General features: G+C 66.4%; 104 protein-coding genes, 1 tRNA gene and 1 riboswitch (2 of these 106 running past the window's edge). Of the genes, 41 read left to right on the forward strand and 64 right to left on the reverse strand.

The window, feature by feature from the left end; all coding sequences use genetic code 11:
• Together HCU64_RS00300 and HCU64_RS00305 are read right to left on the reverse strand one after the other, a co-directional pair.
• Positions 1–225, reverse strand: the 5' end (the start) of a protein-coding gene (locus HCU64_RS00300; protein ID WP_233381816.1) for a DUF1097 domain-containing protein. It extends 303 nt beyond the left edge of the window; the window shows 225 of its 528 coding nt (coding positions 1–225); its start codon is at positions 223–225; its stop codon lies off the left edge, out of view.
• Positions 226–267: 42 nt separating this feature from the next.
• Positions 268–1557 (reverse strand): amidohydrolase family protein, encoded by a 1290-nt coding sequence (locus HCU64_RS00305; RefSeq protein ID WP_233381817.1) that lies wholly within the window; start codon positions 1555–1557, stop codon positions 268–270.
• Between the two features lie 501 nt (positions 1558–2058).
• On the opposite strand from HCU64_RS00305, the gene HCU64_RS00310 reads away from it, so the two are divergent.
• Entirely contained in the window at positions 2059–3600 is a 1542-nt protein-coding gene (locus HCU64_RS00310; RefSeq protein WP_233381818.1) for a TadE/TadG family type IV pilus assembly protein, read from the forward strand.
• 42 nt (positions 3601–3642) lie between these two features.
• On the opposite strand, the gene HCU64_RS00315 is transcribed toward HCU64_RS00310, so the two are convergent.
• From HCU64_RS00315 to HCU64_RS00325, 3 genes are all read right to left on the reverse strand, one after another.
• Positions 3643–4263, reverse strand: coding sequence for a response regulator transcription factor (locus tag HCU64_RS00315; protein ID WP_233381819.1), 621 nt, complete (start codon positions 4261–4263; stop codon positions 3643–3645).
• A complete protein-coding gene (locus HCU64_RS00320; RefSeq protein WP_233381820.1) occupies positions 4260–5330 on the reverse strand; it encodes a PAS domain-containing sensor histidine kinase in 1071 nt (356 codons plus the stop codon). The genes HCU64_RS00315 and HCU64_RS00320 overlap by 4 nt, the downstream gene beginning before the upstream one ends.
• 189 nt (positions 5331–5519) lie before the next feature.
• Positions 5520–5975, reverse strand: coding sequence for a MarR family winged helix-turn-helix transcriptional regulator (locus HCU64_RS00325; protein WP_233381821.1), 456 nt, complete (start codon positions 5973–5975; stop codon positions 5520–5522).
• Between the two features lie 181 nt (positions 5976–6156).
• On the opposite strand from HCU64_RS00325, the gene HCU64_RS00330 reads away from it, so the two are divergent.
• Positions 6157–7308: an efflux RND transporter periplasmic adaptor subunit gene (locus tag HCU64_RS00330; protein ID WP_442785910.1), complete on the forward strand. Its 1152-nt coding sequence runs from the start codon at positions 6157–6159 to the stop codon at positions 7306–7308.
• Between the two features lies 1 nt (position 7309).
• Positions 7310–10471 (forward strand): efflux RND transporter permease subunit, encoded by a 3162-nt coding sequence (locus tag HCU64_RS00335; protein ID WP_233381822.1) that lies wholly within the window; start codon positions 7310–7312, stop codon positions 10469–10471.
• Between the two features lie 170 nt (positions 10472–10641).
• Here the strand turns inward: HCU64_RS00335 and HCU64_RS00340 are convergent, their stop codons facing one another.
• From HCU64_RS00340 to hemP, 5 genes are all read right to left on the reverse strand, one after another.
• On the reverse strand, positions 10642–12792 hold the full coding sequence (locus HCU64_RS00340) for a TonB-dependent hemoglobin/transferrin/lactoferrin family receptor (RefSeq protein ID WP_233381823.1): 2151 nt from the start codon (positions 12790–12792) through the stop codon (positions 10642–10644).
• A gap of 204 nt (positions 12793–12996) precedes the next feature.
• Positions 12997–13809 carry a heme ABC transporter ATP-binding protein gene (locus HCU64_RS00345; protein ID WP_233381824.1) on the reverse strand — a complete coding sequence of 271 codons (813 nt, stop codon included), beginning with the start codon at positions 13807–13809 and terminating at the stop codon, positions 12997–12999.
• Positions 13802–14881, reverse strand: coding sequence for a FecCD family ABC transporter permease (locus HCU64_RS00350; protein ID WP_233381825.1), 1080 nt, complete (start codon positions 14879–14881; stop codon positions 13802–13804). The genes HCU64_RS00345 and HCU64_RS00350 overlap by 8 nt, the downstream gene beginning before the upstream one ends.
• Positions 14874–15764: a heme/hemin ABC transporter substrate-binding protein gene (locus tag HCU64_RS00355; RefSeq protein ID WP_233381826.1), complete on the reverse strand. Its 891-nt coding sequence runs from the start codon at positions 15762–15764 to the stop codon at positions 14874–14876. The genes HCU64_RS00350 and HCU64_RS00355 overlap by 8 nt, the downstream gene beginning before the upstream one ends.
• Positions 15761–15970 (reverse strand): hemin uptake protein HemP, encoded by a 210-nt coding sequence (hemP, locus tag HCU64_RS00360; protein WP_233381827.1) that lies wholly within the window; start codon positions 15968–15970, stop codon positions 15761–15763. Before hemP ends, HCU64_RS00355 begins: the two co-directional genes overlap by 4 nt.
• 240 nt (positions 15971–16210) lie before the next feature.
• Here hemP and HCU64_RS00365 point away from each other — a divergent pair, with 240 nt between their 5' ends.
• Positions 16211–16585, forward strand: a complete 375-nt coding sequence (locus tag HCU64_RS00365) for a VOC family protein (RefSeq protein WP_233381828.1) — start codon at positions 16211–16213, stop codon at positions 16583–16585.
• A gap of 148 nt (positions 16586–16733) precedes the next feature.
• Here HCU64_RS00365 and HCU64_RS00370 read toward each other — a convergent pair.
• Positions 16734–16808, reverse strand: a tRNA-Thr gene (locus HCU64_RS00370).
• 258 nt (positions 16809–17066) lie between these two features.
• On the opposite strand from HCU64_RS00370, the gene rpsT reads away from it, so the two are divergent.
• The 4 genes from rpsT (at position 17067) to recF (ending at position 22130) form a co-directional block, all read left to right on the forward strand.
• Positions 17067–17333 (forward strand): 30S ribosomal protein S20, encoded by a 267-nt coding sequence (gene rpsT / locus HCU64_RS00375; RefSeq protein ID WP_147046803.1) that lies wholly within the window; start codon positions 17067–17069, stop codon positions 17331–17333.
• A 745-nt stretch (positions 17334–18078) separates the two neighbouring features.
• Positions 18079–19605 (forward strand): chromosomal replication initiator protein DnaA, encoded by a 1527-nt coding sequence (dnaA, locus tag HCU64_RS00380; protein WP_233381829.1) that lies wholly within the window; start codon positions 18079–18081, stop codon positions 19603–19605.
• 199 nt (positions 19606–19804) lie between these two features.
• A complete protein-coding gene (gene dnaN / locus HCU64_RS00385) occupies positions 19805–20926 on the forward strand; it encodes a DNA polymerase III subunit beta (protein ID WP_233381830.1) in 1122 nt (373 codons plus the stop codon).
• A 43-nt stretch (positions 20927–20969) separates the two neighbouring features.
• Complete coding sequence (gene recF, locus HCU64_RS00390; protein ID WP_233381831.1) at positions 20970–22130, forward strand: DNA replication/repair protein RecF; 1161 nt, start codon at positions 20970–20972, stop codon at positions 22128–22130.
• A 382-nt stretch (positions 22131–22512) separates the two neighbouring features.
• Here the strand turns inward: recF and HCU64_RS00395 are convergent, their stop codons facing one another.
• A complete protein-coding gene (locus HCU64_RS00395) occupies positions 22513–22656 on the reverse strand; it encodes a type II toxin-antitoxin system VapB family antitoxin (RefSeq protein WP_233381832.1) in 144 nt (47 codons plus the stop codon).
• 83 nt (positions 22657–22739) lie between these two features.
• Here HCU64_RS00395 and recQ point away from each other — a divergent pair, with 83 nt between their 5' ends.
• The 6 genes from recQ (at position 22740) to HCU64_RS00425 (ending at position 29988) form a co-directional block, all read left to right on the forward strand.
• Positions 22740–24599, forward strand: coding sequence for a DNA helicase RecQ (recQ, locus tag HCU64_RS00400; protein WP_233381833.1), 1860 nt, complete (start codon positions 22740–22742; stop codon positions 24597–24599).
• Positions 24600–24755: 156 nt separating this feature from the next.
• A complete protein-coding gene (locus HCU64_RS00405) occupies positions 24756–25946 on the forward strand; it encodes a hydrolase (RefSeq protein ID WP_233382849.1) in 1191 nt (396 codons plus the stop codon).
• 158 nt (positions 25947–26104) lie between these two features.
• Entirely contained in the window at positions 26105–28330 is a 2226-nt protein-coding gene (gene purL, locus HCU64_RS00410) for a phosphoribosylformylglycinamidine synthase subunit PurL (RefSeq protein WP_233381834.1), read from the forward strand.
• A gap of 32 nt (positions 28331–28362) precedes the next feature.
• Positions 28363–28599: a BolA family protein gene (locus HCU64_RS00415; protein ID WP_183507956.1), complete on the forward strand. Its 237-nt coding sequence runs from the start codon at positions 28363–28365 to the stop codon at positions 28597–28599.
• Positions 28600–28633: 34 nt separating this feature from the next.
• The gene (gene grxD, locus HCU64_RS00420) at positions 28634–28975 is read left to right on the forward strand and encodes a Grx4 family monothiol glutaredoxin (protein WP_233381835.1); all 342 of its coding nucleotides are present in this window, start codon (positions 28634–28636) and stop codon (positions 28973–28975) included.
• Positions 28976–29085: 110 nt separating this feature from the next.
• Positions 29086–29988, forward strand: coding sequence for an NAD(P)/FAD-dependent oxidoreductase (locus HCU64_RS00425; protein ID WP_233381836.1), 903 nt, complete (start codon positions 29086–29088; stop codon positions 29986–29988).
• Positions 29989–30078: 90 nt separating this feature from the next.
• Here the strand turns inward: HCU64_RS00425 and HCU64_RS00430 are convergent, their stop codons facing one another.
• Positions 30079–30453: a DUF2794 domain-containing protein gene (locus tag HCU64_RS00430; RefSeq protein ID WP_233381837.1), complete on the reverse strand. Its 375-nt coding sequence runs from the start codon at positions 30451–30453 to the stop codon at positions 30079–30081.
• Positions 30454–30857: 404 nt separating this feature from the next.
• Between HCU64_RS00430 and bluB the strand changes: the two genes are divergently transcribed.
• From bluB to HCU64_RS00445, 3 genes are all read left to right on the forward strand, one after another.
• Positions 30858–31493, forward strand: a complete 636-nt coding sequence (gene bluB / locus HCU64_RS00435) for a 5,6-dimethylbenzimidazole synthase (protein WP_233381838.1) — start codon at positions 30858–30860, stop codon at positions 31491–31493.
• 178 nt (positions 31494–31671) lie between these two features.
• Positions 31672–32184, forward strand: a complete 513-nt coding sequence (locus tag HCU64_RS00440) for a L,D-transpeptidase (RefSeq protein WP_233381839.1) — start codon at positions 31672–31674, stop codon at positions 32182–32184.
• A 260-nt stretch (positions 32185–32444) separates the two neighbouring features.
• Positions 32445–32957: a L,D-transpeptidase gene (locus tag HCU64_RS00445; protein WP_233381840.1), complete on the forward strand. Its 513-nt coding sequence runs from the start codon at positions 32445–32447 to the stop codon at positions 32955–32957.
• 12 nt (positions 32958–32969) lie between these two features.
• On the opposite strand, the gene HCU64_RS00450 is transcribed toward HCU64_RS00445, so the two are convergent.
• The gene (locus HCU64_RS00450; protein ID WP_233382850.1) at positions 32970–33194 is read right to left on the reverse strand and encodes a DUF1674 domain-containing protein; all 225 of its coding nucleotides are present in this window, start codon (positions 33192–33194) and stop codon (positions 32970–32972) included.
• 91 nt (positions 33195–33285) lie between these two features.
• Here HCU64_RS00450 and HCU64_RS00455 point away from each other — a divergent pair, with 91 nt between their 5' ends.
• From HCU64_RS00455 to purH, 3 genes are all read left to right on the forward strand, one after another.
• Positions 33286–34662, forward strand: a complete 1377-nt coding sequence (locus HCU64_RS00455; protein ID WP_233381841.1) for an RsmB/NOP family class I SAM-dependent RNA methyltransferase — start codon at positions 33286–33288, stop codon at positions 34660–34662.
• 144 nt (positions 34663–34806) lie between these two features.
• Complete coding sequence (locus HCU64_RS00460; protein WP_233381842.1) at positions 34807–36531, forward strand: heparinase II/III family protein; 1725 nt, start codon at positions 34807–34809, stop codon at positions 36529–36531.
• Positions 36532–36636: 105 nt separating this feature from the next.
• The gene (gene purH / locus HCU64_RS00465; protein ID WP_233381843.1) at positions 36637–38235 is read left to right on the forward strand and encodes a bifunctional phosphoribosylaminoimidazolecarboxamide formyltransferase/IMP cyclohydrolase; all 1599 of its coding nucleotides are present in this window, start codon (positions 36637–36639) and stop codon (positions 38233–38235) included.
• Between the two features lie 134 nt (positions 38236–38369).
• Here the strand turns inward: purH and HCU64_RS00470 are convergent, their stop codons facing one another.
• The 5 genes from HCU64_RS00470 to HCU64_RS00490 all read right to left on the reverse strand — a co-directional run bounded on the left by HCU64_RS00470 (position 38370) and on the right by HCU64_RS00490 (position 47283).
• Positions 38370–40055, reverse strand: coding sequence for an MFS transporter (locus tag HCU64_RS00470; RefSeq protein WP_233381844.1), 1686 nt, complete (start codon positions 40053–40055; stop codon positions 38370–38372).
• 237 nt (positions 40056–40292) lie between these two features.
• Positions 40293–41990, reverse strand: coding sequence for a cation acetate symporter (locus HCU64_RS00475; RefSeq protein ID WP_233381845.1), 1698 nt, complete (start codon positions 41988–41990; stop codon positions 40293–40295).
• Positions 41987–42367 (reverse strand): DUF485 domain-containing protein, encoded by a 381-nt coding sequence (locus HCU64_RS00480; RefSeq protein ID WP_233381846.1) that lies wholly within the window; start codon positions 42365–42367, stop codon positions 41987–41989. Before HCU64_RS00480 ends, HCU64_RS00475 begins: the two co-directional genes overlap by 4 nt.
• A 148-nt stretch (positions 42368–42515) precedes the next feature.
• Positions 42516–44465 (reverse strand): acetate--CoA ligase, encoded by a 1950-nt coding sequence (gene acs / locus HCU64_RS00485; RefSeq protein WP_233381847.1) that lies wholly within the window; start codon positions 44463–44465, stop codon positions 42516–42518.
• A gap of 130 nt (positions 44466–44595) precedes the next feature.
• Positions 44596–47283 (reverse strand): PAS domain-containing sensor histidine kinase, encoded by a 2688-nt coding sequence (locus tag HCU64_RS00490; RefSeq protein WP_233381848.1) that lies wholly within the window; start codon positions 47281–47283, stop codon positions 44596–44598.
• A 217-nt stretch (positions 47284–47500) separates the two neighbouring features.
• Between HCU64_RS00490 and HCU64_RS00495 the strand changes: the two genes are divergently transcribed.
• Positions 47501–47974, forward strand: coding sequence for a phasin (locus HCU64_RS00495; RefSeq protein WP_233381849.1), 474 nt, complete (start codon positions 47501–47503; stop codon positions 47972–47974).
• Positions 47975–48181: 207 nt separating this feature from the next.
• Positions 48182–48517, forward strand: a complete 336-nt coding sequence (locus HCU64_RS00500; RefSeq protein WP_233381850.1) for a hypothetical protein — start codon at positions 48182–48184, stop codon at positions 48515–48517.
• Between the two features lie 71 nt (positions 48518–48588).
• Here the strand turns inward: HCU64_RS00500 and HCU64_RS00505 are convergent, their stop codons facing one another.
• From HCU64_RS00505 to hisB, 10 genes are all read right to left on the reverse strand, one after another.
• Complete coding sequence (locus tag HCU64_RS00505) at positions 48589–49251, reverse strand: L,D-transpeptidase (protein ID WP_233381851.1); 663 nt, start codon at positions 49249–49251, stop codon at positions 48589–48591.
• A 173-nt stretch (positions 49252–49424) separates the two neighbouring features.
• Positions 49425–49934, reverse strand: a complete 510-nt coding sequence (locus HCU64_RS00510) for a response regulator (RefSeq protein WP_233382851.1) — start codon at positions 49932–49934, stop codon at positions 49425–49427.
• A 198-nt stretch (positions 49935–50132) separates the two neighbouring features.
• On the reverse strand, positions 50133–51281 hold the full coding sequence (locus HCU64_RS00515) for a transglycosylase SLT domain-containing protein (RefSeq protein WP_233381852.1): 1149 nt from the start codon (positions 51279–51281) through the stop codon (positions 50133–50135).
• Positions 51282–51527: 246 nt separating this feature from the next.
• Positions 51528–52541: a type I pantothenate kinase gene (gene coaA / locus HCU64_RS00520; protein WP_442785882.1), complete on the reverse strand. Its 1014-nt coding sequence runs from the start codon at positions 52539–52541 to the stop codon at positions 51528–51530.
• Positions 52538–52861, reverse strand: a complete 324-nt coding sequence (locus HCU64_RS00525; RefSeq protein WP_233381853.1) for a phosphoribosyl-ATP diphosphatase — start codon at positions 52859–52861, stop codon at positions 52538–52540. Before HCU64_RS00525 ends, coaA begins: the two co-directional genes overlap by 4 nt.
• 109 nt (positions 52862–52970) lie before the next feature.
• The gene (gene hisF, locus HCU64_RS00530; RefSeq protein WP_233381854.1) at positions 52971–53747 is read right to left on the reverse strand and encodes an imidazole glycerol phosphate synthase subunit HisF; all 777 of its coding nucleotides are present in this window, start codon (positions 53745–53747) and stop codon (positions 52971–52973) included.
• A 20-nt stretch (positions 53748–53767) separates the two neighbouring features.
• Entirely contained in the window at positions 53768–54505 is a 738-nt protein-coding gene (gene hisA, locus HCU64_RS00535) for a 1-(5-phosphoribosyl)-5-[(5-phosphoribosylamino)methylideneamino]imidazole-4-carboxamide isomerase (RefSeq protein WP_233381855.1), read from the reverse strand.
• 57 nt (positions 54506–54562) lie between these two features.
• Complete coding sequence (hisH, locus tag HCU64_RS00540; protein ID WP_233381856.1) at positions 54563–55216, reverse strand: imidazole glycerol phosphate synthase subunit HisH; 654 nt, start codon at positions 55214–55216, stop codon at positions 54563–54565.
• 5 nt (positions 55217–55221) lie between these two features.
• Positions 55222–55701: a DUF2628 domain-containing protein gene (locus HCU64_RS00545; protein ID WP_233382853.1), complete on the reverse strand. Its 480-nt coding sequence runs from the start codon at positions 55699–55701 to the stop codon at positions 55222–55224.
• Between the two features lie 24 nt (positions 55702–55725).
• Positions 55726–56313 carry an imidazoleglycerol-phosphate dehydratase HisB gene (gene hisB, locus HCU64_RS00550; protein ID WP_233381857.1) on the reverse strand — a complete coding sequence of 196 codons (588 nt, stop codon included), beginning with the start codon at positions 56311–56313 and terminating at the stop codon, positions 55726–55728.
• Positions 56314–56525: 212 nt separating this feature from the next.
• Between hisB and HCU64_RS00555 the strand changes: the two genes are divergently transcribed.
• Positions 56526–57437 carry a metallophosphoesterase gene (locus HCU64_RS00555; RefSeq protein ID WP_233381858.1) on the forward strand — a complete coding sequence of 304 codons (912 nt, stop codon included), beginning with the start codon at positions 56526–56528 and terminating at the stop codon, positions 57435–57437.
• Here HCU64_RS00555 and HCU64_RS00560 read toward each other — a convergent pair.
• The 6 genes from HCU64_RS00560 to HCU64_RS00585 form a co-directional block, all read right to left on the reverse strand.
• Complete coding sequence (locus HCU64_RS00560; protein WP_233381859.1) at positions 57434–58309, reverse strand: S-methyl-5'-thioadenosine phosphorylase; 876 nt, start codon at positions 58307–58309, stop codon at positions 57434–57436. The two genes, HCU64_RS00555 and HCU64_RS00560, sit on opposite strands and share 4 nt — an antisense overlap.
• Before the next feature lie 124 nt (positions 58310–58433).
• The gene (locus tag HCU64_RS00565; protein WP_233382854.1) at positions 58434–59324 is read right to left on the reverse strand and encodes a cytochrome c1; all 891 of its coding nucleotides are present in this window, start codon (positions 59322–59324) and stop codon (positions 58434–58436) included.
• 18 nt (positions 59325–59342) lie between these two features.
• Positions 59343–60668 carry a cytochrome b gene (locus HCU64_RS00570; protein WP_233381860.1) on the reverse strand — a complete coding sequence of 442 codons (1326 nt, stop codon included), beginning with the start codon at positions 60666–60668 and terminating at the stop codon, positions 59343–59345.
• 33 nt (positions 60669–60701) lie between these two features.
• A complete protein-coding gene (gene petA / locus HCU64_RS00575) occupies positions 60702–61274 on the reverse strand; it encodes a ubiquinol-cytochrome c reductase iron-sulfur subunit (protein WP_233381861.1) in 573 nt (190 codons plus the stop codon).
• Between the two features lie 264 nt (positions 61275–61538).
• Positions 61539–62945, reverse strand: coding sequence for a malonyl-CoA decarboxylase (locus HCU64_RS00580; protein ID WP_233381862.1), 1407 nt, complete (start codon positions 62943–62945; stop codon positions 61539–61541).
• Between the two features lie 126 nt (positions 62946–63071).
• Positions 63072–63278, reverse strand: a complete 207-nt coding sequence (locus HCU64_RS00585) for a hypothetical protein (protein WP_233381863.1) — start codon at positions 63276–63278, stop codon at positions 63072–63074.
• 309 nt (positions 63279–63587) lie between these two features.
• Between HCU64_RS00585 and HCU64_RS00590 the strand changes: the two genes are divergently transcribed.
• Entirely contained in the window at positions 63588–64775 is a 1188-nt protein-coding gene (locus HCU64_RS00590) for an MFS transporter (RefSeq protein WP_233382855.1), read from the forward strand.
• Here the strand turns inward: HCU64_RS00590 and cobD are convergent.
• Positions 64762–65706 carry a threonine-phosphate decarboxylase CobD gene (gene cobD / locus HCU64_RS00595; protein WP_233382856.1) on the reverse strand — a complete coding sequence of 315 codons (945 nt, stop codon included), beginning with the start codon at positions 65704–65706 and terminating at the stop codon, positions 64762–64764. The genes HCU64_RS00590 and cobD overlap by 14 nt on opposite strands.
• 88 nt (positions 65707–65794) lie before the next feature.
• Here cobD and cbiB point away from each other — a divergent pair, with 88 nt between their 5' ends.
• The 3 genes from cbiB to HCU64_RS00610 all read left to right on the forward strand — a co-directional run bounded on the left by cbiB (position 65795) and on the right by HCU64_RS00610 (position 69085).
• Complete coding sequence (gene cbiB / locus HCU64_RS00600) at positions 65795–66799, forward strand: adenosylcobinamide-phosphate synthase CbiB (RefSeq protein ID WP_233381864.1); 1005 nt, start codon at positions 65795–65797, stop codon at positions 66797–66799.
• Between the two features lie 28 nt (positions 66800–66827).
• Complete coding sequence (locus HCU64_RS00605; protein WP_233381865.1) at positions 66828–67793, forward strand: hypothetical protein; 966 nt, start codon at positions 66828–66830, stop codon at positions 67791–67793.
• A 164-nt stretch (positions 67794–67957) separates the two neighbouring features.
• A complete protein-coding gene (locus tag HCU64_RS00610; protein ID WP_233381866.1) occupies positions 67958–69085 on the forward strand; it encodes an acyltransferase family protein in 1128 nt (375 codons plus the stop codon).
• A gap of 55 nt (positions 69086–69140) precedes the next feature.
• Here the strand turns inward: HCU64_RS00610 and HCU64_RS00615 are convergent, their stop codons facing one another.
• Complete coding sequence (locus HCU64_RS00615) at positions 69141–70601, reverse strand: cobyric acid synthase (RefSeq protein WP_233381867.1); 1461 nt, start codon at positions 70599–70601, stop codon at positions 69141–69143.
• 119 nt (positions 70602–70720) lie between these two features.
• Between HCU64_RS00615 and HCU64_RS00620 the strand changes: the two genes are divergently transcribed.
• Positions 70721–71101 (forward strand): nuclear transport factor 2 family protein, encoded by a 381-nt coding sequence (locus tag HCU64_RS00620; RefSeq protein WP_233381868.1) that lies wholly within the window; start codon positions 70721–70723, stop codon positions 71099–71101.
• Positions 71102–71146: 45 nt separating this feature from the next.
• Here the strand turns inward: HCU64_RS00620 and cobO are convergent, their stop codons facing one another.
• Positions 71147–71746, reverse strand: a complete 600-nt coding sequence (gene cobO / locus HCU64_RS00625; protein WP_233381869.1) for a cob(I)yrinic acid a,c-diamide adenosyltransferase — start codon at positions 71744–71746, stop codon at positions 71147–71149.
• Positions 71743–72264, reverse strand: coding sequence for a bifunctional adenosylcobinamide kinase/adenosylcobinamide-phosphate guanylyltransferase (cobU, locus tag HCU64_RS00630; RefSeq protein WP_233382857.1), 522 nt, complete (start codon positions 72262–72264; stop codon positions 71743–71745). The genes cobO and cobU overlap by 4 nt, the downstream gene beginning before the upstream one ends.
• Before the next feature lie 81 nt (positions 72265–72345).
• Positions 72346–72543, forward strand: a riboswitch (cobalamin riboswitch).
• A gap of 32 nt (positions 72544–72575) precedes the next feature.
• Here cobU and HCU64_RS00635 point away from each other — a divergent pair.
• The 9 genes from HCU64_RS00635 (at position 72576) to cobJ (ending at position 81854) form a co-directional block, all read left to right on the forward strand.
• Positions 72576–72758 (forward strand): CbtB domain-containing protein, encoded by a 183-nt coding sequence (locus tag HCU64_RS00635; RefSeq protein WP_233381870.1) that lies wholly within the window; start codon positions 72576–72578, stop codon positions 72756–72758.
• Positions 72759–72843: 85 nt separating this feature from the next.
• Entirely contained in the window at positions 72844–73584 is a 741-nt protein-coding gene (locus tag HCU64_RS00640; RefSeq protein ID WP_233381871.1) for a CbtA family protein, read from the forward strand.
• Positions 73577–73954, forward strand: coding sequence for a DUF1636 family protein (locus tag HCU64_RS00645; RefSeq protein ID WP_233381872.1), 378 nt, complete (start codon positions 73577–73579; stop codon positions 73952–73954). Before HCU64_RS00640 ends, HCU64_RS00645 begins: the two co-directional genes overlap by 8 nt.
• Positions 73951–74985 (forward strand): cobalamin biosynthesis protein CobW, encoded by a 1035-nt coding sequence (gene cobW / locus HCU64_RS00650; RefSeq protein WP_233381873.1) that lies wholly within the window; start codon positions 73951–73953, stop codon positions 74983–74985. Before HCU64_RS00645 ends, cobW begins: the two co-directional genes overlap by 4 nt.
• Before the next feature lie 11 nt (positions 74986–74996).
• On the forward strand, positions 74997–78332 hold the full coding sequence (gene cobN, locus HCU64_RS00655) for a cobaltochelatase subunit CobN (protein ID WP_233381874.1): 3336 nt from the start codon (positions 74997–74999) through the stop codon (positions 78330–78332).
• A 68-nt stretch (positions 78333–78400) separates the two neighbouring features.
• Positions 78401–79657: a precorrin-3B synthase gene (locus tag HCU64_RS00660; protein WP_233381875.1), complete on the forward strand. Its 1257-nt coding sequence runs from the start codon at positions 78401–78403 to the stop codon at positions 79655–79657.
• A 21-nt stretch (positions 79658–79678) separates the two neighbouring features.
• Positions 79679–80311 (forward strand): precorrin-8X methylmutase, encoded by a 633-nt coding sequence (locus HCU64_RS00665; protein WP_233381876.1) that lies wholly within the window; start codon positions 79679–79681, stop codon positions 80309–80311.
• Complete coding sequence (locus HCU64_RS00670; RefSeq protein ID WP_233382858.1) at positions 80311–81099, forward strand: precorrin-2 C(20)-methyltransferase; 789 nt, start codon at positions 80311–80313, stop codon at positions 81097–81099. Before HCU64_RS00665 ends, HCU64_RS00670 begins: the two co-directional genes overlap by 1 nt.
• Positions 81096–81854 carry a precorrin-3B C(17)-methyltransferase gene (gene cobJ, locus HCU64_RS00675; protein WP_233381877.1) on the forward strand — a complete coding sequence of 253 codons (759 nt, stop codon included), beginning with the start codon at positions 81096–81098 and terminating at the stop codon, positions 81852–81854. Before HCU64_RS00670 ends, cobJ begins: the two co-directional genes overlap by 4 nt.
• Here cobJ and HCU64_RS00680 read toward each other — a convergent pair.
• Both HCU64_RS00680 and HCU64_RS00685 read right to left on the reverse strand, forming a co-directional pair.
• Entirely contained in the window at positions 81827–82657 is an 831-nt protein-coding gene (locus tag HCU64_RS00680; RefSeq protein WP_233381878.1) for a cobalt-precorrin-6A reductase, read from the reverse strand. The two genes, cobJ and HCU64_RS00680, sit on opposite strands and share 28 nt — an antisense overlap.
• 25 nt (positions 82658–82682) lie before the next feature.
• Positions 82683–83558 (reverse strand): hypothetical protein, encoded by an 876-nt coding sequence (locus HCU64_RS00685; protein ID WP_233381879.1) that lies wholly within the window; start codon positions 83556–83558, stop codon positions 82683–82685.
• A gap of 185 nt (positions 83559–83743) precedes the next feature.
• Between HCU64_RS00685 and HCU64_RS00690 the strand changes: the two genes are divergently transcribed.
• Positions 83744–85045 (forward strand): DNA polymerase IV, encoded by a 1302-nt coding sequence (locus tag HCU64_RS00690; RefSeq protein ID WP_233381880.1) that lies wholly within the window; start codon positions 83744–83746, stop codon positions 85043–85045.
• A 623-nt stretch (positions 85046–85668) separates the two neighbouring features.
• Here HCU64_RS00690 and HCU64_RS00695 read toward each other — a convergent pair.
• The 5 genes from HCU64_RS00695 to HCU64_RS00715 all read right to left on the reverse strand — a co-directional run bounded on the left by HCU64_RS00695 (position 85669) and on the right by HCU64_RS00715 (position 91185).
• On the reverse strand, positions 85669–87858 hold the full coding sequence (locus HCU64_RS00695) for a putative bifunctional diguanylate cyclase/phosphodiesterase (protein WP_325169940.1): 2190 nt from the start codon (positions 87856–87858) through the stop codon (positions 85669–85671).
• A 200-nt stretch (positions 87859–88058) separates the two neighbouring features.
• Entirely contained in the window at positions 88059–88535 is a 477-nt protein-coding gene (locus HCU64_RS00700) for a VOC family protein (protein ID WP_233381882.1), read from the reverse strand.
• Positions 88536–88674: 139 nt separating this feature from the next.
• The gene (locus HCU64_RS00705) at positions 88675–89619 is read right to left on the reverse strand and encodes an exopolyphosphatase (protein WP_233381883.1); all 945 of its coding nucleotides are present in this window, start codon (positions 89617–89619) and stop codon (positions 88675–88677) included.
• A gap of 186 nt (positions 89620–89805) precedes the next feature.
• Positions 89806–90141, reverse strand: a complete 336-nt coding sequence (locus HCU64_RS00710) for a hypothetical protein (protein ID WP_233381884.1) — start codon at positions 90139–90141, stop codon at positions 89806–89808.
• A 168-nt stretch (positions 90142–90309) separates the two neighbouring features.
• Positions 90310–91185, reverse strand: coding sequence for a cell envelope integrity EipB family protein (locus HCU64_RS00715; protein WP_233381885.1), 876 nt, complete (start codon positions 91183–91185; stop codon positions 90310–90312).
• Positions 91186–91751: 566 nt separating this feature from the next.
• Between HCU64_RS00715 and HCU64_RS00720 the strand changes: the two genes are divergently transcribed.
• Positions 91752–92291, forward strand: coding sequence for a GcrA family cell cycle regulator (locus HCU64_RS00720; protein ID WP_233381886.1), 540 nt, complete (start codon positions 91752–91754; stop codon positions 92289–92291).
• Positions 92292–92374: 83 nt separating this feature from the next.
• On the opposite strand, the gene phoB is transcribed toward HCU64_RS00720, so the two are convergent.
• The 6 genes from phoB to pstS all read right to left on the reverse strand — a co-directional run bounded on the left by phoB (position 92375) and on the right by pstS (position 97794).
• Positions 92375–93073 (reverse strand): phosphate regulon transcriptional regulator PhoB, encoded by a 699-nt coding sequence (phoB, locus tag HCU64_RS00725; RefSeq protein ID WP_233381887.1) that lies wholly within the window; start codon positions 93071–93073, stop codon positions 92375–92377.
• Between the two features lie 36 nt (positions 93074–93109).
• The gene (gene phoU, locus HCU64_RS00730; RefSeq protein WP_233381888.1) at positions 93110–93823 is read right to left on the reverse strand and encodes a phosphate signaling complex protein PhoU; all 714 of its coding nucleotides are present in this window, start codon (positions 93821–93823) and stop codon (positions 93110–93112) included.
• A gap of 43 nt (positions 93824–93866) precedes the next feature.
• Positions 93867–94682, reverse strand: coding sequence for a phosphate ABC transporter ATP-binding protein PstB (gene pstB, locus HCU64_RS00735; RefSeq protein WP_233381889.1), 816 nt, complete (start codon positions 94680–94682; stop codon positions 93867–93869).
• 39 nt (positions 94683–94721) lie between these two features.
• Positions 94722–95627 (reverse strand): phosphate ABC transporter permease PstA, encoded by a 906-nt coding sequence (pstA, locus tag HCU64_RS00740; protein ID WP_233381890.1) that lies wholly within the window; start codon positions 95625–95627, stop codon positions 94722–94724.
• A gap of 19 nt (positions 95628–95646) precedes the next feature.
• Positions 95647–96621, reverse strand: a complete 975-nt coding sequence (pstC, locus tag HCU64_RS00745; RefSeq protein ID WP_233381891.1) for a phosphate ABC transporter permease subunit PstC — start codon at positions 96619–96621, stop codon at positions 95647–95649.
• A gap of 138 nt (positions 96622–96759) precedes the next feature.
• Entirely contained in the window at positions 96760–97794 is a 1035-nt protein-coding gene (gene pstS / locus HCU64_RS00750) for a phosphate ABC transporter substrate-binding protein PstS (protein WP_233381892.1), read from the reverse strand.
• 316 nt (positions 97795–98110) lie between these two features.
• Here pstS and HCU64_RS00755 point away from each other — a divergent pair, with 316 nt between their 5' ends.
• The gene (locus HCU64_RS00755; RefSeq protein WP_442785883.1) at positions 98111–98389 is read left to right on the forward strand and encodes a hypothetical protein; all 279 of its coding nucleotides are present in this window, start codon (positions 98111–98113) and stop codon (positions 98387–98389) included.
• 9 nt (positions 98390–98398) lie between these two features.
• Here the strand turns inward: HCU64_RS00755 and HCU64_RS00760 are convergent, their stop codons facing one another.
• The 12 genes from HCU64_RS00760 to HCU64_RS00815 form a co-directional block, all read right to left on the reverse strand.
• The gene (locus HCU64_RS00760) at positions 98399–98605 is read right to left on the reverse strand and encodes a hypothetical protein (RefSeq protein ID WP_233381893.1); all 207 of its coding nucleotides are present in this window, start codon (positions 98603–98605) and stop codon (positions 98399–98401) included.
• 130 nt (positions 98606–98735) lie between these two features.
• Positions 98736–100409 carry a DNA repair protein RecN gene (recN, locus tag HCU64_RS00765; protein WP_233381894.1) on the reverse strand — a complete coding sequence of 558 codons (1674 nt, stop codon included), beginning with the start codon at positions 100407–100409 and terminating at the stop codon, positions 98736–98738.
• Between the two features lie 135 nt (positions 100410–100544).
• A complete protein-coding gene (locus HCU64_RS00770; protein ID WP_233381895.1) occupies positions 100545–101441 on the reverse strand; it encodes an outer membrane protein assembly factor BamD in 897 nt (298 codons plus the stop codon).
• A 192-nt stretch (positions 101442–101633) separates the two neighbouring features.
• Positions 101634–102581 (reverse strand): UDP-3-O-acyl-N-acetylglucosamine deacetylase, encoded by a 948-nt coding sequence (lpxC, locus tag HCU64_RS00775; RefSeq protein WP_233381896.1) that lies wholly within the window; start codon positions 102579–102581, stop codon positions 101634–101636.
• Positions 102582–102897: 316 nt separating this feature from the next.
• A complete protein-coding gene (gene ftsZ / locus HCU64_RS00780) occupies positions 102898–104598 on the reverse strand; it encodes a cell division protein FtsZ (RefSeq protein WP_233381897.1) in 1701 nt (566 codons plus the stop codon).
• Between the two features lie 100 nt (positions 104599–104698).
• Positions 104699–106021: a cell division protein FtsA gene (gene ftsA / locus HCU64_RS00785; protein WP_233381898.1), complete on the reverse strand. Its 1323-nt coding sequence runs from the start codon at positions 106019–106021 to the stop codon at positions 104699–104701.
• Positions 106022–106084: 63 nt separating this feature from the next.
• The gene (locus tag HCU64_RS00790) at positions 106085–107029 is read right to left on the reverse strand and encodes a cell division protein FtsQ/DivIB (RefSeq protein WP_233381899.1); all 945 of its coding nucleotides are present in this window, start codon (positions 107027–107029) and stop codon (positions 106085–106087) included.
• The gene (locus HCU64_RS00795; RefSeq protein ID WP_233381900.1) at positions 106996–107919 is read right to left on the reverse strand and encodes a D-alanine--D-alanine ligase; all 924 of its coding nucleotides are present in this window, start codon (positions 107917–107919) and stop codon (positions 106996–106998) included. Before HCU64_RS00795 ends, HCU64_RS00790 begins: the two co-directional genes overlap by 34 nt.
• 49 nt (positions 107920–107968) lie before the next feature.
• On the reverse strand, positions 107969–108898 hold the full coding sequence (gene murB / locus HCU64_RS00800) for a UDP-N-acetylmuramate dehydrogenase (RefSeq protein ID WP_233381901.1): 930 nt from the start codon (positions 108896–108898) through the stop codon (positions 107969–107971).
• A gap of 10 nt (positions 108899–108908) precedes the next feature.
• Positions 108909–110315: a UDP-N-acetylmuramate--L-alanine ligase gene (gene murC / locus HCU64_RS00805; protein ID WP_233381902.1), complete on the reverse strand. Its 1407-nt coding sequence runs from the start codon at positions 110313–110315 to the stop codon at positions 108909–108911.
• Between the two features lie 46 nt (positions 110316–110361).
• Entirely contained in the window at positions 110362–111471 is a 1110-nt protein-coding gene (locus HCU64_RS00810) for a UDP-N-acetylglucosamine--N-acetylmuramyl-(pentapeptide) pyrophosphoryl-undecaprenol N-acetylglucosamine transferase (RefSeq protein WP_233381903.1), read from the reverse strand.
• The gene (locus HCU64_RS00815) at positions 111468–112634 is read right to left on the reverse strand and encodes an FtsW/RodA/SpoVE family cell cycle protein (RefSeq protein ID WP_233381904.1); all 1167 of its coding nucleotides are present in this window, start codon (positions 112632–112634) and stop codon (positions 111468–111470) included. Before HCU64_RS00815 ends, HCU64_RS00810 begins: the two co-directional genes overlap by 4 nt.
• A gap of 322 nt (positions 112635–112956) precedes the next feature.
• Here HCU64_RS00815 and HCU64_RS00820 point away from each other — a divergent pair, with 322 nt between their 5' ends.
• Positions 112957–113292, forward strand: partial view of a methyl-accepting chemotaxis protein gene (locus HCU64_RS00820; protein ID WP_233381905.1) — the start only. The gene runs 1140 nt beyond the window's last position; the window shows 336 of its 1476 coding nt (coding positions 1–336); it begins with the start codon at positions 112957–112959; its stop codon lies beyond the right edge, outside the window.

A 113292-nucleotide genomic window follows, 5' to 3' on the forward strand; every position in this document is an offset into this window, starting at 1 on the left:
GAGATGCTGTCCGGCAAAGCCGAAACCGAGCACGATCAGGCAGGCGGTAATGTTGCCGAGCGCCATGGTCGGCCAGATCCGCTTGAGCACTTCCGGCTTCGGGCCGCCGGCGGCGAAGGTGCCGGCCCAGCCGATGAAGATCGCCCAAGGCGGCAGGTGATGCGGAATGAACAGGGTGGTGACGGCGAGGGCGGAGGCGACGATCTCGGCTGGTGGCTTCTTCATGGTGGCTTTCCCTAGGTTCAGGCCCGTTTTCAGGCTTCTGTTTCAGACAGGTTCCGCTTGCATCGGCCGATCGTGCACCTGGCCGCAGCCACGGCAGATCCGGCTGTCGACGGTGGTCACGACCGTGACGCGTCCGTTCTTGAGCACCCAGGAGCGCGGCGGCAGGTCGAGCAGCGCATCGGCGACAGTCTGGGTGTCGAGGATCACGATGTCGGCGCGCTTGCCGACGGCGAGACCATAGGCCTCCGAGATGCCGACTGCCCGGGCAGCATTAATCGTGCCCATCTTGAGGATCTCGGCCTGGTGCTCCGGAGTACCGAACTGGACGAGGTGCGCGAGCAGGTTGCCGATCTGCAGCGGGTCGGCCTTCCCGAAGGGCGTGAAGGCGTTGCGGATGTTGTTCGAGGAATAGGCGACGTTGACCCCGGCCGCATGCAATGCGCGCACCGGCGTCAGCCCCCGCCGGGGCTTCGCCTCATCCTTGCGGCCGCCGAGATAGACGTCGGTGGCCGGGAGTGTGACGATCGAGATGTCTGCCTCGCGCAGGGCATCGATGACGGGCTTGGACTCCTCGGGCTCGAGCGCGCCCATGCTCGTGACGTGGCCGAGCGCGACCCGTCCCTGGTAGCCTGTGGCGATGGTCTTCTCCGCGATGTAGCGGGCAGTGGCGAAGCGCGCATCGCGGGTGTCGTCGGCGAAGTCGACATGCATGTCGATGGGCAGCCCGCGCTTCATCGCAATGTCGAAGACCCGGTCGATATGGGTTCGGGTGTCTTCCGGGGTCAGCTCGTTGTAGGGACAGCCGCCGACGACGTCGGCGCCTGCATCGAGCGCCGCCTCCATCAACTCGACCACGCCGCCCGTCTTGAGAATTCCCTCCTGCGGGAAGGCGACGATCTGCAGATCGATCAGGTCGCGGTATTCTTCGCGCAGTTGCAGGGCCGTCTCGACGCCGATCAGCCCCTGGATCGGGTCGACGTCGGGATGGGCGCGGATCAGCGTCGTGCCGTTACGGACCGCCATCTCCAGGACGCGGCGGGACCGCTCCAGCACATCCTCGCGCTCCTGCTTCGCCTTGAGGATGCCGGTGACGCGGATCGCCTCCTCGAGGGTGCCGGTGCGGGCCGGCATGCGGCGATGCAGGAAGGCCTTGTCGAGATGCAAATGCGGCTCGACGAAGGCCGGCAAGGCAGCGCGCCCACCGGCATCGATCTCTTCGTCGGCTACTTCGGGAATCGCCTCGGCGATCTCGACGATCCGGCCTGCCTCGATGCCGATGTCAACGAGCGGTCGCTCGTCGTCGATGCGGACCCGGCGGATGACGATATCCATGGTGCGCCTCATCCCGTAGTTTGTCCGGCTCGTTGGCCAGCGCGGCGGATCACTCCCTGGCTGCACCATCGCAGGTCACCAAGCTTGCAAACAATCGGCCGTTTCCGGGGGCCCGCTCGGATTATTCCGAGCTGCATCGCAGCATCGGCCGGATGAGTCGGCTCCCGTCTTCGAGAAAGGCAACGCCGCGAGAGCCAAGCACGGCGACGCACCGACTGCAGCCGTTCGAAGCAAAGTGAGTTTTGGCAGCCTACCAATTGGCCCTGGCCGAGTTCGTGAAGAACTGACCGCCCCGAATTTTGCGAGGGTCGCTAGACAAGCAGCCGCCAGAAACATTCGGATAAAAATTTAAGATAACAAACTCTAAAATGCAGGCCTTTATAGGAAAACAACCCGACTCGTATTTCTGGATCGCCCGGCAATCCACAGCCAAGACTCGAATTGTCTCGGTTCCGCATCCGCTGAAACTCATTTTTAATTGATGAGAATCAACGATCAGGAATGCGTAGACTTCTCGCCCTCTCTTCGTGTCAGCTCCTTCGCCGCTTCCGGCGCGATGCGCGCGGTAACGTGGCGACGATCTTCGCGGCGACGTCGATCCCGATCGTCACGATGGCGGGTGTTGTCATCGATTACGGCGCCAATTCCAGCGCACGCCAACAATTGCAGAATGCCGTCGATGCGACGACGCTGTCGCTCGCCAAGTTGCCGCTGTCGCTGACCGACCAGCAGCTCAGTGATCGTGCAAACACGCAAATCAAAGCGGCGATGACAGGTTCCCAGGTGGTGAACCTTACGATCACGACAACGCGGTCAGATAGTAATTACACAGTGACTGCGACCGGCACGACGCCGACGACACTGACGAAGATCGTCGGCTTCAAGACCTTACCTCTGAACGTGACAGGCACGACGAAGCGTGGTTCGGGAAATCTCGAAATCGCGATGGTGCTGGACAACACCGGGTCGATGGCGGGAGCAAAACTCACCAATCTGAAGTCGGCCGCGACGACTATGGTCAACAACCTGTTCGCGCAGGTCGACCCGAGCAAGCCGAATTCCCTGAAGATCGCCATCGTTCCGTTTTCTCAAACCGTGAACGTCGGATCGTCGAACATTTCGGCGAGTTGGCTCGATACGGCAGGGTTGGCCTCGTACCACTCGCAGCTCTTCGCTTCGAAAGTGAATCGATTGGCCCTGTTCGCAGCCATGGGTGTCCCTTGGGGCGGCTGCGTCGAGAGCCGGATGATGCCCTACGACGTGCAGGATACGACGGCGAGCGCCACGGCACCGGACACACTTTACGTGCCCTACTTCGCGCCTGACGAGTCGGACAACGACAGCTATGCGTCGAACGACTATCTCAAGGACTATTCGAACAGCACGAACGACAGAACGCGGCAGGCCTCGATTTCCAAGTATACATCGAATACCTGGACGGTCAGCAAAACCAGCCGCAACAGCTCGACGACCTATCTCTACGGGCCGAATGCCGGCTGCGACATGCAACCGATCACTCCGCTGACCACCTCGCAATCAACCATCACCACCGCATTGTCGAAACTGACCGTGTCAGGCGACACAAACATTCCGATGGGCTTGGTCTGGGGTTGGCACAACCTGTCACCGACCGGGCCACTGGTGAAGGGTGCCGCATATTCGGATCAGACGACGCGGAAGTTCATCATCCTGATGACGGACGGCGAGAACCAGAGCACGTTGAACTACTCGAACAACGGATCGTACTATTCTGGCATCAGCTATATTTGGGCTGATCGTCTGGGCAATTTCAACGAATACAGCAGCAATGCATCGCGGACGGCAGCGCTCGACAGCCGATTGTCGACTCTGTGCACCAACATCAAGGCCGCCGGAATTCAGATCTTCACGGTCAGGGTGGAGGTGACGAGCGGCACCAGCACACTCCTGCAATCCTGCGCGAGTAGCCCGAGCATGTTCTACGACGTTTCGAACTCGGCCAACCTCACTGCAGCCTTTCAAGCGATCGGTTCTCAGATCAGCGAATTGCGGCTCTCGAACTGAAGCCGCCTCCAAACTGATTTCACTAGGCCCCTCGGCCTCTGACTACGCCAGGCCGCGGGCGATGGCGTAGCGCACGAGTTCGGCGGTCGTTCCGGCATCGAGCTTGAGCAGAACGTTGCTCTTATGCGTGCTGACCGTCTTGATGCTGAGATCGAACTCGCGAGCGATCGCCGAGACGGAGCAACCGGCAACCAGGCGATCGAAGATCTGGCGCTCGCGCGGCGTCAGGGCGGTATGCGGCAGATCCGGTTCGAGCATCTGGCGGATCAGGGCCTGCGAGGCGGCGGGGCTCACGACGCGCTCGCCCGCCGCCGTCTTGCGGATCGTTTCGATCAGCTGGTCTGAGGCGCTGGCTTTGGTGACGTAGCCAGTGGCCCCGGCTTTGAGAGCCTCGATCACATATTGCCGCTCTTCGTGCATGCTGAGCACGACGATGCGCGCCGTTCCGGCAGCCGCCACCTCGCGCACGAGAGCGATGCCGCTGCGGCCGGGCATCGAGAGATCGAGAAGCACCACGTCGCAGGCTGCCTCGGAGAGCCGCTCCACGAGGCCGTCGCCCGTCGTCGCTTCGCCGACGATCGCGAAATCGGCCTGTTCGGCGAGAATCTGCTTCAGCCCCTCGCGAAAGATCGCATGGTCGTCGGCAATGAAGAGGCGGATCATCGCGCGGTTTTCCGTCGAGGCCGGCGATCGAGGGGCAGGCGCACGCGGACCGTGGTGCCTGCGCCTGCCTTGCTATCGATGGCGACGCTGCCGCCGAGGAGTCGCGCCCGCTCGCGCATTCCCGCGAGGCCGAGCCTTCCGCTGCCAGAGGCCGCCCGGTCGATACCGCGTCCGTCATCCGAGACCGCGATGAGCAGGGCGTCTTCCTCGTGGCGCGCGCTTACCCCAGCGCGTGTTGCCGCCCCATGGCGCAGGACATTGGTGAGGGCCTCCTGCACGATCCGGAAGGCGGCAGTGCTGACATCCGGGTCGTAGGCCCCGCTTTCCTCGAAGATGAGTGTGATCGGAAGCCCGCTGCGCTCGGCCATGCTCTGAGTCAGCCATTCCAAGGCTGCGCGCAGCCCGAGCTCATCGAGGATCAACGGTCTCAGTTCTGTCGCGATGCGGCGCAGATCGACCACTGCCTGGTCGGCGATGCCGATGAGCCTCTCGACCCTGGCCAGGACGATGTCCGGTTCGCCGAGCCTGTCCCTCATCCAAGCCAGGTCCATCTTGATTGCAGTCAGCGTTTGGCCGAGCTCGTCATGGAGCTCGCGAGCGATCCGGGCGCGCTCCTGCTCACGGGCCTGCTGCTCGAACTCCGACAGCTTTCGCAGTTGCTCGCGCGAGGCGATCAGTTCTGCTTCGGCGGCCTTGCGCTTTGTGATGTCGCGCGAGATGCCGACGGTACCGACGATGTGGTTGTCTTCGTCCCGGATTGGCGACTTGATGGTGTCGTACCAGCGCAAAGATCCTTCCGGGCCGCGCCGCGACTCCTCGTAGCGCCGCCGCTTCCCACTTCGCATGACGGCATGGTCGGTCCTGAGGTAGACCCTGGCGATATCCGCGGGCCAGACCTCTTCGGGAAGCCGCCCGATGACGTCGGCTTCGGCCACGCCAAGAACGTTCAGATAAGTGGCACTGACCGCGAGGTAGCGTGAGTCGCGGTCCTTCAGCCACGCCATGTCGGGGATGTTATCGAGAAGCGCGCGCTCCAGCCATCGATTGCGGCCAGACATCGTAGGCATGATCAACCACCAGGCGGACCACTCCACCGTATGCGCAAGAATTAGCGCAGACTAGCGCGTACAGCCTTCGCGCTTCGCGAGAGGCGCTTTCGTGCGGGGAAAGATTACGGTGCGCCCGGCACGCGCCGCCACGACCACGATACGGGGCGTGCCTCGCCCACGCTGAAGGCAGTCGGCGTGAACCCTCCGTCAGGAAGCCGACTGGGCTTCCCGAAGCGTCCTCTTGGTTTGCAGCAGCAAGTCGAGTCCAAGTTGGATGTCGGTTACGTTTGCTGAATTCAGAACGGATTGCGCGATCTCGCTCCGTAATCCGTCGAGGTCGGCGACTGTCGCTCGGCCGGCTGTCGTCAAGTGGAGGTGATTGGTCCGCCGATCGATCGTTCCGCGGCGCCGCTCGACCAGGCCGAGCACCACCAACTGATCGAGAAGCGGCACGACAGAGATCGGCTTGAGATCGAGGGCGGTGGCGAGTTCGACCTGAGACAAGCCCTCCCTCTCGCTCAGCCTGAGCAGGACCAGCCATTGCGCCCGGCTCGTCCCCCGCGCGCGGGCGCGCCGATCGACATAGCCGCGGAGAATCTGGGCCGTTTCCATGAGCTGCGTCACGAAAGCACGGCGCATCGCGAGATCGGGGGACGGATCCATCGATGGTTCTGCCCGGAAATAATACGGATACACATCATACGTAAGAGGAGAGCCGAAATCGAGTATTTTGCGCGACCTCGGTCACGCAAATGCAGCTCATTACATGAGCATCGCTGAGAGGTGCCGTCTCGTGACCAGATCTGAGGCCAAGCCGCCGAAATCGCGCTTCGCGAAGATCTTCATGACAGCGGTCCTGCTCTGCGTGCTGGCGGGCGTCGTCGTCTTCCAACATTCCATGGATTTGAAGGGGAAGCCGGAAAAGACAGCGCGTCCTCCCGCTTCCGTACCGGTCACTCTGGCGAAGGTCGAAAGCGGAGAGTTCGACACCGTTCTGAATGGGCTCGGCACCATTCAGGCCTTCAATACGGTGCAGGTGAAGTCGCGTGTCGACGGCGAGATCCAGAAGGTCGCCTTCACCGAAGGGCAGACCGCGCACAAGGGCGATGTCCTCGTGCAGATCGATCCACGCCCCTATCAGGCCGCCCTCGACCAGGCGAAGTCCAAAAAGGTGCAGGACGAATCGAACCTGAAGAACGCCCGGCTCGACCTCGACCGCTACACCAAGCTCGGCGATTACGCCTCGCGACAGCAGACCGACACCCAGGGCTCCAAGGTCGCGCAACTCGCTGCACAGGTCGCCTCGGATCAGGCCGCGATCGACAATGCCCAGACCCAGCTCGACTACGCCACGGTGCGCTCACCGCTCGATGGCATCACTGGGTTCCGGCAAGTCGATATCGGCAATCTCGTCAACGGCTCGTCGCAGACGCCGATCGTGCAGATCACCCAGGTCGAACCGATCTTCGCCGTGTTCACCGCGCCCGAGGATCAGCTTCACGCGATCACAACGTCGATGGGGCAAGGCGATGTGCCCGTCGAGGCCTGGAACACGGATGGCAAGACCAAGCTGTCGGTCGGCAAGGTTTCCCTGATCAACAACCAAGTCGACACGGCGACCGGGACGGTGCGGATCAAGGCGGTCTTCGAGAACAAGGATCATGCACTCTGGCCCGGTCTCTCGGTCTCGACCCGTATGCGGCTCGGCAGGAGGCGCGACGCCGTCATCGTACCGGACGACGCCATCCAGCACGGCCCCGACGGGCTGTTCGCCTTCGTCGTGGACGGCGATCGGAAGGCCCACCAGCAGCCGATCACCGCCGGACGCTCCAACGAAGGCCGGACCTTGATCCTGAAAGGGCTCACTCCCGGGCAAACCGTGATCACTGCCGGCCAGTACAAGGTCCAGGACGGCAGCCTCGTCGAGGAGGCGAAGACGCCGAACACGCATGTGGCCGATCAGGCCTCGGCGGATACCGCCAAGGATGCCCGCTGACATGAAGACCGGCATCTCGGGCTACTTCATTCACTATCCCGTCGCGACCACGCTCATCATGGTGGGCGTGCTGTTTCTCGGTGTGGTCGCCTACCCGCTCCTCGGCGTGGCACCCCTGCCTCAGGTCGACTTCCCGACGATCCAGGTCTCGGCGCAGCTGCCGGGCGCCAGCCCCGAGACCATGGCCTCCTCGGTGGCCCAGCCGCTGGAGCGCCAGTTCTCTCAGATTCCGGGCGTCTCGCAGATGACGTCGACGAGCGCGCTCGGCCAGTCCGCGGTCACGGTGCAGTTCGATCTCAACCGCAACATCGACGCGGCGGCTAACGACATCCAGGCTGCGATCAACGCGGCCGGCGGCCAGTTGCCCAAAAACCTGCCGAGCCCGCCGACCTACCGCAAGGTCAACCCGGCCGACTCGCCGATCCTGCTGCTCTCCGCCACGTCCGACAGCCTGCCGATCACCGAGGTCGACGATGCGGTCGACGTCCAACTCGCCCAGCGCATCAGCCAAGTCCCAGGCGTTGCCCAGGTGTTGATCGGCGGCCAGCAGAAGCCGGCCGTGCGGATCCAGATCGATCCAGCCAAGCTCGTCGCCAAGAACCTCTCGATGGAGGACGTCCGCACGCAGCTCTCGCTCGTCACCGTCAACAACCCGAAGGGCAGCTTCGATGGCGCGACGCGCAGCTACACCGTCTACGCCAACGATCAGCTCACGGCAGCCAAGGATTGGAACGACGTCATCGTCTCCTACGTCAACGGCGCGCCCTTGCGTGTGCGTGACATCGGCCAAGCGATAGCAGGACCGGAGGACGTCAAGCAGGCGGCCTGGACCAACGGCAAGCGCGGCGTCTTCCTCGTCATCTTCAAGCAGCCCGGTGCCAACGTCATCGACACTGTCGACCGGATCAAGCAGGAGTTGCCGAAGATCACCCAGGCTCTCCCGGCCGCCATCAAGATCAGCATCCTGAGCGACCGTACAACAACGATCCGCGCCTCAGTCGAGGACGTGCAGTTCACGCTGCTGCTGACGATCGTTCTCGTCGTCGCCGTGATCTTCGTGTTCCTGCGCAGTTTCTGGGCGACGATGATCCCGAGCATCACCGTGCCGCTGGCACTGCTCGGCGCCTGCGGCCTGATGTGGATCGCCGGCTACACCCTCGACAACCTTTCTCTGATGGCGCTGACCATCTCCGTTGGCTTCGTGGTCGACGACGCCATCGTCGTGCTGGAGAACATTAGCCGCTACGTCGAGGAAGGCATGAAGCCGATGGAGGCCGCGTTCAAAGGCGCAGGCGAGATCGGCTTCACCATCGTCTCGATCTCGGTCTCGCTGATCGCGGTGCTGATCCCGCTGCTGCTGATGGGCGGCATCATCGGCCGCCTGTTCCGCGAGTTCGCGATGGTTCTCTCCATGGCGATCGCCGTGTCGGCCTTCGTCTCGCTGTCGCTGACGCCGATGATGGCCTCGCGCCTGCTCAAGGAGCATGGCACTGAGCATCACGGCCGGCTCTACCGGATCAGCGAGCGCTTCTTCGACGGCATGCTCCACGCCTACGAGCGCGCCCTCGACGTCGCCCTGCGGCACCGCTTCATCACGCTGATAACCTTCTTCGCCACGCTGGGGCTGACGGTCTATCTCTTCGTCATCATTCCCAAGGGCTTCTTCCCGCAACAGGATACCGGCCTGATCGTCGGCGTCACCGAAGCCGGGCAGGATATCTCCTTCTCGGCCATGAAGAAGAAGCAGGAGGAGGTCGGCGCAATCATCCAGACCGATCCGGCGGTCGCCACTGTGGCCATGGTGATCGGCGGCAACGGCCAGGCTCTGAATTCGGGCCGGATGTACATCACACTGAAGCCGCGCGACGCCCGTGATGCCGACGCCTTCCAGATCATCTCCCGGCTGCGGCCGAAGCTCGACCGCCTCGAAGGCGTCAAGGCTTTCCTGCAATCCTCGCAGGACGTCAGGACTGGCGCGCGTGCCTCGCGCACACAGTTCGAGTTCACCCTGCAGGATCCCGACCTGTCCGAGTTGAACCTGTGGGCGCCCCGGCTTCTCGACAAGCTCAAGACCCTGCCGGAGCTACGTGACGTCGCCAGCGACCAGCAGACGCGGGGCACCACCCTGACCCTGAAGATCAACCGCGATGCGGCCTCGCGCTTCGGGATCTCGTCGCAGCTGATCGACGACACCCTCTACGACGCTCTCGGGCAGCGGCAGATCGCGCAGTACTTCACGCAGCTCAACAGCTACCATGTCGTCATGGAGGTGCTGCCCGCGCTCCAGGCCTCACCGGACAACCTCGACAAGATCTACGTGAAGTCGCCGCTCACCGGCGGCCAGGTGCCGCTCGCTGCCTTCGCGAGCTGGACCACCGAGCCCGTAGCGCCGCTCTCGATCAGCCACCAGGGCCAGTTCCCGGCGATCACGATCAGCTTCAACCTCGCCAACGGCGTCGCCCTCGGCCAGGCCACCGCTGCGATCGAGCAGGCCAAGCGCGAGCTGAATGTGCCAGCCACCGTGAGCACCGGCTTCCAGGGCACCGCCCAGGCCTTCCAGCAGTCGCTGAGCACGGTGCCGCTCCTGATCCTCGCGGCCCTCTTCGTGGTCTATCTGATCCTGGGCGTGCTCTACGAGAGCTTCATCCACCCGATTACGATCCTCTCGACCCTGCCCTCTGCAGGCGTCGGCGCCCTCGCGGTGCTGTTGATCGCCGGTTACGATTTCAGCCTAATCGCGTTGATCGGCATCATCCTTCTCATCGGCATCGTGAAGAAGAATGGCATCATGCTCGTCGACTTCGCGATCGTTGCCGAGCGTGCCGAGAATCTGTCGCCGGAAGTGGCGATCCGGCGCGCAGCGCTTCTACGTTTCCGCCCGATTCTGATGACGACCATGGCCGCACTGCTTGGCGGAATCCCGCTCATGGTGGCGAGCGGCACCGGCTCGGAGATCCGCCAGCCCCTCGGCTACGCCATGGTCGGCGGCCTCGCGGTCAGCCAGATCCTGACGCTGTTCACGACACCGGTGATCTACATCTATCTCGACAAGCTCGCGCAGCTCTTTTCGAAGGGACATCACCGCACGGTCAGTGAACCTTTACCCGACGAGCAGCAGAAAACATCGAACGCGAACACCCATTATCTACACGCCGCCGAGTAGATCGCTCGGCCTACCGGGCACCTTTCGTGAAGATGTTTGGGTTCGACAGATCACGCTCAAATCTCAACCGCCCAAATCGAGCGGCTGAGTATTTTGGTCGGATCGGATCGCCGTTTCTCCACCATTCGGCATGCTCCCAACTCGGGAGAAGACCGCAGCTCACCAGTCGATCAGCGTGTCGCGAACTTGATGCTGATCGCCGCCTTCGCGGTCAGACCGGGGCTCTGCAGTAGGTTGAGATACTGCGTGTAGCGCTTGTCGAAGGCGTTCTGCAGGATGAAGTCCGCCTTGACGCGGTCATTGACCTGATAGGACGCGAAGAAGTCCACCAGACCGTAGGCCTTGGTCGCCAGGATCGTGGCTCCGGCCGGAACGTTGAGGCGGCTGTCGACGAAGGTCAGGCGGCTGCCCACGGTGAGGCTGTTCTCGAGGAAGCGCAGCCCGATCGTGCCGCTGACTCGGTCCGGCGCCACCGTCAGCAACGACTGGCGGGTGGCCTTATCGCGGCCCTCGGTATGGGTGGCCGCGACCGAGACGAAGCCGCCGCCCCAATCGTAGGCGCCCTCGAGTTCGACGCCCGATAGCTCGGCCTGGGCCACGTTGAGGTACTGGAACGACTGGACCGGGATCACGCAGGGAAACCGCCCCGGAATGCGGGCGCAGATCGAGGCGGGGATGCCGGGGATCGCCGGGACGAAATAGGTCGGCCCGACCCCGGAGATGTTGATGAAGTTGTCGACCTCGTTCTGGAACACGTTCGCCTTCGCGCGGAAGGTGTCGCCGGGCGTGAAGATGTCGCCGTACTTCAGGTTGACGCCGCCCTCGATGTTGTGGGCGACCTCGGGCCGCAGGGTCGGGTTCGGAAGGATGTTGAAGGCCGGGAAGGGGTGGATGCCCTGGACGAGCGTCTCGGTGATCGAGGGCGCGCGATAGCCCTCGGCGTAGGTGCCGTAGAGCTCGATGCCCGGCAGCGGCGTGACGCCGACGGTGATCTTCGGCGAGATCCGGTCGCCAATGGAGCGGAAGGTGCCGCCGGACAGGTCGTAATGGTCGTAGCGCAGGGCGCCGATCACGCGCAGCCACGAGCTGTAGCGGACCTCGTCCTGGATGAAGGCGCCGGCGAGCGTCCGCTGACCCGAGGGCGTGAACGCGCCGCCGAAGCCGCCCGCACTGTCCGTGGTCTTGACCTGGTCGAACACCGCATCGCCACCGACGGTCAGGGCGTGGCTGAGCGCCCAGGTATCGAAGCGCGACGTGTTGTGAATATCGAAACCGCTGGTCTCGATGTCGTAGTTGATCCGGTTGCCGGCCTTCACGCCCAGATTGCCGTAGACCCCGCTGGCGGAGTCGTTGAGGAATGTCAGCGTGTTGTGCGTGGTCGTGTAGTAGCCCTTCGCGCTGAAATCGATCAGCGGCGTTTCGGGCCGCGCGAAGCGGTAGCCCAAGGTATAGGTGTCGGCCTGCACCGCATTCGCGAAGCGCGCGCCGGCATTGCTCGAGCCGTTATTGGTGAAGTCGAAGTTCTGCAGCAGCGCCGTACCGCTGATCTCGTGGCCCTCCGCCGGCCGGAGGTTGACCTTGGCAAGGCCCGAGGTCAGCTCGTTGCCGGTGTCGCGCACCAGCGTTCCCATGCCGTCTCGGTAGGGGTCGTTGTTGCGGTAGACGAACTGGCCGAACACGTCCGCACCCTCGCCGATGCGGGCACCCATCGAGGTTGAGTTCAGGAATTTCTGGCCGTTAGTGCCGAAGCCCTGCTTCTGCACGACGCCCGCCCTCTCGTCCGGGTTCAGGATGTCGTCGATCGAGCGGGTGCGGAAGGCGACGACACCGCCGATCGCGCCGGAACCGTAGATGGTCGAGGTAGGGCCGCGGGTGATGTCGATGCCGCCGACGAGTTCGGGGTCGAGGTAGAACACGCCGTTGGCGCTGTGGCCCGAGGTCTGGAAGTTCTGGCGCGCACCGTCGACCAGCACGTTCACGCGGCCGAAATCCTGGAGGCCGCGGATGTTGATGGCCTGGGCCGGATCGTTCTGGTTTTCCTGCGTGGTCACGCCGGGCACGTCGCGCAGCACGTCCGACAGGCGGCTCGGCTGGATGCGGTCGATCTGCTCGCGGGTGACGACGCTGGTGCCGGAGAGCGCGTCGATTGCTTTCTCCTCCGTCTTGGTGGCGGTCACCGAGATGGTGTCGAGGCTGACGAGTTCCGCAGGCGCGACGACAGAAGGGGCAGCGTCGGTCTGCGCCTGTGCAACGGCGATCGACAGCAGGGAGACGCCGGCCACGAAGACGGGACGGCAGGACGAGACACGGGGGGAGCGCATTTTCGGGTTCCGCGAGACAGCACGCAGCGTGGGGAAGGTCGACTGGCTGGCTGGCGGAGGGCTGGCTGGCTGAATATCGTGATGCGTTCAGGCTAAGGCCAAGGTCAACGAAACGCTTTCATCCGTAATTTAGTGGCAGTCTAAGCACCCTCTACAGGAGACTTAAATCGTTCCAAGTCGATATCACAGCCTTGTGAGTTGTGGTCAGCTTGCAACAACTTTGCGAGGAAGGATGAAGGGTTGACCGGTGGGAGGCGTTCGCCCGACTGGCCAATCGACGCCGAACACCGCCGCGATCAGATCGTCGCGCAGGATCTCCGCGGGCCGCCCTTCGGCGACGAGACGACCGCCATCAAGCACCAGAAGGCGATCGGCATAGGCCGCTGCGAGGTTCAGGTCGTGCAGGATCGCCACCACACCGACCCCGCCCCGACAAAGCGTGTGCACGGTTTCGAGGATGGCGCTCTGGTGGCGCAGGTCGAGGCTCGCGGTCGGCTCGTCGAGAAACAATACCTGCCGCTGCGTCACCGTTCGGCCGGCGGCGAGCTGGCAGAGCACACGGGCGAACTGCACCCGGGCCTGCTCGCCGCCCGACAGACTCTGGTAGGCCCGCTCGGCAAGATGCAGCATGTCTGCGTGGCGGAGAGCGTCGGACAGGATCGTCGCCCTGTCCCCGCGCGACAGGCCATGGCCGATCCCATCGAGGCCGATCCGCGCCACCTCGGCGACCGAGAAGGGAAAGGCGAGCCGCGCGCTTTGCGGCAGAACGGCGCGCAAGCCGGCGAGGCGCCATGCCGGAATGTCGGCGACGGCCTCGGTCCCGTAGGCAACGCGCCCTTGCGTGGGTGAGAGCTCGCCGCAGAGTATACGAAGAAGCGTGGACTTTCCTGCACCATTCGATCCGACGACGACGTGCAGCGCGCCCGGCTCGACCGAAAGGGAGATCCCATCGACGAGGGTGCGCTCGCCGATCCGGAACGAGAGTTCGGTCGCGGTGAGGAGCGCGTGCTCAGACATCGAGAGTCCGGCCACGTCCGAGAAGCAGCCAGAGGAAAACCGGTGAGCCGATCAGCGCGGTGACGATGCCGATGGGCAGTTCAGCAGGCTTCACCACGATGCGGGACACCACATCCGCCAGGACGAGAAGGGTCCCACCGAGCAGGGCACAAGCCGGCAGCAGCCGGCGATGCTCCGGACCGATCAGCAGCCGCAGGAAGTGCGGCACCACCAGCCCGACGAAGCCGATGATCCCGGCAACCGCAACGCTCGCACCGACGGCCACCGCAACGAGCAGGATGACGCCGCGTTTCAGCCGCTCCACGGATATGCCGAGGTGGAAGGCCTCCGCCTCACCGAGTACCAGCGCATTGAGGCCGCGCCCGAGAAAAGGCACGGCGAAGAGCACTGGCAGGATCGCCGGAGCGGTGGCGGCAAGCTTCGTCCAACTCGCGCCGCCGAGGCTGCCGAGCGTCCAGAAGGTCAGGTCGCGCAACTGCCGGTCGTCGCTGGCGAAGACCAGCAGTCCGGTCATCGCTCCGCCGAAGGCAGCGAGCGCGATGCCTGCGAGCAGCATCGTCGCAACGGACGTGCGGCCGGACCGCGTCGCGACGAGATAGAGCCCGACCATTGCCGCGAGACTGCCGAAGAACGCCCCGATCGGCAGGACCCAGTAGGGCAGCGGCGGGGGCAAGCCGACGGCAGCAAGAGCGGCATCGCCGAGTACGATGACGCAGGCGGCTGCGAGGCCGGCACCGGCCGAAACGCCGACCAGGGCAGGATCCGCCAGCGGATTGCGAAACAGGCCCTGCATGAGCGCGCCCGACACGGCCAGCGCCGCCCCGACCAGCAATCCGAGCAGGGTCCGCGGCAGACGGATGCCCTGCACGATGAGGGCATCGCGCGTCATAGTCGGATCGTCGACGCTTCCCGTCAGCACGGCGATAATCCGAAGCGGCGAAATCGGGATCGCTCCGACGCCGATCGAAAGCACGGCGGCGCCCACGGTCAAAGCTGCGAGACCGAGAAGCACGACGAGGCTGGACCTCTCTGCTCGGAGCAGGAGCGCAGTCCGACCCTCGGCCTCAGTCATGGGCTAGGTCAGGATAGAAGACGCGCATCAGATCCCGAGCCGCCTCTGGCGTTCGCGGTCCGAACCCGAGGAGGTAGAGACCGTCCATCGAGACGTAGGCATCCTTCTTTGCTGCCGGCGTCCGGCTCAGCGCGGTGCCCGGCGCGAAGACGCTGTCACGTCCGGGCGCATCGGGGCCACTGCGCATCACCACCACCACGTCCGGCGCTGCCGCGACGATGGCCTCGTCGGTGATCAGCTTGAAGCCGTCGATCTCCGAGGCTGCGTTTTGCGCGCCGGCGAGCGTCAGGATGCCATCCGCCGTGCTGTTGCGACCGCCGACCATGACGCGCCCATTGGCCATCGAAAGGATCACGATCGCCTTCGCCGGGCGCGTGATGCGGGCCCGCTCGCGGGAGAGAGCAGCGAAATGCTCTCCCACATCCTTGGCGAGGATCGCTGCTGCGTCGCGGAGGCCGACGAGACGCCCGATCGTGATGATCCTGTCGAGCACGCCCTCGGGGGTCGGCGGCTCCTTGATCATCGAGATCGGCACACCGGCCTCGCGAATGAGAGCCAGCACATCCGGCGGCCCCGCGCCTTCGGCTGCGATCACGATGTCGGGCTTCGTCGAGAGCAGCCCCTCCGCGGACAGGGCCCGGAAGTAGCCGACATTCGGCTTTTCGCGCAGCGCCTCGGCCGGATGGAGGCTGGTCGTGTCGATGGCCACGATCCGGTCTGCGGCACCGAGGCGGTAGAGCGTCTCGGTGATGGCTCCGCCGAGTGACGCAATGCGCTTGACCTCGGCGGACGTGCCTTCGGTGGCCCCGCCAGGGTGCGGCAGACTGGCGGTGGCAAGCAGGCCGGCGAGGACGACGCGGCGTGAGACGGACGAGCTCGTCATTTGGTCAGGATCAACTTGTCGTTGGTGGTCAGCCGGAGCTGATAGCGCTCGTTTCCGTGCAAGATCGTCAGCTGGCGACGGCCTTTCAGCAGGTTCATCGAGCTAACCACATCGCCATGCGTGGAATCTCCGCCGACGGTATCGCCGCCCACATCTTTGCTCTTGTTATAATTATCAACTCTAATCTCTGGATCATCAGGACTCATGAGACAGGTCTCTTTTTAATTATTCAAGTTTCAGGAACAATATTTCCATTATTCTCCAGTACGAGGCGATCACTCGTCCTGCAAGCCGCATTCTTATCGGTACTGAACGGCCCCGTCCGGCGGACAGGGTCCGCCATTTCGGCGGCGCTCATCCGGGAGCGCCGAGCGGCAAAGCGGCCAGCCGCTCGCTTCCGCGCTAGATCGTGGTTATTCCACGCAGCCCGCTACTTGAGAGGACCCATGTTCACCCACGTCATGATCGGCAGCAACGACCTCGAGCGGGCCCGGGACTTCTACGACGCCACTTTCGCCGCCTTGGGTGGCAAGCCCGGCAGGATGGATGAGAGAGGCAGGCTGATCTACAAGCACGAGGGCGGTCGCCTGATGATCACGAAACCGATCGACGGCAAGTCGGCGACCGCAGCCAATGGCGGGACGATCGGTATCGCCGCCTCGAGCCCTGACCATGTTCGTGCGTGGCACGAGGCAGGCACCAAGCATGGCGGAACCTCGATTGAGAGCCCGCCCGCCGAGCGTCCGAACGGGGCCTTCGTCGCCTATCTTCGCGATCCGGACGGAAATAAGCTCACGGCACGGTCTCAGCCGACGAGATGATGATCTCGCATGCAAGGCCACGACAGCGTGGCCGATCGGCCGAGGAGCGACCTTCGGGTGCCTCGGCCCGGATCCGCATTCAGGGAGACGTCTGACGCCTTCCGCGAAAGCGCCGGCGCACTAAGTTGCTCTCATTTCTGGGAAAATCTGGTGCTGCGAGAGAGGATTGAACTCTCGACCTCTTCATTACCAATGAAGTGCTCTACCACTGAGCTACCGCAGCATGCGGGGACGAGCGAAGCGGCTCCGTCCGGCAGGTGGCGGCTCTAACGGATCGGATCGGGCTTGGCAACGGCCTCGACGACACGTTTCGCGTCGATCCGTTGACGGACTCGGAAGCCATGTCTATAGAGCCGGCTCTGCCTCCGGACGCGCTTCGCGGACCGGCAGCGTCGCTTTTGCCTGATCACCCCTGACGCGTCGACCAGATGCGCGCCCATCGAGGCCGCTGCGGTGTCGCCCATAGAGACGAGGATGCCCCATGGCCAACACCGTGTCGGCCAAGAAAATGACCCGCAAGATCGCCAAGCGCACGGCGATCAACCGCTCGCGCCGCTCGCGGATGCGCACCTTCGTCCGCAAGGTCGAGGAGGCCATCGCTTCCGGTGATCAGACTCAGGCCGCCGCCGCCCTCCGCGCCGCCGAGCCCGAGCTCATGAAGGCTGCCCAGAACGGCATCGTTCACAAGAACAACGCCTCGCGGAAGGTCTCGCGCCTCGCCGCTCGCGTGAAGGCGCTCGCCGCCTGAGACGCCGTATCGGCATCGCTGACGAAAAGAGCCCGGCCCTCGCGCCGGGCTTTTTCGTGGCTGTAAGCCAAACTGGCGTTCTCGGATCGCCGCATCAGCTTAATCGACGCTGACACCGCCCTGAAATCGCACCCGACGGGCGGGACGAGATCGTGGGCCTCTGCTGCTCCCGCGCGGGGGTCGGAACCGGCGCCGCAGCCCATTCGAAGGTTCGCCTGGCTTCGCTCGCGCCCATCACCGGCATCCGAGTCGCCAACAGCTTGCCCCCTGGTTTTCCCCGAGGGGTCGGAAGTTGTGCACAGATTCGTCGGACTTGTCCCAGCGAGCCTCTTGCGGCCCCGGCCAAGCAGTCCGTTTAGACCGCGTTAACGCTAATCTGAATCGATTCAGTTGCGTCGAATGCATCGGACCCTGTAGCTTAACAAAACCTTGCTACGACCGATCAGGTCCGAAGTGTCAACGGCTTGCGCCCGAGTCGTCCCCAAGATCCGCACCTCTGCTTCGACTCCGAAAGGCTGCACGAAGAGCCTATCGAGAGCGCAGAAGCTATCCCCACACTTCCCGGTGTTAGGAGAACGATAGAGGATTGTTGATAGACCGGTTCTGCCGGTCGTTGGTTCCGCTCGTGGGCTTGACAGGCAAGTGGTTCAGGAGGCCTCGCGACTCGCTGAGGTCTCCTTCAAGTAGCGTGAGCGTACGTGTCCCCGGCGGGCTCCGCCGCCCCGGATGCGAGGAGAGTCAGGTTATGCAGCTCGACGGCAGCAGGACGGACGGCAACGGCGACGGAAACGGCAGGGGCGACAACGGCGCCGCTGACGTTCAGGCTGCCTGGACCCGCGTGAAGCGGCGGCTGCGGGCCGAGCTGGGCGAGGACGTGTTCGCGAGCTGGTTTGCCCGCCTTGAACTCGAAGACGTGGTTGGTGGGATCGCCCGGCTCAGCGTCCCGACGCGCTTCCTCAAGAGCTGGATCGAGTCGCATTACATCGACCGGGTGCTCACCACCTTCAAATCCGAGCTCGACGACGTCGTGCGCCTCGACGTCAGCGTGCGCGGCCCGTCCTCGTCGCCGCGCCCAGCAGCCGCTGCGGCCAAGCCGGCCGCCCCGACCGGCGCCGTCGTCCATTATCCGGCCAGCAGACCGTCGGCCTCAGCCCCGGGCGTTGCTGCCGGAGCCCCCTCTGATGCCGGCGCGGCCGCCCGTTCCGCCACCGGCGACGCCTCGGGAGGCGACCTCAGCAGCGCGCCGCTCGACCCGCGCCTCACCTTCGCGAGCTTCGTCGTGGGCCGTTCGAACGCCCTGGCCCATGCGGCCGGCGAGCGCGTCTCGCGCCATGACGGCGAAGGTGCTCTCTACAATCCGCTCTACGTCCATGCGGGCGTGGGCCTCGGCAAGACCCACCTGCTTCATGGCATCGGCCACGCTGCCCGCGAGGCCGGCCGCCGGGTCATCTACCTCACCGCCGACCGCTTCATGTACGGCTTCGTCAACGCCTTGAAGACCCAGAACGCGCTAGCCTTCAAAGAGCGCCTGCGGGCCATCGACCTGCTGATCCTCGACGACGTGCAGTTCATCCAGGGCAAGTCGATCCAGGCCGAATTTGGCCACACGCTCAACGCCCTGATCGATGCCGGCAAGCAGGTCGTCGTCGCCTCGGACCGTCCGCCGACCGAGCTCGAAGCCCTCGACGAACGCGTGCGCTCGCGCCTCGCCGGCGGTCTCGTCGTCGAGATCGGCACGCTGGACGAGGGCCTGCGCGCCTCGATCCTGCAGGCCCGCCTCGCCGCCGTGCGGGTGACGCATCCGGGCTTCGACGTGGCTCCTGCCGTCGCCGCCTATGTCGCCAAGGCGATCACCGCGAACGGCCGCGACCTGGAAGGTGCGGTCAACCGCCTTCTGGCCCACTCGACGCTCACCGGCGCCCCCGTCACCGTGGAGACGGCCGAGGCCGCGATCCGCGATCTCGTCAAGAACCGCGAGCCGAAGCGGATCAAGATCGAGGACATCCAGAAGCTCGTCGCCAGCCGGTATAATGTCTCGCGCTCGGACATCCTGTCCGAGCGCCGCACCGCCGCCGTGGTGAAGCCGCGCCAGATCGCGATGTACCTCTCGAAGGTGCTGACCCTGCGCTCGCTCCCCGAGATCGGCCGCCGCTTCGGTGGCCGCGACCACACCACCGTGCTCCATGCGGTCCGCAAGATCGAAAAGCTGATCGGCGACGATCCGGTGCTCGGCGATGAGGTCGAGCTGCTGAAGCGGATGCTGCAGGACTAGCCGAGGCAGGCCCATTCCATGTCTTGGAACATGATCAGGCGCAGCGAGCCACGCTGCGCCTGATGCGCATCCGCGCCAATACGGGCGGGAAGGTGCCGTCGTCTCTCTTGCCTTGAGCGTGCAGCTTCGCCAAGCTCAAGCGCCCGAACCTGCATCTGCGGTGGCGGCTGGCGTTCTCCGAAGTTCAGAGTTTGTTGCGATGAGAGTCACTGTCGAGCGCGCGGCCCTTCTTCGGTCGCTCGGCCACGTGCACCGCGTCGTCGAGCGACGCAACACGATCCCGATCCTGTCCAACGTGCTCCTGCGCGGTTCGGCCGACGGCCTCCAGCTCAAGGCCACCGACCTCGACATCGAGGTGACCGAGACCATTGCCGCCGACGTTGCCACGGCCGGCGCCACGACGGTCCCGGCCCACGTGATCTACGACATCGTCCGCAAGCTGCCCGACGGCTCTCAGGTCTCGCTGGAGACCAGCGAAGAGACGGGGCAGATGACGATCCGGTCGGGCCGCTCGCGCTTCGCCCTCGGGGCACTCCCCGAGGCCGACTTCCCGGATCTCGCCGCGGGCGAACTGCCGCATTCCTTTTCGATTGCCTCGCTCGATCTCAAGCGCTTGATCGACAAGACGCAATTCGCGATCTCGACCGAGGAGACGCGCTACTATCTCAACGGCATCTACCTGCACACGATCGAGGTCGACGGCGCCCTCAAGCTCCGCGCCGTGGCCACCGACGGCCACCGCCTCGCTCGGGTCGAGATGGAGGCGCCCGAGGGCAGCCGCGGCATGCCGGGCATCATCGTGCCGAGAAAGGCCGTCGCCGAGATCCAGAAGCTCGTCGACGATGGCGGTGACAGCGTCTCCATCGAGATCTCGCCGGCCAAGATCCGGCTGTCCTTCGAGAGCGGCGTGATGCTGATCTCGAAGCTGATCGACGGCACCTTCCCCGATTACCAGCGCGTGATCCCGACCGGGAACGACAAGCGCCTGACGGTGGAGCGCGACGCCTTTGCGCGCGCGGTGGATCGCGTCTCGACGATCTCGTCCGAGCGCGGCCGTGCCGTGAAGCTCGCCATGACGGATGGCCGTCTGGCCCTCTCGGTGAACAACCCGGATTCCGGGTCGGCCACCGAAGAGCTCGACGTCGACTACGAGGCGGCGGGGCTCGATATCGGCTTCAACGCCCGATATCTCCTCGACATTACCGGCCAGCTCGAAGGCGACACCGCCCTGTTCAAGCTCGCCGATCCGGGTTCGCCCACCGTGATCCAGGATCGCGAGGGCGCGCCGGCTCTCTATGTTCTGATGCCGATGCGTGTCTGACGCGGGCTGTTCACGACAGGCCTGACATCCTACATCGCGGGGCATGGACACAATGCCGGGCGGGGGCGCTCGCCCCACCCGCCTGATCGCCCGCGATTTCCGCAATCACACCGAACTCGACCTGCCGATCGGCAGCCGCTTCGTGGCACTGGTCGGCGAGAACGGCGCGGGCAAGACAAACCTGCTCGAAGCCCTCTCTCTGTTCTCGCCCGGCCGCGGATTGCGGCGGGCGGACCTCTCTGGCATGGCGCGGAACGGCGGCCCAGGCGGTTTCGCCGTCTCGCTCACGCTCGGCGAGCGCGAGGACGGCCACCGGCTCGGCACAGGCTGTGAGCCGCCGAGCTTCGACGGCCGTGCCAGCCGCCTCTGCCGCATCGACGGCGCTGGCGTCGGCTCGCCGGTGGCTTTTGCCGAATTCCTGCGCGTTGTCTGGCTGACGCCCGACCTCGACGGCCTGTTTCGCGGCCCCGCCGGCGATCGTCGTCGCTTCCTCGACCGTCTCGTCCTCGCCGTCGACGCGACCCATGGTGGCCGCGTCAGCGCGATGGAGCGTGCGCTGCGCTCGCGCAACCGCTTGCTGGAGGAGCGCCCCGACGACGGGCGCTGGCTCGATGCGGTCGAACGCGAGGTGGCCGAACTCGGCGTCGCCGTCGCGCTGGCCCGCCGCGAGACGGTCGAGCGTCTTGACCGGCTGATCGGCGAAGGCCGCGACGACGCCCAGCCGTTCCCGTGGGCGGCCGTGCGCCTCGAGGGCGAGCTCGACGATCTCGTCGCCGTCTGGTCGGCGCTGGAGGCAGAGGATCGGTTTCGCTCGGCTCTCCGCCAGGGCCGCCATCGCGACCGTGCGGCCGGGCGCACGTTGATCGGTGCGCAGAGCACGGATCTCGTCGTGCGACACGGCCCCAAGGACGTGCCCGCCGCCACCGCCTCGACCGGCGAGCAGAAGGCATTGCTGATCGGTCTGGTGCTCGCCCATGCCCGGCTGGTCCAAGCCATGAGCGGCCTCGCCCCGCTGATCCTCCTCGACGAGGTCGCAGCCCATCTCGATCCGCGCCGCCGCGCCGGTCTCTACGATGCGCTCGATGCGCTCTCCGGACAGGTCTGGATGACGGGGGCTGATCCAGCGCTGTTCGCCGAGCTGGGCGAACGCGCAGATATCGTGAAGGTCGCCGATGGACGGGTCGTGCCGGCGGATGCTGGCTGAGCGCGGTCAGCCCATCGCCGAGCGATTGTCTGTCTGCGAAAAATCATTGCAGACAAAGAGCAGCGGGACATCATGCGCGCGGGCGCTGGCACAGGCGAAGCAATCGCCCATGTTGAGCTGAGCGGGGTGCCCTGGCCTTTTGCCGTGCCGGCCGTATGCGGCGATCGCCCCCCGCGCATTTCCAGATCGGTGATCGCCACGATCGGGATGTCAGCCTCGTCGAGAAAACTCCGGACGATCGACTCTGCCTCCGGAACGCCGACGGCCACGATTCGACGCAAGGCCATGACCGCTTCGAGGATCGCGATCCTCGAGGTCGTCCGCGGCTACGTGGCCCCTTCCAATACCTCGGCCAGCTCGTCATGACCGGCCTATTGCGCGATCACCGCAGCGATGGCCTCTTGTCGCGCAGTTCGAGCTCGTTGGTCAGCACAATGCGCCCCGCTTCAGCCTTGCTGACCTTCAGGAGCGATGCCAGCTTGTCGGCGAGTCGGTTCACTTCCTCGCTGCGCATGTTCAGCGGCATCGGACCCTCCGTGTAGACACCGGCATGGTTATGTCTGCACAGCCCATCTTCAAGCATATCCGTTCCTCCGCGAAAGACCTTGGATGACCCGCCTCGACGAGGCCCGCGCCGCGCTTCGAAAGACGTTCGGCTATGACGATTTCCGGCCCGGCCAGGACGAGGTGATCGGCGCCGTGCTCGACGGATCGGATGTGTTCGCGGTGATGCCGACGGGCTCCGGCAAGTCGATGACCTATCAGTTGCCCGCCCTCGTCGATGACGGGCTAACCGTCGTGATCTCGCCGCTGATCGCGCTGATGCACGATCAGGTGCAGCAGATGGTCGGTTTCGGCGTCGAGGCGGCGACGCTGAATTCCACAGTCGCCGAGACGGCGTCACGCGAGACATGGCGCAAGATCCGCTCGCGCGAGCTGCGCCTGCTCTTCGTCTCTCCCGAGCGCCTGCTGATGGACGGCTGCATGGAGGCGTTGCGCGGCGCGGGCGTACAGCGTCTGGCGGTCGACGAAGCCCACTGCGTCTCGCAATGGGGCCACGATTTCCGGCCGGAATACCGCGAGATCGCCCGGGCTCGCGAAGCGCTCGGCAACGTGCAGACGCTGGCGTTGACGGCCACCGCGGACGCGGCCACCCGCACCGACATCGCCGAGCGCCTGTTTCCGGCCGGACGCGGGGTCAGGACCTTCGTCCATTCCTTCGACCGGCCGAACATCCGCTTGACCTTCGCGGCCAAGGACAACCCGACCCGGCAATTGGAGCGCTTCCTGCGCAACCGTCGGGCGGAGAGCGGCATCATTTACTGCTCGTCGCGCAAGCGCGTGGAGCAGCTCGCCGACACCCTCAAAGCCGACGGCTTCAACGCCCTGCCGTACCATGCCGGGCTCGACCAGGGCACGCGGATGCGCAACCAGGACAGCTTTCTGCAGGAGGACGGCGTCGTGATGACCGCCACGGTGGCCTTCGGCATGGGCATCAACAAGCCGGATGTGCGCTTCGTCTGCCACGCCGACATGCCGACCAACGTCGAGGGCTACTATCAGGAGATCGGCCGCGCCGGCCGCGACGGGCTGCCGGCCGATACGCTGACCCTCTACGGCCTCGACGACATGTCGCTCCGCCGCCGCCAGATCGACGAGAAGGAGGTGCCCGACGAGCGCCGTCGCGTCGAGCGCCGCAAGCTGGAAGCGATGATCTCGCTCTGCGAGGGCGCGGCCTGCCGTCGCCAGTCGCTCCTCTCGTATTTCGGCGAAGCCAGCGAGCCCTGCGGGCGATGCGATCTCTGCCGCGGCGGTGTCTCGCTGATCGATGGCACCGTGGAGGCGCAGAAGCTGCTTTCGGCGATCGTTCGCACCGGGCAGCGTTTCGGCGCCGCCTATGTCTGCGATGTGGTGCACGGCAAGGAATCGGAGCAGGTCCGCCGCAACGGGCATGGCCAGCTCAAGACCTTCGGCGTCGGTGCGGACAAGCCGGTGGCCGCTTGGCGCGCCATCCTGCGCCAGCTCTTCGCCGCAGGAGCGGTCGCCGAGAGCGCCGATGGCTTCGGCGGTCTCACCATGACGGAGAAGGGCGAGGCGATCCTGTTCGGCCGCGAGACCATTCAGGTCCGGCCCGATCCCGAGCCGCGCAAGGCCGAGCCCCGCGGCCGCCGCGCGGCAGCGCGGGATGACGACGCTCTGCAACTCGGCGAGGCGGACGAGGCGCTGTTCCAGCACCTGCGCGGCCTGCGCGCCTCGATCGCACGGGCCGAGAACGTAGCCGCCTTCATCGTGTTTCCGGACAAAACTTTGATCGAGATGGCGCGTGCCAAGCCGGTCGACCTCTGGGCGCTGCGCAGCGTCCATGGCGTCGGCGAGCGCAAGCGCGAGGCCTATGGCCAGCGCTTCGTCGAGGCCATCGCAGAGTTCCTGGCCGACGATGGCAGGCGCGGTCGGGTCGCTGCGGATTGAGAGCGGCAGCCAAGCCGCCCTCTTGGATCACACCCAAAACAGCTTAGCTCACTGGTCGCACGCGAGTTTGCTATTCAAGCGGCCCTTTCGATCCGGCTGATTCCCGCCCTCTCACCGAGTACCGGCATCATTTCCGAAGAGCGCGATCCGACGAAGCTGCGCCAAGTCTTCTACCTGCCAGGCTTCGATCCACGCGAGCCGGAGGCCTATTGGGGTCTGCTGCGCCGTGAGGGTCGGCTGACCGCGAGCCGGCGCGGCCTGACGATCGACGTGGGTGAACCGGTCCGGTCCGCCGATGGCTTCAGCCTCGACTGGATGGTCGAAAGCGCCGAGCACGGCGTCGCGACCCGCTCGCGCTACGGCCTGCTGCGCTGGGACGACATCGTGCGCTCGCGCTTCCCGCGCTCGAACCTGAGACGGCTCATCGAAATTCCCCGCTTGTGGTGGCGCCTCTGGCGCTGCGGCTACCTCGAGGCCTTCCGCCGGGAGGCCTGGCAATTCTCGGCGGTGATCCTCGTCGTTCATCTCCTCTATGCCGGCCTGGTCGTCGCAAGCCTCGGCCTCGCGGCGTCGCTTCTGGCGGTGGTGCCGCTCGGCGAAGGTTCCGCATTGTTACGTTGGATCCTCCTGCTGCCGGCTGCCTATGGCATCCTCAGCGTCATCTCGCGGATCACGAAGGGGCGGCCCTTCTTCATCACCCACCTCGTCGACGATACCGCCTTCACCCATGAGCACGCGGCAGGCGAAGACCACGACATGCGCGCTCGGCTCGACGCTTGGGCGAAGCGCATCCAAGCCGCCGAGGCCGAGGCGGCCGAGATCGTGGTCATCGGGCATTCCTCATCGAGCTTTCTCGCTCTCGAAGCGCTCGATCGGGTCCTGATGCGCGATCCGGGATTCGGCGAGCGCGGCGTCCCGGTGACGCTGGTGACGCTCGGGGGTGTGATCCCGTGGATTACGCTCGATCCCCTCGCCGAGGCGACACGCGGCTCTTTGCGCCGGGTTGCCGACGCCAATGCCATCGCCTGGCTCGACCTGCGCGCGCCTTGGGACTGGCTCTCGATCCACCTGCGTAGCCCGGTCGCCACGGTCAATCCGGCCATGGCGAGGCCGGACCGGCCGATGATCCGCAGCATCAGCATTTCCGATCTCATCGAGCCGAGCGCCGTCGCCACCCTGCGCTGGAATTTCTTCCGCATGCATTTCCAGCTGCTCATGTCGAGCCGCGACCGCACTGCCTTCGACTACATCGCGCTGATCTCGGGGGCGGAACCAGTTCATCGCGCGGTCGCGGCGATCGAGGATTCGCCGCTCTATACGGGGGCCGGCCCACCTCCGGCCGCCTGAGCCCCGCGCGGGGCGCGGGGATGATTGGGCAGAACGGCGCCGCAGGGTTTGCAGTGGAGCCGCTGCCGATCTAATCCGTGCCGCAATGCAGGGAGAGCCGAGGCCGGTGTCTCCCCATGGCGAGCCGACCGCGACGCTAGTCCCAGGCGAGAGACCGAATGTTTCGCAACGACGTCCCGATCACGCCGGAGCTCGTGCGCCAGCACGGCCTGACGCCCGACGAGTATGACCGCTTCCGCGGCCTGATCGGACGCGACCCTACGCTGACCGAGCTCGGCATCGTCTCGGCGATGTGGAACGAGCACTGCTCCTACAAGTCATCCCGCAAGCACCTGCGTGGGCTGCCGACCAAGGCGCCATGGGTGATTCAAGGACCGGGCGAGAATGCCGGCGTCATCGATATCGGCGACGGGCTGGCCTGCGTCTTCAAGATGGAAAGCCACAACCACCCGAGCTTCATCGAGCCCTACCAGGGCGCGGCGACCGGCGTCGGCGGCATCCTGCGTGACGTGTTCACGATGGGCGCGCGGCCGATCGCAGCGCTCAACGCCCTGCGCTTCGGCTCGCCGGACCATCCGCGTACCCGGCACCTCGTCTCGGGTGTCGTCGCGGGCGTGGGCGGCTACGGCAATTCCTTCGGCGTGCCGACGGTCGGCGGCCTCGTCGGCTTCCACAAGCGCTACGATGGCAACATCCTCGTCAACGCCATGGCGGTCGGCCTCGCGAAGACCGACGGCATCTTCTACGCGGCGGCCACCGGCATCGGGAATCCGATCGTCTATCTCGGCTCCAAGACGGGCCGCGACGGCATCCACGGCGCCACCATGGCCTCGGCCGAGTTCGACGAGGAGACGGAGGCCAAGCGCCCGACCGTACAGGTCGGCGACCCCTTCGCCGAGAAGCTGCTGCTCGAAGCCTGCCTCGAGCTGATGGCCTCCGGCGCCGTCATCGCGATCCAGGACATGGGCGCAGCCGGCCTGACCTGCTCTGCCGTCGAGATGGGCGCCAAGGGCGACCTCGGCGTCGAGCTGAACCTCAACGCCGTGCCGGTGCGCGAAGCCGGCATGACACCCTACGAGATGATGCTCTCGGAGAGCCAGGAGCGCATGCTCATGGTGCTCAAGCCGGGCATGGAGGCCGAGGCCGAGGCGATCTTCGTGAAGTGGGGTCTCGACTTCGCGGTGATCGGGCACACCACTGACACGCTGCGCTTCGTTATCAAGTGGAACGGTGAGACCGTCGCCGACCTTCCGATCAAGGAACTCGGCGACGAGGCCCCGCTTTACGACCGGCCGCACATCGCCAACACGCACCAGCCCGTCGTGAAAGCCGCGGATATCACTGCGCCTCTCTCGAATGGCGAGGCCCTGCGCAAGCTGATCGGGTCGCCCGAGCTGGCCTCGAAGCGCTGGGTCTACGAGCAATACGACCACTTCATCCTGGGCAACACGGTCCAGAAGCCCGGCGGCGACGCCGCCATCGTGCGCGTCGAGGACGGCCCGAAGGGTCTCGCCATCGCCACCGACGTCACGCCGCGCTACTGCGAGGCGGATCCGGTCGAAGGCGGCCGGCAGGCCGTGGCCGAGGTCTGGCGCAACATCACCGCCGTCGGCGGAAAGCCCCTTGCGATCACCGACAACCTCAATTTCGGCAATCCCGAAAAACCCGAGGTGATGGGCCAGCTCGTCGGCTGCCTGAAGGGCATCGGCGAAGCCTGCCTCGCCCTCGACTTCCCTGTCGTGTCCGGAAACGTCTCGCTCTACAATGAGACCAACGGCGTCGGCATCCTGCCCACGCCGACCATCGGCGGTGTCGGCGTGCTCGACGACGTGGCCGTGCATGCGAACCTCGCGCTGAAGCGGGACGGCGACGCCCTGATCCTGCTCGGCAAGACGGAAGGCTGGCTCGGCCAGTCGCTGTATCTGTCCGAGATCGCTGGGCGCGAAGAGGGAGCCCCTCCCCCGGTCGATCTCGCCTCCGAGCGCAAGACCGGCAATTTCGTGCGCAGCCTGATCCTGGCCGGCATCGCGGACACGGTCCACGACCTCTCCGACGGCGGCCTCGCCGTGGCGCTCGCCGAGATGGCGATGGCCGGCGATCGCGGCGCCAGCCTGGCGGGAACCGATGCCGGTGCTGTGCCTCATGCCTGGCTGTTCGGCGAGGATCAGGGCCGTTACCTGCTCTCGGTTCGACAGGACGCTGCCGACGATCTGCTCTACAGCGCTGAGGCGCAGGGCATCTCGGCTCTTCGCATCGGCACGACGGGCGGGACGGGTTTGACGCTGCCGAACGGCGAGACCATATCGGTGGCGGAGCTTCGCGCCGCCAACGAGGGCTGGTTCCCGACCTACATGGCGAGCCAGCCGGCCGCCCCCGCCGCCTGATCCGATATCACCGCGACCTTGGAGAGACCCCGATGCCGATGGATGCGCGCGAGATCGAGACGATGATCCGCGAGGCGCTGCCCGACGCGCATGTCGAGATCAAGGATCTCGCAGGCGACGGCGATCACTACGCTGCCACCGTCATCTCCTCCGCCTTCAAGGGCAAGACGCGCGTTGCGCAGCATCAGATGGTGTACGGCGCACTGCAGGGTCGCATGGGCGGCGTACTTCACGCCCTTGCGCTGACCACGGGCGTCCCCCAGGATTAGGTCAGAGACCGAAATTCAGAACGAGGACCAGACAATGAGCGACGTCAACACCGCCATCGAGAACGAGATCAAGTCGCAGGACGTGGTCGTGTTCATGAAGGGCACGCCGCAGTTTCCCATGTGCGGCTTCTCCGGTCAGGTCGTGCAGATCCTCAACTACCTGGAAGTGCCGTTCAAGGGCGTGAATGTGCTCGACGACATGGCCATCCGGGACGGCATCAAGGCCTATTCCAACTGGCCGACCATCCCTCAGATCTACGTGAAGGGCGAGTTCGTTGGCGGCTGCGACATTACCCGCGAGATGTTCCAGTCGGGCGAGCTGCAGACCTTCCTGTCCGAGAAGGGCGTCCCGGTGAAGAACACCGCCGCTGCCTGATCGAAAGGCCACCTGAAAAGACGATAGGGGCGCTTCGGCGCCCTTTTTCGCGCACGGATCGCGCAACGAATTCGGCTTTCCCCGCGTCCTTTCACCAAGGAGGACGAGGGATGCGCGATGTCATCATCGTCGGCGGCGGCCCGGCCGGACTCAATGCGGCCCTGATCCTCGGCCGCTGCCGCCGTGACGTGTTGCTCTGCGATGCCGGCTGCCCGCGAAACGCGGCGACGCCGCTGACCTGGGGCGTGTTCACACGCGACGGCACGCCGCCCTTCACCCTGCGCGAGCAGGCGCATGCCGACCTCGATCGCTACGAGACGGTCGAACGTCGCGAGATCGAGGTGGCAGAGGCGCACGTCCGCCAGCCCGGCTTCGAGATCGCGCTCACCGACGGGACGCGTGAGCGGACACGGCGGCTGATTCTCGCGACGGGCCTCCGGCAGGAGTTGCCGAAGGTCGAGGGTTTCGAGACCTATTGGGGAACGGGCGTCCATTCCTGCCCGTATTGCGACGGCTACGAGAATCGCGATCAGGCGATCGTCGCCTATGGACGCGGACATGGCGGGTGCGGACTGGCACTCGAACTGAGCTGCTGGAGCCGCGACGTCACCCTCTGTACCGACGGAACCGACGGCGACCTGTCGCGGAAGGATCGCTCCCGGCTGGAACGGAACGGCATCCGGATCATCGAGACGCCAATCGCGAGACTCGTGGGCGACGGGGTGCAGGCGGAGAGGCTGACGTTTCGCGACGGGCGGACGATCTCCTGCTCCGGGGTCTTCCTCATGCCGGTCGAATGCGAGCCCTCTCATCTCCTGGAGCAACTCGGCTGCGACGTCAGCGAGACCGGCGTCGTGCCGACAAGGAACGACTACGAGAAGACCAACGTGCCCGGTCTCTTCGTGGCCGGCGATGCCTCGCGTCGCGTCCAATTCGCGATCGTGGCTGCGGCCGAGGGCGCCATGGCGGCGTTTGCCATCAATATGGAGCTGATCGCCGAGGATACGGCGTAATGGGCAGACGGCCGCTCCGAGCCGCCGCCGGCTCGTGGAAACGCTGCGCCTAAGCGACTGTGATCAGTAGCCACACGGCCCTTCGCCGTCTCACACCGCGCGCAGCGGCTTCTCTAGCACGGCAATCACCCTGGCGAGATCCTGGCCTCGCTTCAGCACCACCCCCGTCGCAGCGATAACGGCATAAGCGCCCTGTCGGCGCGCGAGTTTGGGATCCTTCTCGATCCGGTAGAGCGGCATTTCGGAGCTGCGCCGGTAGATCGAGAACACGGCCTTGTCCCTCCGGAAGTCGAGGGCATAGTCGCGCCATTCGCCTTCGGCCACGCGCCGGCCGTAAAGATTGAAGATGGTTCGCAACTCGGTGCGGTCAAAGGCGATCTGTGGAGTGGACGCACCGGACGGGAACGGGATTACGCGAGAACTCGGGTCCTCACCCTGCGTATCGACGCTGCGCCACTCGCTCATCGTCTCTCCCGTGCGAAGCCGTCGACGCGGCCGGTTCGGAATGATGGGGCCACCTTTGCCGGCTCGCAAGCCCGTCGCGCGGCCACCCGTCGCCGCAGCGCCCGCAAAGAGCCGAAACACTCTGTCACGATCTCGCCGTGTTGCCGCCCTCCGAGCGCCTTGCTGGAACGCTTGACTGTCGCCCGAAACCTCGTCGGCCTCGGGCCCCGAGGCGGCTCCGCACCCCAGCTCCCCAGCCCGCGGTGGCCGCCGAGGATCCGGCTCGCGTCCGACACTCCGAGGTTTCGAGACCCAAGGACTTCAGGCGGCCTCTCCGGAGCGCCGCCCCTTTTTTGTCCGACGCAGACCGCGGCGATCCGCTAAACAGGACCCGTCGGGCATCCCGCCCGTCGGAACCGCAGACCGTGCCACCCGATTTCGACGCCGCCTTTCGCGATCGTCTCGCCGACCTGTTCGCATGGCGCCGGGACGTGCGCCGCTTCCGTGGCGATTCCGTCGACGAGGGCACGCTCGCGGCCTGTCTCGCCCTGGCGAGCCTCGCACCGTCGGTCGGCAACAGCCAGCCCTGGCGCTTCGTGCGGGTCGCAGATCTGGGCCGCCGCTCGGCCGTGATCGAGACCTTCGCGCGCTGCAACGAGGCGGCCTGCGCCTCCTACGCGGATGCGCGCCGCGATCTCTATGCCAGCCTCAAGCTCGAGGGCCTCCGCGAGGCACCGCTTCATCTCGCGGTGTTCTGTGACGAGGCGACGGAGACGGGTCATCGCCTCGGCCGGGCGACCATGCCGGAAATGCTACGCTACTCGGTCGTCACGGCAGTTCATTCGTTCTGGCTCGCGGCCCGGGCGCACGGCCTCGGTGTCGGATGGGTCTCCATCCTGGAGCCCGACACGGTAACACGGCTGCTCGACGTGCCGGCCTCGTGGCGGCTCGTCGCCTATCTCTGCGTCGGCCATCCGGTGGAAGAACACCGAGATCCCGAACTCGTCCGGCACGGCTGGCAAGAGCGTCTGCCGGACTCGGCACGACTGACCGAGCGGTAAATCTTACGAGATCTCGACTCGGGCTTTGGTTGAGTCGACTGAGTTCGACAACAGCTCGTTAGCCCTCCAGCTCGAATTACGTAATTCGCCGCCACGTAACCATGCGCAGTAACAGGAACGACAAGCTTGGGTGCGAATTGTCCCGTCGCGTAAGCTCACGCTTGAAGGACGAAATCCGATGTTCCGAACAGGGAGAGTGGCCGTTGGTGTTGCCGCCGCGTTGTTGACCGGCGTGTTCGCCGCGCCCGTCGAGGCGCGCGAGATCGTTCCGTTCAACGAGCCGGGACTGGCCGGCTCGCTCGTCGTGCGCACCTCGGAGCGCCGACTGTACCTCGTAAATTGGGACGGCACCGCGATCCGCTATCCGGTCGCCGTCGGCAAGCCCGGCAAGCAATGGGCCGGGCGCACCGAGATCGACGGCAAGTATTTCCATCCTGACTGGTCGCCGCCCGCCGACGTGAAGCGCGATCATCCGAGCCTGCCGAACCTCATCCGCGGCGGAACGCGCGGCAACCCGATGGGTGTCGCTGCGATGACGCTGCGCGGCGGCGAATATGCGATCCACGGGACCAACAGGCCGAACTCGATCGGCACCTTCGCGTCCTATGGCTGTATCCGCATGTATAATCAGGACATCACCGACCTGTACCAGCGCGTCTCGGTAGGCACCCAGGTCTACGTGACACGCTGAATTCGTTTTTCACCTGATCAGGCGCCGTGGACGGGATTGAGTTCTCGTCCACGGCGTTTTCGTTCCGGCATCGGAAGGATTCATATTTTATCATCTACCAAATTTTCTCTTCGAGATCGGATCTATATTTGCAATATTTGTTAAGCACACAAATGATCCCGGCCCCATCAAAGCAGCCATCCAGGCGTTGGCAATAAAATCTCAAGACCGAACCGACAAGATCTCTCCTGCGTAAGACCACGCTTGGAGGTTCGAAATCTATGTTCGGCAAGTCGGTATTGGGCGCGGGCGTCGCTGCCGCGTTGTGGTCCGGTGTCTTTGCGACCGCGCCGGCTTCGGCGCGCGAGGTCGTGCCCTTCTCTGGCGCGCCCGCCGGCACGCTGGTCGTGAGGACCTCCGAGCGGCGACTCTATCTCGTCAACGGCGACGGCACGGCGATCCGCTATCCCGTCGCCGTTGGCAAACCCGGCAAGCAATGGGCCGGACAGACCATGATCGACGGCAAATACTATCAGCCCGATTGGTCTCCGCCCGCCGTCGTAAAGCGCGATCATCCGCGCCTGCCCAATCTCATCCGCGGCGGAACGGCGAGCAATCCGATGGGCGTAGCCGCCATGACCCTGCGCGGCGGTCAGTATGCGATCCATGGCACCAACCGGCCGGAATCGATCGGCCACTTCGCGTCTTACGGCTGCATCCGCATGCTGAACCAGGACATCTCGGATCTGTTCGAGCGCGTCTCGGTCGGCACGCAGGTCACGGTGGTGCGCTGATCGCGATCGCCGTCAGAAGTCGACGGCGATGCCTTTGACCTCCCAGTCGTCGTAGCGGACCGGTTCGAGGCCGCCGCGGCCGCTGGTCTCGCGCTTCGCCGCGATCTCGGCCGCGCGCGCATCGATCGCCGCGCGGCGCTCGGCCGCCTCGGCCAGGGCGCGTTGCGCTGCCGGAGTCAGCGTGCGCGGCGCGGCCTGCTCGGGGGACTGGGCCTGGTCGCCGGTCTCGTCCTTCATCGCGGTCCTCGTCATCGATCCCTTGCATCGTGCGGCTGCGGATGGGAGTGCGTCCGGCAGGACATCGCAGCGCACCCCGAAAGTGGCATTCATGACCCCACGCCGCAACGCGGCCTCCGCGAACGACGCGTCGGACGGCGCGGTTGCCGGCCTCGCGGCGCGGCGGACCGCTCACGAGGCCGTCGCGGCGCTTCTCGGCAAGGGGCGCGCCTTCGCCCTCGAGGACGCTCTGGCCCAGGCCGGCGGCCGGCTCGATCCGGGCGAGGCGGCGCTGGCCCGCGCCATCGCGACGGCCACCTTCCGGCGCCTCGGGCTGCTGCGTACGGTGCTCGCTGAGCGCATGAGCCAGGGCCTGCCCGAGGATCAGCCGCGGCTTCTGGCGCTCCTTGCGACCGGGTCCGCCCAGATCCTCGATCTGGCCGTGGCCGACCACGCCGCCGTCGACCTCTCCGTGCGGCTTGCCAAGGCCGATCCGGATCTCGGCCATCTGGCTGGCCTCGTGAATGCGGTGCTGCGGCGCGTGACGCGCGAGCGCGACGCGATCCTCGCGGCGGGCGGCGACCCGCTGGATGCCAACACGCCGGACTGGCTCGCCGCCCGCTGGCGCGCGGCTTATGGCGAGGACATTGCACGCCAGATCGCCGCGGCTCATCTCGATGGAGCGGCGGTCGACCTCACGATCCCCACCGATGCGGCAGCGTGGGCAGAGCGGGTCGGTGGCGTGGCGCTCGGCCTCGGCAGCGTTCGGCTCGCGGATGTCGATGCACCCGTCGCCTCGCTGCCCGGATATGCCGAGGGCGCCTGGTGGGTGCAGGATGCCGCAGCCGCCCTTCCCGCGCGCCTCCTCGCCGCGGCACCGGGCGAGCGGATTGCCGATCTCTGCGCCGCGCCGGGCGGAAAGACTGCACAGCTGGCCGCGGCAGGGGCCTCGGTCGTCGCCGTCGACCGCTCGGGCGCGCGTCTCGACCGCCTCCGGAAAAACCTCGAACGCCTCGGCCTGAGCGCGGAGGTTCGTGTCGCGGATGCCCTCTCGCTCGACGAGGACGGCGCCTTCGATGCGGTGCTGCTCGATGCGCCCTGTTCTGCAACAGGCACGATCCGCCGACATCCCGACGTCGCCTGGACCAAGACCGAGGCCGATATCGGCCGCCTTGCCGACCTCCAGTGCCGCCTATTGGGTAAGGCAGCCGCCCTGGTCAGGCCGGGCGGGCGCTTGGTCTACTGCACCTGCTCGCTGGAGCCTGAAGAAGGCGAAGCGCAGGTTGCCGCCTTCCTCGGTCGAGAGCCCGGCTTCGAGCGGGTGTCGGTCACCGCGGACGAAGTGGCCGGCCAAGCCGAGATGATCGACCGGCACGGCGATCTGCGCACCCTCCCCTGCCACCTTCCGCTATCGTCCGAGGGAATTCCGGTCGTGCGCCGGGGCGGCCTCGACGGATTCTTCGCCGCACGTCTTCGGCGAAAGGCCTGAACGTCTTCGTCGCAGGACGGTTCTGCGGGAGGACACAGCGTTAGCGGACGGTTAAGAGGCAGGCGCTAGTCTGACCGAAGGCCGCGAGGCCGGTCGTCTACGTCCCGACGGGGCATCCCCGACACACCAACGAGAGGGTACGGCGTGGCGCGCGGCCATGAGCGCTGGGTGTTGTATCGGCTCGCCGTGCGCGAGGCGGTGCGCACGGTGCGCAGCGCCGCTGCGCGCTTCACAGCCCCTCCCGACCTGCTCGCGGGCGCGCGCGTCACGGCGCTGGTGATCGCGCCGCACGACTTGCGCACAAGCGACGCGACCTTCGCCGACGACATCTATTCCGGGCTTTTCGTGTTCGCCGGGCGCGCGCTCTCGGTCAGCGGCCGCTCGCCCTTCGATTACGATCCGCCCTCGCCCGAATGGGCCGAGGTCCTCTACGGCTTCGGCTGGCTGCGCCATCTGCGCGCCGCCGATACTGCGTTGGCCCGCGCGAACGCCCGCGCCTTCGTTTCCGACTTTCTGGCCAATCGAGGCGATGCCGCCCTGGCGCGCCCCGTGCCGATCGCCGCGCGGCGGCTGATCTCGTTCCTGTGCCAGTCGCCGCTGGTGCTGGAGGGGGCCGACCACACCTTCTACCAAGCCTTCCTGAAGGCGATCGGGCGCAGCGCGCGCGACCTGGAGCGGGCCCTGCGGCGCGGCACCGAGCGGCCCTCGCGCCTGCTTGCCGCGGTCGCCCTCTGCTATGCGGGCCTGTGCTGCGAAGGACTTCAGCCGATCCTGCGGCGGGCGACGCGCGTGCTGTCGAGAGAGCTCGACCGCCAGATCCTCCCCGATGGCGGCCACCGCAGCCGCAATGCGCGTTTTGCCGTCGAGCTGCTGCTCGACCTGCTGCCGCTTCGGCAAAGCTTCCTCAGCCGAGGCCTCGAGCCGCCGGAGGCGCTGCTGCGCGCCATCGACCGGATGCTGCCGATGCTGCGCCTGATGCGGCACCCCGATGCCTCGCTCAGCCACTTCAACGGCATGGGCACCACCGAAGCCGACCATCTCACGACGCTGCTCATCTATGACGGCGCCATGATCGAGACGATGCGGCACGCACCGTTCTCCGGTTACGAGCGCCTTGAGGGTGGCCGGGCGGTTCTCGTGGCCGATGTCGGCGGGCCGCCGCGACAATCCTATTCAAAGTTGGCCTGCGCCGGCTGCCTCTCTTTCGAGATGTCGAGCGGCTTGCAGCGGCTCGTCGTGAATTGCGGTGCGCCGGCCAGTGGTGCCGATCAGCGCCACCTCTCGCGCAGCACGGCGGCCCACTCGACCGCGACCATCGCCGACGCCTCATCCTGCCGCTTCCTCACCGGCGAGAACGGCTGGTGGGGACGCCGCCTCATCGGCCGCTGGCTGCTGAACCGCTGGGGGCCGATCATCCTGCGTGGGCCGAGCCCCGTGCCTATCGATCGACGCAACGAGCCGGGCCGCGCCATCTTGGCCGGCCGCCACGACGGCTATCAGTATCCGTTCGGCGTGACGCACGAACGGCGCTGGGAGCTCGCAAGCGACGGCACCCAGCTCGACGGCGACGACGCCTTCTTCCGCGAAGGGCGTGGCAGAGGTCGCGCGCGGGACGTCGCGATCCGCTTCCATCTCCATCCGACCGTCAGCGTCGTGGGCGGAGAGGATGGCCGCCTAATGCTGACGACGCCGCTCGGCGGGATCTGGACCTTCGCGTCGCAAGGAGCCGAGGTCGCGATCGAGGACAGCGTCTTCTTCGCCGGCGTTGCCGGCCCTCGCCGCACGAAGCAGATCGTGCTGCACCTGACGCTGACCGATGGCGCCCACGTACGTTGGCAGTTCGCCCAGAAGGAACCGGCTGCGGCCTGATTATCTGGCCTCTCCCGCCATGTTGCGCCGCACGCGCTGGTTCCACCTGTGGGTTTCGTGCTACCCGCGCGCATCCCCGATGGACTGACGACCCGGACACGCCTGATGCCGCGCGACACTGCTCCCATTACCCGCGCCCTCCTCTCGGTCTCGGATAAGACCGGCCTCGTCGACTTTGCCCGCGCTTTGTCCGAACGCGGCATCGCTCTCGTTTCGACGGGTGGCACACACAAGGCGCTGACCGAGGCCGGCCTGCCCGTCACCGAAGTCTCCGAGCTGACGCGCTTTCCCGAGATGATGGACGGGCGCGTGAAGACGCTGCATCCGGCTGTCCATGGCGGCCTGCTGGCGATCCGGGACAATCCCGAGCATCAGGCAGCTCTCGCGGCCCATGGCCTGCAGGCCATCGATCTCCTCGTCGTCAATCTCTACCCGTTCGAGGCGACGCTGGAGGCCGGACGGCCCTTCGATGAGTGCGTCGAGAACATCGATGTCGGCGGCCCCGCGATGATCCGCGCCGCCGCCAAGAACCACGCTGACGTCGCCGTTGTGGTCGATGTGGCCGATTACGCCTCTGTCCTTGCCGAGTTGCAGACGCATGACGGCAGCATCGGCTCTGAAATGCGCCGTCGGCTCGCGCAGAAGGCCTTCTCGCGGACGGCCTCCTACGATGCCGCGATTTCCAACTGGTTCGCCGGCGAGATCGGCGGCGATGAGACGCCCGCGTTCCGGGCCTTTGGCGGCACGCTCGGCCAGAGCTTGCGCTACGGTGAGAACCCGCACCAGTCGGCCGCTTTCTACCGTTCCCCAGGCATCGCGCGCCCCGGCATCGCGACCGCCCGCCAGATCCAGGGCAAGGAGCTGTCCTACAACAACCTCAACGACACCGACGCCGCCTATGAATGCGTCGCCGAGTTCGATCCGGCCCGCTCGGCCGCCGTCGCGATCATCAAGCACGCCAATCCGTGCGGCGTCGCCGAGGGTTCGAGTCTCCTCGAGGCCTACGAACAGGCTTTGGCCTGCGATCCGACTTCGGCTTTCGGCGGCATCGTTGCCCTCAACCGCACGCTCGACGCCGAGGCCGCCAGGAAGATCGTCGAGATCTTCACGGAAGTGATCATCGCGCCCGACGCTTCGGAGGAGGCCCTGGCGATCGTCGGCGGGAAGAAGAATCTCCGGCTCCTGCTGGCCGGCGCGCTGCCCGATCCGCGTGCGGCGGGCGAGGTCGTGCGCACGCTCTCGGGCGGTCTCCTCGTCCAGGGCCGCGACAGCGCTGTCATCGACGACATGTCGCTTCGCGTGGTGACGGCCCGCCAGCCAAGCGAGGCCGAGTTCGCGGACCTCCGCTTCGCGTACCGGGTAGCGAAGCACGTCAAGTCGAACGCTATCGTCTACGCCCGCGCCGGCGCGACGGTCGGCATCGGCGCAGGGCAGATGTCACGGGTCGATTCCTCACGCATCGCCGCCTGGAAGGCGGCGGAGGGCGCCAAGCGCATCGGTGCAACGGACAGCCTCGCCAAGGGTTCGGTCGTGGCGTCCGACGCCTTCTTCCCCTTCGCCGATGGCCTGATTGCGGCGGCCGAAGCCGGTGCCACCGCCGTGATCCAGCCCGGCGGCTCGATGCGCGACGACGAGGTGATCCGCGCCGCCGACGAGGCCGGCCTGGCGATGGTGTTCACGGGAACGCGCCACTTCCGGCACTGAACCGATAGGCACTCAGCAGGCTTTCCGGCGCTTGAGACCGGTGACACGCTCGCTGATTGCGTCACGACAACCCAGACAGCAAAAGAAAAGGCGCCCCGAAAGGGCGCCCTTTCCTATTTCGCATACTCCAAGAGCTAGTCTTCGGCGAAGATGTCCCGGTCCTTCGTCTCCGGCACGAAGATCAGACCGATGACGAAGGTCATCACCGCGATCACGATCGGGTACCAGAGGCCGTAATAGATGTCGCCGGTTGCGGCCACCATCGCGAACGCGGTAGCGGGCAGAAGGCCGCCGAACCAGCCGTTGCCGATATGGTAGGGCAGCGACATCGCCGTGTAGCGGATCCGGGTGGGGAACAGCTCCACGAGGGCGGCGGCGATCGGGCCATAGACCATGGTCACGAACAGCACGAGCACGAAGAGCAGGCCGATCACCTTGGCCACTTGAGGCCGGAAGATGTCGAAGGGGTTCGACATCTTCACGATCGCCGGGTCGCCCGCCTTCGGATAGCCTGCGCCCTGCAGAGCGGCAGACGCAGCCTTGGCGAAGTCCGCAGCCGGCATGCCCGCAGTGTAGGGCACCTCGGTGTCGTTGACCTTGATCTTGGTCGGCTGTCCGGCCGGCCCAGCCTCGGTGGAGTACTTCACCGAAGACTTGGCGAGGTAGTCGCGAGCCAGATCGCACGGGGTCTCGAACTTGCGCGTGCCGACCGGGTTAAACAAGCTGCCGCACTCCTTCGGGTCGGCGATTACGCTAACCTTCACGGATTCGACGGCCTTTTCGAGGTTCGGGTTGGCGACCGTGGTGATCTGCTGGAAGACCGTGAAGTAGGAGACCGCCGCGATCAGGCAGCCGGCCAGGATGATCGGCTTGCGGCCGATCTTGTCCGAGAGCCAGCCGAAGAACACGAAGAACCCGGTGCCGAGCAGGAGCGACCACGCCACCAGCAGGTTCGAGGTGTAGCCGTCGACCTTCAAGATCGATTGCAGGAAGAACAGAGCGTAGAACTGGCCGGTGTACCAGACCACGCCCTGCCCGGCGGTGAGGCCGAGCAGCGCGATCAGCGCGAACTTGGCGTTCTTCCACTGGCCGAAAGCTTCCGTCAGCGGCGCCTTCGAGGTGGTGCCCTCCTCCTTCATCTTCTGGAAGGCCGGCGACTCGTTGAGCTTGGTCCGGATCCAGACCGAGACGGCGAGCAGCAGGACGGAGACCAGGAACGGGATACGCCAGCCCCAGGCTTTGAAGGCATCCTCACCGGTGAAGGTGCGGGTCGCCAGGATCACGATCAGCGACAGGAACAGACCCATCGTCGCCGTCGTCTGGATCCAGCTGGTGTAGAAGCCGCGGCGGCCATGCGGGGCGTGCTCGGCGACGTAGGTTGCAGCGCCGCCATACTCGCCGCCGAGGGCGAGGCCCTGGAGCAGGCGCAGCGTGATCAGGATGATCGGGGCCGCGATGCCGATGCTATCGGCGTTGGGCAGGATGCCGACGATGAAGGTCGACAAGCCCATGATCAGGATGGTGACGAGGAAGGTGTACTTGCGGCCGACGAGGTCACCGACCCGGCCGAACACCAGCGCGCCGAAGGGGCGGACGAGGAAGCCTGCCGCGAAGGCGAGCAGGGCGAAAATGTTGCGGGTCGATTCCGGGTAGGCAGAGAAGAACTGCGCGCCGATGATCGCGGCAAGCGATCCATAAAGATAGAAGTCGTACCACTCGAACACCGTACCGAGAGACGAGGCCAAGATGACCTTCTTCTCGGATGCCGTCATCGGTCGCGCGGCATCACCCGTATGCGACGCTGCTGCTGCCACAGCCATTGCTCTTTCCTCCACCCGGCGGGGCCTCCAGGGCTAACCGCTCGTTTTCTTGATTTCCGGGCCCCAGGTCGCTGAAACGACCTTGGAACACATGCGGCATTGTTACTTCAGTATTGTGCCGTGCCAAGGACGAAAGAGCATCAGCAAGCGTGCGAAAGCGCTTAGACGCATTTTTGCAATGGAAAAGGCGCGGCTTGCGCCGCGCCTTTTTAATCCCGCCCGAAACGAGATTCTTTTTCAGTGGGCGTGAGCGCCGCTGGCGCCGATCCCGGTCTCGGACCGGACGAATTGTGCATCGAAGGCTGCGCGCTCACGCTGGGCACGGCGTGTATTGTCCAGCTTCGACACCACGTAGATGGTCAGGAACGCCAGAGGCATCGAGAACAACGTCGGATTGTCGAAGGGGAACAGGGCTGCGGGGTGGCCGAAGGTCGTCACCCAAACCGCCTTCGACAACACCACCATGATCACGGCCGTGAGAAGCCCCACGAGACCGCCCAGAAGCGCGCCCCACGTAGTCGTCCCCCGCCAAAGAATCGACATCGAGAGCACCGGGAAATTGCAACTCGCCGCCACCGAGAAGGCAAGCCCGACCATGAAGGCCACGTTCTGGTTCTCGAAGACATAGCCGAGATAGATCGCGACGATCCCGATCACCACCGCAGCGATCTTCGAGAGCCTGACCTCCGCGCCCTCCGTCGTGCGCCCGCGAGCGATGACCTGGGCGTAGAGATCGTGGCTCACCGCCGAGGCGCCGGCCAACGTAAGACCGGCCACCACCGCGAGGATGGTCGCGAAGGCCACCGCCGAGATGAAGCCCAGGAAGTATGGGCCGCCGACGGCATTGGCGAGGTTCACGGCGACCATGTTGGTGCCGCCGATCATGTCCTTGAGCTTGTCGAAGCTGCCGGCCGCACCGAGCTTGAAGTAGCTCGGATCGGACATCAGCAGGGCAATGCCACCGAAGCCGATGATGAAGGTCAGGATATAGAAGTAGCCGATCAAGCCGGTGGCGTAGAACACGGATTTGCGGGCGGCCTGGGCATCCGCGACCGTGAAGAACCGCATCAGAATGTGCGGCAGGCCGGCCGTGCCGAACATCAGGCCGACGCCGAGCGAGATCGCCTCGATCGGGTTCGAGACCAGTCCGCCGGGTGCCATGATGGCGTCGCCCTTCGGGTGGGTCGCGACCGCCGCAGCGAAGAGCGCCTCGGGATGGAAGCCGTATTTGTACAGCACGGCACCCGCCATGAAGCTGGCACCACCGAGGAGCAGGCAAGCCTTGATCACCTGGACCCAGGTCGTCGCCTTCATGCCGCCGAAGGCCACGTAGACGATCATCAGGGCGCCGACGATCACCACCGCATAGAGGTAGGGAAGACCGAACAGGAGCTGGATCAGCTTACCGGCGCCGACCATCTGCGCGATCAGGTAGAACGCCACGACGACGAGCGTGCCCGTGGCCGAGATGATGCGGATCGAAGTCTGGTCGAGACGGAACGAGGCGACGTCGGCGAAGGTGAACTTGCCGAGGTTGCGCAGGCGCTCCGCGATCAGGAACAGCACGATCGGCCAACCGACGAGGAAGCCCGTCGAGTAGATCAGCCCGTCGAAGCCCGAGGTGTAGACGAGGCCGGAAATGCCGAGGAACGAGGCGGCCGACATGTAGTCGCCGGCGATGGCGAGCGAGTTGGTGCCCGCCGAGATCCCGCCACCGGCCGCGTAGAAGTCGGCGGCCGATTTCGTGCCCTTCGCCGCCTTGTAGGTGATGCCCAAGGTGAGCAGCACGAAGAACAGGAACATGCCGATGGCCGGCCAGTTCGTTGCCTGCTGCTGGACGGCCCCGAGATCGGGACCAGCCGCCAGTGCCGCCGTCGCCGCGATCCCGAGAATGCCGAAGGCGCCCAGAAAGCCCAAGAGGTGGGCGCGGCTCATCGGGCGAGACTCCGGACGAGTTCCGCGGAGAGCCGGTCGAAACGCGTATTCGCCCGCGTGACGTAGATGCCGGTCAGGATGAAGGCGAAGACGATGACGCCGACGCCCAGGAACAGGCCGAGCGAGGCGGTGCCGGACACCTTGGTCGCGAGCAGCTGCTTGTCGAATGCGATGAGGCCGATGAAGCCGAAATAGACGACCAGCATCAGGATCGTCAGGATCCAGCCGAAGCGCGTGCGCTCGGAGACCAGCGTCTGGAAGGTCGGATTGCTGGTGACGCGCTCGAGCCGGGGATCGGGCGCCTCGCCCCCCGGTGCCCCACCCTGCACGGCATGGGTCGATGACGCGGCGCTTCCCGCCGTCTGTACTGCGCTCATAGATGTCCTCCCGCCCGACCGGACATTCTTCGGGTCCGGCGGCTCGTTCTTATAGCGTGACGAGGGGGCGCTGGCGCCCTGTCTCGCCTTCGGCACGAGACGTCGGGCGCCCGCATCGGGCGCCCGTGCTGTTCAGTCCGGGTTATTGTTATTTCGGCCGGTTCTGGCGGTTCTCGATGAGGTCGTCGACGACGGCGGGCTCCGCCAGCGTCGAGGTATCGCCGAGCGATCCGAAATCGTCCTCGGCGATCTTGCGCAGGATGCGGCGCATGATCTTGCCGGAGCGGGTCTTGGGCAGGCCCGGGGCGAACTGGATCAGGTCCGGCGAGGCGATCGGGCCGATGTCCTTGCGGACCCAGGCGACGAGCTCCTTGCGCAGCGCATCGTCGCCCTCCTCACCCTCGTTGAGGGTGACGTAGGCGTAGATGCCCTGGCCCTTGACGTTGTGCGGGTAGCCGACGACCGCCGCCTCGGCGACCTTGGCATGCGCCACCAGCGAGGATTCGACCTCGGCCGTGCCCATGCGGTGGCCCGAGACGTTGATGACGTCGTCGACGCGGCCGGTGATCCAGTAATAGCCGTCCTCGTCGCGGCGTGCGCCGTCGCCGGTGAAATAGAGGTTCTTGTAGGTCGAGAAGTAGGTCTGCTCGAAGCGCTCGTGGTCGCCGTAGACCGTGCGCATCTGGCCCGGCCACGAGTCGGCGATGCAGAGGTTGCCCTCGCATTTGCCCTCGAGTTGCTTGCCCTCGGCATCGACCATCACCGGCTGCACGCCGAAGAACGGACGCGTCGCCGAGCCGGGCTTGAGCTTCGTCGCGCCCGGCAGCGGCGTGATCAGGATGCCGCCGGTCTCGGTCTGCCACCAGGTGTCGACGATCGAGCAGCGCTCGTCGCCCACCACCTTGTAGTACCACTCCCAGGCTTCCGGATTGATCGGCTCGCCGACGGAGCCGAGCACGCGCAGGCTCTTGCGCGAAGTCTTCTTCACCGGCTCCTCGCCACCACCCATCAACGAGCGGATCGCGGTCGGTGCGGTGTAGAAGATGTTGACCTTGTGCTTGTCGACCACCTCCCAGAAGCGGGAATTCGACGGATAGGTCGGGATGCCCTCGAACATTAGCGTCGTCGCGCCGTTCGCGAGCGGGCCGTAGACGATGTAGCTGTGGCCGGTGACCCAGCCGACGTCGGCGGTGCACCAGTAGATGTCGCCGTCGTGATAATCGAAGACGTATTTGTGCGTCATCGACGCATAGACGAGGTAGCCGCCGGTGGTGTGCACCACGCCCTTCGGCTGGCCGGTCGAACCGGAGGTGTAGAGGATGAAGAGCGGATGCTCCGCCTCGACGGCAACCGCCGGGCAATCGTCCGTCACCTGCTTGGCGGCCTCGTCGTAGTAGACGTCGCGGCCGGCCTCCATTTCCACGTTGCCGCCGGTGCGGCGCACGACGATGACGTGATCCACCGAGGCGTCGTCGAGCCGCTTGATCGCCTCGTCGACATTCGCCTTGAGCGGCACCTTGCGGCCGCCGCGCAGGCCCTCGTCGGCCGTGATCACGACCTTGGCCTCGCAGCCCTTGATGCGCTGGGCCAGCGAATCCGGTGAGAAGCCGCCGAAGACGATGGCATGGATCGCGCCGAGGCGCGCGCAGGCGAGCATCGCGTAGGCCGCTTCCGGCACCATCGGTAGATAGAGGATGACCCGCGAGCCCTTCTCGACGCCGCGGTTCTTCAGCACGTTCGCCCAGCGACAGACCTCGCCGTGCAACTGCTTGTAGGTGATGTGCTTCTGCTCGTTCGGGTCGTCGCCTTCCCAGATGATCGCAACCTGGTCGCCGCGCTTCTGGAGGTGCCGGTCGACGCAGTTATGGGAGACGTTGGTCTTGCCGTCCTCGAACCATTTGATCGAGATGTTGCCGGGAGCGAAACTGGTATCTTTGACCTTTGTGAAGGGCGTCGACCAGTCGATGCGCTTGCCGTGCTCGGCCCAGAACTTGTTCGGGTCGGCAACCGAAGCCTTGTACATCTCCTGGTACTTTGCGTCGTCCACGAGCCCATGCTCACGCCACGCGTCTTGGACGTCGACCACGCGTTCAGTCATGCCGTTTCTTCCCTTCGAGGCGCCCGATCGTATCGCGAAGGTTCGCGCAGCCGGGACTTCCAGTCACTAACTAGTTGCACCGCCAAAACGCCGGGACAAGCACCAAAAAGTCTAGAATGCGAGGTGACTTTCAGGCGCTGAGCGCTTGCGGCGGCGGAAACAGCATCTCGACGAGTGTGCCCTCGTTCTTGCGGCTGGAGATCCGGAAACGCCCGCGATTTGCCTCCACCAGCGCCTTGGTCACCGTCAGCCCGAGCCCCATCCCGGCGCGTCCGCCCGCAATGTCGCCAACGCCCTGCGCCATCAGCGCCCGCTCGATCTCCTCCTGCGTCATACCGATGCCGGTATCGCGGACCCGGAAAGCGATCTCGCCGCGCTCGTCGGTCGTCGAGACGATCACCTGGCCGCCGGCCTCGGTCAGGCGGATGGCGTTGGCGATGACGTTGAGAGTGGCCTGACGCATGGAGCGCTCATCGGCGACGAGCGGCCGGAGATCGGGCGAAAGGCTCGTCCTCACGACGATGCGGTCGCGCGCCGCCTGCGGCTGCATCAGGGCGATGCAGCCCGACACCACGTCATTGAGTGCGATGTCGGTGAATTTCAGTCCGCCCTGCCCTGCCTCGATGCGTGAGAGATCGAAAAGGTCGTCGATCACACCGACGACATGCTGGCTGGATTGGTAGATCTCCTGAAGATAGTCGTTTCCGCGCCCGCTCCCGAGCGGTCCGATACTCTCGGAGAGAAGGATCTCGGTGCGGTCGGCAATCTGGACGATCGGCGCACGGATCTGATGCGATAGGATCGCGGCGAAGTCTGCCCGGAAGCGCGCCTCCGGTCCGACGCGCAGTGTGCTCGACCCTGGCGAGGGTGGCTTGCTCAAGGTCACACAGAACCGGGCGTTGCTCTCCGCTGGAAGCGGAGCGACGCGCAGGTGAAGGACGCCATTCTGCGGGTCCGTACGTGCGGTCGCTTCGCAGGTTGCTCCGGTGCCGGACTCTCGCGCCTCGTCCAGGCACGCGGCGATGGCCGGCTCGCTGTCGCCCGTGAACAAATCCGCGAGTCGGCCGCCGACGACTTCGCGCGGCTCGCTCGACAGCATGCTGCGCGCGCCGGCATTCAATCGGAGGACACGGCCGCTCTCGTCGAGCGAGGCTACGCCCAACTCGATCTGGTCAAGGAGATCCTGAGCGTCGCGCTCGCGTGCCGCGTCGCGCGCTTGCAGCAGGCCGCGCGCGATGTGTTCGCGGGCGCTGTCGGCCTGAGCTGCGACGCGGGCCAGCAACAATTCGGCCGAGCTGCCATCCCAATCGACCCGCGAGCGCTCGACGAGCAGCGACAGCGGCAGACCGCCCGCCCTCGTCATCGAGACCGGCGTGTCGGGGAGGATGCCATCCTTCAAAGGCGGCAACTCGCCGAGAAGTTTGCCAACGCCCTCGGCGGCCTGCAGCGCATCACGGTCCGGATGTCCGGTGAGATCGAGGAACCTGCCATTCGCGTAAAGGATCGCGGTTCCGCGATGCACCAGAACGCCGACCGGCAGCCGATCGAGCGCGGCGACGATTGCCTCATCGATGGATGAGATCGCACTCGGCGGTGCAGCGACTGGGAAGGCCGTAACCGAGCCGCTGCGCCCCGAGCCTTGTGGCGGCTCGGTTGGCGAGGCGTCGTCGTCGCCCGCGAAGCGCGCGCCGAGCGCGCGCGCGATCTCGCGAAATGCCGCGTGCTCGTTCGTCGAAAGATCCGAATTCTTCTGCGCCGGCGCGCGATCCTCACTGATCTCCTCAGCCGCGGCGGAAAGCACGGCTGCATCGGTGTGATCGCTGGGCGCGTCGGCCGTGGCAACGGCATCCGCCACGTCCGGGGCGGGATATTCAGCGGTCAGCGGCGCCGATGGTCCTGTTTGCGCCTCGTCGGCGGCCGGACACGCCAGAGCCTCGTCTCGGCCGTCGACGGAGGGTGGCAGCGCCAGTTCGCCCGCGATCATATCCCCCGCGGTTCCCTCCTGCAGCGGGGCCGCTTCGGCCAGCGAGGACCGCGCCTCGCGCACGACACCGAACCCCGAAAAACCGGAAAACGGCTGCGATGCGCGTCCGGATGGCGTTCCGGACAGGTCGATTGCGATCTCGCGATCGGTCCCTGGCGGACGGAGGATGACGGAAAGCGCTCGGAAGGTCCGATGGGCCGTCAGCGCCTCGAACAGGCTAGCCCCGAGGACGGTTCCGGCTTCGCCGAGCTTTGTCCAGCCGTGGCCGAGGAGATGCGCGGCGATCTCGGATGAGGCGCCTGAAAGATCCGTGACAACGTGATGTTCGTCGCTGCGCCAGACGAACCGCTTCGAAGCCGACGCTGGAGCTTCCGGTTCCGAAGCAACGACCGGAGACGGCGCCACCTCGATCGTCGGGCGCTCGCCGGTACTGCGACGTGCCGGCACTGCCTCGGTGGATGCGAGAAGCAGCAGGGGACCGTTCGTCTCGCTCGTGACCGACGCGATCAAGCACGTGACCGGCCGCCCCAGGCCTCGCGTATCGAGGCGAAGTCGAACGAGGCGCGGGCCCGTATCCGACGCGCCGACGGATCGGATTTGATGCGGAAGCCTCAGCCCGGGATCGACGCGGTTGGCCTCGCGCGTGATCGCGCCGCGCAAAGCCGCAGCGTCGCCATGGGCACCGATCACGCTTTCGGCGGCTCGATCGAGAACGAGAACCGCGCGCTCACGCGCCGCGAAAATGGGGGCCAGCCGGGCATCGGCGGACCAGCGCGCGAAGTCGGCGGCAAGCGTCGCTTCGCCGCCATCGGCCTGCTTTGCGCGGTCGGACATCAAAAGCCTAGTCGTGCGCCACGTGAGGGGAAATCGGACTGCAGTCTGAAACTTTGCGTAGCGCCGTCATAGACATGAAGGCGATCTGACACACGTTAATCAACGCTTAACCCTAATACGCGGCCTGCCGCCGCACCGGGGGCTGGCGCCGCATGAAATATATGTTATTGTGCAATGCACAATGATGAATTCGTGGGCAATTGGAAAGGAAACGAACATGAGCAGCAGCCAGAATCCCAATTACGAAGTGCCTGCCGAGATGCGCGACTTCGCCGAGAAGAGCGTCGACCAGGCGCGCAAGGCGTTCGATTCGTTCCTCGGCGCCGCGCGCCGCACGGCCGACACCGTGCAGGGTTCCGCAGAACTGGCTCGCACCAACACCACCACTTTGTCCTCGCGCTCCTTCGAGTTCGCCGAGCAGAACGTGAACGCTGCGTTCGACCTGGCCCAGAAGCTCGTGCGCGCCAAGGATGTGCAGGAAGCGATGCAGCATCAGGCCGAGTTCGTGCGCTCGCAATTCGCCAACATCCAGGCTCAGGCCAAGGAGTTCGGTGGCCTCGCGCAGAGCGCGCTCCAGCAGGGCGCCGAGAACGCCAAGAGCGCCGTTCAGCAGGGCCAGAACGAGGCTCGCCAGGCTTTCGAGCAAGGTACGGCCGCCGCTAAGGGCGCTGCCAAGAAGCCGACCGCCTGATCATCCGATCACGGCCGCGCTTCAACGAGCGGCCGACTCAGGACCACCCAACCGGCTCGCCCTCACGGGCGAGCCGTTTTTTCAGGGCGATGCGACCGTCCGCTTCGACGATGCGCCGCCTTTTTTCGGCCGATCCAGACTTTTAGCGAGGCGCATCCCGTGTCGGCGTTCGGCGCGGCCTCACGCCATCGAGAGAGATCGACCTCCATGCGCCCTGCCCTTCGTCTCAGCATCGCGGCCGCGGTTCTCCTCGGTGCGCTCGGCTCTCAAGGCGCCCGCGCGCAGTACGACGATGAAGGCTACTACGACGCGCCGCCTCCGCCCCGCGGCGGCTACGAGTCCCGCTACGAGCGCCGTCGTCCGCCGCCGCCGCGCCGTGACGTTGGCCTGAACTGCGATGCGATCCAGCCGGGTATGTTCGGGCCGAAGCCGTTCTCGTGCCCGCTCCCCGGCCCCCGCCCGCTCGGCGCCCGCTGCTTCTGCGACACGCCGACGGCGCCGCTGAGCGGAGGCGACACCGTCGCCGGCCGCGTCGTCCCCTAATCGCCGGACCAACGAAGAAGCCCGCCCCGGTCGAACCAGGGCGGGCTTCTTTTCGTTCGCGGTCGGAACGATCAGTTCAGGACGACGACCTTGGCGCCGACTCTGACGCGCTCGTAGAGATCGGTGACGTCGTCGTTCGTCATACGGATGCAGCCCGAGGAAACAGCTTGGCCAATCGTATCCGGCTCGTTGGAGCCGTGGATGCGATATTCGGTGCCTCCGATATACATGGCGCGGGCACCGAGCGGGTTCTCGACGCCGCCGGCCATGTAGCGCGGCAGATCGGGACGACGGGCCAGCATCGCCTTCGGCGGCACCCATGACGGCCATTCCTTCTTGGCGACGACCTTCTTCACGCCCGACCACTCGAAGCCGGGACGGCCGACGCCGACGCCGTAGCGGATGGCTTCGCCGGGCGAGGTCACGAAGTAGAGACGGCGCTCGGAGGTCGACACCACGATCGTCCCGACCGGGTAGCGCGAGTCGAACCTCACCATCTCGCGCGGGATCGGGGCGACCTGGGCCTGCGGCGCGGCCTGGACGCCCTGGCCACCGCCGTACTGGCCGCCATACGGATCATATTGCTGGGCTCCGGAGCGACCGTAAGTCTGACCGGAATAGTAATCGTCAGCGTCATTCGTCCCGAACGGGTCGTAGGGCGCAGACATCGCAGGAGCGGTCGCGAGAACACAGACGCCGATGACGCCAGCGAGCGCGGTAGCCAGAGTCTTCATGAGAGGAAGCCTACCTGTGCATTTATCTTGACTGTACAAGCGTGACCGTGGCCACGCGGTTCCACGCTTGTTCGACGATTTTGTGCATAACGCCGTGCGCATCCAAACGAGGCTTAACGCCAGTCTTCAACGATGCGTTCGACTTGATCGGCGTTCGGGCTGACGAGGCTTCGTCAGGCGACGGCCGGGGGTGGCAGCCGGGTGGCGCGGCCGGCCTCGACGAGCACGTCGAGCGCGCGCCAGGGCTTGGGGATGAAGACCGCCCGGTCAGGGATCTCGGTCCGGCGTTCCGGCGCCACACCCGAGGTGATGACGAGCCGTGTCTTCGGCCACAGGGTCGCGACGGCATTGGCGAGTTGGATGCCATCCATCTGGCCCGCGAGGCTGATGTCGGCAAAGACCAGCGCGATGTCTCCACCGGCCTCGCGCAGGACGTTGAGAGCCTTCTCGGCACTGTCGCAACCGACAACCGACAGTTCGGTCTCGTCGAGAAGCGTTTCCGCCAGGCCGCGCACGTCCGGATCGTCCTCCACCACGAGGGCCATCCGGCCGCATTTGGGTGGAGCGTCGAGGTCGGCGTGCTTCACCTGCCGGACGAGGGCGGCGAGGTGTTCGGGAATCCCTTCCGAGACGAGCGCGTCGTAGGCTGAGGCGAGCGCCTGGCCGATCTGGTCGAGCGGCATGCCGGGCAGAAGCGGATCGAGCGTGTGACTGCGGCCGGCCTTCGGGCTCGATCCATCGAGCATCGTTGGGTTCGGCTTCTGCACGCGCTTTCCTTTCATCTCGCAACCGCTGAATGAGCGGAGACGTAGATGGGAATGCCCCCAACTGCTCGTCAGTTGCGTCCGAAGGAGCTTTTCATTGTCCGAAAGCAGACGGAACTATTGGCCCGCTGCATCCGCGTAGGCCATCACGCCGGCCATCGACGTCACGTCGCGATAGCGGTCGCCGCGGGCACTCATCATCGCCTCGAACTTCTCGTGGACCTGGGCGACGGAGAGGCTCGGCACCTTCTTGGCGTGGCGTCCGCGGCCGGTGCGGCCGGCATGGGCGGCGAAGAAGATCGAGCGGTTGGCGCGGGCCGGGCCGGGCAGAAGCGCGGCGGCGGCCGCATCCGGCTTGTCGACGACCTTGGAGAGGAAGCTCTCGGCGTCGTTCGGGCCGAGGAAGTGGGCGAGGTAGATCTCGCCGAGCGACAGGTCGCGACCGATGGTCTGGGCGATGCGCGCGGAGTCGCGCTTCAGCATCTCGCCAGCCATGAGGGCCGAAAGGTAGGGATCGCGGCGCAGTTCGAGCACACGGTTGCGGTCGGCCTGGTTGACGATCACCGGCTTGTCGTTGGCGTCGTTCGTGACCAGCGCGGCCTCCTGGGCAAGCCCGTATTTGGCGCCGAAATCGCGGATCACGCCGAGCCAGGTCCGCTCGATGAACTGATACAGGCCGGTGGCCGAGGAGGTCTTGGCCTGCACGGCGGTGATGAAGCTCGATTCCTTGTCGGCGATCGCCATCAGCAGGACGGGATCGGTCTCGACCGCCTGCGCCGCCTTGACGATCGTCTGGACGATGTGGCGCCGGATCTTCATCGGCCCGAATTCGAGGATGTCGTTCGGATCGCCTGTGGCGGTCTGCGAGAGCAGGAAGTCATAGGAGACACGATCGACGCTGTTGCCACCGAGTTCGGTGTCGAGATCGTGGATCGGGGCGAAGCTCGATGCGGCGGTCAGCGTCACCTGCGGCTGCGGCTGGGGCGCCTCGGGGGCGAGCGCCTGCACGCGGGGCTTGGGCATCGCGAATTCGTGGCCGACCTTGGTGGAGGCCTCGGCGCGGCCGAATTCGGTGCCGGCATTGAGCAGGACGGCACCGAGGCCGCCTGCGACGAGCGTCATCGAGAGAACCGAACGGATCAGCGCTTTGCGGCTGCCGTGGTCGCGTCCAACCTTGTTCGAGAGAGCGATGACATCCTGCCGGGCGCCAGTACCAAAGCGGCGCGCGGGGGTCGTCGTCTGCGAACGGTTCGTACGGCCCTGCATGGTCGGACGCTTGTCCCCTGGATTACCGCTCTTCACGGCCTGATTCGATGACCAGAACTTTTCTTGACCGGTGTGGCGACAACACGGCTGCGCTTGTGGCAGACCTGGGGCAGTGCAGGGCAAATTCGCGGGCGCGGCCAGCCGCAAGGCCCCGCTTAGCGCGGGATGAGCGGACCACTGGCGAAGGTTTAGCGACGAGCGTTGCCGAACGGCCACGCTTTGTGGCGGTTTCGAGAGCCGGTCGGCTCAAAGCCGGCGCAGGGCGACGCTCTCGATTCGGTGGCTCGCGCCCTTGGCGAGAATCAGGCTCGCGCGCTGGCGTGTCGGCAGGATGTTGTCGCGCAAGTTGGGCAGGTTGATCGTCGCCCAGAGGCCGTCGGCGATGGTCAGTGCCTCCGCCTCGCTCGCCTCGGCGTATTTCCGGAAATACGAGAGCGGGTTGCGGAAGGCCGTCTGTCGCAGGCGCAGGAAACGGTTGACGTACCAGCGGTGCAGGTCGTCCTCGTGGCCGTCGAGATAGATCGAGAAGTCGAAGAAATCGGAGACGAAGGGGATTGCCGTGCCATCGCGCGGCAGACGTGCGGGTTGCAGCACGTTCAGGCCCTCGACGATCAGGATGTCCGGCTGCTCGATGACCTGCTCCTCGCCCGGCACCACGTCGTAGACGAGGTGCGAATAGACCGGAGCTGCGACGCGCTGCTTGCCGGCCTTGATGTCGGTGAGGAAGCGCAGGAGCGCCGCCGTATCGTAGCTTTCGGGGAAGCCCTTCCGCTCCATCGCGCCCATGCGCGTCAGTTCGGCATTGGGATGCAGGAAGCCGTCGGTGGTGATGAGGTCGACCTTCGGGGTGTTCGGCCAGCGCGCCAGCAGGGCCTTGAGCACGCGCGCCGTGGTCGACTTGCCGACCGCCACCGAGCCCGCGAGGCCGATGATGTAGGGCGCCTTCGCCTCGCGCTCGGCCATCAGGAAGCGCTGCGTCGCCTTGAAGAGGCCCTGCGTCGCCGCGACGTAGAGCGAGAGCAGGCGCGAGAGCGGAAGGTAGATCTCGACGACCTCCTCGATCGAGATCGGGTCGTTGAGCGACTGCAGCCGGGTGACGTCCTCGACGTCGAGGGTCAACGGGGTGTCGGCGCGCAGTTGTGCCCATTCCGCACGTGTGAACAGGCGGTAAGGCGAGAGCCGGGCGGGCCCCACGCCCGTCACCGGGTTCTGGCGATCGGCATCTTCGATGCCGCTGGAGGGGATCGGAGCCCCTTTCACGTATGCCTCCGTGCTGCCTTCTCGGCGATCCCGCTCTGCGCCGTCCTGCGCTCGAGCTCGGCCATGACCTCGCTCAGGGGGATGCCAGCAGCCTTGAGCAAGACCACCAGATGGTAGAGCACGTCGGCCGCCTCGCCGACGAGGCCTGGCCGATCGCCCTGAACGGCGGCGATCGCGGCCTCGACCGCCTCCTCGCCGAGCTTCTTGGCCGGTTTTGCCGGACCTCCGGACAAGAGCTTGGCCGTGTAGGACGTCTCCGCCGAGGCGTCCGCGCGCGCATCGACCAGATCGGCCAAATCCTGGAGGGAGAAGGAGGTCATACGGTCCGTGGAGCGGCTTGGTCGGGAAAGCGTGCCGGCTTCGGACCCTGATCTAGGGCAAGGTTTTCGGTCAAGGGAGCCGACTTGGACGAAAGTTCAGGGGGAAGCTTCAGCGGTCAATACGCATGTCGAGGCCGGCCGCCGCCATGTGGGCTTTGGCTTCGCCGACCGTGTGCTGGCCGAAATGGAAGATCGAGGCGGCGAGAACTGCACTCGCATGGCCGTCGCGCACGCCCGCGACGAGATCGTCGAGACCGCCCACACCACCCGAGGCGATCACGGGGATCGTCACCGCATCGGTGATCGCGCGCGTCAGCTCGATGTCGTAGCCCGACCGCGTGCCGTCCTTGTCCATCGAGGTCACGAGCAGCTCGCCGGCACCGCGCTTGGACACAGCCAAAGCGAATTCGATGGCATCGATGCCCGTGCGGGTACGGCCGCCATGGGTGAAGATTTCCCAGCGCAACGGCTCACCGGGTCCTGAGACGCGCTTCGCATCGATCGCCACGACGATGCACTGATCGCCGAACTTTTCCGCGGCCGCCGCCACGACGTCGGGGTTCTTCACTGCGGCCGTGTTGATCCCGACCTTGTCGGCACCGGCCAGCAGGAGCGCGCGGACATCCGCGAGGGTACGAACGCCGCCTCCGACGGTCAGCGGCATGAAACAGGCCTCGGCCGTGCGGCTGACGACGTCGAGCAGCGTGCCCCGGTTCTCGTGGCTCGCGGCGATGTCGAGGAAGCAGAGTTCGTCCGCACCGGCCGCGTCATAGGCCTTGGCGGATTCCACAGGATCGCCGGCATCGCGCAGTTCCAGGAACTGCACGCCCTTGACGACGCGGCCGTCCTTGACGTCGAGGCAGGGAATGATGCGGGTCTTGAGCACGGCGCGCTTTCGGGTCTCGTTCAGGCCTGCCGAGCCTGCCGGATGGCGTCGAGCGCCTCCTGCGGGTCGATGCGGCCATCGTAGAGCGCGCGGCCCGTGATCGCGCCGGCAAGCATCGCGCAGTCCGGCTGCAGGATGCGGTGGATGTCCTCGATCGAGGCGAGCCCCCCCGAGGCGATGACCGGGATCGTCAGTGCATTGGCGAGCGCCAGCGTCATCTCGATGTTGAGGCCCTTCAGGATGCCGTCGCGGGCGATGTCCGTGTAGATGATCGCGGCGACGCCGGCATCTTCGAAGCGCTGGCCGAGTTCCTCGGCCGTCATGCTCGAGGTCTGCGCCCAGCCCTCGACGGCGACACGGCCGTCCTTCGCGTCGATCCCGACGGCGATCTTTCCGGGATGCCGGCGTGCGGCCTCACGGACGAAGGCCGGATCGCGCACGGCAGCGGTGCCGATGATGACCCGGCTCACGCCCTTGTCGAGCCAGCCTTCGAGCGTGCGCATCTCGCGGATGCCGCCGCCGAGCTGAACTGGCACCTCGACCCGCCCGAGGATCGCCTCGACGGCCTCGGCATTCTTGGGCGCGCCCGCGAAGGCGCCGTCGAGATCCACCACGTGGATCCAGGAAAAGCCCTGCCGCTCGAACTCGGAGGCCTGCGCCGCCGGGTCGTCGTTGAACACCTTGGCCTGCGCCATGTCGCCCTGAACCAGGCGGACGCAGCGTCCCTCCTTGAGGTCGATTGCCGGGAAGAGGATCACGAAACGGCTCGTCTATCGATTGCAGGAATGGAGATCACGATGCCCGTCGATCGGGCATCATGGCCGCCACCGTAGAAAATTCGCGATCAGAGCGAGGCCGAGGCGCTGGCTCTTCTCGGGATGGAACTGCGTGCCGGCGACGTTGTCCCGCGCCACCATCGCGGTGACCGAGCCACCGTATTCGCTGTGCGCCACGACATCCGCCGCGTCGACCGGCTTCAGGGCATAGCTGTGCACGAAATAGGCATGCAGTCCGTCCTCGCCCGTCGGGATGCCGTCGAGCAGGGGCGAGGGCCGGTCCACCGTCAGCGTGTTCCAGCCCATATGCGGGATCTTGAGTGACGGGTCGGAGGGGGCGATCGGCGCGACATCGCCCGCGATCCAGTCGAGACCCTGCGTGGTCTCGTATTCGAGCCCGCGCGTCGCCATGAGCTGCATGCCGACACAGATGCCGAGGAAGGGCCGGCCGCGCCCACGTACGGCCTGGGTCATGGCCTCGACCATGCCGGGCACCGAATCGAGGCCGCGCCGGCAATCGGCATAGGCGCCGACGCCCGGCAGCACGACGCGCTCGGCAACGGCAACATCGTCCGGCCTGTCGGTGACGACGATGCGGGTGCCGTCGAGGCCAGCCTCGCGGGCGGCACGCTCAAAGGCCTTGGCCGCCGAGTGCAGGTTGCCAGACCCGTAATCGATGATCGCTACGGTCACGGGCGCTACCGGTGGCCTTCGCTGAGAGGAAACAATCCGATCACCGAGTCGTCGAAGCGCCGGCTGGGGGCTGGCGGCGCCGTCGGACGGGGTGCGGCGGACGGATCGAGCCACCGGGTGACGGCCTTCGCCTCTGCCTCGTCGGAGGATGCGGCAACGACGGCATCACGGGCGGGGCGGCCGTTGCGCGCATAGGTCCAGCGCCGCAAGCTCGATGCTTCGAGCCCGATCAGCAGTGACGCGAGCAGCGCGATCACGGTGCCGGCAACCGGGGAAATGCCCACCACACGGCCGCCAACGATCAGGCCGCCCAGCAAGGCCAGGACGAGCAGCGCCGACAGCCAGAGCCGATGGTACAGGAACCAGGCGACGGAGAAGGCGAAGGCCGGCCAGGAGAAGCCGTCGGGCACCACCACGGCGTCATCGAACGCGCGGGCATCGCCGCGCAGCGCGCTGTCGGGCAGGTGGAGTGTATAGGTCCGCAGCCGCATCCTGATCCCCCCAGACTCCTACAGCGAGCCCTTGGTCGACGGCACGCGGTCACCCTCGCGCGGGTCGACCGCGACCGCGTCGCGCAAGGCTCGGGCCAGACCCTTGAAGCAGCTCTCGGCGATGTGATGGGCGTTGTCGCCGTACAGGGTCTCGACGTGCAGCGTGATGCCAGCATTCATGGCGAAGGCCTGGAACCACTCGCGCACCAGCTCGGTGTCGAATTGTCCGATCTTCTCGACGCGGAACTCGGTCTTGAAGACGAGGAACGGCCGACCCGAAATGTCGACGGCGACGCGGGTCAGCGCCTCGTCCATCGGCAGGTGCAGATCGGCGTAGCGGCGGATGCCGCGCTTGTCGCCGAGTGCCTTCAGGAAGGCCTGACCCAACGCGATGCCGGCATCCTCGGTGGTGTGGTGCTGATCGACATGCAGGTCACCCGTGACCTTCACCTCGAGATCGAACAGGCCGTGCCGGGCAAACAGCTCCAGCATGTGGTCGAGGAAGCCCACGCCGGTGGCGATGGTCGCCTTTCCGGTCCCATCGAGGGCGATCGAGACGCTGACGTCGGTCTCCGCCGTCCGGCGGCTGATGCTCGCGGCGCGCATCGCTGGTGAAGGCCTTCCAGGAGGCCGCATCCGCGGCCGGGGCTGCCTTTTAGAGCGGTTCCGGCTGCGGGGGGAAGGGTTTCGAACGCTCTTGGCCTGCGAAAAGGCGGAAGGGCTTCAGGAATTCGGGTCATGCCGGCGTCACATCCCGGTCGGGGCGTTCGCTTAAGCTCCCCGGATCGTGCAATCTCTGCCCGACCGAGGAGTCAGACATGCCGTCCCGACGGACCGTACTCGCCGGAGGTGCCGCCGTGCTCGCTGCCCCACTCGCCAGCCATGCCGATGTCAGGCCCCTGCGCTTCGGCGTCGTCGCCGACCCGCAATACGCGGATGCCGACCCGCATCTCGGCATGGATCGCTACTTCCGGAACAGCCTGGACAAGCTGCGCGTGGCCGTCGCGGCCTTCAATGCGGAGGATCTGGATTTCGTCGTCACCCTCGGGGACGTGATCGACCGGGACGTCGCGAATTACGCCGCCATCCTCCCGATCTACGCGACGCTGCGGCATCGCCACGTCGTGCTGCTCGGCAACCACGATTACTCGATCGCGCCCGAACACCTGACCTCACAGCTGGGTCTCCTCGGCCTCGCCGAGGCGCATTACGATTACACGGAAGGCGGCATCCGCTTCGTCGTTCTCGACGGCAACGACGTCTCGCTCTTCGCACCGCCGCAGGGTGATCCGCGCTGGCAGATCGCCCAGGACCGGATCAACCGCCTCGCGGCGCAAGGTGCCGAGAACGCCAATCCGTGGAACGGATCGCTCGGCGACAAGCAATTCGCTTGGCTCGGCGGCGTGCTCGGCGATGCCAGGGCCAGGGGCCAGCGGGTGATCGTGCTGAACCACTATCCCGTCTTCCCGGCCAACCCTCACAACATGTGGGACTCGGATCGGATCACCGCGCTTCTCGAAGGACAGCCGCACGTCGTCGCGTATTTCTGCGGGCACAACCATGCCGGCAATTACGGAGAGGCCGCGGGCCTCCACTACGTGAACTTCCACGGCATGGTCGATACGCCGGCCGAGAACGCCTACGCGATCGTCGAGCTCGCGGGCGACCGGCTCGACATCCGCGGCTTCGGCCGCGAGCCCAACCGGTCGCTTCGGCTTCGGACGGCTTAAGCCTTCAGCACGCGACCGGCGACGGCGTCGAGCTTGGCGACGAGCTCCGCGTCGCGGTGGCTCGGAGCGGTCATGATGGCCCCGTCGAGCGCCCGGTGCGAGCCGGCCGGGCATTCCTCACGCTCGGCCGGGAAGTCGCGGGCCAGCCGCGCCACGAGCCGCGCCGCCTTGTCGGCATTGGCGCGGGCGACCGCCACGACCGAGGCGACGTCGACATCGTCGTGGCTCGGGTGCCAGCAATCGAAATCCGTCACCATGGCGATGGTGGCGAAGGTGATCTCGGCTTCGCGGGCGAGCTTGGCCTCCGGCAGGTTCGTCATGCCGATGACGTCGTAGCCGGCGGCCTTGTAGCCCTTCGACTCGGCGAGCGAGGAGAATTGCGGCCCTTCCATGCAGACGTAGGTGCCGCCCTTGTGCACCGCGATCTCCTCGGCAGCGGCGGCATCGACGATGCGGCGCCGCAGGATCGGTCCGACGGGATGGGCGAAGGGCACGTGCGCGACGCAGCCATTGCCGAAGAAGGACGAGGCGCGGCCATGCGTGCGGTCGACGAACTGATCGACCAGGACGAACAGCCCCGGATGCAGCTCGTTGCGGAAGGAGCCGCAGGCCGAGATCGCGACGAGGTCGGTGACGCCGGCGCGCTTCAGCACGTCGATATTGGCGCGGTAGTTGATGCCCGAGGGCGAGAGCCGGTGACCGCGCCCGTGCCGGGCCAGGAAGACGACCTGGGTGCTGCCGATCCGGCCGAACCTCAATGCATCCGACGGCTTGCCCCAGGGGGAACCGATCGCTTCCTCGCGGATGTCTTCGAGGCCGGGCAAGTCGTAGACGCCCGAGCCGCCGATCACACCGAGAACCGCTGCGGTCATGGCCGAATTCCATTCGCTAGGGGAGTGAGCGGCAGCCGTTCTGCCGCCACGGCAGGCTTCGCGCAAGCAAACGGGCCCACGAAGGGCCCGTTCTGTCACGCGGATCGATGGATGAGACGCCGTCTCACGAGGTCTTGTGAAGCTCGGGCTGTAGGCCGTGCACCTCGCCGCCGAGCGGCTTCCAGACGCGCTTCTTCACGTAATAGAGCAGGCCCGACAGGATGATCAGGAACAGGATCACGCGGAAGCCCAGCGCCTTGCGCTCCATCATGTGCGGCTCGGCTGCCCAGGCCATGAAGGCCGCGACGTCCCGCGCATATTGGTCCACTGTCTCCGGCACGACAGGCTCGCCCTTGTCGTTCTTGGCATAGGTCACGGCGCCGTCGCTCAGGGGCGGCGGCATCGCGATGACCTGACCCTGCGGGTAGTACTTGTTGTAGAAGGCGCCGTCCGGGACTTCCTTGCCCTCGGGCGCGTCGCCGTAGCCGGTCATCAGCGCGTGGATGTAGTCCACGCCCTGCTCCGAATAGCCGGTGAGCGGCAGCGCATCGAACACGAAGGCCGGGAAGCCGCGCTCGTAGGTGCGGGCCTTGGCGAGCACCGAGAAGTCCGGCGGCGCCTTGCCGCCATGGGCCGCGGCGGCCGCCTTCTCGTTCGGATGCAGGAGCGGAAAGGCATCGGCCGGGCGGCCGGGCCGCTCGATCGTCTCGCCCTTATCGTTCTCGTCCTTGATCTGGTAGGTCTCGGCCAGCGCCTTGACCTGCGCCTCGCTGAAGCCCGGACCGCCCTCCTCCGAGAGGTTGCGGAACTTGACCAGCTTCATCGAGTGACAGTTCGAGCAGACTTCCTTGTAGACCTGGAAGCCGCGCTGAAGCTGCGCCTCGTCGAACTTGCCGAACACGCCGGCGAAGCTCCAGTGCTCGCGCGGCGGGTTATGGCCGTGCTCCTCGGCGGCGGCCTGGCCGATACCGAGGGCGGCGATCAGGGTCGCCGCGAGAAGGGTCGGGGTACGCATCATCTCGTCTCCCGCCGCTCAGTGGCTCTTGACCGCATCGGGCTTGGCCCATTCGGGGATGTTCTTGTTCGCATCCTCGACCGGTGCGCCCGGCGTCGGGCCTTCGCTCGACCCGTAGCGGGGACCGGTGACCGTCTCGAGGATCGAGCCCGGCAGCGGCTTGGGCGTCTCGAAGAGGCCGACGAGCGGCATCACCAGCAGGAAGTGGGCGAAGTAGTAGATCGTGCAGATGCGTCCGACGATCACGTAGCCGCCCTCCGGGGGCTTCGCGCCGAGCCAGCCGAGCAGGATGGCGTTGAAGACGAAGACCCAGAAGAAGACCTTGTAGACCGGGCGGTAGTTCGTCGACCGGACACGCGAGGTGTCGAGCCACGGCGCGAAGGCCAGGATCGCCACGGCGCCGAACATCATGATCACGCCGCCGAGCTTGTCCGGCACGGCGCGCAGGATCGCGTAGAACGGCAGGAAGTACCATTCGGGCACGATATGCGCGGGCGTCACCGAGGCGTTGGCCGGGACGTAGTTGTCGGCATGGCCGAGGTAGTTCGGCTGGTAGAAGATGAACCAGGCGAAGATGATCATGAACGCCACGGTGGCGAACACGTCCTTGATCGTCGCGTAGGGCGTGAACGGAACCGCGTCCTTGCTCGACTTGATCGGGATGCCGGCCGGGTTGTTCTGGCCGGTCACGTGCAGTGCCCAGACGTGGAGCACGACGACGCCGGCGATCATCCAGGGCAGCAGATAGTGCAGCGAGAAGAAGCGGTTGATGGTCGGGTTGCCGACCGAGTAGCCGCCCCAGAGCAGGCTCTGGATCGAGTCGCCGACCACCGGGATCGCCGCCAGGATATTGGTGATGACGGTGGCGCCCCAGAAGCTCATCTGGCCCCAAGGCAGCGTGTAGCCGAGGAAGGCGGTGGCCATCATCAGCAGGTAGATGATGACGCCGAGCAGGTAGAGCACCTCGCGCGGGGCCTTGTATGACCCGTAATAGAGCGCGCGGAAGATGTGCACGTAGACCGCCAGGAAGAACATCGAGGCGCCGTTGGCGTGCGCGTAGCGCAGCAGCCAGCCGTAGTTCACGTCGCGCATGATGTGCTCGACGCTCTCGAAGGCGTTGGCGGCGCTCGGATCGTAGTGCATCGCCAGCCAGACGCCGGTGATGATCTGGATGCCGAGGAAGGCCGACAGGATCGCGCCGAAGGTCCAGAAGTAGTTCAGGTTCCGCGGGACCGGGTAGGCGATGAAGGAGCCGTGGACCAGGCCGACGACCGGCAGGCGCGACTCGAACCACTTCGCGATGCGGCTCTTGGGAACGTAGGTCGAGGTGGCGTGCGCGCTCATGAGGTGACCCGCTCGGCTCCGCTTATCGTTGGTTCAGGCTGCGGCCTTGCCGCCCTCTTCGCCGATCCGGACCTTGGTGTCCGAGGCGAAGGTATAGGGCGGGATCGGCAGGTTGATCGGTGCGGGACCGCGACGGACGCGACCGACCGCATCGAACTGGGAGCCGTGGCACGGGCAGGCCCAGCCCTCGAAATTGCCGGCATGGCCGATCGGCACGCAGCCGAGATGCGTGCAGTTGCCGTAGACCACGAGCCAGTTGTCGTGGCCCGGCTTCACGCGCGAGTCGAAGGTCGCCTTGTCGGAGAGGTCGGACTGAGGGATCGCCTTCATATCCTTGACCTCCTTCTCCGTGAGCTTCCGGACGAAGATCAGCTTGCCGCGCCAGAACACGTTGACGATCTGGCCATCGGTGATCGGCGAGAGGTCGACATCGAGCGGCGCGCCGGCCGCCACTGTCGCCGCATCGGGCTTCATCGACGAAACGAAGGGCCAAGCCGTGAGACCGGCGCCGACGGCGAGACCGGCTCCGGTGGCGAGGAACAGAAAGTCGCGGCGGCTGCCGTGTTGATCCTGTGCGCCAGCGGTGGGGGCCGGGATGTTCGCCAAGACTCGAGCTCCGAACGGAGAAGGCGCAACCGTCTCGACGAGATCCCCTCCGGCCTTTTGCCGGGGCGGCGCCTAGCGAAACCCTGCGCGTGATCATCAGCACGGCGCGAAGGCAACCGCCAACCCGCCGTGGCCGGTGAAGGTTCGGCCATGGCCGCACCGCACACCTGTCGCGGCGCTCTGTGACATGACAGATGCGAACGTGTCTAGACTGGCAAAGCGCCGCTTCCCGCAGTTTGGCGGGAGTGTCGCCTCGCTGCGCGCTCACGCATCCGCGAGAACGACGCTGCGTGGCGGCGGCAGGTTCGCGCGCAGCTCCCGGCTGACCGCCGACGAGGCGGCGACGGTGCCGAGGTTTGCGTAGGTCTCGTGGTTCTTTTCGATGGCCGAGAGGTCGTAGAGGTAGTTGACCATCAAGCCGTAGGATTGCCCGACGCCCTTGCGCGAAACGTCGCCCAGGAAGTTCATGCGCTCGAGCCTGGCGCCGTTGCCGAGGTGGAATCGCGCCACCGGATCGAGCGGCCGGCCCTTGGGGTTCTTGGCGCGCAGGAAATAGGCGGCCGCCGCCGGCAACATCGCCCGGCGCACCGCTTCACACTTCGCCTTGTCGGATTGCCAATCCTCCGCGTCGAGCATGCGCAGAGTCTCGACGTCCTCCCGGGTCAGGCCCTGCGGCGCGTCCGAGCCGCGCTCCCGGTCGAGCCACGTGCGAAATCCCGGCACCGGCGAGAGCGTCACGAAATTCTTCAGGGTCGGGATCTCGCGGGCGAGGTCCTCGACCACCTGCTTGATCAGGAAATTGCCGAAGGTGACCCCGGCGAGCCCAGCCTGGCAGTTCGAGATCGAGTAGAAGATCGCGCTCGTCGCCGCGCGGACAGGCAGGGGCTCGCGTTCGTCGGCGAGGATCGGCTGGATCGAGGATGCGATGTCCGAGGTCAGCGCCACCTCGACGAAGATCAGGGGCTCGTCGAGCAGGGCCGGATGGAAGAAGGCGAAGCAGCGGCGGTCCTGCGGCTCGATCCGCCGGCGCAGATCATCCCAGTCCCTGATCTCGTGGACGGCCTCGTAGCGGATGATCTTTTCCAGGATGTCGGCCGGCGAGCTCCAGTCGATGTGGCGCAGCACCAGGAAGCCGCGGTTGAACCACGAGGCGAACAGGTGCTGGAAATCAGCGTCGAGGCTGACGGCGGCATCGATCAGATCAGGGTCCGCCCCCTCCTTCTTGAGCTGCTTGCGCAGCTCGAACAGGTCCTCGCGCATGCGGACCAGCGCCAGGGTGCCCCCACGCGCGAGGTTCAGCCGCCGGATGAGTTCCTGGGAGCGGGGCTCGGCGGATTCGTGCAGAAGGCCAAGCTGCGCGCGAGTCGGGTTGGCGCGGTAGGCGACGATGGCCTCGTCGACCGCCTCGTGGTCCGCATCGAACTCGGCCGCAACCAGCCTGAGAAAGGCGAGGCGTTCTTCGCGCGGCAGAGCCGCATAGCGCTCGAGGATCAGCCGCGCCAAGGCGACGCCCGAGGCCTCGCCGCGCCGGGAAATCAGATCCTCGCAGAGCTTCAGCAGATCGGTGGCGTTCGCCGTCCGCGCGATCTCGCCCCGGCCAAAGTTGATCAGGTCGCGACCGCGATCCCCGATCGTCTGGAGCAGGTCACCGAGGAATGAGATCGTCGCCATGGAACGCCCGACTCTCCGGCACTGACCGCTACGATACCGAGCAGCGCGCCGGCGAGAGCACGCTGCTCAGCTCGAGATTTAGGGCCAAGCGGAGCCCGAGGCCAGCACCCGATTCGCCAGCGGAGGTCAGCCTTGCGGACTACCCTCCGAGGCCGCGATGTCGGCCGTGTCGGCGCGTTCGCGCCAGTCCAGCAATCCATGCTGACGCGCGAACCGGATCTCTGCGGCACGTAACGCCCGGATCGGATCGCGCGCCCTGGCGATCTCGACGGAACCGATCGTGAAGGGAACTCCCAAGATCTCCTTGGCGAAGTGTATGCGGTAATTGGCCACGTACGACTCCATTCCTGGAAACAGAACGCATGCTGCGGTGGAATCGACTTCGCATCACAGACCTGAACGATGCCTGGACGGATCTTCCTTCCGCAAGAGACACGATATGGGGATGAGGGCCTGATTCGACAGGCCTTTCGCGGAAAGGTTGCTTTCCGACCGGGGAGACAGCACCGGCGCATGAACCCGGCCGCGAGGGCCCCTCGGCTTGCGGAGGCTTCTCCGCGCGGCTAGCCGGGGCGCGATGTCCAAGCTCATCTTTGCCGGCCAAGCCGATTCGTGGCGCCAACCCTCTTCGGCCGCTCGCCCGTGACCGCCCCGGTGGACGCGGCCCCGCACGGCTTCACGACGAAGACCCGCCTCGGCCTGACGCTGATCGCCGGCGGTGCGGTCGCGAACATCTACTACAATCAGCCGCTGCTCGGGCTGATGGTGGCCGAGTTCGGAGACAGGGCGGCACTTGTGGTGCCGACGGCATGCCTCGTCGGATACGGCCTCGGAATCCTCGGCCTCGTACCGCTCGGCGATGCGCTGCCGCGCCGCAACCTGATCATCGGCCAGTTGCTCGGCCTCTCGGTCGCCCTCGTGATCGCGGCCCTCAGTCCCAACCTCCCGGTGCTCGGCCTGGCGAGCCTCGCGATCGGCGTGCTGGCCTCCGCGGCCCAACAGGCCGTGCCCTTCGCGGCCGAGCTGGCGCCCGACGCAACCCGCGGCCGCATGGTCGGGCAGGTGATGACCGGGCTCCTGTCCGGAATCCTGCTCGCCCGAACCGCGAGCGGCCTCCTCGGGGCCCAGTTCGGCTGGCGCTGCGTCTTCGCTGCGGCGGCCGGCATCGCGATCCTCATGGCCGGTATCGCAGCGGCCACCCTTCCGAGGACCGTGGCCACGCAGCGCCTGCGCTACCGGGCCTTGATGATCTCTCTGCTGCAACTCCTGCGCTCGCAGCCGGTCCTGCGGAATGCCAGCCTGTCGCAGGGGCTGCTCTTCGCGAGCTTCAACGCGTTCTGGGCGACTTTGGCCCTGCTCGTCGAAGCTCCGCCCTTCGACCTGTCTCCGGCCGGCGCAGGATTGTTCGGGATCATCGGCGTGGCGGGCGCGTTGGCTGCGCCGCTGTCGGGCCGCTACAGCGACCAGCGTGGAGCGCGCCCGGTGGTGATCGCGGGCAGCATCTGCATGCTCGCGGCCTTCATCGTGCTCGCGGCCGGCGGGACCTGGTCGCTCGCCGCCATCGTCGCCGGCGTGCTGCTGATCGATCTCGGCATCAACACCGCGCTCATTGCGAACCAGACCCGGGCCTATGCCCTCGCCCCCGGTGCGCGCGGGCGGATCAATACCGTTTTGTTCACGTCAGTCTTCATCGGGGGAGCATTCGGGGCGCTCGCCGGTTCGCGCGCCTTCATGATGGCCGGCTGGCTCGGCGTCTGTGCCGTCGGCGGCACCTGCGCCCTCGGTGCCCTCGGCGTCTCGTGGCTCGGCGGCCGCTCTAGACCAGCTTGAGCGCCCGCGAGAGCCGGCACCACGCCCCCTTGTCGGGCGGCAGGCCGAACCGGAGCTGGGCCGGAGTCGCGGGGAAGCGCCGCACGTAGATCCCGGCTTTGCCGAGGCGCCGGAAGACGGCCGGCCCGTCATCGAAGACCGCGGTCCTGAACAAAGCCGTGCCGCCGACGATCCGGCCGCCGTGATGCTGGATCATCCGGTCGAGCCGCGCCGCATCCTGCGCCCGTGCCGCCGCAGCCTCGCGGCACCAGGCTCGGTCGGGAAGCGCCGCGAGGCCGGCCGCGATCGCCGGCCCCGACACAGCCCAGGGACCGAGCGCGGTCTCGATCCGCCGCGCCAGCGCTGGGGCGGCCAGGGCGAAGCCGAGGCGCAGGCCGGCCAGGCCGTAGCTCTTTCCGAAGGAGCGCAACCTCACCGCGGATGGGCCGAGCGCGCCCGGCTCGGCAAAGCCCGGCTCGAAATCGGCGAAGGCCTCGTCGACGACGAGCATGCCGCCCCAGGCCGCGAGATCCCGCGCCATCTCCGCGAGCCGCCCGGTCTCGTGAACGCGCCCGTCCGGGTTGTTCGGGTTGACGACGACGACGGCCTCGAAGCGCCCGGCCGCCGGCAGGTCCGGGACCGTCTCGACGTCATGGCCGCCCCTGGCCCAGGCGGCGGCATGCTCGGCATAGGTCGGCCCGACCACGGCGACGCGGGCCCGCGCCCGCAGGCGCGGCAGCGTCTCGATCAGGATCTGCGAGCCGGGAGCGGCGGCGACGCTTTCCGGTCCCGATGCGCCGTAGGCCTCGGCCGCCGCGCGCTTCAGGGCGAGCAGGTCGGCGGCGGACGGCAGGCGGCACAGGGCGCTGGCCTCGAAGGGCGGCAGCGGATAGGGGACCGGATTGATCCCGGTGGACAGGTCGATCCAGGGTTCCGGCGCGTCCGGAAACATCGTCCGCGCCGCGTCGAGATCGCCACCGTGAAACACCGGGGGCGGATTTTCCTCATCCGTCTCGTTTGCGGGAATCGCAGACACTTCGATGCCTTGGACCAGCCTCACGCACCCGCCGGACGCCCTCGCGATCCTGTGCCTCGCGCTGGCGATCGAGGCGGCGGCCGGCTATCCGGACCGGCTCTACAGGGCGCTCGGCCACCCTGTCACCTGGATCGGCCGGCTGATCTCGGCCCTCGAGGCCGGACTGAACCGCGGTAGCCAGGCACGGCGGCGCGCGGGGGGCGTCGCGGCCTTGCTGTCGCTGATCATGATCTGCGCGCTCACCGGGATCATGGCGACGATGCTCGCGGCGACGGCCGGACGAGTGGCGTCGCTGCTGCTTGCTGCCATCCTCGCCGCGAGCCTGCCCGCCCAGCGCAGCCTGCACGACCACGTCGCCCGCGTCGCCCGCGACCTGCGCATCGAAGGCCTCGCCGGCGGCCGAAGGGCCGTCTCGATGATCGTCGGCCGCAATCCCGAAACCCTGGACGAGGCCGCTATCTGCCGGGCAGCCATCGAGAGCCTATCCGAGAACTTTTCGGACGGCGTCGTCGCGCCCGCCTTCTGGCTCGGGCTCGGCGGCCTGCCGGGCGGCATAATCTACAAGGGGATCAACACAGCCGACAGCATGATCGGCCACCGCACACCGCGCCACGCCGCATTCGGATGGGCCTCTGCCCGCCTCGACGATCTCGTCAATCTGCCGGCATCGCGGCTAACGGCTCTGCTGCTGATCGCCGCTGCCATGCTCCATCGCGACGCCTCACCGGCAGGCGCCTGGCGCGCCGTGCGGCGTGACGCCGGCTTTCACCGCTCGCCCAATGCCGGCTGGCCGGAGGCGGCCATGGCTGGCGCGCTCGGCCTTCGTCTCGCCGGGCCGCGGATCTACGGCGACACGCGTGTCGAGGATGCCTGGATGGGCGACGGCCGGGCAGACGCCGGGCCCGGCGACATCTCGCTTGCACTCGCCCTGTACCGGACGAGCTGCTTGCTGCTGATAACGCTGGTTGGAATTCTGGCGGCCACGGCATTCCTCGCCGATCGACTCTGACGCCGTGCGCCGGATAGAGCCTGCGTCCATGGCTGCAGCCGCCCTCCCGTACCAAACCCGCCGCGCAGCCCTGCTCGGTTTGGGCAGCCTGCTGGCCAGTGCGCCAGTGATGGCGCGCCCAGTGCCTGCGGCGATGCCGGCGAAATGCGCAGGCGCCTTCGTCGATTGGGGTGCAGCCGGGCGAGAGACCAACGTTCGGCTGTGGGAAGCCTCACTGAGGCAGCCGACCTCCTCCGTCCCCGCCATGGACTTTTACGGTCAGGCCACCTGGGAGGATTTCCATCGTCTCGACTGGCTTCCGGCATTCTGGGCCAAGGCCAATCCGAGACGCCGCATGGTGTGGTCGATACCACTGACCGTGGCCGGGACCGACATCATCTCGGTCGGAGAGGGCCTTCACGACGAGCCCTTCCGTGTCGCGGCACGAGCCATCGCCGCAGCGCAGCCGGAAGCGGCAATCCGCATCGGCTGGGAGATGAACGTGGCTGGAAGCTTGTGGCTCGCGGCCGACCGCGAGCAGGATTACATCCGCGCCTACCGGCACGTCGTCCAGCTATTCCGGCAGGCATCTGCCCGCTTTCGATTCGATTGGTGTCCCGGGTGGGGAGCGCAGGCGATGCCGGCCGAACGTGCCTATCCCGGCGATGACGTCGTCGATGTCGTCGGTCTCGACATCTACGATTTTCGCAGCGAGCGCGAGGCCGAGGCACGCTGGATCGCCGAGGACTTGGAAGGACCGTCCGGTCTGCTCTGGCACCGAGCCTTCGCGCGCCGCCACGGCAAAGCGATGAGTTATCCCGAGTGGGGCATAGGGCAGGCAGGCGATAATCCCGTCTTCGTTCAGCGAATGGCCGACTGGCTCGCCGAACATTCGGACAAAATCGCCTACGCGCTCTACTTCAATGTCGACGGCGCCTGGCCGACGCGAATAGACGACGGCCGCTTTCCGCGATCCGCAGAGGCCTTGCGCGAGCGGTTCTCCGGCACAGGCTGAAAATCTCGAAAAATTCTGGCCAACTTCGCGATTAACGGTACCGAACGGAACTTCGGCTCGACCTGTCGAAGCTGCCGAAAACCTCTGCTAGTTCTCGGCAAAGCTGCCAGAACCTGTGCTCTTCGCACCATGGCCGCTGACCGTCAGCCGTCCGGAGCCAAGCTGTGCCTGCTGTCCAAGCGTCGACGGTTCCAGCTCCTCAGCCGCGCCTCCTGGAGATCGACGCGCTGCGCGGCCTCGCTGCTCTTCTCGTCGTGCTCTACCACTTCACCGTCGGTTATGGCGCGGAGTTCGGCTGGCCCGGCTCGCCTCCGAGCCTGATGTTCTCGTCGGCCCAGGTCGGTGTCTCGATCTTCTTCGTGATCAGCGGCTTCGTCATTGCAATGACCCTCGAGCGATCGGAAACGGTATCCGATTTCGCGCTCAGTCGTTTTGCGAGGCTCTATCCGCCGTTCTGGACCTGTGCACTGATGACCACGGCGCTGATCGTGTTCACAGGCTTCAACCCCTTTCACCTGACCGCAGCCGGGTTCCTCGCCACGCTGACGATGGCGAACGGCATCATCGATCTGCCGTTCGTCGATCCATCCTACTGGACGCTGACGCGCGAGCTTCTTTTCTACGCGTTCATGGCGACGGCATTCTACGGTGCAGGCTCTCGTCGCCTCACTCCCGTGATCCTCGGCTGGGTGCTGGCGACATCGGCCTACAACGTCCTCGTCATGGACGAGAACATCTACGGATGCCGCACCGGCGCCAGTTGCGGCGCCATCCTTCTCAACGCCACCTTCGCGCATCTTTTCGCAGCGGGGGCCATGCTGCACAAACTCCACGCGGGCGATCGCTCGCCTCTCGTCATCATGACGCTCGTGACTGCCATCCTTGCCGGCAGCATCTCGTTCTGGCCGGTTCAAGGTTTCCAGCCGATGCTCGCGCTGAAAGCCGCGCTCTACGTCGCTCTAGTGGCCGGTGCCGCCTCCGGACGGGTGCGGATCCTGCGCAACCGGCCGATTATCTTTCTCGGAGCGATTTCCTACAGCCTCTATCTGCTGCACCAAGTCATCGGCGAGGAGGTCATCCGCGTTCTCGTAGAGCGCGGGCTCCACGCGAACGTGGCGATCGCGCTTGCATTGACCGTCGTGCTCAGCCTGGCCGCGATCGTGTGCTTCGGCGTCGAGCGTCCTGCGCAACGTGCCATACGCCAGTTCTACGCCCGGCGCCGTGCTCGGGCTGATACGCCAAGATCCGAAGCAGCCATCCTTCCGGCCGTGCAAAGTCCGCGACTGCTCTGAGTGAGTCTTTGCAGATCAGCAAGCGGCCTTTGCCAGGACGGCCGCGTAACTCGTGTCAAACTGCCGCCAGCGCCAGAAGTCCGTCGCAATCGAGATGAGCTTCGAGATGGTCCGCGAAGGCATCGAGCACCGTCTCGATCCCCGCCTCGTAGGAAGCACCTCCCGGCGGCGCGCCGAGGCGCATCAGCCAAGCTGCCCGCTGACAATCGTCTGCGAACAACCCGTGCACGTACGTCCCGCTGACGAGCCCATCGGCCGACACCGCTCCATCGGGTCGGCCATCGGCGAACCGCAGGAGCGGCCGCGCGGCATCGGGGCCACTCGTATCACCGACATGCATTTCGTAGCCCGCGAAGCTCACGCCATCTGCGAGACTCGAGCCGGCAACCGCGACGAGGCGCTTTGCCGGCGTCATCACGGTCTCCACATCGAGAAGACCTAACCCTTCGATGGACCGCGGCTCACCCTCGATCCCATCGGGGTCCGAGATACGCTGACCCAGCATCTGGAAGCCGCCGCACAGACCGATCACCCGGCCGCCGCGCCTGACATGAGCGCGGATATCGACGTCCCAGCCCTGCGCCTGGACGAAGAGGAAGTCGTCGATCGTCGTTTTCGAACCCGGCAACAGGATCAGATCGGCGTTTCCCGGAAACGCCTCGCCGGGCCGCACCCAGACCACCTCGACACCGGGCTCCTGCCGCAGTGGGTCGAGATCATCGAAATTCGCGATATGCGGCAGCACCGGCACCGCTACGACAGCCCCCTGCCCCGTTCGGGCGATCAGTGGCCCGAGAGCCATAGCGTCTTCTGCCGGCAGGCGTGCCGCGGCGTGGAAATGCGGGACGAGTCCGAACGGGGTCCAGCCGGTCGCCTCGGCGATCATCGCCATACCGTCGGCAAAGAGGCTCGGATCGCCCCTGAAGCGGTTGACGATGAAGCCGCGGATCATTGCCGCGTCGTCTGGACCGATCACCGTCTTGGTGCCGACGAGGCTGGCGATAACGCCACCGCGATCGATGTCGCCGACCAGCACGACCGGCGTATCCGTGGCGCGCGCAAAGCCCATATTGGCGATGTCGCCTTTGCGCAGGTTGATCTCGGCCGGCGAGCCGGCGCCCTCCACGAGTACGATATCGGCCTCGCCCTTGAGATGCTCGAAACTCTCGATCACCGATGCGAGCAAGCGCGGCTTCCAGGACTGGTACTCTCGCGCCTTTGCGGTACCGACCATATGGCCCTGGACGATGACCTGGGCGCCGACGTCGCTCTGAGGCTTCAGGAGCACCGGGTTCATGTGGACCGAGGGCGCGACGCGCGCGGCTCGCGCCTGGAGCGCCTGGGCCCTTCCGATCTCACCGCCATCGGCCGTCACAGCGGCATTGTTCGACATGTTCTGCGGCTTAAACGGCCGGACACGCAGTCCACGCCGAGTGAAGACACGTGCCAGACCGGCAACGATCAGTGACTTGCCGACGTCGGATCCGGTGCCCTGGATCATGAGGGCGCGGGTCATTGCCAATCAGTGCTCCAAACCGACAGAGTCGCGGCTCATCTCCGGAGCCGCTGCAAAGCTTCACGGTCGTCGACCGCATAGCCAGCCGCAGCTCCGCGACCAAGGTCAGCGAGGTCGACATGAGGGATCAGGAGATTCGATCGGCTCTGGATCAACACTGGGCTGCGTCCGACGTGAACGACTTCGAGGAAGAGCACAAGATTTACAGGGACGACGCGGTGCTGGATTACCCGCAATCAGGCGAGCGTATCCGAGGTCGGAGCAACATCCAGTCGTCCCGTGCCGCGCAGCCGAACCAGAAACGCTTCGCAATCCGCCGCATTACGGGCACGGGCGACCTTTGGGTCACCGAGTACGTCCTGACTTACGATGGGAAGCCGTCCTACACCGTGAGCATCATGGAGTTCCTCGACGCGCAGGTTGTCCGCGAAACGCAGTATTTCGGAGATCCGTTCGAGCCAGGGGCTTCGCGCGCTCGGTGGGTCGAGAAGATCGGCTGAAGCTGCCGCTGCTCGGGGAGCCGGGCAGGCAGCCGAAAGCGGCCATCAAAACTCGATCCCCTCCTGCGCCTTCACCCCTGCCGAGAAGTGGTGCTTCACGTTCCCCATCTCGGTGACGAGATCGGCGGCCTCGATCAGGGCCGGCTTGGCGTTGCGACCGGTGACGACAACGTGGAGGTCGGGGCGCCGCGACTTCAGCGCAGCAACGACGGCATCAACGTCGAGATAGTCGTAGCGCAAGGCGATGTTCAGCTCGTCGAGAATGACCAGGCGAATACGCTCGTCGGCAAGGAGACGTTCCGCCTCCGCCCAGGCCTGCCTTGCAGCGGCGATATCACGGGCCTTGTCCTGGGTCTCCCAGGTGAAGCCCTCGCCGAGCGTGTGCCAGTCTATCCGGTCCCCGAAGGCCTTGAGGGCGTGCTTCTCGCCCGTGTCCCAGGCGCCCTTGATGAACTGCACCACGCCGACCCGCCAGCCGCGGCCGAGCGCGCGCAGCATCAGCCCCCAGGCCGCCGTCGACTTGCCCTTGCCGGGGCCGGTATGGACGATGAGCAGGCCTTTCTCGATGGTCTTTTGGGCGACCTCAGCATCCTGCACGGCCTTGCGCTTGGCCATCTTTTCGCGATGGCGATCGTCGTCGCTCATGATGGGTTCCCCGGATTTTCAGGCGATGGTTTCACGGTCATGGGCAATCCGGCGACCATGAAGACGACGCGATCGGCCGTTGCGGCCAGCCGCTGGTGCAGGCGCCCGGCCTCGTCCCGAAAACGCCGGGCGAGTGCGTTATCGGGCACGATGCCGAGACCGACTTCATTACCGACGAGTACGAGCGGACCGGTAGCTGCGGCGCATGCCTCCGAGAGCGCGCACACCGCGGCGGCCAAGTCGACCTCGGCGAGCATTACGTTTGTCAGCCAGAGCGTGAGGCAATCGACCAGAACCGGCCCGTGGGCCTCGCAGACCGCCTGAGGCAGATCAATCGGCACGTCGCGCGTGATCCAGTCGGCCGAGCGCCTTTGGCGGTGAATCGCGATGCGCTCGCGCATCTCGTCGTCCCAGGCCTGCGCGGTGGCGAGATAAGTCCAGGGGCCGGGGGCAGACTCGATCAGCCGCTCGGCATGAGAGCTCTTGCCGGAGCGGGCTCCTCCGAGGACCAAAGTCATGCGAGGCGGCACCATGGGCCGATCCTGTGCCAGAAGCCGTCGGCATGGCGCAATGGCGCTTTGCAACCATCCCGTGAGCAGGCTAGAAGCGGTTCTGACGGTGCCCTGGCGACGGGGTGAAAAGGGAATGCGGTGAGAGATCCGAGAGGATGTCGATCCCGCGGCTGCCCCCGCAACTGTAAGCGGCGAGTTTCTGCCGAGAGCCACCGGAGCGATCCGGGAAGGCGGCAGGCGCATCGACCCGCGAGCCAGGAGACCTGCCGTCCCCCGTGTTCTCGATGCCGCCGGCGGGGCGGCCGGAGTGAATTGTGATGTCGACCAGCGCTACCCTCCAGACCGCAACGACCGCCTCCGCCAGCGAGAGCACCCGCGCGATCGTGATCGCTGCCCTGCTCGGCCTCGGCCTGGTGTTCATGACGGGCTTTGCCCCGGCTATGGCCCTGCACAACGCCGCGCACGACTTCCGGCACACGCAGAACTTCCCCTGCCACTGACGGCGCTGGGGCCGGCTGCGCAAAAGTGGATTCGGATTTTCACGCGAAGCCTGCCCTCACTCTCTGAATCGCCGGGCAGATCACCATGACCATTCGATTGTTGTCGGCGGCTCTCGTCGCCGGCTTCCTTGCGGCCGTCGTCGCGACGGGCCTGCAGTTCGCCCTCACCTCTCCCCTGATCCTCAAGGCCGAGGTCTACGAGGAGCAGGCAGCAAAACAGGCCTCTCTCGCGTCGCCCTTCGCCGGCCTGATCGTGCCTGCACATGGTGGTGAGCACCACGAGCACGGCGCCGCCGAGGAATGGCAGCCTGCCCCGGGCGTCGAGCGCATGGCCTATACCGGGCTCGCGACGCTCGTCGGCGGCGTCGGATATGCGCTGCTTCTCGGCGCGGCGATGCTCGCACTCCGACGCCAGCCGTCACCCGAGATCGGGCTGGCGTTCGGCATTGCCGGATTCCTATGCGTTGCCCTCGCGCCGGCGATGGGCTTGCCGCCGGAACTGCCGGGCATGGGCTCAGCTCCGCTCGGGATCCGGCAAGCGTGGTGGTTGATGACGGCACTCGCGACCGCCGTCGGCCTCTACCTGATCGCCGTTCGACGCGTGCCATTGACCATTGCGGGCGGGCTCGCGCTGATCATGGCCCCGCACCTTGTCGGCGCGCCCTTCGTCGTCGAGGAATCGCGGCTTCCGGCCGCCCTCGCGGCGCAGTTCGCCGCGCGTTCTCTCGGGATCAGCCTCGTCTTCTGGGCGGTGATCGGTCTCGCCTATGGCTGGGCTTGGCACCTGTTTGGCGAGCGGGAAGCGGCTAGGCGCTCCCATGCCTGACGAGACAATCCTCTACGTCTGTACGACCTGCCGCGCCGAGGGCGACACCTCGGAGACCCGCGCCGGCGCCCGGCTTTTGGCAGCGCTGAAGCAGCAAGCGGCCGGCACGCAAGCTCCGCGGATCGAAGGCGTCGAATGCCTCTCGGTCTGCAAGCGGCCCTGCACGGTCGCCGTCGCCTCGCCCGGCCGCTGGACCTACGTCTACGGCGATCTCGACGCCGAAGCCTCGGCCCAGACGATCCTCGCCGGCATCGGCCTCTATGCCGGCACGGCGGACGGCATCGTGCCCTGGCGCGAGCGGCCCGAAGCGTTTCGCAAGGGCGTCGTCGCCCGCATCCCGCCCTTCACGAGACCCACGGACACACCATGAGCATCGTGGAAAAAATTCCCTGCACGATCGTCACCGGCTTCCTCGGCGCGGGGAAGACCACGCTTGTGCGCCACGTTATGGAGCGCACGGCCGGAAAGCGGCTGGCTATCATCGTCAACGAGTTCGGCGATCTCGGCTTCGACGGCTCCTTCCTCGCTTCCTGCGGCATCGAGGGCTGCAACGAGGATTCGGTGGTCGAGTTGCCGAATGGCTGCATCTGCTGCACCGTCGCCGACGATTTCGTTCCGGCGCTGAACACCCTGCTCGACCGGGCCGATCCGCCCGAGCACATCCTGATCGAGACCTCCGGCCTCGCCCTGCCCAAGCCCCTCGTCCAGGCCTTCCAGTGGCCGGCGATCCGCTCGCGCGTCACCGTCGACGGCGTGATCGCGGTGGTTGACGCACCGGCCGTGGCCAGCGGTTTCTTCGCCGACGATCCAAATGCGCTGGCCAACCAGCGCGCGGCCGACCAGGCCGTCGATCACGACAACCCATTGGAAGAAGTCTTCGAGGACCAGATCCTCTGCGCCGACCTCGTCGTTCTGAACAAGGCCGACCTCATCGACGCCGCCGCCCGCGACAAGGTGCGTGCAGAGATCGAGGAGCATCTTCCCCGCGCCGTCGAGATCGTCGAAACCGAACACGGTCGCATCGATCCGCGCGTGCTGCTGGGCATCCAGGCCGCCGCCGAGGACGATCTCGACGCCCGCCCTTCGCATCACGGCGAGGGTGAGGACCACGACCACGACGATTTCGACTCCGTCGCCATGCCGGTCGGCACCGCCGCGACGGCTGAAGACCTTGCAGCCCGTGTTGCCAAAGCCGCCGAGATCCCCGGCGTGCTGCGCATCAAGGGTTTTGCCGAAGTCACCGGCAAGCCAATGCGCCTCGTCGTCCAGGGCGTCGGCCGCCGCATCGCCCATCACTACGACCGCCCGTGGAAGCCGAGCGAGCACCGCGACGGCCGCCTCGTGGTGATTGGATTGAAGGACTTCGACCAGAAGGCCGTCGCTGCCGCCCTGGCGGGGTGATATAGAGGCACATGCACCTCCTGCGTGTCGACACGGTCTCGCTCGACGAGGGCGAAGTGGCGGTCGATCTCGGGCAAAGCCCGGGCGACATCGTCGTGCTGTCCTTCACAGACAGCGACCTGTCGTCCATTGCGGATGCCTATGCGGCTGAGCCAGAGCTGCCCTCGCTCCGGCTCGCAAAGCTCGCCACCCTGCGCCACCCGATGTCGGTGGATCTCTACGTCGATGCGGTGATCGCGCAGGCAAAGGTCTGCCTGATCCGCTGCCTTGGCGGCCTCGACTACTGGCGCTACGGCATCGAGCGCGCTTCGGCCGCTGCCCGCGCCCATGACGTGCGGTTGGTGGTGCTGCCGGGCGACGACCGGCCGGATGCGCGGCTGGACGCCTTCTCGACCGTGCCCTCCGAGCTGTCCGAAACCGTCGATGCGTATTTCCGCGCAGGCGGCATCGACAACCTGCGCAACCTCCTGCGCCGCCTCGCCGCCGAGGCCGGGCGCGCCGTCGCTTTTGAGGCGCCCCAAGCACTACCGCGCGGCTTTCCCTGGTCGCCAGACCTGGGACCATGCACACTCGAAGCAGCGGAGGCTGCCGCAGGCCCGGGACCTCGCGCGCTGCTGCTCGTCTACCGCTCGGCCGTGCTCTCCGGCGAGACGGCCCCGGCGAGGACGATCGTCGCGGCCCTGCGCGAACGCGGCCTCGGCTGCATCACCCTCGCCATCTCAAGCCTCAAGGATCCCGAGGCCGTCGCTGCGGTGCAGGCTGCGATCCGCGCCAGAAAACCCGACATCATCATCGCTGCCACCGCGTTTTCGGCGCGCGAGGATGCCGGTTTCGTCCTCGACGAGGCGAATTGCCCAGTGCTCCAGGCCTATACGATCGGCGCCTCCCGCGAGGCTTGGCAGGCGTCGGCCCGTGGCATGAACGCCGCCGACCTCGCCATGCAGGTCGCATTGCCAGAATTCGACGGACGCCTCTCCGGCTTCCCGGTCTCGTTCAAGGAAGAGATCGACGTCGTCGATGGATTCATCGGCCGCCGTGCCGTGGCCGATGCGCAGGGCATCGCCGCCCTCGCCGACCGCGCCGCCACCTGGGTTCGTCTCGCCGCCAAGCCGCGGGAAGAACGCCGGATCGCACTGGTGATGTCCGACTATCCCGCCCGTGGCGGACGCGCCGGCTATGCCGTGGGGCTCGACACGCCGGAGAGCGCCCGCGCCATCGCGGAAGACTTGGCGCAGGCCGGCTACGCGGTCGACGCTCTGCCCGATGAGCAGGGTCTCATGCGTGCGCTGACCGAGGGCGAGGCTTGCTTCTCGGTACCGTTCGAAGCGTATCGCGCCTGGTTCGACGACCTCCCAGACGATTTGCGGACAGAATTAGTCGATCGCTGGGGTGAGCCAGAGGCCGATCCGGTCTGCAGCGACGGCGCGTTTCGTTTCCGCGCGATTGCTGCGGCAGCCTCTCGCCCGCATCCTCATCCTGAGGTGCTGCGCGGCAACCTCACGATCTTCCTCCAGCCAGACCGCGGCCGAGCCGTTGACCGGAAGGTTGGCTATCACGACCCCGACGAACCGCCGACGCACGCCTATCTCGCCTTCTATCTCGGCTTGCGCAGCCACTGTGATGCCCTGATTCATCTTGGCACCCACGGCACTACCGAATGGCTGCCGGGCAAGGCCGTAGCGCTCTCGCCCGATTGCTGGCCGGCTCGCGCCGTCGGCGCGTTGCCGGTGGTCTATCCCTTCATCGTCGACGACCCGGGCGAGGCTGCGCCCGCAAAAAGACGTCTCGGCGGCGTCGCGCTCGGTCATCTGACACCGAGCGTCGAGGCCTCCGGCCTAACGCCCGAGGCGGCGGCGTTGCGCGAGCTCGTCGAGGAGTACTCGTCCGCGACCGTGCTCGATCCGCGCCGCGCCGGCCTGATTGCCGCCGCCATCCTCGACGAGGCGGCGCGGGCCGGCCTGCTCGCGGGCGCGGGCATCGCGGCCGACACGCCGATGGCTGATGCACTCACTACGCTCGACGCCCATCTCTGCGATCTCGGCGAGACGCCGATCCGCGATGGGCTCCACGTCTTCGGCCGGGCCACGCCCGATGCGCCGGAGGCCCTGCGTGCCTGCGCCGAAGCCGAGCGCATTGGCCTGCTCGCCGCCCTCGACGGACGCTTCGTGCCGCCTGGCTCAGCCGGCTCGCCCTCGCGCGGGCGCAGCGACGTGATGCCAACGGGCCGGAACCTCACCACCCTAGATCCGCGAAGCCTGCCGACGCGGGCCGCGACCATGCTCGGCGCCAAGGCGGCCGACGCTGTGGTGCGGCGCTACCTGCAGGAAGAGGGCGAATACCCGGCCCGGATCGTCATGGATCTCTGGGCCTCGCCGACGCTTCGCACCGGCGGGGAGGACGTGGCGCACGCCCTCTCGCTGATGGGCGTGCGGCCGACCTGGGACAACGCCACCACCCGCGTCACCGGGTTCGAGGTGCTGCCGCTCGCCGTTCTCGATCGTCCACGCATCGACGTCACCTGCCGCGTCTCCGGCGCCTTTCGCGACACGTTTCCGGACACGCTGGCGCTCCTCGACCGGGCGGCCCGCACCGTCGCCTCGCGCGACGAGGAAGACGTCGAAAATCCCCTCGCCGCCTCGCGCCGCCGGGGCGAATCCGTTGCTCGTGTCTACGGCGCAGCACCAGGGCGCTATGGCGCAGGTGCGGCCGAACTGGCTCTCGACGGAGCCTGGAAACACCGCGCGGATCTCGGCGAAGCCTACATCGCGGCCACCTCGCATGCCTTCGGCGATGCCGAGGCCGGTGATGCAGGCTTCGCGGCGCGCGTGGCCAGCGCCGACGCCTATGTGCACGCTTTCGACGTCGCCGAGCGCGACCTGCTCGACGGCGATGCCGCGGCAGACGCCATGGGCGGTTTCTTCGCAGCAGCCGGGCGCGACGAGGCGGCGCCTGCGCTCTACAGCCTCGACGTCTCCGACCCCGAAAAGCCGCGCGCCCGCACAGCGCGCGAGGACGTCACCCGGCTTATCCACGGCCGCCTCTCGCATCGGCGCTGGATCGACGGACAGCTTCGCCATGGCTGGCGCGGCGCACAGGAGCTTGCCCAAGGGATCGACGCGGTCTTCGTTCTCGCCGCGACCACGGATGCCGTATCGAGCGCCGACCTCGACCGGCTTCACGCAGCCTGGATCGGTGATCTCGACGTCTTCGAGCGCCTGCGCGCGGCCAACCCCGACGCGACCCGCGCCATCCTCGACCGCTTCGACGAGTTGCGCGAGCGCGGCCTCTGGCAGAGCCGTCGCAACACGCCTTCGGCCGAGGTGCTGATGCAGGAAGCCGCGGAGTGAGCGTCGCGCGGCGAATTTTGCCCAGCGAGCCAAGCCGCCGCGGCTGGTGTCCGAGCCTCGCCCGGCCGATGCCCACAGGCGATGGCCTGCTCGCGCGCGTGCACCCGCCGCTGGGGATCCTGAGCGCAGCTCAGCTCCGCGCCGTCGCCGAAGGCGCCCGGCGCTACGGCAACGGCCACATCGACATCACGGCGCGGGGCAACCTGCAGATCCGCGGGGTCAGCAACGAAACCGCGTGCGCCTTGGCCGCCCATCTCACCGATACCCGTCTCGGCGACGTCCGCGCCGATGGCGGTCCGCAGCGGCTGACGATGACGAGCCCCCTTGCGGATTGCGATCCCGATGCGCTGATCGACGCCATAGCGCTGGCGCGCGAGATCGAGGCCGTCGGCCTGACGATTGCGGGGCTGCCAGCCAAGATGCTCGTGGCGATCGAGAGCGGGGGGCAATGGGGGCTCGGCGCGTCGGAGGCCGATCTGCTCATCCGACCGACCGGCAGGGATCGCGTCGCGATCGGGTTGGCGACGGACGCCGAGGCACTCTGGATGCCTGAGGTGGCGCTCGATGAGGTGCCGGCTTTACTCGGCCGCATGCTTAACGCCTTCGTCACTACCGAGCACCGCCGCATGCGCGATCTGGACTCGGAAGAGCAGGCAACGATCTGCGCAGTTTGTTCTGAACCCGCACGCGCATCGCCCTCCCCTCTCGGCGGGAGAGGGGAGAAGGTTGGCACACGGGAAGCTGAAACGACGACGGCGATCCTAGACGTCGGGCTCGCTCATTTGCCGGCCGTAACGGCCGTCGTCGTAGAAGCTCCGTTCGGCCGCTGCGACACCTCCGGTTTCGAACTGTTGGCGCAGACCGCTGCGCCTGCGGAGGGCGGTCTTGAAACGTCAGCAAGCCGAGGCTTCGTGATCGTCTTCAGCGAGCCAAAAGAAGCACGAGTTGCGCTCGATGCCCTCGCCACCGCCGGCTTCATCACCGACCCCGCCGATCCCCGCCGCGCCGTCGCCGCCTGCCCCGGCGCCCCCGCCTGCGCCTCGGGAACGACACCCGTCCAGGACCATGCCGCCAGTCTAGCCAAAGCCTTCGCGCCCTTCGCCGCCCGCGGGCTCACGGCCCACGTCTCGGGCTGCGGCAAGGGCTGCGCCCATCCCCGCCCCGCCGATCTCACGCTGGTTGCCGAGGATGGCCGCTATCGCGCGGCGCTCGACGGCGCACCAGGAGATGCACAACAGGCGCCTTGCCTGACTTTCGAGGCGGCGCTCGACCGCGTAAGGAGGGCCGATCCGGCCCGGTCCTTAGCCGGTGCCTTCCCTTCATGACCTCCAGGATTCTTTAGGACGATGCGGCCCCGGCACGACTACATCCGCGACGGCAGCGCAATCTATGCGCGCTCCTTCGCCATGATCCGCGCGGAGGCCGATCTCGCCCGCTTCACGGGCGCAGCCGAGCGCGTCGTCGTGCGCATGATCCACGCCTGCGGCATGACCGACCTGCCGAAGGACGTGGAAGCCTCCGCCGATTTCGCCGAGGCCGGTGAGCGCGCGCTGAAGGCCGGCGCGCCGATCTTGTGCGACGTTCGCATGGTCGCCGATGGCGTCACCCGAAGCCGGCTGCCCGCCCGCAACGAGGTGATCTGTACCCTTGGCGATGCCAGCGTGCCGAACCTCGCCGCGCAGATGCAGACCACCCGCTCCGCCGCTGCGATGGAGCTGTGGCGCGAACACTTGCCGGGAAGCGTCGTGGCGGTCGGCAACGCGCCGACCTCGCTCTTCCGCCTGCTCGAATTGCTCGACGAGGGTGTCGCACCGCCTGCCGCCGTGATCGGCATTCCCGTCGGCTTCGTCGGCGCGGCTGAATCTAAGGAGGCACTCGCCCGCGATGGCCGCGTGCCCTTCATCGTCGTCCATGGGCGCCGCGGCGGCAGCGCCATGACGGCTGCCGCCGTCAATGCACTCGCCAGCGAGGTCGAGTGATGGAGGCGAGCGAGCGCATCGAGGCTGAAAGACTCGAGATGCCTGAGGTGTCGCTCATGGCGAAGACAGGCACGCTCTACGGCGTGGGCATGGGGCCGGGCGATCCGGAGCTGCTGACGCTCAAGGCGTTGCGCGTGCTGGAGCGGGCTCCTGTGCTCGTCCATTTCTGCAAGAAGAGCCGACGCGGCAATTCCCGGACGATCGCCGATGCCGTCGTGAACGATCCCAGCCGCGAGTTTCCGCTGGTCTATCCCTACACGACCGAACTGGCGCCAGATGATGCCGAGTACGTCTCGGCGCTGGCCGCCTTCTACGACGATGCCGCAGCCCGGCTCTCAGACCACCTCGGAGCCGGCCGCGACGTCGCGATCCTGTCGGAAGGCGACCCCTTCTTCTACGGCTCGTTCATGCATCTCTGGCGGCGCCTGAAGGGGCGCTTCCCCATCGAGGTGATCCCCGGCGTGACCGGCATGTCCGGCTGCTGGACGCGGGCCGGCACACCGATCACCTGGGGCGACGACGTGCTCACCGTGCTCCCGGCGACCCTGCCGGAGGACAAGCTGCTCGCGCGCCTGCGCGACGCCGACGCCGCCGTGATCATGAAGCTCGGCCGGCATCTCCCGAAGGTGCGCGCAACGCTCGCCGCGACGGGCCTCCTGCAACGCGCAGTCTATGTCGAGCGCGGCACCATGGCCGGCGAGAGCATCGAGCCGCTGGCCGAGAAAGCCGACGACAAGGCACCATACTTCTCCATGGTGCTGGTGCCCGGCGAGGGCCGCCGCCCGTGACCCGAGGATCGGTAACGGTCATCGGCCTAGGTCCCGGAGATCCGCGCCTGCTGACCCAGGCCGCGAGCGAGGTACTGGCCCAGGCCGAGGATCTGATCGGCTATTTCCCCTACGTAGCCCGCGTTCCCGAGCGCGAGGGGCTGGTGCGGCATGCCAGCGACAACCGCGTCGAAGTCGACCGTGCACGCCATGCGCTGCAACTGGCGGCATCGGGGCGGCGGGTAGCCGTCGTGTCGGGGGGCGACCCGGGTGTGTTCGCGATGGCAGCGGCCGTGTTCGAGGCGGTGGAACACGGCGAGCCCGCTTGGCGCGAGCTCGACATTACGGTCGAGCCCGGCATCACCGCGATGCTCGCAGCAGCAGCGCGGCTCGGTGCACCCTTGGGCGGAGATTTCTGCGCGCTCTCGCTCTCGGATAACCTGAAGCCTTGGGAGGTGATCACCGCCCGGCTGCGGGCCGTATTCCAGGCCGATTTCGTTGTCGCGCTCTACAACCCGATCTCGTCGGCGCGGCCATGGCAACTCGGCCACGCTCTCGGGCTCGCCGCGGAATGTCGCGCCGGCAGCACGCCGGTCGTCTTCGCCCGTGCCGTCACGCGACCGGACGAGGCGATCCGCGTCATGTCGCTCGATGACGCACGCGAGGCCACTGCCGACATGGCGACGGTGGTAATCATCGGTGCCTCCGGCACGCGCTTGATCACGCGAGAAGGCAGAGCACCCTTCGTCTACACCCCGCGCAGTGTGCCGAAATGAGGCTTCGCCGTCATTGCGTGCTTCGTTCGCACTGACGCGTCGGGCGCGGTCAGCCAGCGCTTTGCCTGCCCGGCATCTTGCACCGAAGGCACGTCCGGCACGTCGGGACGCTTGACGATGATGACCGGGATGCCGAGTTCGCGTGCCGCGATGATCTTGGCGTAGGTGGCCGTGCCACCGGAGTTCTTGGTGACAAGCACCTCGGTCCCGGTCTCTTTCAGGAAGGCAATCTCCTCATCCACAGCGAATGGGCCGCGGGCCGAGATCTCCGTGAGTTTCGGCAGCGAAACGAGGTCTCCGACCCGCTCGATCGTCCGAGCGACATAGTCGTGCTGGGGTGCAGCGCCGAACGCTGCGAGCTCCTGACGGCCGATGGTGAGGGCGACGCGGCGCGGCAGGGGACCGAGCGCGGCAGCCGCCTCTGACATATCTGCGACTTCGGTCCAGGCGTCACCTGCTACGGGTTTCCAGGCTGGGCGGCGGATGGCGAGAAGCGGCACGCCAACCTGCGCGCAAGCCGTTGCCGTGTTTTGCGAAATCCGCGCAGCAAAGGGGTGGGTGGCGTCGACGACGCGAGCAATGCGCCCCTCGGTGAGCCATGTCGCGAGCCCCTCAGGACCGCCGAAGCCGCCGATGCGTGTCAAGAAAGCGCTCTTGGCTGGCTTCGACGTGCGTCCGGCGAGCGAGAGCGTCACGGCGAATTGGGCGAGCCCGGAGAGCAGCTTGAGCAACTCCGTGGCCTCGCTCGTACCGCCCAGGATCAGGACGGGTCGTAGCCCTGCCGCGTCCTCGCTCACCTCCATAATCGAACCCCGATCTGCCGATGACCTAGCGGCAGGTCACGCCGTAATCCGAAACATTCGGATAGTCGCCATCACCCACGGTCGTGACGGCGAGAGTGCCGGCCGAGCCACGGTAGTTGAAACCACAATAGCCGAAGCCGGTGCCCGAGCAGCTCTCGACCTCGACAACGCCGCCCTTCACGAGGTCGATCTCGCGGCCCTGCTCTGCGCGGTCTTTGCCGATCTTGCCGGGGACGGGGCTCCAGCCGTTGGAGACGAAGAGCTTTCGCGCCTTGTCGATCGGCACGCCGTAGACATTCGGCACCACGGCCTTGCCGCCGCAGCGCGTCTCCAGGGGCGCGAGTGGCACGAGGTTCGGTGCGCCTTCGCCCGTGATGAGGAGATCGGCAAGCGGCTGACTCAGGTAGTCGCCGCTCCAGATCCGCGCCCGGCCACCCTCGAGCGGCAGAATGCTGCCGATGGTGTCCTTCGCTCCGCGCGGTGCGTAGGCGATGGCAACAAGGGCGTCGCCCCGAAAGATCGCAACGTTGCCATCCGAAAGCAGGCACGAGCCGCTCGTGCCCTGCTCGAACTTGCCGACAAAGCTGATCGCCTGAATGCCATCCGGCAGGGCCACTTCTCCGGTGATGGCCCAACCCTGGCCCGCGACCAACCGCCCGGCGGCGGTCGACGGCTTCTTGGTGAGGTGCTGGCATGACTCGGCGTCTTCGGATTTCGGCGGCGCTTTCGGGATCTCATGCGCAGCTGCAATCGCGAGCGTCTTCACCTCCGAGGTCGGCGCCGCTCCCTGGCTGAGCGCCGGGAACGCGCCGGCGACGAATGGAACTGTCGCGAGTACCCATGCGATGTACCGGCGAACGATTGCCTGCTGTGGCGTCGTCTCGATCCGTTTCGGAAGCACTCGCCCACTCTCCCACGCTGCCGTTGCGCCGAGCTGATACCTCACAGCAAAGCCGCAACCTGTGCGGTGCCACAAGCCGCAACGATCCGAGTCGGCTCCAGAAGGAAGCTGTGGCCGGCTATTTCAGTGAAGCTTGCGAAGCGCGTGCCGATACCGGATTCTGCTTCGGCGAGACGAAAGCACCCGTGACCCCGTTCTGCCGCGACTGCGTGACCGACCAGACGTCCGGGGCCGTGCGCTGCCGGGACTGCGGTTCGCCGCGCCTGCTGCTGCACCCGGCCCGCGACCGGCTCGCCATCGCTCACGTCGATTGCGACGCCTTCTATGCCACCATCGAGAAGCGGGATCACCCGGAGTTGCGCGACCAGCCGGTCATCATCGGCGGCGGCAAGCGTGGCGTCGTCTCGACGGCCTGCTATCTCGCCCGCGTCTCCGGGGTGCACTCGGCCATGCCGATGTTCAAGGCACTCAAACTCTGCCCTGACGCCACCGTCATCAAGCCGAACATGGAGAAGTATGTCGGCGTCGGTCGACAAGTCCGGGCGATGATGTTCGACCTGACGCCGATGGTCGAGCCGGTCTCGATCGACGAGGCTTTCTTGGATCTCTCGGGCACCGAGCGGCTGCACGGCGCGAGTCCGGCGATCTCGCTCGCCCGCTTCGCCAAGAGGGTGGAGGACGAGATCGGGATCACCATCTCGGTGGGACTTTCGGCCAACAAGTTCCTGGCCAAGATCGCGAGCGACCTCGACAAGCCCCGTGGCTTTTCGATCATCTCGGCGGAGGAGGCCGTGGAGTTCCTCGGCCCGCGCTCGGTCGGGATCCTGCCCGGCATCGGCGCATCGGCACGAGAGCGGCTGGCGCGGGCCGGCGTGCGCGTCGTCTCCGACCTGCTGTGTGCCGATCCGAAGCGCTTGCATACGGCACTCGGCCGCGATGCCGATCGGCTGGTCGCGCTCGCTCGTGGCGAGGATCGTCGCGTCGTGAAGACGACCCGCGAAGCCAAGAGCGTGTCCTCCGAGACCACCTTCTCAGCTGACCTCGCCAAGTTCGAGGAGTTGCGGCCGATCCTGTGGCGGCTCTGTGAGCGCGTCTCATCGCGCCTCAAGAAGGCCGAACTCGCCGCCGGCAGCGTGACCCTGAAACTCAAGGACCGCAGCTTTCGACTGCGTACCCGGACCCGCGGCGGCATTGGCCCGACCCAGCTTGCGGACCAGCTCTTCCGGCAAGGCGAGGCGATGCTGCGTGAGGCCTGCGACGGCACCGCGTTCCGCCTCATCGGCATCGGCGGCGGCGATCTCTGCGCTGCCATCCACGCGGATCGTGGCGACCTCGCCGACGGTAGCGTCGCAGCGACCGCCAAGCGTGAGGCCGCGCTCGACCGTGTGCGCGAGAAATTCGGAGCGGCGGTGATCCAGCGCGGCCTCACGTTTCAGCCGGCAGAGGCCGCGCTGAAACCCGACGTCGTACGTTTCAAACGTCCTTGAAGCGCCGCAGCACGGGACCGTCCGCGTGGACCGAATTCCGAGCGCGCGATTGCGTCGGCAGCATCTAGTTGATCACAACTTCGATCAACAACCAAAAGTTATAAACCGGAATAATCACAATACCAGCGATCGTCGACAATCATTAACCTCGCGATGCGATCATGATCATTGCAACGCTGGGGAGCGAAAACTATGATTGAAGACCGACGAGAGCTTCCAAGGTCAGATATATTCAAATTCGGATTTGCAGTCGTCCAGGAAGCTTCTGCGACATACACTTGCATGACCCTCAACGTCACAGATCGCGGCGCAAAGATCGAAGTCGAGGACTCCTCGAAGCTTCCGGACCACTTCTTGTTGGCTCCGACCGAGGACAAGGATCCAAGACCCTGCCGTGTTCTTTGGCGGATCGGTCCCAAGATGGGTGTCGTCTTCACGGATTGAGCGGGCGTCCAGGAAGTTCCGCGAGACGGCTTCCCGATGAGACCCGCCGGAACGTCGTCGGATGAGCGGTTCAAACTCTTAGGGTAGCGGACATCGCTGCAGGATGACGCATGCGAGCGAACCAACGTAGGCGACAGCCATTGCCGTGACGCCTTCTGCCTTCCGTCCTGCGAAACCGCCTAGCGCACGACGGACTGTCCAGATGAGATCGCGCGCCTTCCCATCTGCGCCACGAAATCCACTACGTGCGATGCCGGCCGGGGTTTGCTGAAGAGATAGCCCTGGACCTGTGTACAGCCTTCCCGGCAGACGCTCTCGAACTGCTCCTCGGTTTCGACGCCCTCAGCCGTGACAGTCGCTCCCGTGCGATCGCCGAGACCAACGATGGCCCGCACGATCGCCGCCGTATCTTCGTCACCGATGTCGCGGATGAAGCTGCGATCGATCTTGATCTTGTCGAAGGGGAACCGGCGCAGGTAGCTCAGGCTGGAATATCCCGTTCCGAAATCGTCGAGGGCGATGCGGACTCCGAGGTCGCGCAGCCGGTGCAGGCTGGCCACGACGCTCTTGGCATCGCTCATCAGGACACTCTCGGTGATTTCGAGTTCGAGCCGGTCCGCAGAAAGGCCCGACGCCGAGAGAGCGTCGCGGACGACTTGCTCGAGGCCGGGCTGCGCGAACTGGACCGCCGACACGTTCACCGCGACGCGCAGGTCGTTGGGCCAGGAGGCGGCTTCGCGACACGCCTCCTGCAGCGCCCAGGTCCCGAGCGCCACGATCAGGCCCGTCTCCTCCGCCAACGGAATGAACTCCGCGGGCGGAATGGCGCCGCGCAGTGGGTGGGTCCAGCGCATCAACGCCTCGAACGCGCTCACCGTTCGGCTCGCGGCATCGACGATCGGCTGGTAGTGCAGCAGGAAGCCGCTGCGCAGGACAGCGTCGCGCAGATCGAGTTCGAGCAGCGTTCGCTCGGAAACCTCGGAGCCCATGCCCTCGTCGTAGACGCAGAACGTGTTTCGGCCGGCCTTCTTCGCCCGGTAGAGGGCGATGTCAGCATGCCGGAACAATTGCTCGCCGTCCTTCGATGCGGCAGTACCCTGCACGATCCCCAAGCTCACCCCGATGCTGGCCGAATGTCCGCTCAGGTCGATAGGTTCACCGACGATCTCGATGATGCGTTTCGCAGCGGCCCTCGCGGCACGCGGATCATCCGATTGGCTGAGGATGATCGCGAACTCGTCGCCACCGAGTCTCGCGACGGTATCGACCTTGCGCAACGTCGAGGTCAGCCGCCTGGCGATGACCCGAAGGAGTTCGTCACCGGCCGGGTGACCCAGGCTGTCGTTGACGGTCTTGAAGCGATCGAGGTCACAGGCGAGGATCGCGAAGCCGCCACCGACCCGCCGGACTTTTGTCAGTTCCTGGTCGAGGCGCTCGCGAAAAAGGGCGCGGTTGGGCAAGCCGGTCAACGCGTCGTGCGTCGCCATATGAGCGATCTTCAGCTCCGCTTCCTTGCGGCGCGTGATGTCGATGTGGGTGCCGACGACGCGGAGCGCCCGGCCATCGTGATCGCGGGAGACGACCTTGCCGCGCGCCAGCGTCCAGGCATAGGCGCCGGACTTCTGTCGCAGCCGGTACTCGCATTCGTAGGCGGGCGTGAGGCCGCTGAGATGATCGAGAAACAGCCGGCGCGAGCGCTCGGCATCCTCGGGGTGCACCAGTTCGTGCCAGGTGTCGATATGCGCGACGATCTCGGCTGCCTGATAGCCGAGCATGTCGAACCAATGACTCGACAGTTCGATCTCACCTGTCGCGAGGTCCAGATCCCAGAGGCCGTCGCTGCCGCTGTCAAGCGCCAGGGATAATCTTTCCTCGCTCAAGCGGAGCGCATCCTCGGCCGCGCGACGCTGCGAGACGTCGCGCAGGGAGGCGACATAGCCCGTCGCCTGCCCCTGGGCATCGCGGGTAAGCTTGAATGAGGACTCGACCCAGACCCAGTGCCCGTCCTTGTGCCTATAGCGCTGGATCGTCAGGGCATAGTCGCTTCGACCTTGAGCCAGGTCGTCGAGAATGTGCCGGAACGCCTTCTTCTCGGAGGGATGCACGGTATCGACGGGATGCGTCCCGAGAAGCTCGTCGACCTCATATCCGAGGACGGTCTTGACCGCAGGCGAGACGTAGCGCCGCCGAACCTCGAGATCCAACCAGACGACAATGTCCGTCGTGTTGTCGGCAAGCAGCTTATAGAGCTGCTCCGTCTCTTGAACGGCGGAAGTTCGCGACGCGCGAGACGCGCCTCTTTTGGCTAAAGCCGCAGGCATCATGTGAACGTCGTCAATTTCCGCGATGTCATATCCAGGAGAGGACATTGTCGCTCATCCTGCGAATAATGCGGAAACAACTGGTTCTTGCCCTGCGCCCAAACACAGGCAATCCTGGAAATTAGATTTTCATGCCGCCAAGCAACGGAACGGCTTATTGCCCTAGATTGTAACCGGATTGGCGCGACGAGGCCGAAGTCCCGATTGGCGGTGCCGGCGTTCGAGCGAGATCACGCCGATTGCCGACCTCACCCTGCCGCCGCCTTCTCAAGGGCAGCGACATCGAGCTTGATCATGGTCGTCATCGCCGTGAAGGCGCGGCCGGCGACAGCGGGATCCGGGTCGGCCAGCAGCCGCACCATGATCTCGGGTACGATCTGCCACGGCACGCCCCAGCGGTCGCGCAGCCAGCCGCACGCGATCTCCGATCCGCCATTCGCGGTGAGCGCAGCCCACAGGCGGTTGACCTCTTCCTGATCCTTGCACGTGACGGAGATCGAGGCGGCCGTGCCGTAATCGGCCCGGTTCCCGCCATTCAGCCCCTGGTAGCTCTGCCCGGCGAGGTTGAAGAGGACGAGGATGACGTCGCCGGCCTCGCCGCCCGGCCACTGCGCCGGCGAGCGCTGAACGTGCTCGATAGCGGAGCCAGGAATCAGCGAGGTGTAGAAGCGGGCGGCCTCCTCGGCGTCGCGTTCGAACCAGAGGCAGGTGCTGACCTTCGACATTCCGGGCGTCTCCCTCGAATCGTTCTCGGCGCGCCCCGACGATGCCTGCTTCCGCCCAGCGACAACAGCCGAAGGCCGCGCGCTTCTTCAGCGCGCGGCCTTCGGATGGTCGATCAGCACTGGATAGGTGCAGCTCCGCTCAGGCAGCCTGCATCATCGGGTTGAGCGCGCCAATCAGCTCGTTCTTCACGCGCTCGGCCTGGTCGTTGGCGATCTGGCACGTGCCGGCCGCCTTGTGACCACCGCCTCCATAGCCGAGGCAGACCGAACCGACATCGACGGCGGAGCCGCGGTCGAGGATCGACTTGCCGACGGCGAAGACGGTGTTCTGCTGCTTCATACCCCACATGACGTGCACCGAGATGTCGCAGTCCGGAAACAGCGCGTAGATCATGAAACGGTTGCCGGCGTAGATCACATCCTCTTCGCGCAGATCGAGCACGACGAGCTTGCCGTGTACCCGGGCGCAGCGCTGAAGCTGGGCGCGGAAGAGATCCCGGTGCGCCATGTACATCTCGACGCGCTCCTGAACGTCCGGAAGCGCGAGAACCTGCTCGACGGTGAGGTCGCGGCAATTCTCGATGAGCTGCATCATGAGCTCGTAGTTCGAGATGCGGAAGCTGCGGAAACGGCCGAGGCCCGTGCGCGAATCCATCAGGAAGTTCATCAGGACCCAGCCCTGGGGGTGGAGGATCTCCTCGCGGCTGAACTGGGCGGAATCCGCCTTGTCGACGGCAGCCATCAGGTCCGCGCCGATCTTCGGGAAAGCGGCAGCACCACCGTAATAGTCGTAGACCACTCGGGCGGCCGAAGGAGCGTTCGGGTCGATGACGTGGTTGGCGCGGGTCTCGCCACCGGCGCGCTTGGCCTCGCTCGAATGGTGATCGAAGGCCATGTGGCAGCCTGCAACGTAGGGCAGGTTCGTGATGATGTCGCGATCGGTGATCGGAACGATGCCGTCCTGCATGTCCTTCGGGTGAACGAACTTGATGTCGTCGATCAGGCCGGCCTCGCGCAGCAGCATGCCGCACACGAGTCCGTCGAAATCACTGCGCGTCACCAGCCGGTAGGTTTGCTTGGACATGGATGATCGGTCCTTTCCTGCTCTCGGAAAAGACTTTCTCGGTTGCACCTTAAGACGAGGTAAGAAGATCGGCCGGGTTCAAAAAATGGAAAACAAATCGACACCGTCGCGTCTGGCATCGGCATGTTCCAGGCGACACTTCTTCAAGACGGCGTTCGGCAGAGCCTTCACGCGTCGCCGTCTCGGTCAGCGGCCCATGCACGTTTCGAAGAAGCGACGTTCCTGGCCGGGATCGGCGTGCTTGTCGTAGGCGTAGTCGCGTGCCCGCGTCCGGCAGACGGCCTCGCCGGCATTGGCCGGCGTCGCGGTCGCGGCACTGGTCTGCGTCCCGCGAGAGCGGCGCGCAAAAGACGGTGAGGCCGAAGCCAGCGCAACGGCGGATGCGAGCGCGACAATTGCCAGCACTCTGAGGCTGCACAGGCAACCGCCGGACATCCGGCGCGGCGTCGATCTGGTCCAGCCCAGAACCGCGATGGTGAACGCCACGGCAAGGGCCAGCGTCCCGGAACCAAGCAGCGTCATGTCGGTGACCGTCCAAAGAAGAGCGAGCGGCAGCTTCTCTGGGGGGCTTTCGTTTCTGGCCGATGTCCGGCCCCGGCGTGCCACGACTGGCTATGCCGGAACCTGTGCGTCGGGTGCTTTGCAGCCTTGCCGATCGGCATTGCCGCAGTCGCGAGGAACGAGTGCCGGCTACTTCCCGCACTCCCCTTCCGCTTTCGGATCGGCCTTGGCCATGTCGAAGCGGCTGACAGTGCCATCGATGGCGAAGTCGCCGTAATCGAGGTGGATCGCGCCGCTGACGCCGTTCTCGTAGAGGTCGAAGCTCAAGGTGTAGATCGGAGTGCGTTCACCTTCGCCCTGCGTGAAGTAGCTGAGCGTCACCGGCCAGCGGCGCATCTTGGCCATCTCACCCTCCCGCAGAGGCTTGTCGCGGTCGGTGTTGGCTGCCGCGGGTGTGGCGGAGGGCCGCCCGATCACGGCCAGCGTGTCGTAGACCTTGCGTCCGTCGTCGGAGCCGTCGAACACTTTCACCGCAACCGTGGTCTCGCCCTTCCGGGCGGCCTCGATCAGCCTCAGCATGTGATGGCTCGGAAACAGCACCGTGCCGTCGACCTTGTACTGGTCGCGCTTGGGCTCCTTCAGCTTGACCTTCACACCCTCGTCGGAGGCCTCGGCCGTTCCGTCGATCGCCGGAGACGGCACGTTATTGAGGACAGCGCCGGTCTTGAAGCGCAGACTTTTGCCGTCGCCGGTCTCGTAGGTGGTGTTACGCAGGTCCGACGTGCGCTCTCCGGTCTCGCCGGAGGAAAGGATCGTCACCTGCCGGGTCTGGATCGTGTAGCCCTTGCAGGCATCCCCCGAGAAATCGATGACGATCCGTCCCTGTGCGGTCTCGACCGCGCGGGTGCCCTCGCTCTTGGCGAGGGACAGGTCGTAGACCGCACGATGGTTGGCGAGCCGGATCGGCGCGTCGGCGGGCGTGGCGGGTGCGCCTTGCGCCGGTGCGGCGCCGGCGGGCATCGCGGACGCGAGGAATGCGAAGGCGGTCGCGTAGCGAAGGCGCATGATATCTCCCGAAGGACTGTGTTCGTGGCACCAGAGAAACCCGGATCGTGGGCATTCTGGGGCCGGATCGTGGGCCGGTCCGCCTCTCACATAGGTGCTTGATCGCGCACGACAAACCTGCGCCGCGCCACGTCGAGAATACTATCCGATCGCAATTGCAAGCCCAAATATGCGTCCCACGGCAACAAAAATCGAAATTATTATCTTGACGCCACGCTCAGCCGAACAATCCCGACTTTTTGGAATGTCTCGAAATCTGCATTGTGCCCGATGTGGATCGTTGTTTTCGCGCACTTGACGTACGAAATCCTATTGAACGCTTCTCATGCCGGAAATTTCCAGCCGCGCAACAAGCTTTGTCGGTGGAAACCGTCACCGTACTAAACGCGACGCTTGCACCGGTAACGAGCCCTCCTGTAGGGTCCATCCGTCCACCGGGAGAGGGCTCGGCGGACGTCATCGACAGGTCGCCGGAACGCGCGTGGCGGGCTTGTTGCGTATCGCCAACCAACACGACTGCGCGGAGCACCGGGCCATCGATGAGCGCGATTGAATCGGAGGGGGCCATGGTGGAAGCAATCCCGAGCTGGACGGACGAGCGCGTCGAGCTGCTCCGCCGCCTGTGGGAAGACGGCCTGAGTGCGAGCCAGATCGCGGCTCAGCTCGGCGGCGTCACCCGCAACGCGGTCATCGGCAAGGTGCATCGTCTTGGCCTCGCCGGCCGAGTGAAGCCGAACGGCGCCGGCCAGGTTACCGGCCGCAAGAAGGTGGAAACGGAATCTGAGGCCGCCGTCGCGCTCGCCAGCGAGCAGACCATCTCCGAGCCGCCGGCGGTGATCTCGCATCGACCGGCTCCGTCGTTCCCGATCACGCCGCCGCCCGCAGCCAGGGAGCCGAACGGCCTCGCCGTCTCGGAGCGGGTCACGATCATGGATCTTCGGGAGTCGATGTGCCGCTGGCCGCTCGGCGACCCGACCTCGCCGGATTTCCGCTTCTGCGGCGGTCGCGCGATCACCGGCCTGCCCTATTGCACGCAGCATGCGCAGATTGCCTACCAGCCTGCCGCCGAGCGCAAGCGCGACCGCCGCGTTGCCGGCATCCGCTAGATTGTCGGAATTGCCCGGCGCTGTGGCGCCGGCCCGAAGCCGTCGGATGATCGTCCGGCGGCTTTGTTGTGCCGCGGGAGGTTTCAGACTTCCGTGAACATCTCGTCGAACGAGTAGCCGGAACCGCGCACGGTACGGATTGGATCGCTCTGCTTGGGCCGGTTGATGGCCTTGCGCAGGCGACCAACATGCACGTCGACGGTGCGCTCGTCGATATAGACGTCGTGGCCCCAGACACCATCGAGGAGCTGCTCGCGTGAAAAGACCCGCCCGGGGCTGCGCATCAGGAATTCGAGCAGCTTGAACTCCGTCGGGCCGAGATGGATCTCGCGGCCCGAGCGGCGGATGCGGTGGCTGACCCGATCGAGCTCGATGTCGCCGGCCAGGAGCGTCCCCGCTACATGGGCCGGCTTGGTCCGGCGCAGAAGGGCTCTGACCCGAGCGAGCAATTCAGGCACCGAGAACGGCTTGACGATGTAGTCGTCGGCGCCCGTGGCGAGGCCGCGGACGCGATCGCCCTCCTCGCCGCGCGCCGTCAGCATGATGACGGGCAACTGCTCGGTCTCGCGGCGGGCGCGGATGCGCCGGCACAGCTCGATCCCCGACAGACCCGGCACCATCCAGTCGAGCAGGATGAGGTCGGGAAGCTGCTCGCGCAGCAGCAGGTCGGCTTCGTCACCGCGCGCCGCGCAGGTGACCTCGAAACCTTCGGCTTCGAGGTTGTAGCGCAGCAGCGTCGTGAGGGATTCTTCGTCCTCAACGATCAGGATTTTGGCGTGCATTGGCCGGCCGGCTGAGTAGAGGGGAGCGCTCTAATCCTATGCGCCCGGCTTGACCGTCGCATAGTTCGACGCATCATTCTTCGGGCGCTCTCCCGCCAAAGTTTCACCTGTGACGAGATAATGGATCGTCTCGGCGATGTTGGTGGTGTGATCGCCGATGCGTTCGACGTTCTTGGCGCAGAACAGGAGATGCGTGCAGAACGAGATGTTGCGCGGATCTTCCATCATGTAGGTCAGGAGTTCGCGAAACAGCGAATTGTAGAGCGCGTCGATCGCGCCATCGCGCTCCCAGACGTTGTGGGCGGCGTCGAGGTTGCGGCTCGCATAGGCGTCGAGCACATCCTTGAGCTGCTCCTGCACGAGGTCGCTCATGTGCTCCACGCCGAGCACGATCTTCTGCGGCTGGGTCTGGTCGGCGATCGCAACCACACGCTTGGCGATGTTCTTGGCGAGATCGCCGATCCGCTCGAGGTCGCCCGAGACACGGATGCCGGAGATGGTCTCGCGCAAGTCGATGGCGAGCGGCTGGCGGCGCGCGATGAGCAGCACCGAGCGCTCCTCGATCTCGCGCTGAAGCACGTCGAGACGCTTGTCGGAGGTAATGACAGTCTGAGCCAGCGCCGTGTCGCGACGGACCAACGCCACCGTGGCGTCGGCCATCATCTTCTCGGCGACGCCGCCCATCTCCGCGATCTGGCGGCGAAGGTCTTCGAGATCCTGGTCGTAGGAAGAGACGATATGTTCGGACATGTACGGGCTCCGGCGCGGGCCAGTTCGATAGGAGACGACAGGCTCAGCCGAAGCGGCCGGTGATGTAGTCCTGCGTCTGACGCTTTTCGGGGTTCATGAACATCTTGGTGGTCGGCGCGAACTCGATCAGCTCGCCGAGATACATGAAGGCCGTGAACTGCGAGATGCGGGCGGCCTGCTGCATGTTGTGCGTCACGATCACGATCGTGAACTCGTTGCGCAGCTGCTCGATCAGCTCCTCGATGCGGCCCGTGGAGATTGGGTCGAGGGCCGAAGTCGGTTCGTCGAACAGAATGACCTCGGGACGCTGGGCGACCGAGCGGGCGATGCAGAGGCGCTGCTGCTGACCGCCGGAGAGGCCGGTGCCGGCCTGCTTCAGCTTGTCTTTCACCTCGTCCCACAAAGCCGACTTGCGCAAGGCGTCTTCGACGCGGCCATCGAGCTCGGACTTCGGCAGACGCTCGTAGAGGCGCAGGCCAAAGGCGACGTTGTCGTAGATCGACATCGGGAAGGGCGTGGGCTTCTGGAAGACCATGCCGACGCGAGCGCGCAGCTCGTTGAGGTCGATCTTGGGGTCGAGCACGTTCTGGCCGTCGAGCAGGATCTGGCCGGTGGCGCGCTGCTCCGGATAGAGCGAGTAGATCCGGTTGAAGGTGCGCAGCAGCGTGGACTTTCCGCAGCCCGACGGGCCGATCAGCGCAGTCACCTGACGGTCGTGGAAGTTCAGGTTGACGTTCTTCAGGCCGTGGAACTGGCCATAATAGAAGTTCAGGTCCTTGACCGCGATGCGGACCGGAGCGGTCTCGTCGGCGGGGTTGCGGCTGGTGAGCTGGCTGCTCAGCGTGGAAGTCGGGCTCATGGTGTCAGAGTCCTTGGCGGGTTGCAGGGCGGGCCGCGCTCAGCGCGCCCGCTGATCCTTGACGACGATGCGCGCGATCACGGACAGCGCGAGGATGGTGATCGTGATCAGCAGCGCGCCGGACCAGGCGAGCCCCTGCCAGTTCGAATAGGGCGAGAGGGCGAACTGGTAGATCATCACCGGCAGGTTCGGGATGCCGCCGAGCAGGTTGGCGTTGAACCAGTTGTTGTTGTTCAGCGCGGTGAAGAGCAGCGGCGCGGTCTCTCCGGCGATGCGGGCGAGCGCCAGAATGATGCCGGTGACGATGCCAGCCGAAGCGGCCCGCCAGGTGATCGTCTTGATCACGTGGGAGGGCGGAGCACCGAGCGCGGCACCGGCCTCACGCATCTGGCTCGGGACGAGACGCAGCATGTCCTCGGTGGTGCGCACGATGACCGGGGTCGCGATGATGGCGAGCGCCACGCCGCCAGCCCAGCCCGAATAGCTCCCCATCGGCCGCACCATCAGGGTGTAGACGAACAGGCCGATCAGGATCGACGGCGCCGAGAGCAGGATGTCGTTGAGGAAGCGGATCACATCCGCGAGCTTCGAGCCGCGACCGTATTCGGCGAGGAAGGTTCCGGCCATCAGGCCGACCGGCGTCGCAATCACGATGCCGAGGAAGGTGAGCACCATGCTGCCGACGATGGCGTTGGCGATGCCGCCGCCTTCCGTGCCCGGTCCGGGCGTCGGCTGGGTAAACAGCAGGGGCGAGAAGCCCTTCACGCCCTCGACGATGAGCATGAGCAGGATCGAGCCGAGCACCAGGATGCCGAGCATCGTCGCCGCGGTGCTCGCGGTGATCAGGATCTTGTCGGCGACGCGGCGGCCGGGGCGCACCCGGTTGGCGCGAAGCGAGGGCGCACCGGCCGGGGCCGGGGCGAGGATAGGGTTCTGGGCGTCCATCGGTCGAGGCTCCTGTCGCTCAGGCGACCTTCGCGCGGCGCGTCAGCAGCCGGGCGATGATCAGGACGATGAAGGTGATGACGAAGAGCAGGCAGCCAAGCGCCATCAGCGCGTTGAGCTGCATGCCATCGGCCTCGTTGAACTCGTTGGCGATGCGCGAGGCGATGGTCGAGCTCGGATCGAAGATAGAGGCCGACAGGCGATTGGCGTTGCCGACCACGAACGTCACCGCCATGGTCTCGCCGAGCGCGCGGCCGAGGCCGAGCATGATCGCGCCGATGATCGAGACCGAAGCCTGCGGCACCAGGACGTGGCGAACGACTTCCCAAGTGGTGCAGCCGATCCCGTAGGCGCTCTCACGCAGCACGGTTGGGATCTGGTCGAGCATGTCGCGGGTGATCGAGGCCACGAAGGGCACGATCATGATCGCGAGGATGATGCCGGCGGTGAGCACGCCGACGCCCGACGGGACGCGGGCATAGAGGATGGTGCCGACGATCGGCAGCCCCTCGACCACGTTCGAGACCGGGATCTGGATGTAGCGCGCGAAGAGCGGGGCGAAGATGAACAGGCCCCACATGCCGTAAATGATGCTCGGCACCGACGCGAGCAACTCGATCGTCATGGCGACGGGCTTACGGGCCCAGCCCGGGCAGAGCTGCGTCAGGTAGACCGCGATACCAATGGAGATCGGCACGCCGATCAGCAGGGCGAGGAAGGCCGAGGCGAGCGTGCCGATCACGGCGACGAGGGCACCGTACTGCTCGGTGCCAACGTTCCAGGCGCTCGAGGTGACGAAGCCGAAGCCGAATTCCCGGAAGGCGGGCCAGCCCCCGTAGACGATCGAGCCTAGGATGCCGGCGAGCACCAGCAGGACCAGCATGGCGGAGCTGACGGCGGCCAAGTGGAAGGCGCGGTCGAGCCCCCTGCTCGGCTTGGTTCGGCTCGAGCGTGTGTCGCTGGCCAGGGCGATCTGTTCGGTCAAAGCGGTCATCCGCTGATGCTCTTGGGTGCGGGGCGTTTAACGCGGGCGGGCATACGAGGCGAGCGCAAGGGTCTGCGTTCATCGCCCCTCCCCTTCCGGGAGCGGGGCGAGATGGCTCCTCCCCGAGCGGGGAGGAGCCGGGTCGGGTCAGAGGACGGGCTTGCCGTCCTTGGTCTGGATGGTCTTCCACTCGTCGTGGATCAGGCCGACGACGTTGGCCGGCAGCGGCACGTAGTCGAGATCGGAGGCGAGCTTGCCGCCGTTCTTGTAGGCCCAGTCGAAGAACTTGAGCACGTCGGCCGTCTTGGCGGCGTCAGCGGCTTCCTTGTGGACCAGGATGAAGGTCGCGGCGGTGATCGGCCAAGCGTCGTCGCCGGCCTGGTTGGTCAGCGAGATGCCGAAGCCCGGAGAGGCCTTCCAATCGGCGCTGGCGGCAGCGGCCTGGAAGGCCTTGTCGTCAGGCGTCGGGTACTTGCCGGCCTTGTTCTGGATCAGGGCATAGGCAAGCTTGTTCTGCTTGGCGTAGGCGGACTCGACGTAGCCGATCGAGTTCGGGACCTGCTTCACGTTGGCGGTGACGCCCTCGTTGCCCTTGCCGCCCTGACCGGCCGGCCAGGAGATCGTCGTCGCAGCGCCGAACTCCTTCTTCCAGCCCTCGGAAACCGACGACAGGTAGGTCGTGAAGATGTTCGTGGTGCCGGAGGCGTCCGAACGGTAGACCGGGGTGATGTTCGCCTCGGGAAGCTTCAGCCCCTCGTTGAGCTTGGCGATCTTCGGGTCCGACCACTTGGAGATCTTGCCGGCGTAGATGTCGGCGATGATGTCGCCGGTGAGCTTGAGCTTGCCAGGCTCGAGACCGGCGATGTTCACCACGGTCACGACGCCGCCCATGACGGTCGGGAACTGGATCAGGCCGTCCTTCGCGAGTTGCTCACCCTTGAGCGGAGCATCGGTCGCGCCGAAATCGACGGTCTTGGCCTGGATCTGCTTGATGCCGCCGCCGGAGCCGATCGACTGATAATTCAGGCCGTTGCCGCTCTCCTTGCGGTAGGCTTCGGCCCACTTGGAGTAGACCGGGAAGGGGAAGGTGGCGCCGGCGCCGGTGATGTCGGCGGCGAGCGCGGAGGAGGCGAGCTGGACGGTCGCGAGACCGAGGGCCAGCGCGAAGGCGAAGGGTTTCATTTCATCTCCGTGTCGTGTCGGCGAATGGCCGGAGCGCTCACGCCGCGCTCTCGTCGGCGGATGCCAAGCCCTATTCGCAAGGCGGCCTTAGTCTCCCGACGCCGCCGGCCATATGACGGTGACATGACAGCTGCATGACAACGGTGGACTGGCTTCACGAACCCGTGAAGAAAGTGCTTGATAGGCGCCAGCGTGCGCTGCGTTACCGAGGATCCGAACCCGCTTGCATACCTATGCGTTGGTAGCGGTCAGGCTCGTACAGCGCCGACGACGAACCCGGCCGCGTTCATCGATTGCGGCGTATCGGATGCTCGACGTGGAGAATGCAAGCGTGGCGGAGAATCCGCCCCCATCGGCTGATGCGGCTTCGCCGATCAGCCCGCAAGATGCAGCCTTCCTAGCGCTTCACAGCGAGCGGGAGTCGATCGAGCGCGAACTCACCTTGGCCCAGCAGCGGCAGCGCTACGGAACCGAGCATGCCGACATCGAGCAGGCCCGCATGCTCGAAGCATCTCTGCTCAAGGACCTCGACCGGGTCATGACCCTGATTCGTGCTGCCGAGTACAAGCGGCAGCCGGGCGCCAGACGCTGGTAGAGCCGAAGATCAGGCAGCAGAGCGCTGCCGGTCCCGCTCCTTGTGACGAAGCCGGAGCAACAGGTCGACCTGGACGTCCGGGAGCGGCTGGGTCTCGACGGCCCCTTCGTAGACAGCTCTCAGCGCGACGCCGAGACGTTCACGCGCCTCCCCGCAGAGAACAGGATGCTTGTGCTCGGAGATGCCGGCGTCAGCCTGCAGGGCAACCTGTGCCATAAACCGGGGACCTTGTTTCCACCCAACGACGCGGTGACTGCCCGCGCGATCGAATTCGTCTCGGATCAAGGTCGCGCAGCATGGTTAACAAAGGTTTATGGTTAAGGTTGGGTTTCCGTTGCTTTTCTGATCAGGCGTCGGAAGATTCCAGCAATCTCGCCGCGGCGGCACGCGCTTCGTCGGTTACGGTCGCGCCGGCCAGCATCCGGGCGATTTCCTCGCGGCGCGCCTCGCTCGCCAATGAGGCGACCCGGGTGGCGACTCGGTCCGCTCCCCGGACCGCGTCCTTGGCGATCAGAAAATGGGTACCCGCCCGTGCCGCGACCTGAGGGGCATGGGTGACCGACACGACCTGAACCCGGTCCGAGAGGCGTGCCAGGCGCTGACCGATGGCATCCGCCACCGCCCCTCCGACACCCGTATCGATCTCGTCGAAAATCAGGGTCGGAGCCGAACCCTTGTCCGCGAGCACCACCTTCAGTGCCAGCATGAAGCGCGAGAGCTCGCCGCCGGACGCCACCTTCATCATCGGTCCGGGCTTCGTGCCCGGATTGGTCTGCGCGTGGAACTCGACCCGGTCGATCCCAGCGGCATCCCGCGATTCCGGATCGGTGAGAATCTGGGTGATGAAGCGGGCGCGCTCCAGTTTCAGCGGAGGCAGCTCGGCCTTCACGGCGCCGTCGAGGGACTTCGCCGCGCGGACACGGCCGTCGCTCAGGGTCTTGGCGGCCTTGGCATAATCGGCCTCGGCCTCGCCGAGGTCGCGCTCCAGACCACCGAGGGCCTCCTCGCCGGCATCGATGGCGGCAACATCGGCAACGTAGCGCTCGCGCAGACGCGCCAGCTCGTCCGCAGCAACATCGTATTTGCGGGATGCGGCGCGGAGCGCGAACAGCCGCTCCTCGACGCGCTCGAGTTCGCGCGGATCGAATTCCGCTTCCAGGATCGCCGCATCGAGGGCGGTGCGGGCATCGTCGAGGGCGAGCAGCGCGGCGTCGAGGGCGGCGACGCAAGGCTCGACGAGGGTGGGCGCTTGTGCAGCCCGACGTTCGAGCTTGCGCACGGCCGCCGAGAGATGAGGCACCGCGGAGTTCGGGCCGCCGACCGCATCGAGGGCTTCGTTCAGCTCGCGTGCGACCTTCTCGCCCTGCTGCATCACGGTGCGGCGCTCGGCGAGCGAGGCTTCTTCACCGTCCTGCGGATCGAGGGCCGCCAGTTCCTCGACGGCGTGCCGCAGGAAGTCGGCCTCCTTCCGCACGGCGTCGACGCGGGCGCGGTGCTCGGTGAGCTTTTCGCGCGCGGTGCGGACGCGCTTGGCGGCCTGGGCCGTCGCCGCGAGCGGCTTCTGCAGGCCGCCGAACGCGTCGAGGATGGCGCGGTGGGTCGCCGGGTCGGCAAGCGCGCGGTCGTCGTGCTGGCCGTGGATCTCGACGAGGGCGGCGCCGATGGCGCGCAGCACCTGGACGCCAACAGGCTGGTCGTTGACGAAGGCGCGGGTGCGACCGTCCGCGAATTGCGTGCGGCGCAGGATCAAGTCGCCCTCGGTGTCGATCTCGGCCTCCTGCGCGATCCTTCGCGCGGGATGATCCATCGGGGCATCGAACACAGCCGTGACCGCGCCCTGGCTCTCGCCGTGGCGCACGAGGCCGCCATCGCCGCGTCCGCCCAGGGCCAAGGCGAAGGCGTCGAGCAGGATCGACTTGCCCGCACCCGTCTCGCCGGTGAGGACACTCAGCCCCTCGGTGAAATTCAGCGCGAGCTTGTCGATGAGAACGATGTCGCGGATCGCGAGCTGGACCAGCATGCCGCGCGGCGCGCCTTGGCTGTTAGGGACGGTTCCTGCTGTTTAGGCGGAAGCGCCACGGACTTCACGCCCAAAATGAGAAAGGGTGGAAGCGTCGCCGCTTCCACCCTTTCCGATCTCGACGAGCGACCCCGCTTATTCGGCGGCGGCGGTGCGGCCGATGACGCCGCGATAGATCTTGGACAGCCACGAGGACTTCTCCTCGCGCGGCTCCAGGCCGCCGTTCTGCAGCAGAGCGAAGGCGTCCTTGTACCACTGGCTGTCCGGATAGTTGTGGCCGAGGACAGCCGCCGCGGTCTGGGCCTCGGCAGTGATGCCGAGCGCCATGTAGGCCTCGGTCAGGCGCTCCAGCGCCTCTTCGGCGTGGCGGGTCGTCTGGTACTTCGAGACCACGTCGCGGAAGCGGTTGATCGCGGCCGGGAAATTGCGGCGCTCCAGGTAGAAGCGGCCGATTTCCATTTCCTTGCCGGCGAGCTGGTCGCGGGTGATCTGGATTTTGGCCTTGGCGTCGGCAGCGTATTCCGAGGTCGGATACTTCTGGACGAGTTCCTGCAGCGCGATCAGCGCCTTCTCGGAGCGGTCCTGGTCGCGGGTGACGTCCGGGATCTGCTTGTACTGCGACATCGCCATCAGATACTGCGCGTAAGCCGCATCCTTGGTGGCCGGATGGCGCTGGAGATAGCGCTTCGATGCGTTGATGGCGTCGTCGTACTTCTGCCCCTCGTAGTTCGAGTAGGCCGTCATCAGCAGCGCCTTGCGGGACCAGTCGGAGCCGGAATAGCGCTTGTCGAGATCCTCGAACTTCTGCGAGGCGATCTCGAAGTTGCGATCCTCGAGGTTGGCGAGGCCGTCGCTGTAGAGCTTGTCGGCCGGGATGTCCGGCTGGACCTCCGGCTTGTACTTCTCGGCGAACCACTGGGACGGATCCAGCGAGTCGTACCAGGCACAGAAGCCCGGAGACGCGCTGAGCGACACGAGCACGACCGCGAGGGCGGCACTGCCGGCGGCTTTCCTGGCGAAGGTCAGAGGCATCCCTGTCACGTCCTTATGCGGGCGCAGCCTCTGCGGCGGGCAGCGTCCCTCGAACCGTCTCGTGGCGATACGCGGCGAAAACCGCATCTCCTAACGTTCGGTGAACCGTGGCTTCAGATTCGGGCGTGAAAGCGGCGGTGATGCGGCGCCGGGGGACAACTTCCCCGGACGCGTGCCGGTGTGTCGCCGAGGTTACAGATCAGCCGCGAAGGCGGCGATGCCGAGGCCGGCGCCGAGCTCCACCAGGGAGGTCTCGCGGCGCGTATTCTGGGCCTCGATGATGCGGTAGTTGGCGCGGTCAGCGAACAGCGCCGTGAGGACGCCGACATTCATACGGTGGCCGCCGCAATAAGAGCGATAGGCACCCTGGATCGGCAGACCAGCGAGGGCGAGGTCGCCGATCGCGTCGAGGATCTTGTGGCGGACGAACTCGTCAGCGAAGCGCAGACCCTCTGGGTTGACCACGTCGGTCTCACCGACGGCGACAGTGTTCTCGAGGGACGCGCCGAGGGCGAAGCCGGCTTTCCAGTAGCGCTCGACGTCCTTCATCATGCCGAAGGTGCGGGCGCCGGCGATCTCGCGGCGGTACGTCGCCGGGCTGAGATCCATCGCCTTGCGGCTGCGGCCGATGACGGGGCTCTCGAAATCGATCTCGACGTCGAGGCGGAAGCCACGGTCGATCGGGCGAAGCTCGGCGAAGGCGCGGTCGACCTCGATACGGACGGGGCGGAGAACCTTGATCCAGCGCTTCGGTGCAGCGCAGTACGCGATCCCAGCGGTGTCGATGGCGCGGACGAAGGGCAGTGCGCTTCCGTCGAGGATCGGCATCTCGGGGCCGTCGATCTCGACGAGGCAGTTGTCGATGCCGAGGCCGAACAGGGCCGACATCAGATGCTCGATGGTGGCGACCGCTCCGCTTTCTACGTCACCGATGACGGTGCAGAGCTCGGTGGCCGACACGCAGGCGTGGTGGGCCTTGATGAGCCGGTCGTTGCCGTTGGGCATTCCGGTTCGGAGGAAGCAGATCCCGTCATTAGCGGGAGCCGGGTGGAGCGTGATCTCGACCGGATTGCCCGAATGGACGCCGATACCGCTCAGGGAGATAGACGCTTTCAGCGTCGTTTGTTGGTTCGTCCGCATTCCCTTAGCCCTCGGCCAGGACCCGGCACACACGCCCTCGAAAGAGAGCACGGCGCCCACTCAGTCCGTCCGCTGCTTGAAGCCCCTGCGAGCACTGACCGTTCGAAAACAGCCGCGCCTTTTCGTTCCGGGGAAATTTATAGCTGCACTGCACAGGTCGGCCAAATCACGGTTTCTTACGTTCTGTTACAGCCACGGTTCCGCCACAAAGTTTCAAAAGCTCAATTTGCTCAATGCTCTAACAAACAGTTAAGCCCGGGGCCTCCCGGCCCCGGGTGTGTGGTAAAAAGGCTTCAGACGGTCGGTCGGAGACGGCTCAGTTCGCCTGGCGACGGAGGAAAGCCGGGATCTCCAGATGATCGTCGTCCATCAGCCGCGACTGAGGAGCGACTCGTCCTTGCGCGTCGAGATTGCCCTGAGCAGGGCGATACTGCGGCGGCTGTACGGCCGGAGCGCGGGCCGCCGGGGCCGGCGGAGCGACCGGAGCCGTCGGAGCACGCATCTGCGGCAGCGGAGCAGCCTCGGCCTCCTCGCGGCGACCGCCGAATCCGACGGTGGCCAGACGGCGCAACAGCGACATGCGCTTGGAGTCCTGCTCGGGCTCTGCCGGGGCCTCGCCACGGTTCTGGCGGATCTGGGCCTGGGTGTGGAGCGGCAGATCAGAGATCTGCGGCATCCGCGGAGCGCGGGCGACCTGCGGGCGCGGCGGCACGAACGGGCCGTTCTGGACCGGGGCGGCCTCAACGGCCGGAGCCTGGACCTGCGGCTGCTCGTAGGAGACCGGAGCGCGCGGCGGGGCCTGCGTCAGGACGACGTCGTCGCGCATGACGGGCGCGGCGACCGGAGTGGACTCGGCGGCAACGGGCTGCGGAGCGGGGGCGACCGGAGCGGCAGCCGGGATCTCGGCGACCGGACGGGGAGCCGGGGCGATCTGCGGAGCAGCCTGGGCAGCGCGAGCGCGGGCCTCGGCACGCAGCTTCTCTGCGACTTCGGCGATGCGCTGCTCGGTCTCGGCGACGACCTGGCTGTTCGGCGAGTTCGCCGAGATCAGGGCGGGCTCGATGCCGGTGGCGACAACCGACACGCGGATGATGCCTTCCAGGCTCTCGTCGAAGGTGGCGCCGAGGATGATGTTGGCCTCGGAATCGACCTCCTCGCGGATGCGGGTGGCAGCCTCGTCGAGCTCGTAGAGGGTCAAGTCGGCGCCGCCGGTGATCGAGATCAGCAGGCCGCGCGCACCCTTCATCGAGACTTCGTCGAGGAGCGGGTTGGCGATGGCGGCTTCGGCCGCGCGGTGGGCGCGGTTCTCGCCGGAGGCCTCGCCGGTGCCCATCATGGCCTTGCCCATGCCGCGCATGATCGCGCGTACGTCGGCGAAGTCGAGGTTGATCAGGCCTTCCTTGACCATCAGGTCGGTGATGCAGGCGACGCCCGAGTAGAGCACCTGGTCGGCCATCGCGAAGGCATCGGCGAAGGTGGTCTTCTCATTGGCGACCCGGAACAGGTTCTGGTTCGGGATCACGATCAGCGTGTCGACGGCAGCCTGCAGCTCGGCGATGCCGGCATCGGCCGTGCGCATGCGGCGCATGCCCTCGAACTGGAACGGCTTGGTGACGACGCCCACGGTCAGGATGCCCATGTCGCGGGCGGCGCGGGCGATGACCGGAGCGGCGCCGGTGCCGGTGCCGCCGCCCATGCCGGCGGTGATGAAGCACATGTGAGCGCCCGAGAGCTGGTCACGGATCTCGTCGATGACCTCCTCGGCAGCGGCCGAGCCGACTTCCGGGTGCGAGCCGGCGCCGAGGCCCTGGGTGACGCCGAGGCCCATCTGGATCACGCGCTCGGCCTTCGAGGAGGTCAGAGCCTGCGCATCAGTGTTGGCGACGACGAACTCGCAGCCGAGCAGGCCCGACTCGATCATGTTGTTGACGGCGTTGCCGCCGGCTCCACCGACACCGAACACGGTGATGCGGGGCTTGAGTTCGCGGATGTCCGGCGCTTGCAGGGAGATGGCCATGGTGTGAAGCCCCTTCGATTCTTAGCGTTTGCGTGTGCGCCCTGGAGCGCCCGGTTCTCGTTGGTGGCCTCCCTCGCGGGAGACCGGGTTCAAATCCGTCTCAGAAGCTTTCGCCGATCCACTGCGTGAGGCGGCCGAAATATCCGTTGGTCCCCGTCGCCGCCAAAGCGCGATGCCGGCGCGGTTCGAAGTGCTCAGCATGGGCGACCTGCGGGTAGACCAGCAGGCCGACCGCAGCCGAGAAGCTCGGTCCCTTGGCCGCCTCGGGCAGGCCGCGGATGCCGAGCGGGCGCCCGATCCTGACCTGTCCCTGCATCAGCCGGCGCGCCGTCTCCGGCAGGCCGACGAGCTGGCTGGCGCCGCCCGTGAGCACGAGCCGGTTACCGGCCTGGGCCGCATAGCCGGCCTTGCGGAGCCGGTCGCGGACGAGTTCGAGGATCTCCTCGACCCGCGGCTTGATGATGCGAACGAGATGCGAGCGCGGAACGTGGCTCGGCGTCTCGGCCTCGTCCTCGCCGACACCGTGGACCGCGATCATGTCGCGCTCGTCCGAGGTGGTGGAGATGGCCGAGCCGTAGAGGGTCTTCAGCCGCTCGGCCGCAGCGACGCGGGTCGAGAGGCCGCGGGCGATGTCCATGGTGACGTGATGGCCGCCGACCGCGATTGCGTCGGTGTGTACGAGGTGGCCACCGGAGAACACGCCGACGCTGGTGGTGCCGCCGCCCATATCGACGACGGCGCAGCCGATCTCGGCCTCGTCGTCCACGAGCACGGAGAGGCCGGCGGCGTAGGGAGTCGCGACGACGCCCTCGACGCCGAGATGGCAATGCTCGACGGCGAGCATCAAGTTGCGCGCCGCGGCGGCTTCGCTGGTGACGACGTGGAGGTCGACGCCGAGCATCTCGCCGATCATGCCCGACGGATCGATCACGGCGCCCTGACCATCGAGGGCGTAGCCCGTCGGCAGGGCATGGAGGACGGTGCGGCCGGGACCGACGCCGTGGGCGCTGGCGGTCTCGAGCACGCGTTCGACGTCCGAACCGGTAACGGTGCCAGAGCGGACGCTGACCCGCGCCTCGAAGCGCTGCGAGGCGATGCGGCCACCGGACATGTTCACGATGACCGACTGGACCTCGACCTTCGCCATCCGCTCGGCGGCATGCACCGCCTGGCGGATCGCGTTCTCGGCGGCTTCGAGGTCGACGATGGCGCCACCCTTGAGACCGACCGAGCGCTGGTGGCCAATGCCGATGATACGGGCGATGTGCGTGCGGCCGCGCAGCGTCGAGAGCTGCTCCATCGGCTGCAGCTCGGCGATGAGGCAGACGACCTTGCTCGTGCCGATGTCGAGGATCGACAACGTTGCGCTCCGCCGGGCGGAGAGGGGTTTCATACGCGGCGTGAGGCCGTGGTGGGATGACATGGGACGCTTACCGGAGAGAGGACGCTGCAGCGAAGTCGACGGCTAAGGCGGGTCGGGGGCCGGTCATGTCGCAGCTCCCTTCTTCGTCTTCTTCCGCGCCTCCGCGCGGGCCGCTGCGGCCTCCTCGGTCAATCGCACCACCACCCGGTCGTCCATGCGAAGGTCGACCGCGATGATGTCCTTCTCCAGAAGCTGGTTCTTGCGCTCCAGGTCGACGAGACGGGCGAGCGCCTCGTTCGCGCCGGTCTCGGGCAAGCGGATGTCGACGCCGTCGAGCTTCAGCGTCCAGCGCCGGCCGGAGACGTAGCTGCCGGCCTTCACGCGCTCGCCGAGCGGGCCGGCCGCATCGATCAGCTTGAGATATTCCTGCAGGTGGACGTTGGCGTTCTCTCCGACCACCAGGGGCAGATTGGCGTAGCGCTCGTCGCGCATCTCGTCGATCACGGTGCCGTCGGCGGCGATCACCCGGATCTCGCCGTTCTTCTGCCAGAGGGCAGCCGGCTCACGCTCGACCTGCGTGATGACGATCTCGTTGGGATAGAGCTTGCGCACCGAAGCCGAGGCGATCAACGGCACGGCCATCAACTTCTCGCGCACCTCGTTCACGTCGAGGAACGGCACGGAAGAGCGCCAGTCGATGCCGGCAGCCTGCATGACCTCGCGCTCGTACATCCGCGAGATGCCGGAAATCGTCACGCGCTCGACACCGAAACCGGCGATGCGCGCCAGGATGTCGTGGGGCCGGCCGTTCTCGACGATGAAGGCGTCGTAACGCCCGCTCGCGACGAATCCGAAGAGAGAGACGGTGGCAATGGTACCGGCGACGAGGGCCACGCCGAGTCCACGGGGAATGCGCGCCTCGATCGGCAGAGAAGCCCGATAGCGGCGGGTCCGCAGGACCGGCTTCAGGAGACCCTGCAGCCGATTTGCCATCGCCGCGGGGAAACCGGCCCCTTCCGGATTCCCGGCGGGGTTCAGCGTCCCAGAGAGGCGTCCTCCACCATCCATCGAACGAGCTCACCGAAACTCAAGCCCGCATGGGCCGCCATCTCCGGCACAAGGCTCGTCGGGGTCATTCCGGGTTGCGTGTTGACCTCCAGGACGACGAGCGCCCCGGTTCCCCCCGGCGTGTCGTCGTAACGAAGGTCGGCACGGCTTACGCCCCGGCACCCGAGTGCTTGATGCGCCGTTAACGACAACTCTTGGACACGCTGGTAAACATTCGGTTTAATTTCTGCCGGGAGCACGTGGATCGAGCCCCCTTCGGCGTACTTCGCATCGAAGTCGTACCACTCCCCCGAAGCGGGCTTGATCTCGATGACGCCGAGGGCCCTGTCGCCCATCACGGCGCAGGTCAGCTCGCGGCCCGCAATGTAAGTTTCCGCAAGGACTTCCTCGCCATAGGTCCACTCGTCCGAGGCCAGGATCTGGGGCGGATGCGAGCGCTCATCGCGCACGATAATCACCCCCATTGAAGAGCCCTCGGCGATAGGCTTAATCACGTATGGCGGAGCCAGCGGGTGTGACTTTGCTGCAACGAAACGGTTAACGACGCAGCCCTGGGGCACGGCGACGCCAGCGGCATGCAGCACCGTCTTGGCACGTTCCTTGTGCATCGCCAGCGCCGAGGCCAGCACGCCGGAATGCGTGTAGGGAATCTTCAGGATTTCGAGCAGGCCCTGGATGGTGCCGTCCTCACCGGCCGGGCCGTGCAGTGCGTTCAGCGCCACGTCCGGCTTGAGCTGGGTCAGCACCGTGGCGATGTCCGGCCCGACATCGACCGCGGTCACTCGATAGCCCTCTCCCTCGAGCGCCTTCGCGCAGGCATTGCCCGAGCTGAGCGAGATCGGCCGCTCGGAGGACCATCCGCCCATCAGGACGGCGACGTGCTTCGGCATCGGTGGGCTCCGGGTCAGGCCCCGCGGGGCGCGGAGAAATCGTTCGGGGTCAGGCTGGTTCGGCGGCGACGCCGATGCGCTTGATCTCCCAGTGAAGCTCGTAGCCGGAGGTCTCGCGGACGCGACGGCGCACGTCCTCGCCGAGCCCCTCGATGTCGGCCGCAGTGGCTCCGCCGCGGTTGATCAGGAAGTTGCAGTGCATCTCCGAGACCTGCGCGCCACCGCGCGTCAGGCCGCGACAGCCGGCGGCGTCGACGAGTTGCCAGGCCTTACCGCCCTCGGGATTCTTGAAAGTCGAGCCGCCGGTGCGCTCGCGGATCGGCTGCGCGGCTTCGCGCGCCGCAGTGACGCGATCCATCTCGGCTTCGATCTCTTCGCGATTGCCGGGGCGTCCGCGATAGAGCGCACTCGTGAAGATGATGTCGTCCGGCGCCGAGCAGTGGCGGTAGGAGAAGCCCATCTGGGCATGCTTGAGCGTTCGCAATGTCCCGAAGCGGTCGACGCCACGGGCCTCGATCAGCACGTCGGTGGTCTCGCCGCCATGGGCACCGGCATTCATGCGCAGCGCACCGCCGACGGAGCCGGGGATGCCGCGATAGAACGCGAGACCGTCGAGCGAGGCTTCGGCCGCGCTCTTGGCGAGGCGCATGTCCGGCACCGCGGTGCCTGCGCGGATGCTCTCGCCGTCGATCTCCACGGAGCCGAAGGGCTTGCCGCCGAGCCGGATGGTGACGCCGGGGATGCCGCCGTCGCGCACGATGAGGTTCGAGCCGAGGCCGATCACCGTCACCGGGATCGCCGGATCGAGCGCGCCGAGCAGCAGCGCGAGATCTTCCTCGTCGGCCGGGCTGAACAGCACCTCGGCCGGACCGCCGACGCGGAACCAGGTCAGGTCGGCAAGGGATTGGTTCGCGAGCAGGCGCCCGCGCAGGGCCGGTGCCGCGCCGCGGATGTCGTCGATGAGGGTCGTGGAGGCCATGGAGGCTCGCTTAGCCCTTCAAAGCCGCCAATTCACCCGGCAATGCGTAGGCCCACTGCGTGATGGTGCCGGCGCCGAGACAGACGACGTAGTCACCCTGTCCGGCATGGCCGGCGACGATGCCGGCGAGATCCTCCGGCTTCTCGAGGGCCACCGCGTCGCGATGGCCGCGCGAGCGCAGGCCGGCGACGAGGGAGTCGCGGTCGATGCCCTCGATCGGCGCCTCGCCCGCGGCATAGACCGGGGCGACGACCACCGTGTCGGCATCGTTGAAGCAGGTGCAGAAATCGTCGAACAGCGATTGCAGGCGCGTATAGCGGTGCGGCTGGACAACGGCGATGACCTTGCCGTCCGTCGAGGCGCGGGCGGCCTTCAGCACGGCGGCAATCTCCACCGGGTGATGGCCGTAATCGTCGAAGATCGCGGCGCCATTCCACTCGCCCGTGCGGGTGAAGCGGCGCTTGACGCCCCCGAAACCGGCCAGCGCCTTGCGGATCGAATCCTCGGGTACGCCGAGCTCATGCGCCACGGCGAGCGCGGCAGTGGCGTTCAGCGCATTGTGCTTGCCCGGCATCGGCAGGACGAGGTCCTGCATCTCGAGGCGCAGGCCCGGGCGCCGGTCGCGGATCATCACGCGGAACTTGCTCTGGCCGCCGCGCAGATCGATGTCGATCAGGCGCACATCGGCCTGCGGGTTCTCACCGTAGGTGATGATGCGGCGGTCCTCGATATGGCCGACGAGGTCCTGCACGATCGGGTGATCGATGCACATCACCGCGAAGCCGTAGAACGGGATGTTGTCGATGAAGCGCCGGAAGGCGTCCTTGATCGCGTCGAACGAGCCGAAATGGTCGAGATGCTCGGGGTCGATATTGGTGACGATCGCCACATCGGCCGGCAGCTTGAGGAAGGTGCCGTCCGACTCGTCGGCCTCGACCACCATCCAATCTCCGGCGCCCATGCGGGCATTCGTGCCATAGGCGTTGATGATGCCGCCATTGATCACGGTCGGGTCCATGTTGCCGGCATCGAGCAGCGTCGCGACGAGCGAGGTCGTGGTCGTCTTGCCGTGCGTACCGGCGACGGCGACGCAGGATTTGAAACGCATCAGCTCTGCCAGCATCTCGGCGCGGCGGACGACGGGCAGGCGACGGTCGCGAGCGGCGATCAACTCGGGATTGTCGCGGCGGATCGCCGTCGAGACCACGATGATGGCGGCGTTCTCGACGTTCTCGGCCTTATGGCCGACGAAGGTCTTGATGCCCTTCTCGGCGAGGCGGCGGACATTGGCGTTATCGTTCGCGTCCGAACCCTGCACGGTGTAGCCGAGATTGGCCATGACCTCGGCGATGCCGGACATGCCGATGCCGCCGATGCCGATGAAGTGAACGGGGCCGAGCTTTTCCGGCAGCTTCATGGGATGTGTCCGTGTCGGGCGCCGAAGCGGAAATAAACGAAATGAATCAGGTGCGGGCCGCCGTCTCGACGACGAGTGCCGCCAGACGCTCGGCCGCGTCGAGGATGCCCGCGGTTTTGGCGGCCTTGGCCGCTGCGGTCAATTTTTCGGGTGCCTCGAAGTAATCCACCAGCTCGGCCGTGAGCCGATCGGGCGTGAAGGCGGCCTGCGGCAGGTTGAGTGCGGCGCCGATGGCGGCAAGCGTCGCGGCATTGGCGGCTTGGTCCTGATCGAGTGCGCCCGGCAGCGGCACCAGGATGGACGGACGGCCGATGGCAGCGAGTTCCGAAACCGTCGAGGCGCCGGACCGTGCGACGACGAGATGGCTCTTCGCCATCCGGCCGGGCAGGTCCTTGAAGAAGGGTGCAGCCTCGACCCCCGCGAGCCCCATGGCGAGGTAGCGGTTCTGGACAGAGGTCAGATCCTCCGGCCGTGCCTGCTGGACGATGTGAAGCCGCGCGCGGAAATCGGCGGGCAGCGATTCGATCGCGCTCGGCACGACGTCGCTCATCACCCGCGCGCCCTGGCTGCCGCCGAAGACGAGGAGGTGCAGCGGAGCATTCGCGTCGAGGGGTGGATACGGCGTAGCGGCCACCGCCAGCACGGCGGGGCGGATCGGGTTGCCGGTATGGACACGCCGGGCAGTCGCCTTGGCCGGCACGCCGCGGACTTCAGCGAATCCAGTGGCGATGACGCGCGCCCCGCGAGCCAGGAAGCCGTTGGCCCGGCCCATCACCGCGTTCTGCTCGTGCAGGATCGTCGGCACGCGCAGCATCTGCGCGGCGAGAACCGGAGGCACGGTCGGATAGCCACCGAAGCCGATCACCAGGGCCGGGTTGAGCCGGCGGATCTCTTTGGCGGCGCGTCCGAAACCGCGGCCGAGCTTCCCGAGCGCCCCTGCCCGCTTCAGGATCGAGTGGCCCGACGGCGTCGCCGACGGGATCGTGACGATCTCCTCGGCCGGAAACTCGCCCGAGATCGAATCCACGCGGGCATCGGTCGCGAGCGCCACGCGGATGCCACGCGCTTTCAGAGCATGCGCGAGACTCTCGGCGGGAAACAGATGCCCGCCCGTGCCGCCCGCGCAAACCAGGACGAGAGGCTGGAAGACGGTCACTGCATCAGACCGGGAACGGCCGACGGGGTCGTGCCCGGCGGGCGTTGGCCGAGGCTCGTCGTGCGCGGACGCTTGCGGGTAAGCGCGACGAGGAAGCCCATGCCGAGCGCCAGCGAGATCAGCGACGAACCGCCGTAGGAGACGAAAGGCAGCGTCATGCCCTTGGCCGGCATCAGCTGCGTGTTCACCGCCATGTTAATGCAGGCCTGCAGGCCGAAGAGCGTGGTCAACCCGGTGATGGCAAGCCTCGAGAAGGTGTCGTCCGTACGCCGGGCGAGCTTTAAGCCCCGCATCACGATGAAGGCAAACAGCGCGACGAGGCACAGGCAGACGATCACGCCGAACTCCTCGCCCGTGACGGAGAAGATGAAGTCGGTATGCGCATCCGGCAGGTGGCGTTTGGCGATGCCCTCGCCCGGCCCGGTGCCGAACCATCCGCCGGAGGTGAACGATTCGCGCGACCAGAAAACCTGGAACGAGTCGCCCGAATCCTTGTCGAGGAAGCGGTCGATGCGCTCCTTGACGTGGTGGAGCACCGTGTAAGCAGCCGCCACGCCGAGCAGGCCCGCGCCGCCGAGACCGGCCACCCAGAACCAATGCAGGCCGGCCACGAAGAACAGCGTGCACCACACGATGGTGATGAGCATGGTCTGTCCGAAATCGGGCTGCAGCAGCAGCGGCACGATGGTGATCGGCAGGAGTGCCATCGCGAGCAGGCCGCCGGGCATGTCGCGACGCTGCGCGCCCTCTGAGAAGGCCCAGGCGGCCACCACGACGAAGGCTGGCTTCACGAATTCGGACGGCTGCAGGCCGAAGGAGCCGAACTGGATCCAGCGGTGTGCGCCCTTGATTTCGGGGCCGAACTTGCCGGCAAGCACGCAGAGGGCGACGCCGATCAGCCACGTCACCAGCGCGAAGCGGCGGATGTGGCGCACCGACAGGAAGGACACGGCGACGATCAGCGCGATCGTCGGGACGAGATACGCCGCCTGCCGGTTGAGGAAATAGAAGGTCGGAAGGCCGATCCGCTCGGCCACCGGCGGGCCACCGCCCATCAGGAAGACGAGACCGGCGACCATCAGGCAGCCGAGACCGGCCAGCAGGCTGCGATCAACCGTCCACCACCAGTCGTTCAGGGGCGTGCGCTCGGCGCGAGACATCATGGCGTTGGACAACCTCCGGAGGCTCGCAACAGGCGAGACCGCAGCCGGCGGGAATGGTGAAGTGGATTGGTAAACGCTTTCTTAGGCTTGCGGCGCCGGGTTTCGAATAAAGCTTTCCACCACAGCGCTTGAGCGATGCCGACATCATCGACTTCATTTAAAGGCCGTTAGGTATTTCGGTCTGATACTGCACTCTAATCTGCTCTCGCCGCCCGATAGCGCAAGGCGAATTCAGATTCCAGAGCCGCAACCTGTGGTTAAATCTGGCAGCATAGTGGTTCTGGAACGTCGACACGGCTCGTCGATGAGGTTGGGAAACGTGATGTTCGGATCGAAGAGCACGCTGGAAAAGAGCGCGAAGCTGGCGGCGCTCGACCGTGTTCAAGCGGTGATTGAATTCGATCTCACCGGCAAGATTCTCGTCGCGAACGAGAACTTCCTTTCCGCCGTCGGCTATACGCTGCCCGAGATCGCCGGCAGGCATCACAACATGTTCGTCGAGCCTGGCTACAAGGATTCCGCCGAGTACCAGATCTTTTGGGAAAGACTGCGGGCAGGCCAATATCAGGCCGGGCAGTTCAAGCGCGTCTCCAAGAGCGGCGCCGAGATCTGGATCGAGGCCTCCTACAATCCGCTCTTCGATTCGGCCGGCAAGCCC

Origin of the sequence: Methylobacterium sp. C25 (assembly GCF_021352225.1) — a bacterium.
Taxonomy (GTDB): Bacteria; Pseudomonadota; Alphaproteobacteria; order Rhizobiales; family Beijerinckiaceae; genus Methylobacterium.

What these genes read in the sequence shown, in the direction of transcription:
- recF (WP_233381831.1), top strand. Translation starts at nt 20,970, where the DNA reads ATGGACACAATGCCGGGCGGGGGCGCTCGCCCCACCCGCCTGATCGCC.
- phoB (WP_233381887.1), bottom strand. Translation starts at nt 93,073, where the DNA reads ATGCACGCCAAAATCCTGATCGTTGAGGACGAAGAATCCCTCACGACG.
- HCU64_RS00565 (WP_233382854.1), bottom strand. Translation starts at nt 59,324, where the DNA reads ATGCGTACCCCGACCCTTCTCGCGGCGACCCTGATCGCCGCCCTCGGT.
- HCU64_RS00440 (WP_233381839.1), top strand. Translation starts at nt 31,672, where the DNA reads ATGTTCCGAACAGGGAGAGTGGCCGTTGGTGTTGCCGCCGCGTTGTTG.
- cobN (WP_233381874.1), top strand. Translation starts at nt 74,997, where the DNA reads ATGCACCTCCTGCGTGTCGACACGGTCTCGCTCGACGAGGGCGAAGTG.
- murC (WP_233381902.1), bottom strand. Translation starts at nt 110,315, where the DNA reads ATGAAGCTGCCGGAAAAGCTCGGCCCCGTTCACTTCATCGGCATCGGC.
- HCU64_RS00710 (WP_233381884.1), bottom strand. Translation starts at nt 90,141, where the DNA reads ATGACGCTGCTTGGTTCCGGGACGCTGGCCCTTGCCGTGGCGTTCACC.
- HCU64_RS00425 (WP_233381836.1), top strand. Translation starts at nt 29,086, where the DNA reads ATGCGCGATGTCATCATCGTCGGCGGCGGCCCGGCCGGACTCAATGCG.
- HCU64_RS00310 (WP_233381818.1), top strand. Translation starts at nt 2,059, where the DNA reads ATGCGTAGACTTCTCGCCCTCTCTTCGTGTCAGCTCCTTCGCCGCTTC.
- HCU64_RS00715 (WP_233381885.1), bottom strand. Translation starts at nt 91,185, where the DNA reads ATGCGCCTTCGCTACGCGACCGCCTTCGCATTCCTCGCGTCCGCGATG.
- HCU64_RS00515 (WP_233381852.1), bottom strand. Translation starts at nt 51,281, where the DNA reads ATGCAGGGCCGTACGAACCGTTCGCAGACGACGACCCCCGCGCGCCGC.
- dnaN (WP_233381830.1), top strand. Translation starts at nt 19,805, where the DNA reads ATGAGAGTCACTGTCGAGCGCGCGGCCCTTCTTCGGTCGCTCGGCCAC.
- HCU64_RS00670 (WP_233382858.1), top strand. Translation starts at nt 80,311, where the DNA reads ATGGAGGCGAGCGAGCGCATCGAGGCTGAAAGACTCGAGATGCCTGAG.
- HCU64_RS00525 (WP_233381853.1), bottom strand. Translation starts at nt 52,861, where the DNA reads ATGACCTCCTTCTCCCTCCAGGATTTGGCCGATCTGGTCGATGCGCGC.
- HCU64_RS00510 (WP_233382851.1), bottom strand. Translation starts at nt 49,934, where the DNA reads ATGCCGCTCGACCAGATCGGCCAGGCGCTCGCCTCAGCCTACGACGCG.
- HCU64_RS00345 (WP_233381824.1), bottom strand. Translation starts at nt 13,809, where the DNA reads ATGTCTGAGCACGCGCTCCTCACCGCGACCGAACTCTCGTTCCGGATC.
- ftsZ (WP_233381897.1), bottom strand. Translation starts at nt 104,598, where the DNA reads ATGGCCATCTCCCTGCAAGCGCCGGACATCCGCGAACTCAAGCCCCGC.
- HCU64_RS00770 (WP_233381895.1), bottom strand. Translation starts at nt 101,441, where the DNA reads ATGCCTCTGACCTTCGCCAGGAAAGCCGCCGGCAGTGCCGCCCTCGCG.
- HCU64_RS00415 (WP_183507956.1), top strand. Translation starts at nt 28,363, where the DNA reads ATGCCGATGGATGCGCGCGAGATCGAGACGATGATCCGCGAGGCGCTG.
- hemP (WP_233381827.1), bottom strand. Translation starts at nt 15,970, where the DNA reads ATGAGTCCTGATGATCCAGAGATTAGAGTTGATAATTATAACAAGAGC.
- HCU64_RS00495 (WP_233381849.1), top strand. Translation starts at nt 47,501, where the DNA reads ATGAGCAGCAGCCAGAATCCCAATTACGAAGTGCCTGCCGAGATGCGC.
- HCU64_RS00640 (WP_233381871.1), top strand. Translation starts at nt 72,844, where the DNA reads ATGACCATTCGATTGTTGTCGGCGGCTCTCGTCGCCGGCTTCCTTGCG.
- HCU64_RS00470 (WP_233381844.1), bottom strand. Translation starts at nt 40,055, where the DNA reads ATGGCTGTGGCAGCAGCAGCGTCGCATACGGGTGATGCCGCGCGACCG.
- hisB (WP_233381857.1), bottom strand. Translation starts at nt 56,313, where the DNA reads ATGCGCGCCGCGAGCATCAGCCGCCGGACGGCGGAGACCGACGTCAGC.
- HCU64_RS00315 (WP_233381819.1), bottom strand. Translation starts at nt 4,263, where the DNA reads ATGATCCGCCTCTTCATTGCCGACGACCATGCGATCTTTCGCGAGGGG.
- cobU (WP_233382857.1), bottom strand. Translation starts at nt 72,264, where the DNA reads ATGACTTTGGTCCTCGGAGGAGCCCGCTCCGGCAAGAGCTCTCATGCC.
- cobW (WP_233381873.1), top strand. Translation starts at nt 73,951, where the DNA reads ATGAGCATCGTGGAAAAAATTCCCTGCACGATCGTCACCGGCTTCCTC.
- HCU64_RS00305 (WP_233381817.1), bottom strand. Translation starts at nt 1,557, where the DNA reads ATGGATATCGTCATCCGCCGGGTCCGCATCGACGACGAGCGACCGCTC.
- HCU64_RS00615 (WP_233381867.1), bottom strand. Translation starts at nt 70,601, where the DNA reads ATGACCCGCGCCCTCATGATCCAGGGCACCGGATCCGACGTCGGCAAG.
- HCU64_RS00700 (WP_233381882.1), bottom strand. Translation starts at nt 88,535, where the DNA reads ATGTCGAAGGTCAGCACCTGCCTCTGGTTCGAACGCGACGCCGAGGAG.
- recN (WP_233381894.1), bottom strand. Translation starts at nt 100,409, where the DNA reads ATGCTGGTCCAGCTCGCGATCCGCGACATCGTTCTCATCGACAAGCTC.
- purH (WP_233381843.1), top strand. Translation starts at nt 36,637, where the DNA reads ATGCCGCGCGACACTGCTCCCATTACCCGCGCCCTCCTCTCGGTCTCG.
- purL (WP_233381834.1), top strand. Translation starts at nt 26,105, where the DNA reads ATGTTTCGCAACGACGTCCCGATCACGCCGGAGCTCGTGCGCCAGCAC.
- HCU64_RS00720 (WP_233381886.1), top strand. Translation starts at nt 91,752, where the DNA reads ATGGTGGAAGCAATCCCGAGCTGGACGGACGAGCGCGTCGAGCTGCTC.
- HCU64_RS00645 (WP_233381872.1), top strand. Translation starts at nt 73,577, where the DNA reads ATGCCTGACGAGACAATCCTCTACGTCTGTACGACCTGCCGCGCCGAG.
- HCU64_RS00450 (WP_233382850.1), bottom strand. Translation starts at nt 33,194, where the DNA reads ATGAAGGACGAGACCGGCGACCAGGCCCAGTCCCCCGAGCAGGCCGCG.
- ftsA (WP_233381898.1), bottom strand. Translation starts at nt 106,021, where the DNA reads ATGTCATCCCACCACGGCCTCACGCCGCGTATGAAACCCCTCTCCGCC.
- pstC (WP_233381891.1), bottom strand. Translation starts at nt 96,621, where the DNA reads ATGACCGCTTTGACCGAACAGATCGCCCTGGCCAGCGACACACGCTCG.
- HCU64_RS00320 (WP_233381820.1), bottom strand. Translation starts at nt 5,330, where the DNA reads ATGCCTACGATGTCTGGCCGCAATCGATGGCTGGAGCGCGCGCTTCTC.
- pstB (WP_233381889.1), bottom strand. Translation starts at nt 94,682, where the DNA reads ATGAGCCCGACTTCCACGCTGAGCAGCCAGCTCACCAGCCGCAACCCC.
- HCU64_RS00665 (WP_233381876.1), top strand. Translation starts at nt 79,679, where the DNA reads ATGCGGCCCCGGCACGACTACATCCGCGACGGCAGCGCAATCTATGCG.
- HCU64_RS00815 (WP_233381904.1), bottom strand. Translation starts at nt 112,634, where the DNA reads ATGATGTCTCGCGCCGAGCGCACGCCCCTGAACGACTGGTGGTGGACG.
- HCU64_RS00790 (WP_233381899.1), bottom strand. Translation starts at nt 107,029, where the DNA reads ATGGATGGTGGAGGACGCCTCTCTGGGACGCTGAACCCCGCCGGGAAT.
- dnaA (WP_233381829.1), top strand. Translation starts at nt 18,079, where the DNA reads ATGCAGCTCGACGGCAGCAGGACGGACGGCAACGGCGACGGAAACGGC.
- HCU64_RS00480 (WP_233381846.1), bottom strand. Translation starts at nt 42,367, where the DNA reads ATGAGCGCAGTACAGACGGCGGGAAGCGCCGCGTCATCGACCCATGCC.
- HCU64_RS00365 (WP_233381828.1), top strand. Translation starts at nt 16,211, where the DNA reads ATGTTCACCCACGTCATGATCGGCAGCAACGACCTCGAGCGGGCCCGG.
- HCU64_RS00340 (WP_233381823.1), bottom strand. Translation starts at nt 12,792, where the DNA reads ATGCGCTCCCCCCGTGTCTCGTCCTGCCGTCCCGTCTTCGTGGCCGGC.
- HCU64_RS00660 (WP_233381875.1), top strand. Translation starts at nt 78,401, where the DNA reads ATGCCCACAGGCGATGGCCTGCTCGCGCGCGTGCACCCGCCGCTGGGG.
- HCU64_RS00795 (WP_233381900.1), bottom strand. Translation starts at nt 107,919, where the DNA reads ATGCCGAAGCACGTCGCCGTCCTGATGGGCGGATGGTCCTCCGAGCGG.
- HCU64_RS00325 (WP_233381821.1), bottom strand. Translation starts at nt 5,975, where the DNA reads ATGGATCCGTCCCCCGATCTCGCGATGCGCCGTGCTTTCGTGACGCAG.
- HCU64_RS00635 (WP_233381870.1), top strand. Translation starts at nt 72,576, where the DNA reads ATGTCGACCAGCGCTACCCTCCAGACCGCAACGACCGCCTCCGCCAGC.
- phoU (WP_233381888.1), bottom strand. Translation starts at nt 93,823, where the DNA reads ATGTCCGAACATATCGTCTCTTCCTACGACCAGGATCTCGAAGACCTT.
- HCU64_RS00395 (WP_233381832.1), bottom strand. Translation starts at nt 22,656, where the DNA reads ATGCCGCTGAACATGCGCAGCGAGGAAGTGAACCGACTCGCCGACAAG.
- HCU64_RS00350 (WP_233381825.1), bottom strand. Translation starts at nt 14,881, where the DNA reads ATGACTGAGGCCGAGGGTCGGACTGCGCTCCTGCTCCGAGCAGAGAGG.
- cobD (WP_233382856.1), bottom strand. Translation starts at nt 65,706, where the DNA reads ATGTTTCCGGACGCGCCGGAACCCTGGATCGACCTGTCCACCGGGATC.
- HCU64_RS00355 (WP_233381826.1), bottom strand. Translation starts at nt 15,764, where the DNA reads ATGACGAGCTCGTCCGTCTCACGCCGCGTCGTCCTCGCCGGCCTGCTT.
- lpxC (WP_233381896.1), bottom strand. Translation starts at nt 102,581, where the DNA reads ATGCGGACGAACCAACAAACGACGCTGAAAGCGTCTATCTCCCTGAGC.
- rpsT (WP_147046803.1), top strand. Translation starts at nt 17,067, where the DNA reads ATGGCCAACACCGTGTCGGCCAAGAAAATGACCCGCAAGATCGCCAAG.
- acs (WP_233381847.1), bottom strand. Translation starts at nt 44,465, where the DNA reads ATGACTGAACGCGTGGTCGACGTCCAAGACGCGTGGCGTGAGCATGGG.
- HCU64_RS00455 (WP_233381841.1), top strand. Translation starts at nt 33,286, where the DNA reads ATGACCCCACGCCGCAACGCGGCCTCCGCGAACGACGCGTCGGACGGC.
- HCU64_RS00555 (WP_233381858.1), top strand. Translation starts at nt 56,526, where the DNA reads ATGCCGTCCCGACGGACCGTACTCGCCGGAGGTGCCGCCGTGCTCGCT.
- HCU64_RS00475 (WP_233381845.1), bottom strand. Translation starts at nt 41,990, where the DNA reads ATGAGCCGCGCCCACCTCTTGGGCTTTCTGGGCGCCTTCGGCATTCTC.
- HCU64_RS00335 (WP_233381822.1), top strand. Translation starts at nt 7,310, where the DNA reads ATGAAGACCGGCATCTCGGGCTACTTCATTCACTATCCCGTCGCGACC.
- HCU64_RS00560 (WP_233381859.1), bottom strand. Translation starts at nt 58,309, where the DNA reads ATGACCGCAGCGGTTCTCGGTGTGATCGGCGGCTCGGGCGTCTACGAC.
- HCU64_RS00705 (WP_233381883.1), bottom strand. Translation starts at nt 89,619, where the DNA reads ATGTCCAAGCAAACCTACCGGCTGGTGACGCGCAGTGATTTCGACGGA.
- HCU64_RS00570 (WP_233381860.1), bottom strand. Translation starts at nt 60,668, where the DNA reads ATGAGCGCGCACGCCACCTCGACCTACGTTCCCAAGAGCCGCATCGCG.
- HCU64_RS00605 (WP_233381865.1), top strand. Translation starts at nt 66,828, where the DNA reads ATGGCTGCAGCCGCCCTCCCGTACCAAACCCGCCGCGCAGCCCTGCTC.
- HCU64_RS00500 (WP_233381850.1), top strand. Translation starts at nt 48,182, where the DNA reads ATGCGCCCTGCCCTTCGTCTCAGCATCGCGGCCGCGGTTCTCCTCGGT.
- HCU64_RS00620 (WP_233381868.1), top strand. Translation starts at nt 70,721, where the DNA reads ATGAGGGATCAGGAGATTCGATCGGCTCTGGATCAACACTGGGCTGCG.
- HCU64_RS00580 (WP_233381862.1), bottom strand. Translation starts at nt 62,945, where the DNA reads ATGGCGACGATCTCATTCCTCGGTGACCTGCTCCAGACGATCGGGGAT.
- cbiB (WP_233381864.1), top strand. Translation starts at nt 65,795, where the DNA reads ATGCCTTGGACCAGCCTCACGCACCCGCCGGACGCCCTCGCGATCCTG.
- pstA (WP_233381890.1), bottom strand. Translation starts at nt 95,627, where the DNA reads ATGGACGCCCAGAACCCTATCCTCGCCCCGGCCCCGGCCGGTGCGCCC.
- cobO (WP_233381869.1), bottom strand. Translation starts at nt 71,746, where the DNA reads ATGAGCGACGACGATCGCCATCGCGAAAAGATGGCCAAGCGCAAGGCC.
- HCU64_RS00445 (WP_233381840.1), top strand. Translation starts at nt 32,445, where the DNA reads ATGTTCGGCAAGTCGGTATTGGGCGCGGGCGTCGCTGCCGCGTTGTGG.
- HCU64_RS00505 (WP_233381851.1), bottom strand. Translation starts at nt 49,251, where the DNA reads ATGAAGACTCTGGCTACCGCGCTCGCTGGCGTCATCGGCGTCTGTGTT.
- murB (WP_233381901.1), bottom strand. Translation starts at nt 108,898, where the DNA reads ATGGCCTCCACGACCCTCATCGACGACATCCGCGGCGCGGCACCGGCC.
- HCU64_RS00490 (WP_233381848.1), bottom strand. Translation starts at nt 47,283, where the DNA reads ATGTCCGACCGCGCAAAGCAGGCCGATGGCGGCGAAGCGACGCTTGCC.
- HCU64_RS00680 (WP_233381878.1), bottom strand. Translation starts at nt 82,657, where the DNA reads ATGGAGGTGAGCGAGGACGCGGCAGGGCTACGACCCGTCCTGATCCTG.
- HCU64_RS00695 (WP_325169940.1), bottom strand. Translation starts at nt 87,858, where the DNA reads ATGTCCTCTCCTGGATATGACATCGCGGAAATTGACGACGTTCACATG.
- pstS (WP_233381892.1), bottom strand. Translation starts at nt 97,794, where the DNA reads ATGAAACCCTTCGCCTTCGCGCTGGCCCTCGGTCTCGCGACCGTCCAG.
- HCU64_RS00330 (WP_442785910.1), top strand. Translation starts at nt 6,157, where the DNA reads ATGACAGCGGTCCTGCTCTGCGTGCTGGCGGGCGTCGTCGTCTTCCAA.
- HCU64_RS00430 (WP_233381837.1), bottom strand. Translation starts at nt 30,453, where the DNA reads ATGAGCGAGTGGCGCAGCGTCGATACGCAGGGTGAGGACCCGAGTTCT.
- recQ (WP_233381833.1), top strand. Translation starts at nt 22,740, where the DNA reads ATGACCCGCCTCGACGAGGCCCGCGCCGCGCTTCGAAAGACGTTCGGC.
- grxD (WP_233381835.1), top strand. Translation starts at nt 28,634, where the DNA reads ATGAGCGACGTCAACACCGCCATCGAGAACGAGATCAAGTCGCAGGAC.
- HCU64_RS00760 (WP_233381893.1), bottom strand. Translation starts at nt 98,605, where the DNA reads ATGGCACAGGTTGCCCTGCAGGCTGACGCCGGCATCTCCGAGCACAAG.